Genomic DNA, 115,343 nt, shown 5'->3' on the forward strand with positions numbered 1-115,343 from the left:
ACGAAAAAACAACTTCAACTAATGTACTAAACCAAAAAAATGTAATTTAGTAAAAACTATAAAAACACGAGCGGGTTATTAGACAAACTGCCGTTCTCACTAATACTTTCTTCGGGGTTTTTATTCAGGGAAGCAATGTTTATTATTCAAACCCTGCACTTGGATTAATAAAGCTTTCAGATTCATTAAATTTAATATACTGTAAGAATATTGAACTTTGGAATGTCATTGCAGATTTATCTTCCATTGCAGCCTTGGGATTTGGAGCCTCTACTTCTACCAGAAAATTACGATATGCGACCAATTTAGAATTGGAATCCTGTAAAACGATAAATACAGGCCCACCTTCCTTTCAAGTTCAAACAGGACTAACTTTTATTAACAATTCTAATCCCTCACTTCTTTCTTTTTCTGAAATATCTGGTAATAGCCAAGTTGCTATTTCGGATATTAATTTATCTAAAGAAATTATTTGCGGCCCAACAAATCCCCTACCTAGTCTTAGTGAAAGCACCATTGAAGCAAATCCTACATCAATTCCCGCCAATGGTAGTTCGCAATCTTTAATTACAGTTACACTAAGGGATTCCAATGGTGATCCAATTATTCCTAGTACTGCATATACCGTGGTGATACATACAACTAAAGGAACTTTATTAGGGCCTGGTGTAGCCAATAATGGTTCTGGGGTTTATACAAGAAGTTTGCGTTCTTCAAATGTAGAGGAAACAGCAATTTTAACCTTTACTATTGTTGGGATAGTAGGACAAGGCACTGATTCTGCAACAGTTGAATTTGTTGATGACGGAGAAATAATTACTATTAATGAAGATACCGTTATACAATCGCCTAATATTTATCTGCAGGCAGCGGGTTCTGATGGAACGGAAAGTACAAAGGGGAGACATCTCCGCTGGGCTTTTAGAGGTGCTTTAGGGGAAAAACATTTACCAAAAGGAAATAATGCAGTTGGCACAGCAAACTTTAATAAACCACAAGATTTTGTAACAATTTATAGAGCGGGTTATAAGAAAAAAACAATCCGATTAAATTTTGCCCAAGCATTGCCAGCAGTGGTTGATCATTCAAATTATTTGTGGATATATCGGATTTCAGGAAAGGAGTTTTATATCCGTTTTGGAAATACCACCAAATATAACTTTGTAAAAAATAATTTCAATCCGCTAAGTCAGCCCTACCAGTTTTTAAATGCTTATGGAAATGAATTGGTTGAAATAGAGAATATCAAGGAATTATTTTTTACAGTAACCTGTAATTTTTCTGCTTCTTCAATAGGTGGAAGTACTGGAGGATCTTTTAAGGTTGAGACCCTTAGTGTTGAAAAGAATACTATTACCAGTAATAAAATTATTTCAAATAGAAGAATTGTTGAAGGCACTGCATTAAATGCAGCAATAAAACTAGTATGTGAAAATGGAAGGTCCGTAAGATGGAGAAGGGATAATATAAATCTTGCTTCCTTAGACTTCGAATTCTATTTAGATACCATAACTGAAATAAATGCAACTACTGGCTGGGAAACTATTGGTGATTTTGCACTGACGTTAAATGATCCAACGGCGCTGTCTCAATTGGAGCCCACTGCTGGTGATGTTCATGGGATTTGGCAACGTTTTAATGATGATGCTTTTGTAAACATTAATAATTATCATGATAAATGGAGCGGGACACCCGACACGGGAGATCGAAACATTAAACAAATCGTTACCAACTATATAAATCTAAGCAATAGTTCAACTAATCCTACAGCAATCGAAGAAGTCCCTCTTGCGAATGATCCAAATGATCCCAATGATTACGTTTCTATTTCAAACCTTGATTTATTAAATCTAGCGGCAAATGACTACCACGTAGCAAGGTTACTTGGCTTGGGTATCTTAGATATTGACAGTCCTTTGAAAGTGGAAATTAAAAATGGAGAAAAAGAAACCCAAATAATTTATATGGATCCCAAGCCAAATTATTTGTATGTGGCAGAATACTATACCACAGCTGATTTAGAAGATGGTCTTGGAGCAAGGAATGTCCATCATTTATTTATGAGTTTGCCTACAACAAATACTGATACTAGGTTGCCCATTCCTTTGAACCTATCCCATATCACTCCTGGTGTATTTTTAGGAGGGATGGGTGGTGAACTTTCACCATTGACAGATGTTGATGGTTATACCCACGATGGCCTTTCGAGGTATATAAGTATATATTCCCAAGATTTACCATCTGATGAAATAAACCCTCCTTTTTTAAATTCATTGGATGAATTGAGTTTAAGCACTGTTACTACTCCAGTCTATGGTGGTTTAGAACATAGGATAGGTATATCGGATTGGGACAAGCCTGAACTGTCAAATGATCCTGAATATTATAATGTGGTTTCTTCTGGCACTCCCCATTTTGAGACCCGTTTTATTCTCATACCGGATCCACCGCAACCTTTTTATGTTCATCGTCAAACTTCAAATGGGCTTCATACCTATAGTTCATATGGTATTAATTGGTTTTCCCGCGCCTCAGCCCGTCCGACTCAAATTTCAATAAATACCTTATTAACCCCTACAAATCCTTTAAAGGCGCCTGTAAATACACAAAGTTTATTAATCAGGTCCGAAAGCCCGCTGTTTTTGACTTCAAGAACGGAACAGGATAGATTGGAGGCTATTACGGATGAAGATAAAACTTTGATACGGCTTTTTTTCAATTACCACCACTTTAATGAGTTGAAAAGCTATAAGGTTCCATTAAATTCTTCCTTATCAAATACTGATCTAATTACAGATACAACCACAATATATGATGATAATGATGAAATTTTCGCTGATAAAGTGGAGATTTTATTTAGGGATCAAATACCTCAAAACATTCGCGGTAAGATTCTTTCTGTTGAGGATCACCCTACTTATGAAATACTATCCGTATTAACCACTGGCGAATATTATATTGCCAGCACTGGAGAAACAATTATTCCCATTATACCATCAGGAAGTGAGTCAAATTTTATTGGTGGTGTTATCGTCCTTGGAAATGAAAAATTTATAATTCATGAAATATCGACAGGGATAAGTGGACCAATTATTACAGTTTATAAGAAACAGATAAGTGATTCAATTACTGGAGGTAATGGGCCAACCAATGAGGAAGGTTACACTATTGACTTACCAATAACGAATGGAGATTTCCCAGAAATACAAACGGGAACGGAACTTATACCCCCTACTATTACAGGTGACGGTTATTTTATGGCGATAGAAAATATGCAAAATTTAGATAGTTGGGGAATTCCCAATCCATTAGATTATAATATTGAAATTGGTATTGGTTGGAATATTCATCGGGAGGTACTTGAAATCGCTGAGGATGATGGAAATATTGAGAGATATTTAGAAAAATCAAGAGGTATTTTCCATAATTCGAAAATAGACAATATTGATATCGATGGGAATATAGTACAATCACCAACAGGTCTCTATAAGATCGAGTTTACAGGCTTTACACTAAATGAACATATACAGTATGCTGAAGACGGGCCTTCCGTTGGGTTCTCTCAAGGCGTGGTTAGGGTCTTTACTGAAAATTCCATACAAGGAGGAGTAGCTGTAAAAAGAAGAAAGGTCTTTCCTGTGCTTAAAATCGAAAATATTGTTCGTCCGGGTGATCCCCTACCCTTCCAAAATCTAATCTTGATAATTGAGGATACCACATTTGACGCAACCGACCCAAATTATGATTTACTTCCCACCGGCAGCAATATTAATGTAAACTTTTATCCGGGCTACAAAGTGTATCTATATAAAAATAGGGAATATGGTCTAACCGAGGATGATTTATTGCCAGATTTAGGTGAGGGAATGCGTTATTCCATCTTTGGTTTCCGGAGTGTAGATATAGATGATAATTATATCTCCAAAATTAGCGCCCCAGCTGTAATGTTTGCACAGGAAATAATTTCAGCCGAACCTCCGTTACAGCCTCAAGGACCCTTATATGCTACACGACCTGATTTTTTTGGAAGATCCACCTATACCTTTGAAACTGAATACACCCACCAACCCCATGGTGTGCTCTTTTATCGTTCCAACGATGAGGCACTGCTCAATGCAATCTATGAAAAATCAACTATTTTACAAATACGTACAGCTCTTAAATCTTTAGGAGGAAACGATGAGGAATGGCTTACAGATCGTTGGGCAAATTTTATTGATTTCAATGCTTTACAATCATCAGGATTTCAAGAGTTTCCCCCTACAGATGGGTATAAATTTCCCAACCCTGATAAACAGGCATTCTTTGATTGGGCAAATAAAATATTAACTGACTTGGACCAAAGCCCAATTACCGATCCCCCCGGTTCTTTGGCTGTAAATAATCCAAAGATTTTTGAATTTTTCAGGGGTGCCATATACAGTGCATTTGTACCACTGACAGAACTTCCTATATTGTACCAATACCTCAACGGACCAAAATATCAACCGATTAATAAAAAGCAGGTTGTTAAGGATAGCAACGGGTATGTAATACCACCAGTAGATCCAAAAATTTCACCTCCTGTGGAAACGGAATTTGATATGGCTCCGATGATGAAAATCATTAATGACAATCCAAATCAAACTTTGTTTACGGATTTTAATCTGGATGGGACTTCGAACAATCTATATTTTTACGGTGCGAGGGAATTAGGCACCAAAATGAAAATGAGTGATTTTAGCCCATTTCTAGGCCCCATTAAATTGGTAAATACCAATGCGCCAGAAGCCCCAGCTATAAAAAGAATAATCCCGGTCTTAGAAAATGCAATTTTGGGTACTTCACCAGAAATCCGGTTAGAAATTAATGCCTACCCAGAAGTACAGAAGATTAGAAAGCTCACAATTTACCGAGGGTATAGTAAATTGGAGGCTCAGTCAATACGAAACATGGAATTAGTCAATATAATAGATTTAGTGACGGAAAATCAAATTGAAGAACCTGTTTATATAGTTAAGGATGACTTTAATGATCTATTGGAAGTACCTTATGGCGATCCATTATTTTATAGAGTTACAGTTTCAAGAGAAGTAGAATACGCTGATGTGGATGGCAACATTATAACAGAGTATGCTCCCTCCCAACCTTCAAAGATTGTCGCAAGTTTAATAGTGGAAGTTTCAGCACCGCCCTCTCCTATCTTGAAGTTTTTATCATCTGCACCGGATTCAAATGATGAGATTCACTCGGTAACCTTAAAATGGACCAAGACGGCATATAAAGTAAAATATCACATTTATAAGATGAACAATCAGGGTAATTGGTATAAAATATATCAATTTCAGACAAATGAAAATGATATACAGGTTTCATTAAACGATACCGAATTGCAAAATGATACACTTGTTTTGAGCGAAGCGGGTCAGAAAAAGTACCATCATTTTAAAGTAGTTGCAGAAAACACCGCAGGAATGCTAAGTAAGGAAGAGAATATATTGACGATTTTTAATGAAGATGACTGGATTCAAATTTGAAATTAACCAGTATTAGAATTGACTATTAGCTATTTGATTGACCAAAGAGTATTCTCTAAAGAATTTTTATTGAAAACAGAAGCAACATTTATTTTATTCGTTAGAATTTCAAATATTGATCTGGGTGAAAAATAAATATTGAATTTTTCTTTAGTCATTAGGATATACATGGCTCACTAATTAATTTCTAAAGTGGTGAAATGGTTATAAGATTCTAAATCCCGTTTTCTATTCTTTTTATAATTCGTTCATAATATTGGATTCTATTATTTCCATTTAATTTTTCAGAAATGGTTGATACACCGTTTATATTAAACATTTCTAGCTTATGCCTTGAATTATGTTCATATTTTTTCGGGTAGAAATAAAATATTTCATTTGATATTGGAAATCTGTTCTCAACCATCACTCTTGCTCTGTAGGTAATAAGCCACCATAGATGCATTTCTACAAAATCAAGATTTAGACCAAAAATATAAATATCGTGAGTGAAAAATAAATCTATCCAACTTTCGTAGTTTACATCATTGTTTTTAATTCTCTTGGCGAGGGGAAGAAAATCTTTTTTTGTATAATTACCTTTTGTGCCAGTTGCTACATAATTTCGCATTTGTTGCAAAAATCCGCTGTAATGCTCATAGCCTAATGTAATAGTTTTCGGGACGGTTTGACTTCCGTGAATGTGCCAAATTTTATGATTTTGAGTTTGATGAAAACGAAATATATTATATAAACTCTCTTTTATAAATCCTTTATTTCGACAGTTATGGGATTCAAGCCCTGCTACTTTTTCAAATGATAAATCATAATTAGTTGTAAGAATGTTTTCGATCCCTAAATCTAAAATTGCTTTGTGTAATTTATTAGGACTCATTTTCCGAGTTTGAGAAGCGATATATTTTTTAAGGCGGCTTTCGGGTGTGTGGTGGGCTCTTGCAGAATTCAAGTATATTTCTTCATAGAGCATTGGAAATGGTTTATTGACTTGATTTAATTTTCGATCGATTTTTGAGTATTCAAGCAATCCATTTATTAAATCTGACCATGAATAGGATTCGGTCGCATTATTAATGTCATTGCCAATTAAGAGCGCTTTTTCATTCATATTCTATATTTCTTCAAATATCAAATAACCTTTATAAAACTTGCTATTTTCTAAATTCTATTACTAATTAATATATTTGATTTTTTAAGCAGGAAACCAATGCACCCCACTATTAGGGAATACCATAAAGGATTCTTATTTAACTGGGGAAAATACCAAATATAATTGCTTTGGTAGCTCAAATAAATGTAAGAAAGAAAACATATTTAACCTAGTGCCAATAATTTTCCAACTCTTTTTTTGGTATTTTTTCATACTGGGTCTTATCAGTGTTAAAATAATATCTTGATTGAAAAGTATTCCCCCTGGGATTCTTATATTGAAATACTATCATCAAATCCGTTAATATATCCGGAACCTTTCTAAAATTTTCTTCTCGATCTTTGCCTTGGCATTCAACATATCTATGAACTCGAAATGGAAGCTTAATTTCTTCGTGCGATTTTAGAGCCTTTTGCATGTTAATGTCATTGTCGAATTCAATTTGAGGCTTGGATTGATGCTGCAATAATTTGACTTCATATGCATTAACTTCAGAATTATTACGCACAATTAGTACAAATCGCCATTCAAATTTATATAAATACCACATTTCATCAGGCCCATCAGATATGGGTTTATTTTTTGTCGAGTAACCAATAAAATCTTGTGTTTTCGTTATCCCTGTGTCAGGCTCAATTTCAACCACTAATTTTGGGCGTATTTTAAAATACATTTCATATCTAGGATATATAAAATAAATCAAACCTGCCAAGAAAATTATTCCCGAAATAAAATATCCTATCATTGCTTTAAGATATAACGTTATTTTAAAATAGTCATTTTTATTATGCACATTAAAGATAAATTATTTAGAATTTCCTACAAATGTTAAACAAATGCAATCCCATCCATTATGAGAATTATGTTGATTATATTTACTTAAATATTCAAATTATGAGCATTATTCCACCTTCGGAAATTAGAGAAGTAAAAGGTATTACACCACAACAAAAACAAAGAATTTATGATTTTTTACAGGGCGGGATTTATTGTTGGTGTAAAAACAGATCTGATGAGTGGTTCGCAATAAGAGATTTATTAGGCGGAGAAAATTTTGATTGGACCAACACACCACTCATAGTGTTGTTTAATAAACACAAAAATAAAGGAAAGTCAGATGACGATGCCATTACGGATGCAGGAAAGGATGCGGGTTGGATAGCTAAAAAAGTGCTCGACGATGATGCTAGAAATTTTGAAACTAGAGATGACTTTGCTAGAAGTTACAGATGGCTTAAATAATATTTCTGACGTTCTCTACCTTATTGGGATTTTGGGGCATTTCTCCTTACTTATTTATTACTTTCATCTTTATTGTGGTTTTCCGCTTTCAGAGGTTTGGCAATTCCAAGTTTATTAAAAATTTTCTTTGTATTTGTATAGGTTCTAAATATAAGGCAAAATCACCCCCAAAAAAAATTACGAAAAACCATAAAAGTGGATTTTTTAACTGCGGAGAATACCAAAAATAACGATTTTCGGTTTCAAATAGTCAGCGAAGGGCATTATCGCATCGATAATTAGGAACGGTTTCTAAAAGCGCGCCAGTGGGATTGTTAAATGACAAGCTATAAGATGAGAGGGGCACTGTCAAACCAGATTAAAGGATTTGGGGATTGAAATGAGCTTTTCCAAGCAAGGAATATTCAATATAATATATCGTGCGCTGGGCAAGCTTAAAACGCGTACGGCCAACAGAAAATATTGAGCTAATGCAACACATTTTGGGGAAGCTATTATTTTCCCTTGAACGCATTAATCAATCTAACCAAGTCGTCCGTTACGGCCTTTCTTTTTTTGTCCTTTATACATGAAAAGAAAACCACTATGAGAAAGAATACTATTGCTGGAACCCCAACCAACAGCAATCCATAATATGATATATTCTTAAACCACATCTTAAAATCATTTTATAATTAATCTCCAAACATAAAAACCAGTCTCGCAAATCCTGTGATACATTTTTTTAGTCCTACCATATAAACAAAATATCCTCATTTCTATTACAAATCTGCCCAACACCCGACGAAGGTAAAATCTATATTCCATTTCGACCCCGAAAGCAGGTAATGTTGGATTTCCAAACCTACGGATTGCCCAAATCCCAAAAAAGGACAATGACCTAAATTGGTATTCAAACCAATCCAAAGTTAGAACAACATTTCCAAAAAAACCAAAATTGCATTATAGCTAAAAGTCTGAATATCATACCTTTTTACAGCTAGTTCCATCCTACCCCCCTGCTCCCCTAACAATATATTCTGAAAGGAAAAAGGACACATATGAGATTTGTGTATTGCAATATGCAAAAAGGGTATTTCTAAAAAAATTACAGTTTTATAAATGCATTATATAACATAAATCAAGATAGACTTTAGATTATTTGTGATGTGGAGATTGGGATGTAGCTTTGCATAAAAATTAGAACTATGGATACCGAAAAAGAACTTCACCAAGCCAATCAAACAATTGCAGAATTGAGAGAAGAAATGTTAAGATTAGAGAATGATAACAACGCTATCAAAAGAATGCTGGCAATACACTATGAACAACTATTGGGAATATTGGAAGAGGAAGATATAGCCAACAACAATCTAATAAACGAATTGTTATTTGAATTGGATAAGCATGGATTTAACCATCCGTAATAAGTCCATATAAATATTATCTAGCTCCCTAGCAATCACAGAATAATTGTCAATACAAGTGGTAAGCACAACATATTAAAATATCCCTTAATATAGTTCGAAAAGTAGACAAACATAAACCCACTCATCACGGAAAACCATAACACCGTGCATTTTAACTGGGAGAATACCAAATATAATGATTTGAGTGTTTTTGAAATTAGGCAAATTGCATTTCAGATATAAAAAAGCTTAATAAATGCAAGTCAAAGAGTAGCAATAGTTGAGTAATGCTTTTATTATTTCTATTTTAAAACAGGAACTATCCTTTTTTGTATCATTTGGGAATCGTCATCCCAATCATTTTCTTTATTGTCTTTCCAATTGGTAATCATTAATACATTTCCCAGCTTATCCAATATTATATATTTTGACATGTCGTTAATATTTTCAAACGAAGATGGAGTTATCTCATTCAAAAATTGTTTATACTTTTTGTTGGGCTTGCCATTCGTATCCTTAAGATTAACCACCTTAATTTTAAAATTTGTATTTTCTTCAGCTTGATTCAAATATTGAATTGCAGCTAGTTCTTTATCGCTATTCTCTTTGTCAACCAATAATACATAAAAATCGAGATTGTAGTTTTTTGCCAGCTCAATAGCATTTGGCAAGTGCTTTAAACAAGGGGCACACCAGGTTCCGAAGGTGTAAACTAATGTTTTTTCTTTTTCTGAATTTTGGGACAAACAGATTATATCGTTTTTGTCAACCGTGAATATTTTATCTGATTTGCTCTTCTCAAGCTCGCAATAATTGATTTGTGCAAGTGCTGTTGGGCATATAAAAACAAGTGCCATAAAATTAAAAATATACTTCATTAATTTTTTTTTAAGTAAAGGGAGGTTTTTAGGTCTCCCCAAATATATTAGATATTTTGATTTTTAAGGAACAATCTAACCTCCGAACAGCACCCCTCACAGATTCACTTATTCATTTACTCACAACAACCTGCATTTTAAGGTCTATAGCCATCCAAGCGCCGGAAACAAAGAAATTTTCAGGAATCTTTTCGTAAGCCTTGATTTTTTTGTTTAGCTCGCTGCTATTAAATTTGATAAAGCGGAGCTCGTGAATCTCCTAAAGTCGATTTCTTTTTTCATCAAGGAAAAAAGAAAGAATGCTTCCCTCCCAGTACGGAAAACCATAAGAGTGAGGTTTTAACCAGGGAGAATACCAAATATACTATGTTTTTGTTTGTTTAAAAAAAAGGTCGTGAAGGGCATTGCAATTGCAGCAGTAAATAGAAGTGTAAGATATTAAAGGGGGGATTTTATTGTATTAATTATCTACATCCAACAAATTTTGTACCTGCTCTTCGATATCAATTTTTATAAGTTCCCAAACTTTGTTTCTATAACAATTGGGTGTGAAATCGTCTTCAGCCATTGAAAAGTCTAAACAGGCTTCTAGAAGTTCTTGTCTTGTTGAACCATACGGATTTCTTTGCTCATAGAACCCTAACATTTCCTCTAAAGTGAACACATCAAGAAGTTCGTGGATGTCCCAAAAATCTTTTTTACGACCACCATTTGAAATAACTTCAAACTTCATTGCAGCAATTTCCTCATTTGATGCCAAACGTATATTGTCTTGCTCTAATAAAGGAAAAACAAAAGGCTCCGTATAATATATATCCAATTTAACTGCATTATGCTCATCTTCTCCCACAAAATAAGATCTACCAAAACCAACTTCACCAACAGAAGATGTATCTACATATGGAAAAGTTTCATTTAAAATTTCTTCTAAACGATTGAAATCTATACCACCATATGCCGCATCGGTGAATAAATCAATATCTACCGATTCCCGGTGACCTTGCTGTAAACTTAGTGATGTACCGCCTACCAATCTAAAACTATTAAATTCCTCAATAGCCATTAATGTTATTAAGGAATCCCAAAGAAGATCGGAAACGGTATTTAAATGTAAAGGCATTTAATATTAAATAAGATTATAGGCTTCTGCATTCTTTTGAAATGCAGCTAAACGGGAGTGCTTAATAGACTTAGCTATATTAGATACAGTAGCTTTACTATAGAAATCTATAATTTCATTGATTTCTATGTCATTCCCTCTTTCCAGTATTCTTTTTATAATGGCACGTTTGTTTTTATGCCAATCTATTTTATCAAAAGTGGTATCCCAAAACAATACTTTTCTAATGTTGTTTAGGTTTGGTGTTCCTTTACTATTCTCCGCCAGTTTAGTTTTTACTTCATAGCTTGCCTGCAACATCATAAAGTAATCATCTTCCGTCCGGAAGTATTCTCCCAATTTAATGGACAGTTCGGGATTGATACCTCTTCTTTGATTTATAATGGCACTGATGGTTTGCTTGTGTTCAGTTAGAGCCAAAGCCAGCTGAGAGCTTTTAATATTCTTACGCTTTATCTCACGTTCTAATATAAGCCCTGGGTGTAAACCTTTAATTTTAGCTATTTTAGGTAACATTGTTTATTTTCAAATACAAAAGTAGCCATTAACTATTTAGTAAACAAGAATGTTTACTATATATTAAAAAGAACAGTTAGGAACTACTGATAATATATCTATAAATGTTTCCGGGTATGCTTTTGGAGTATATTTTGTGGCACTTAAAACAGTAAATGAAACAACCACCAAAAAAGTTGGTGTTGCAGTAGGAATGTGATTCTTTAAATTATAAAAAGGAGTCGTAACAAGCTCCTTTTTTATTTTTATGAATTTGGAGGTTTTCGCTTCTTGACGCTCTATAAAAAAGGGGCAGACATTAAAAAAGTCTAACCCCTGTTATTTTAAACTTACACATCTTGCAAGATAGTGACTAGTTAATCCATATAAGGAAGTTTTCTCGTGAATTTGCGAGCAAACCTATCTAATGATTTTTCAATATCATAAACGTTGGTATTTTCTTCTACTTCAACATAATTCCAAGTTAGGCCGCCAGTAGCTCCATCAAAAATGCTAAATGAAGTTGAACCAATATCGCCTTTACTGCCCGATAAGAAGTTTCCAATTCTTTCAGATGCATTTGTTTTACCTGCATTTGTTCCATTTGTAAGTGCAAAATCTGTCACTTTATTAAAGAATTTTTTCTTCTTTATAACCATTTTTTCATTTTTATTCTTGTTTGAAGAATTGCCTTCCTCTTCTACTTCAATACTAAAATTAGATGTTGTTAATTCCCCTGTTAATGCATAAAATTCAACCGCACCTGAAGCTAGAATCTCGGCGGCTTCTCCTCTAGATTTTAAAAAGATTCCCGCCATATTATTCATTACACTCGCGTCTAATCCTAAACTTTTTAATTCTTCACTTCTAAGAAGTTGGTCTACCATAATATTGCTATCTCCACTGAGCATGCCACCCATAAAATTTTGATCTGCACCATACGTTTGCGCTAAGTTTGTAATCATTTCAGGATTCATAAAATTCTTAACTTTTTCTACCTCAGCAACATTAACTTCAAATAGTTGGGTTAATTCATTTTTGTTACTTGTAAGGAATTCGGTGTATTCTGAAATACTACTAGCGTCCACCTCTGGGATTAACTGCTTAATTTTGGAAGTTAAATTTGCTGTGTTGCCAGCGCTAATAATTCCTAAAATCTCTGGGTTGGCTGTAAGTATTTGTCCTAATTCATTAGACTGTTCTAAAGATAATTTTCCTGATGAAATTTTACTTAAAGTTCCACCTACTATATCGCTAACATTGCCAGAAGTTAAATTGCTTACTAAGTCTTTGTTTTGTCCAACAAGATTTGAAAATTGCTGAATCTGAGCAATATCTAAGTTTACTCCTAAAAGATCTGGGGCCTGAGAAAGGGCATTATTTACAATGCCCGAGGTATCGCCATTAACGAAACTTTGCACCAATTCTTTATTACCAGTAAGGATAGAGGAAAACTCGCCAATTTCAGAATTACTTAATTGCGCCCCCAAAAGCTCGGTTCCTTGTTCTAAAAGTTTAGATTTTATCTGGGTCATATCACCTGCTATCATTCCTTTAACAAGGTCCTTGTTTGCAGATATCATTCCCACGTATTTTGAAACCTCTTCGGAACCAATTTGTTCTCCTAAGGTATTCATATTGTTAGTGAGTAGGTTTTGAAGTAATTCGGTTGTATTACCACTTGCAATATCCTTAATTAAGGTTTGGTTATTAATAATTAAGTTGGTGTACAACTGAGCATTATTGCCACCAATCTTTTCTCCAATTAGATTTGCATTATTGGCCAGAATTTGTTGAAATAAATTGGAAGTATCTCCATTAACCACATTTTTAATTAAGCTACTATTATTTGAAATAATATTTGAAATTAAAACACCATCAGCACCTCCAAATTCTCCCGCCATCGCACTTAGGTTGTTTGATACTAAATCTGTAAATAAGTTTTCAACTTCTCCATCAACAATATTTTGGATAGTAGTTGCATTCTTTTTAATTAGGTTGGCAACCATTTCCCCATCATTTCCGCCAAGTTGATCGCCAATTAAAGAAGCGTTATTTATTAAAACATCTTGTAGTAAATTATCTGTTTCTCCTTTTGCCAGTTTAATTACTGTACCACTATTAGCAACCAATACGGTTGCCAATTTTGGATCAAAACCAACTGCCCCAGCAGTCATAGAGATAAGTTCGTTTAAATCTCCGCTTTTCAGCTTATTTACAAAGCCTCCAGGATCAGTGGTCATATCCTTAATCATTTGTGAACTGAGGTTGGATACACCTGGAATATTACTTGTAGCGGCGGCGGCGGCTGCAAGTTCAGTTAAACCTGCACCAAGAAGCGTGCTTTCATCATTATTTAGCGATAAATCGTACGTACTAAAAACAATGGCGTCAACGTCCAAGATTTCGCATAAATCGATTGGGGAATATTTATTGAAATTTCTAAAATAATCGTGATCTAAAAGTATTTTATTCGTTTCCTGAATCTCCTGTATTTCTACGGATAGTTTTTTAGAACGTTTAGTGATTCTTTCATGCAAAGCAACTTGCCACATATATGAAAGGCGTTGTTGGTTATTTACTTGTTCTAATTGCGACTCAACTCTAATTTCTGGATGTTGATATGTAATAAGTGTTCTAAAAGGAAGCACGGCAATTTTTTTATGTTTTGCACTAACTTCTTCAATATTTTCAATTTCGAATATATCGTCCTTTGACTTGCTGAACGGAAGTTGCGCGTAAAAATCTGTGTTGATCGTAATGGCCAAAACGAATAATAGAAGTAATGTTTTTTTCATAAATTCTGCGAAAATTTTAAGTTAGTTTAGTTGAAAATTAATGCAACATATAAAATTTAATTGATAAAATATAGCTCCTTTTTTCCTTCCCTTCGGCCTCTTACTGATTATCAATCCATTATACTTTTCTTAAAACGGAGAAATAATTTATTTATTCCAGACGACATTGAAATCAAAAAAGGTGTGCAATTCGCTTTCTAATAATATGTTTAAGAGCATATCTCTGAAAAATTTAATAATGGAAAATTTATCTCTCCTCAAAAAAAAGACTGCCCTAACGGACAGTCTCTTAAAAGAAGTATTATAAATAAATGGCTTCATTCCATGTTGAGAAATATAACTTAGGGTTTATTTTTTAACTATTTTAAAGGTTTTATCGCCACCATTGATTGTTACCTTCATAAAATACACTCCTTGTTGAAGACTGCTTGTGTTCAATTGCATTTGCGGTGTGTTTTCTTTAACCTCAAAGATATTTTGACCCAGTAAATTATAGATTTGTATCTTTTCTATTGGATTGTTTGCTTTTAAGGTCAATTGATTTTTTACTGGATTCGGATAAAAAGTGAATTTACTGAAGTTTTCATCGGCTAAAGAAAGTTCAATCGTACTGAAGGATTCAGGACCCGCGAAATCGCTTTCGTTATCTGTACCGCATACAGCACGAACATATAGATCATAATTCGTATCCGGATCGAGGCTACTTAATGTTTCGCCGAGGATGCCATCATTATCAGCAACACTTACGCCAGTAATATTGGGGTCAAAACCTGATGGTCCGTATTTAATTTCCCATGCCGTCTCACTACCTCTAGCTGTCCAACTTACATCAGCAGTATTAGAAGTAATATTGGCTACTGTAATATCAGTGGGTTCTGGACAAGCTATGCCATCATCGCGAACTTCAATGCAGAAATTACCTTCATTGCCGGAGTTTCCATTTATTTGAACGTAATAAGTTTCCCCTACGGTAAGCCCCGTCAAGTTAACCGTAGACAACAATTCATTGTTAATAAAATCTACATCGTCATTACAGCCAATTTCCGCTCCCATTGTTAGTAAATCAGCACAATTTGAAGGTGCTTCATATACCGCCATTTGTGTATCTTCTAAGTCACTAAGAGAAATATTTGTAGTTACTGTTACGTTTCCGCTACCGGGGGCTTCAAAAGTAAACCAAACCGTATTGGTAGGTATTTGGAGGAAACAACTGCCTTCGGGCTCATCACGTTCTACTGTTGCAGCTATGTTTGTAAATGTATTTCCAGTACAAACTTCGTCTACTATTAGGCGAATGGCATTGCAAAGGTTATCATTAACAGGAGGTGAAACAAGTGTAGTGAAGGAAGCTGCATCGCTGAATTCGCTTACATCATTTACATCGCATAAGGCTCGAACATAGACATCGTAGGTTGTCCCGGGGCTTAAATCTGTAAGTGTTTCTCCTAAAATACCATCGTCATCGATAACGGAGGTTCCTCCAGTAGTGGGATCAAAACCCGATTCTCCATACACAATTTCCCATTCGTTTTCTCTGTCTCCTACAGTCCAAATTACATCGGCGGTTGATACTGTAATATTTTCAACGGTGACATTGGAGGGTGCGGGACAGCTTAGCCCATCGTCTTGAACTTCAATACAGAATGTACCTTCTAGGGTTCCATCGTTAAAACTTATGAAACCATTTACTTGAACAAAATACGTATTGCCTGCGGTTAGGTTTGTTAAGCTAACTACTGAAAGGAAGCCAGTTCCTGAACTTCCACCGTCTTCATCGCAACCTATTTCTAGACCTAACGTAGCGAGGTTACTACAATCTGTGGGAGCTTCATACACTGCTAACTCGGTATCTTCTAGCGTACCTCCAGCAAAATCTGTAGTAACGGTTACATTACCACTAAGGGGAGCATCAAAGCTAAACCATACTGTTTGGTCTCCTGGGGCGTCGAAACATGAACCTTGAGGTTCATTATTTTCTAAGGTGCCACCCACGTTCGTAAAGCTACTACCAATACAAGGTTCATCTACTATTAAGCGTGTAGCATCACAAAGATTGTCATTAACAGGGCGGGTTTTAAGAGTTATAGGCCCTGTAAAAAAGCTGTTTCCATCTGAGCCACCACATTGGGCTTGCACATATACACTATATATATGGGCAGGTGTGAGATTGGTTATTGAAGCGTTTGGATTATCTCGTACTTGAGCGGAATCTCCTTCGATTTCAGGATTAAAACCAGGCTCTCCGTATTTCACTAACCAATCCGTTTCGGTTCCAATTGGTGTCCAGCTAATATCTGCTGTGGTAGCTGTAGTGGCGTCAATCTGTAAATTTGTTGGTTTTACACAAGCTTGCGTTTCGGTAATTGAAAGGTCGTCCAAGGTCATAAAGAAAGGAAAAAAACCAGTATTTACATGGCCCTGAATACCGATATAAAACACTCCTGTTGTAGCAGGAGTAAATGTGCCGCTTACCTCTTGGTAATCTCCTTGCGTTATTTCGGTAGTTGGGATTATTTCATGAATCATATCGCTAGAACTGTTTGAAACTCCATAACTTGCAGCAACATTTGCTCCTTCCGAATTGCTTTGTCTAGCATAAAAGGTTAGTGTATAGTTTGTACCAGCTTGAACTTCTACTGGATAAAACATCCAAGCTTCGCTACCATAAGCTAAGAATATATCCCAATCGCCAGTGCGTGGGGCTCTGTCATGGTCTGTGAAGGTGTTGTTGGTGATCCAATACGAATTCATCACTAGTTCCTGAGTCCAACATCCATCGAGACTGTTGTTATGGGTATAGCCATTTTCAAAACCCTCGAAAAAGGGGATTGTAGCAGGCAAGCAAGGTGTAACAAATCTTAATGGGCCAGCAAATTCGCTTTCTCCATTGCCGTTTCCGCATAGTGCTTTCACATAAATATCCAGAACAGTTCCCGGTTGCAAATTGCTAATTGTAGTATTCGGGGTTCCTGTAACCTCCAATAATTCACCTTCAGTTTCTGGATTGAAACCTTTCAAGCCATATTTCACCGTCCATTCATTTTCCGATCCTCCTAGGTTCCAGTCGAGATCTAAGGAAGTAGGCGTTAGATTTTCATAGTTTAAATTTGAAGGCTTGGGGCATCTTGGTAAGGCATTGACAGAAAATTCATCTACATAAAGGTGAAAAGCAGCAGTAGCGGTTGCTACAATAGCAATGTAAACAGGCTGTCCATTATAAGCAGTTAAGTTGTATGTATAGTTTATATATTCACCTAAATCATCCACATCGGAAATTGTCGTTTCCGAGCCCAATAGTACCGTAAAATCTGAAGGGCGGGTACCGGTAGTAGATAATTTTACATCAAATGATTCTGGGAATGCTAGTCCTGTTCCGCCCGCATAAAATGAAACCTGATCTGAAACTCCTAGGTTTACTGTAAATTGGGGAGAGATTAAATAATCGTCGTGTGCATTTGTTTCGAAGTTAATACGAACTCCTCCAGGACCACGATAGGCATCACCAGCGTGATACTGCCAAGTTGCGCCTTGTCCATCATTATCAATAACCGTCCAGTTGTGTGGAATTTCTGTATCAAAACTTTCTAAAAATTGGGCAGAGGTTTGCCAGCTTGTTATGCCAAGTAGCATAACAAGTAATAAAACTGTTATTTTTTTCATTTAAATAATTTTACGAATTGCTGTTTTCTTCAATTAGTTTTTGATGATTTTCTGAACTACTTCTGAACCATTTTCAAGTGTAAGATTTACAAAATAAATTCCATTTGCGTAGTGTGCAATATTTACTCCAGTAGTGCTTTTGTTTACATTTTTCATTTCTTGTAAAAGTGCACCAGTTATTGAATAAACTTTTACATTATCAATAGCTATAGATTGGCTATTAATATTTAGCACATCACTTACTGGATTAGGGTAAACAGCAATGTTGTTTTCAATATTATCATGGGTAGGCATATCCAAAAGATTAGGGTCTTTAAATATATAGGCCGATCCTGCACGGTCAATTTCATTTCCTCCATTTTCATCGTGGTCTTCCCAAGGCGCACCTGCAATCAATTGGTTTTCATGTATTGCAATACTCCAACCGTAAAAATCTTCGCCTTCAGAATCGGCGCCTAGTACTACTTGCTCTTCGGTCCACGTTCCTGAGTTTTCTCTTTTATAGAAGTAAACCTCGCCGGTTTCAAATCCATAGGCATGTGGTGCGCTCACGACAATATTATTTCTTTGAATATCTGTGCTCCAACCAAATTGAGTACCTTCAGTTGAGGCATTACCTACTAGTTTTTGCACTTCTACCCAAGTTCCTTGATTGTCCTTTTCAAATATATAAGCCGCACCTTGCTCTAAATTTGAGCCATAGGCTCCGATTACCATTTGATCTCCAGACAGGCTCACCGAGGTGCCAAAAAAACTATCGTTGGTTGCATCAGACGCCATAAGCGTTTGATTATACTCCCAAGTTCCGTTACTATTTTTCAAATAAACATATGCGGCACCTTTGCGCCCATCAGCTTCATTTGCTCCGATTACCAAATAATCTCCAGATATCGAAACACCTATTCCAAAAGTATCGGATGCTGGTGCTGTGGGACTTAGAATTTTTTGAGCTTCTGACCAATTTCCAGCTTCTCTAGTAAAAACATATACCGAACCGACCCATCCGTTTTCACCTGGAGCCCCTACAACAATTGTATTACCATCAGCGTCTAGAGAGGTAGGGTTCATGCCTAGTTTTGCATCATTAGTCATATCGGAAGCCATCAGTTTTGTACTAAACTCATAGTTATTATTTTGGTAATTGTAAACATATAAGGCTCCGGCTCTCGTTGTACCACCTACATCTGCCCTACCTGCGGCTACTACTAAGTAATCTTCAGCAAATGTTACACCGCCACCAAACTCTGCTCCTTGGTTGGGATCATCAGCTGCCAATCTTTGCGAATAGCTCCATGTTCCTTGATTGTCTTTGCTATAAATATAGGCAGCCCCCGAAGCTACAGTTTCTCTTGAAGCTCCAACAACAGCAAAGTTTTCAGTAATATCGACGGAGGTACCATATTCTGCCCGACTTTCCCTGTTTGCACTAACAATTTTCGCAGTTTGGTCAAATTGTGCTTTTACGGTTGTAACCCCAAATAAACATGCTAGGATAACAACGCATTTTGTAATGTTAATTTTTGTCATTAGATAAATTTTAGAATTAGTTATGTTTTTTCTAGTTTTAAAGAAGAAAGCTTCAGGTTATGTAGCTTTCTATTTTAAAAGATTCGATAAAAATAGCGACAAGGAGGATTTAACGCTAAAAAAGTGCGTAGACATTTTGTGACATGTGGTATTACAATATGTGACAGAGTACTGTAAAGCAGCAATATATGATAAAACAGGAAGAAATTTGAGCTATATACATTCTTTGGAATTAGCTTCCTTCAATTTCCGGCAAAATAGAGGTAATATTTAGCAAGGAGGTTGTTTCACTATAGAATATAGGCAGTAATAAAATTACTTTCGATGTTGTTCTTTATCTAAAAAAACCTCTGTTCTTTTATACCTACAATCTGTCATCGCCAAGTAGGCGATTCTTCATATCCCTAATTTAGTTAAATTTGATAAGCTCTGGAAAATTCATGATTTGTTGAATTAACAAGCGGAAATTATCGGCAGTAGATACTATTTGAAAAATAAATTAAATGCTTTCGATCATCCGGTTTAGAGTTTTTAACCGTACCTTATCATTATTTATAATTTATCGCTTTCTGATTTATTTAATTTTCTTTTTGATAATCCAATAAACAAAAATTCAATGAAATAACCAGCTATAAGGATGAGACTAATTTCTTTAAATGATTCACCCAAAACTTGATAACAAATTATGAGTAGCATAGCCCAAATAGTGCCGCTAATTATTTGAATTCTTGTTAAAATCTGTTTTAATTTTTTAGAGCATTTCATTTTTCTAAATTTTAAGTTTTACTCTATTGCGTTAGCGCGTTACTTTCCAAAACTATTTACGTATTAACCTTTGTTTTTCTCGTTCTAAATTCTGCTGAAAAACGAAAATCTCGTTCTTTTTATAATAAAGCAATATATTTAGGTAATCTACTAAAGCATTATTTTATGTAGTGAGATTCTTCCATATCCTTAGAAGTGAATTTGCTGAATTCTGAGAGAATAATATTTGAATTGATATTTTTAAATAATTGGTTTGAAGATAACATAGATCTCTATAATAAAAGATTCGGCAAAAATAGTTAGATGCTTATTTCTTTAAGTAAAATGGAGGAAGACAAAACGTGACAAATACAGGGAAAATATGGGACACTGCGTTAAATTTCTGAGAGATATGCGTGCAGGGGAATATTTTTAGGGACATTCATCTTTTTTGAAATTCGTTCCTTTCTCTTTCGGCAAGATTGTTGGGTAATGTTGAGTAGTGATGCAATTTCCTTATAGCTTAAATTCATATAGAGGAATGCAAGAAACCGAATGTCGTTTGGCGTTAATTGGGGGTGTTTGGCTCTCAAACTATCTAGAAAACCTTGGTTTAACTCTTCAAAGTGCACAAAAAAGCTATCCCATTGCGTATCTTTTTTGAGGTGTTTTTTTAAATCGTTTACTCGACCTTTTAAAGTAGTGTTGGTTGCAATTTGGGTGTTTACAGATAAAGAATCTACAACCTCCTCTATCAGTTCATTTTTACTAGCTAAATACATGGCCCGAGCTGTCAATTCTCTATTTTTTATATCCAGTTCGTTTTTTAAGCGTTCTTTTTCTAACAATACTAAGGCTTCTTTTTCACGGTGCTGTTCTTCAATTAATAAGTGATCGCTTATTTCTTTTTCCAATTCTAATTCTACAATTCTTTTTCGTTGTTTGTGTTTGAGGGAATTATTTTTGTACACCCATATTAAAAACCCCATAATAAGTACAACTCCAAAAATAATAATATAAAAAAATTGTTTTTCGCGTTTTAATGTTTTTTTGCTTTCTAAAAGTTCGTGTTGGTAATTTTGAATTTGGAATTTTACTTTTTCACTTTTAAACAAGGCGGTATTCTTAATGGAGTACAGTGAATCTGTAGCAATGATTACCGAATCTTTATAGGCAATTGCTTTATAAAATTCGTTTGTTTCTGCAAAAAGATTTGCCAGGCTACCGTAAGACGCTATTCGCTCCTCAATGTTGGGTTGTGCCGCACGGGCCATTAAAGCGTATTTTTGGGCTTTTTTATACTGCTTTTGTTTTTCGTAGATTTTCGATATCAATAGCAGCAGCGTAATTTTATCATTAACCGTTACACCTTCATTAATTAGGGACAGATTATTTATTTGGGGTAAGATTTCTAAAGCTAGTTTTTCGGCTTGAACATATTGTTCTCGCAAATGTAGATTTTCCGCTTTTGCTATTTTTGCCAATAAAAGGACGTTGGATCTAATTTTTAACAAGGGTAATGCCTCTTCGATATATTTCTTGGCTTGATCTAATTCTCCCATTTTATTTAACACAAGTGCTAAGTTGATGCCATAGGTACCAATAATCTCTTTGTCATCAAGGTCTTTAGCAATTTCATAAGCCTTGATAAACGATTCTTTAGCTTTGGGAAGATCCTTTTCCTCAATATATAAAATTCCTATATTGTTTACAACAAACATTTCCTGGCGCTTACCAAGATGTTTAATAGCAATTTCATAGGCTTTTAAATAATACCGAAAAGCCTCTCCATAGTCTAACATTAAACAATAATTTGTACCAATATTTAAGGTTGCATTAAAAGCTTGTGTGTACCATTCATTTCGAAGCGATGCTTCTTTAGCAGCAATCAATTCTTCAATGGATTTAGCGTGCTCTTTTTCCGATAAATATTTTACCCCTAGGTTAATTTGATCCACAACACTTGATTGGGTTTCGTTTTGGGCGAATATTTGGAATGGAGCGAGGGTTAACAACAATAGGACCGCTAAGGTATAGAAACGCATTCTTCTTTTCTTAATAATTAAATGGGAAAACAAATTAGATGTTATATTTAAGACGTTTATAGCATACATATGTTACGCGATAATGTATAAATACAAAACTAATGAATATTTAAGATTGCAATTACGCAAGATGCCAAACTACATTAGTCCCCCAATCATGACTTTTAAATTGTTTTCAATTTACCGTTGGCTTTTATTTAGAATTAAATCTTCAATTATTTTAAAATTCTTATTATTTGGTACGTGTTTAGATCCTTCCAATAAAACAACTTCTTCTAACGAAGGAAATAGTTGTTTTGCCTTTTTAATCATTTTTTTACCTGGAAACATAATGTCTTTTTCAGCAGCGAAAATGGTGATTGGTGTTTTTATGTTTTCAGCTGAATCTTTAGTAATTACAGGAAGTGGTGAGAAATCCATGTTGCAGTGCCGAAATGTATTTGACATATAGTTTAATGCAAAATCGTCGTATTCAGTAAAAAGTACTCCCATTACTTTTTTTATGTGCTTTTGGTTATTTGTTTTGATAAACTTTTTTATTGGAATGAACATTTTGAATAAACCTAGAAGCGGATTACCATTAACGATATAAACAGGTGCGATTAAAAAAACCTGTTTTATAGGTGTTTCATTAAACTCTAATGCCTTTAAACTGATTAATCCACCAAAGGAAAACCCTACTAAAGTGACCTCTTTTAATCTTAACTTTATAATGATTTCAATAAGCCATTTTCCATACTCTAAAGATTTCATGTCTAATCTGTTTTCAGCACTTTTATTAGGTTGTGCCAATACATCTACTGCATAGACGCAATATTTTGATGACAAATTGGGGAATGAATCTAAAATTTGAGGTGCACAACCTCCTGTTCCGTGAATCAGAACTAAAGGAGGGTTTTCAGTATTACCAGTAATGATAACATTAGTGACACCAAACTTTGTTTCTACCAATTTTTCTGAATATTCAATATTCAGCTCTTTTAACTTTTGATTGTAAAGGCTTAAAATTTTTTCTTTTCCTTCTTTTGATTTGAAAAACATAGACTGTTCGTTTTTTGATGTTTTGACTTCGTTCAGCACGAGTTGATTATTTATGGATTGATGATTACGATGTTACCCACTTTGCGTCCCGTATCAAGATGCTGATGTGCGGTTACGATTTCTGAAAGTATATAGGTTTTATCGACATGCGTTTTTAGTTTCCCTTCTTCAAATAGATTAATTAATTCTTTTAATAAACGTTTTAAATCTTCAGTCTTCTTTATTCCTGTAGCTTCAAACTTTACATTTTTTGGATTCCATAACATCTGCCACATAACTTTTCTACTTAAAACGGGTGTCATAAAAATACCATCAGTGGTTAAGATGGTTTTAGTGTCTTTATAGTTTAGTGTCCCTACTGTATCATATATTACATCAAATTTATCAGGTAGGTTGTAGACTGATGTTTTTGTATAATCTATGGCTCGATTCGCGCCAAATGATTTTACAAAATCACTGTTTTTAGAACTACAAACTGCTGTTACTTTAGCTCCCAAAACTTTTGCCAATTGCACTGCAGCAACCCCTAAACTACCCGAAGCTCCATTAATTAAAATATGCTGGTCTTTCTTAAGTTTGGCGTGTTCTTTTATAAAATTATACGAGGTTAAAAAACCATCACAAATTGGAGCTGCTTCTTGGTGTGAAATATTAGTTGGTTTGAGGGCAATTACCATATCTTCTGTTATACATATATATTCAGCATTACAACCATTACTAAATAGTTTTTCGCCAAAAATTTCATCTCCTATTTTGAATTCAGTTACCTCTGAACCAACCGATTCCACCACTCCTGAGAACCCAGTGCCTAAACTTGTGTTCTTTGGTTTGAAAAGACCTAAAAAAATCCTTCCGAATTTCGGCCTTCCTGCTCTCATCATTGTATCGGCACGAGTAACGGACGATGCTTTAATTTTAATTAAAACCTCATTAGGTTTAGGTACTGGCTTCTCAGTGTCAATAATCTGAATAACTTCTGGAGAGCCATATCTTGTATAAATTGCTGCTTTCATAATTGTTATTATTTAGCGCAAAGTTGGTAACTACTTGAGCTTTAAACGTTCGTGTTTGGAAATTAGAACTTAATTGATTGGCTTATTGTTACTGCCTTTTTTGCTTTGCCAATTTAAATTCCTCGGTTCTTTTTATCTGCTCTTCTAAATTCCATTCAAAATCAAATCGATTTTTCAAGAATATGGCAATGGAATCAAGTCCAATTTCAGTTCTTTGTTGCCAAACGTTTTTTATAGAATCTTATCAATGCTCTAGATTAATATATTTTAATCCTTTATACAAAGCCTTTAATGGTACAGAACGATGATTTTCTTTTTCAAAATACTCTAATTCTACTTTTAAAGGTTCATCAGATTTCTCTGTTATTAAAGCATAAAACTCGTTGTGACTTTTCTTATTCCTCTCATAATTGGCCTTTCCTTGATTGGCGGTAGCGATGTATAATTTTTTATGTAATGAGGAAATAGAATCAACTTTGTTTTTTATCATTTCCTCATTCCACCAAATACTTGGGTCAATAGCTATGTAAGCGTTGAAGACACTATTTTTGTCATATATGCATTTAATGTTAGAAGCCCTCCCAAAGAATGACCTATGAGCGTTCTATGTGATTCTGTTCTATAATTTTTATCAATGTGAGGAATTAGTTCTTTTTCAATAAAGCTCAAAAATTTTCTTCCTCCTCCTCCAGTATTGGGACGTTTGGTCTTAATTTTTGTAACCGTAAAATCTCTTCTGCGGTCTACATTCTCAATAGTAACAATAATTGTTTCTGGCATCAAATAATTTCTATTTCTATCCGAACTCATAAAATGTACTATTCCAACTGCTATTTTAAAATGAGCATAACCATCCAATAAGATTATAATTGGATATTTTTTCTCTATATCAGTAGAATCATTTTATGAATTTGGAAGGCTTATCAAACAAGTTCTATTTTCATCTAATATGGAAGAATACATATTGAACTTACTGCCTACCAAAATGTCATTATTCTGTTGCGCAAATAGGGTTTGTATTCCAAAAATAAAAATGAAAGAAAAAGCTGTTGTTAATTGTTTCATAGCAATTGTTTTTATAGACTGTTAGCACTTGTTTTTCTGTTTAATACTTTAATTCCAAGTGCTATTAATACTATTGTCAATGCCATAAAAAATATACTTGTTGAAATGCTTTTTATAATCGAAAATATATTAGTTGCATAAACTGTAGTCTCTTTCAATTCGGGATAATTTTTAAGCATTGTAATAATTCCGAAATTCTCCAAATAATCTGCAATCCCGGCAATTATAGGTAATAGACTGAGAAAGATATAAGGGGAATTTAATTTGTTCAATTTTTTTAAGAAATATCCCAAAAGCAAACAGTAAGAAAGTCCGAATAGTAGTGGGTAAATCATATCCACAGGTATTTGGTTGTTTAGATAAGTCAAACGTCCATTTTCTCCAAGCAAACTGAATAATTCACTTACATAATCCAAATCATATCCTGTAGGCATCATATCCAGTAATTTCATTCCGTTAGAGAATTCCATTGTTTTGGGAATTGTAACAGTCAGCATAAAGGTGTAAACAAGATTGGTCAAGATAAAAAGGCCTAAAACTTTTTTTCCTGAAATGTTCTTTTCTATAAATTTGGTTAATCGTTTCATTTTTTTTAAAATAGGTGCTAACAATAGAATATATAAAGTAGATAAATTCTTATTGTTTTCATTTTATCAATAATTATATCAAACCCGAATTATGCATTACAAAATCCAATTCAGCATAGAAATATTGTAAATACTAAAGTTTATAGGTGACTTTCTATTGCATAATTCGAGTGAAAGCTTATAACCAGCTAAACCCTAATCCTACATTAAAGATTACAGCATCTCTATGGGCGTCTCCATCTAAAAAGGCACGACCAAGGACTAATTTAGACTGTACATTAAGTGCAAAGTTTTTCTTTTTGTAAAATTCGTAACCTGTACTTGCCATAACAGCACAGCCAAAGTTCCAATCGTCATTTACATTGTCTTCAATATCATATAGTGCTGGCGAATCTATTGCTAAACCAATTCCCCCGTGAATCCACCAACGATCTTTTATCCAATATTGTACCGATGGAATAAGTGCTCCAAAATTCCTGTCACTATCCTGAAATTCATATATGTTACCTGGTAAAGAGGCGGTAATAGCAAGTCTTTCGTTTAACATATAGCCCAACTTTAGATCTGGAAAAACAAAGGTTCCTTGAGATTCGTCGAAAGTTTGCATACCTGCGCTATCTTCTATACTGATTAAACCTCCACCGACTACAAATTCGAATATGAATCCTTTTCTTTGGGTTGTGGTTTCAGAATTTGTGTTTTGTGCATAGGTTATACTTGATACTAATGTAAAGGCTACAAAAGCCATTCTTAATAAAATTTGTTTTTTGATTGTTTTCATTTTAATTGATTTCATGATTGTTCGTTTTTTGATTAATGATTTTTTTAATTGATGTTCTAATTTCCTATAAAAGCTGGACGATTATGAAATGAAATAATCGAACTGTTACTTTAGAAAGATGACTTGTTGATTTTTTATTAAATTCTGAATTTACTTTGTGATTCTTAACTAAACTGAAAAGTATCTTTATAAGACCGTATCATTCTAAGGAGGTATGACGCGTAGCTAATAGCCTTTAGTTTATATATTCATTTCCATTTCATATTGATTAACAGTATTCACTAACCCTATTGAATTGATGCAATCTATTTTTTGGTTTAATCTGGTATCAACATTTATGATTTTTATTGAGTTTGAAACTTCTTTTATTCCTTTGAATAATCGTTGCCAGCACCCAGCACTTTCTTTTAGAATCTCAAATTGTGCTATATACGCATTACAGGGGTATATAATAAAATACGATTCAACCAAATTGTCATATATTAATTGATAGTATTTGTAATTTTCTTTTTTAATGACTTCTAAATTAAAGTCCCAAGAATATAATTGTTGATTTGGCATTTTTTTCCAATCAAAAGCATTATAATCCACCTCGTTCAACTCTATTTTTTCATCTAGGTGTAATTTAATTTCGCCACTGAAACACTTAAATGTTTTACAAATATTAAATCCAATACTCTGGTACGTTTTTATGGCTTTACTATTTTCAATGATAACTTCTAACGCACATTTTATAACTCCATTTATTTTTAAATCTGGTATAGCAAAATCATAGATTGACCTAACAATTTGTTTTCCTCTATATTCTGGAAGTACACCTGTACCCGTATTAAATGCTATTTTCTCTCCGTTTCGTTTATCGATTGCATTAATAATAAACCCAACTAACTTACCACCATCAAACATGCCATAAGAAAGCGCATAATCAACTTTTGCTATTTTCCACCTCTCTTTATAGTAATTTTTGTCACTTGGAATTTTGACGTAGTAATTCTCAAAAGATTTTAAAAAGCAATCAGCGATTATATCAAATGATACATTCTCTAATTTTCTTACTATCAAAACACTATATGTTATTTGTTCTTAAATTCTAACTAACTGTATTATTCGTCTTCTTTCAACAATTCTTGTAATGTTTCCTTTGAGCCTTCACTACCTAACTCAACGGCTTTTGAATAACTTTTTATCGCATCTTTTTTTTGATTGTATTTTAAGTAAGCCTCGCCCAATGAGTCCCATAAATTACCATCTTTAGGGAATAATTTTACATTCAATTTAAACAATGCTAATGCCCAGTCAGGTTGGTCTTCTTTTTTCAATCTACTATACCCTAGTCTATTTAGAATGGCAGGATCGTTAAATTCATTTTTAAGTTCTTTATTTAAATAATTTGGTAGTTTGTCTACATTTGCAGATGGATTGGTTTTCATAAAATCATGAATCAATTCATAAATATTTCTGGATATTGGTGTAGCATTATAATTGGTATCAAAAACCATTTTACCAATTTCTCTCGCCACGTTTTCTGATTCAGGTCCTAAAAACGCATTTGTGATGTATATAACAACTACATCATCATCCACAAATCTCACAAAATCTGCAAAATACAATCCATTACTACCATTATGAGCAACTATTTTGGCGTCGTTATGACTTTTGGATATGGCCCATCCATAACCATAATGAGATGTCATTTTATCATTCTCGGCTACATAAGGTGTTTCTTGGATTTCTCTAGTTTTTGTTGTTAAAACGACATTATTTTGTAAAGCAACATGCCATTTGTATAAATCTTCAATACTGGAATGAATGTCGCCTTTACCTATACTATACCAATGGTTATTATTGTAAGGCAGGTGCTGTTGGGTTGTTCCCCAATCTCTCCACTTCTCATCATCTCTATTATAATAGTAGCCATGTGACAGTAGCTCTGTATTAAAATTGATACTTTTATATCCGGTACTTTTCATTTGAGCAGGTTCAAATAAGTATTCCTTAAGAAAAGAATTATAGGTTTGACCTGAAACCAACTCTAATATAGCAGTGAGCATAATATAGTTGGCATTGGCATATTGGTACTTTGTACCAGGTTTAGATTGTAATTCTGATTCAAAAAACTCTTTTAAAAACTGTTCTTTACTAGCTTCATCGTATCTAAAACCGCCTGTTCTATTAGAAATTCCTGAGGTATGCGTTAGCAATTGATGAATCGTTATTTCCCTTTTATCAATAGGTGCCTGAGTAAAATATGAACTTATCTTATCCGATATTTTAATTTTTTCTTGTTCTACTAATTTTAAAATAGCGGATGCCGTAAATTGCTTAGTTACTGAACCAATATTAAAAACGGTTTCAGGTGAGTTGGGAATTTTATTTTTTCCATCTGCCCATCCGTATCCTTTAGATAAAATAACTTTTCCTTTTTTAGCAACTAAAACAACACCGGAAAAGCCATTTTTTGCACTCGCATCCAAATAAGAATCAATTTTGTTGAAAAGCTTCTTGTTAGTGTTTTGAGAAAAAACGCTAAAGGTGGAAAGTGTAATAACTGTAAAAAATAGTATTTTAAATAATGGTTTCATTCTATGATTGTTTGTTGTATGTACCATATTCTAATGCCGCACCTATAGCTATCCCCAGAACAAACCATAGTCCCATATTTGAGGTTAAATAACCTACTACAGTTCCTAGTATAATTCCTATACCCAGTTTTACTCCTTTTTTATTTTTTTTAATGTTCATTTTTAATGGATTTGTATTAATTACTTTCAAAAGTATAGCGAATGACAGCATTAAAAGTTCTACTTTAAAAAACAGAACGAATTCCTTTAATCGGCAAACTGCACTCGAATTAATGAACTGTTAACCAAACTTATCAATGCTTTTACATTCATATGAAAGCTCCTGGCAGCTGTTTCAGTAAAGTTTTTGAGTTCCGTAAGTTTTTCTTCATTATAGTAAATACCATTCAAGAACAAACCATATATATCCATTGTATTATTAATGTTATGTAATGGATTTTTGTTTAATACTATTAGATCCGCTTTTTTTCCTATATCGACAGTCCCGAAGTCTTTTTCTTTATTTGAAAATCTTGCAGGTACTATGGTTGCGCTTTTCAATGCTTCTAGATTTGTTAAACCACTTTTGGTTAACTCATGTAATTCGTCATGTAAACTAAATCCTGCAAATACATAAGAATCTGTAACATCGGTTCCTGCCATAATGGACACTCCTATTTTATTTGCCATTGCCACTTGCTTCTTTGAAGCTTCAAAAAATTGCTCACTTACACTATTACCTTCGCTTTCTAGGTTCTTCTCTTTGTTATAATCTGTATCGTACTTCCACCACAATTTCTTTCTAACTTGGGTTACGTATTTTAAATTATTAGTATTCGTAAAGCTATTTTTATGCGCATTGGCTTCGAACTTTAAGGTCTGTAAGGTTGGTGTCCAATAGGCATTTTCTTGTTGCATTAAACGCATTAATTCTTTTGCTTGGACACTGTCAAACTGTTGTACAATCTTTGCTTTTGATTTTGAAAAATACGTTTCCCAATGGTTAGGATTTTTTAGGCTATCTGCCTCAGGAAAACACTCGTACATGAATATACGCCCATGTTCAAAACTCTTTTGACCCAAGTTTATAGCTTCTTCTAAGCTTAAAAACATGGGTTTATGACCTGCCAAATGCAGCCCATATTTGGGTGCCTTCTCAGCCAATGCTTCGTAGGTGTCTTTTGGTAATTGCTGATAGACTTTTATAAAATCTACTTTTTCATTCTCATAAAATTGTAACAACGAATCTACCTGTGATGGATTTTCCAGTTTGAAAAAGTTGGGAGACTCTTCAGGAATGGCTTTTTCGCCATCCATTTGGTAACTGCTCTGCAATACATATTTTGGTGAAACTCTGCTATTATTTTCAACATCTTTGTTCCATTGTAAACGTTCTTTACTACCCACCCAATAACTGTCTTTTTTATTTAATTGACCAGACATATCTCTTACGCTAGTAATCCCATTCGCAATATAGAGTGGATGATGCAACCATTCTGAATGCTGATTAGAATGTGTATGCATATCCCACAAACCAGGTATTACATATTTTCCAGCACCATCGATTATTAAGGCATCATCGGAAACGTTGATTTTAGTGGAATCAATTTTTGAAATTCTAGATTTTTCAATTAAAACATATTGATTGTAAGCAATGTTACCTGTTTCAACATCAATAATATTTACATTATTAATGATTGTTTTTTTGAAAGATTCTGGTGGGTGCAATGTGGAAGTTGGCCACAAATATGCGCCAGTAATTGTGATAATTGCTAATAGAATTATAGCAATCACAACTTTTAAAAAATATATAAACTTATTTTTCATAATTAACAACTATGCATTCTAATTAGAAATACCTCTTAGCTATATCATAAGTTTATTTGAGTTTAACTGCCGTTTGTCCATATAACATAAATGATTTAAACTCACTTGATTTTAAAAATTGTACAGATACTCCAGTGTTAGGATTAACAAAACTTATTTCTTCACCTTTCACTGGAATGAGGTTGTAGGTGTCACCGTTCGGAAATTGCAATGAAAGTTGGTTTGTATTCTCATTAAAACTTACAGAAAGATCAACCTGGTTATTCCATTTGTATTTGCCTATCAATTGCTTTAATAATGCTGAATCTAATTGATTTCGTTTGACATATGTGCGTTTAAAGTGATTCCAATTGTACAATTGTGAAGCTGATAATAATAATTCATTACCCAATGCAGCACCATTGTCTGAATTGATCAAATAAACCAATCCTTTTCCTGTATTAAGGTCTATGGTCATACCTGTTCTGTACCCAGCATTACCTCCATAATGGGTAATTGCAAAACCATTTTCTGACCTATCTACAATTAAACCATAAATGTGTCCGTCACGTTCTTGATTGAGTATCGATTGAATTTCTGACTTTGAAAAAACAGTACTTTTGCCTTGATAACCTTTGTAAATTTCAATTAAAAATTTCGCCAAATCAGTAGCATTACTCCAAAGTCCTGCTGCTGCCTGTTCTGGGTGATTTCTCCAGCCACCATCTAAAACAACTCCGTTTGATGTATATCCTTTTGCTACTTTACTTGAATCTGATGGCTGCAATGGTTGTGTGAATTGAGAGTTTTTCATTCCAATGGGTTCAAGTATCCATTGGTTCATGCTTGTAGAAAACTCTTCATTAAAAATATCCTGAAGTGCTACCTCAGCTAAAGTATATCCGCCACCTGAATAGGCTAACATCTCTTTAGGCGTTGAGATTACTTCTATTTTTGGCGAATTAACACCTTCACTAGCTTTTAAAACATCTATATCAGATGGTATGGGTAGGTCTTTAGCGTAGCCTTGATAACCACCTGAAGTAATACCAGAAGTATGGGCAAAAATGTTTCTAAAGGTTACTGGATTTTGAGCTGTTTGTTTGCCTTGTGGTAATTGGTAACTTTCTAGGTAGTTTTCAATATTTTCATCTAAATCTATTTCTCCAGCGGTATGCATTCGTAAGGCAGCAAAAAAGGTTACTGGTTTCGATAAAGATGCAGCTTGAAAAATACTAGAGCTGTTCAAGTTTTGCTCTGGGAAACTTGGATTTTGATACGTGTCGCTCCATTCTATTTTACCATCATTAATAACTGCAAGTGAGAGCGCTGGTATTTTATATTCGACCATTTTATTTGCTATAGTGCTAAAGTTTTCAGGCTCCTCCAAAAACTTCACTTTTCCAATAATCTGTTTTTCTAATTGAACTTTGCTTTTTAATGACTTATCAGAATATTCGATTAGCTCTTCGTTATACACAAAATCGTCCTGCTTTTGAGTTAGCTTAATAAAATTTTTAATTTCAGGTGCGTATAGCCAAACCTCATCTACTACCGCATTATAGCCTCGAGAATTTGTGATTCTACCATTGTAATGAATGGTGTACGCCATAAAAGTACCAGCTTCTACTGTTTCTTCTTTATAGGATAACACTTCAGCGTTCATTTGCTGTTTTCCTGTGGTACCATCTTGACTTGTCCAGTTTTCTTCATAAACCCATTTTTTACCTACTTTAAGTGGCCAATCGTACTTTGGCGTTTCACTTGTTTCTGGTTTTACAATGTGTAATACAGGAATCGTGTCTTTACTGATAGTTATATGTAACTCACCGTTAACATCTAGTATTTTTCGTGTGTCAATTCCTTGAGACCTTACTTCACCTTGGGTGGTTACCCCTTTATACTTCCACACCCATTTTTCTCCAACTTTGTAATCGGATAAGGTTGGTTGACTCGTTGTATCAGAATTTATCTGACCTTTACATACGCTAAATAATAGTAACGCAATGCATAATTTGATATAAAGTTTCATCTTAAAACATTTAAATTCATAAGTATAAGACAAAACTAGCCCATTGGCAGGTACGTTCAGTTCTATTTTTTAAATCCGAACTAATTTTCTTTGTTTAATTTGAGGAAAGAATTTGGAGTTGTGCCTTCTATTTTCTTGAAGAAAGTATTGAATACCGTCTTTGAGTTAAAACCACTATCGTAAGCCACTGCCATAATTGTTAAGCCTTTGTTTTCTTCTAAAAGCACACGTTCTTTAAATTCGTTAACTCTAAAGGTATTCACATATTCAGAGAAATTTTTTTCAAAGCCCAAGTTCAACAATTGAGAAACATAATTTGCAGGAAGTTCCAGATAAGATGCCAGGTCTTTTAAGGATAGATCAGGATTTAAATACAGTTTATAATCCACCATAATCTGGTCTAATTCCTTCCTATATTTTTCAATTTCATCAGCTTCCAGTAAGGCCTGTTTGTACTTTTTTTTCTGCCTATAGTTTACATTATCTGGAATGGCTTTTAGCATAATGCTTTTAAAGCGTTTGTTATTTTTTATGGGTTTAATTATAGGTTCAGTATTAAGCAATAAAATTAAGGGCAAATGGTTTTCAAAAGCTTGTTCTACAAAATCTAATGCTTGGTCGTGATTGCCCAGTAATACGTTTACTAAAATCAAAAAGTTGAAAGCTTTATCTATATTTTCAGATTGTAAATAGGTTTCAAGCTCTGCTATCTTTTTATTACATTTTTCAATGTCATTTATTTTTGCGTAGCACATGGCCAAACCACCCAACTGGGTTAAATCGGTTACCGGTACACCTTCTAGATTATTGTAATAATCAATGGCTTCTTGATGTTTCCCGATAAGCAGCAAGCATTCCCCTATGTACAATGGCGGAAAAGGCAACCCCTTATTTAATTCTAATGCTTTTTGCAAATAAGGTATTGCTTCGTTGTACTTTTCCTGAAGATAGAGCAAAAAGCCCTTGTAATGATGATTCATTGCAGAAAAAGGATCTAACTGCAAGGCTTTGTCTATATAGTTTTGTGCGGAATCTAATTTTCCTTCAACGGTTAAATAGTTGGAAATGGTTAAGTATATATCATCTGCTGGTTGAATTTCCAATGCTTTGTTAGCGTGGTCATACGCTTTTTCCAAATTCCAGTTTTGCCAAGATTCAATCCAAGATAAATTGAGTTGTACTCGTGGTGAATTTGGATTAAGCTCCATAGCTTTTTCAAAAAAGGGTTGTGCTTTTTGAAAAGCCTCAGAAGCTGGTAATAATCCAAGAGTACCCATATAAATATAACTTAGGTTTATATCTAAATAGGGTTGAATAAAGTTTGGTGATTTACTTGTTACTTCTTTTAAGATTTTGATACCTTTTATAGAGTTATCAAAATCCAGTTTCATTATATAGTATTTTCCTTTAAGATATTCTCTATAAATAGCTACAGGCACATCAATAGGTTCTATTAACTTATCTTCAATTTCGAGGTGACCAATATGCTCCCGTAATTTTTCAGCGATAAACAGACTAATTTCATCTTGAATTTCAAAAATGTTTTCCGGGTTTCTATCAAAGGTTTCTGACCAGAAGTGAAAGTCATCTACAGTATCAATCATTTGCACTGTAATGCGCATATTGTTTTTTGAAGTTCTTACACTGCCTTCAATAAAGGTAGCTACCTTTAATTTTTCTCTTATTTCCGCTGCTGATACTGACTTGCTTTTAAAGTAAAATGAAGATGTTCGAGAAGTAACCGAAAGCTGTTTGATTTTTGCTAAAGCGTTAATAATTTCCTCCGTTAATCCATCGCAGAAATATTCGTTTTCAATATCACTGCTCATATTAATAAACGGTAAAACTGCTATGGATTTTTGGTTAATCAATTTATTATACTTTCTAACAAATGTATAAAAGTTAAAGATAATTCTCTGGAGATTGATTCTTCTCTCCGCTTTTAATTCTTAAATAATCTGCAGCTTTTTCTTGCTACACTAGGAGGGAGTATTAATCGAAGGAGGCCAAAAACACATTTTTGCGCAAATTAAATCCGTACTTTAAATTGCAATTACGGTTTCCTATAGTTTTCATTAGATCAAATTAAACAGGCTGTTTTGGGTTGTTTGCTATTACAGCATCACATAATCTGTTGTAGGCCCAATAGCCATTCAGTTCAATTATAATTATTCCGTCATGTTTTTAATTTTAGGTTTTTCCATTTCAAATTCCGCTGTCCATTTTATTTGTTCTTCAAGATTCCATTCAAAAATAAGTCTGGTTTTAAGGAATTCAGCTATTGGCTCAAGCCCTATTTTAGCTTTTCGTTTATCAATATTTTCAGGTTTTAAAACAGGCAAAAGATTAAAACCTTTAGTTTCTAGTATTATTTCACTTGTCCACCCTAAATTTTTAAGTTTCCCGCTTCAGTTGCAATTCTATCTTCTATTCGTACTTATGCATTTTTGAAGTGTATGAACTTTCTGAGATTGTATTCATGTCTTTTTTTTCAGGTTGTTCATACATCATCTCATCAGTATATAAAGAATAACCTTGGTAGTATCCATTCTTTTCTGAATAATCTTGTAAGGCAGAAGTTATTACTATTTTATTATTAAAATTGTTTGCCGTAAAATTTCAATTTTTTTAATAAGATTCCACTTCATTTTCAGCCCAACCTTCCATTTGCATAACGGCTTCAACGGTTACAAACTCATCATCAGTAAACTCAAACTCAAGATTAGTATACGTACTGTATATATCTATAAACGCCTTTAGAAACTGAAAATACATTTTGTTGTGTTTTAAACTTGAGATTAACTACTTGTTAGCGTCATCGCTACTAAGAAAAAAATTGTATTTATTTTGAATAATTTCATGATTTTTAATTTTTAATTCTTCCATTTCTATTGTTTACAACCTCTTCAAATTATCAGTCAAATTCTCATCTGATCTGGTTCCATATGGATCAATAGAAACATAAACAGGTTTCTCTTTTACTACAATTTTAATATTTGTAAGTTCTTGAGTAATCTGATGTGATTTGTAATTTAAAATTGAATCATCATCATTAGTAACCTCGGACGGATGTTTTGAAAACACCCCTATTTTTATAGGCTCATTAATTGAAATTTTCTTTATTTCTCCAGTATCTAAGGTTTCAAAACGTTTCGCCTTTACGCTTACAGTCAACTCGTAAGTTCCATTAGGGAGTGATTTATAAGAGCCGTTTTCAATTTTTAAATCATAAGTGATTACCTTTTTAAACCAATCATCAATTAAAGTATGCTGTTCTACTGGAGTTGCACTGTAAATTTCTTGCAATAACTCTATAGAATTTGCTTCCAACGTATTTTTATCGCGATGTCTGTCAGTAATTATTTTTAATATTTTATTAACCTCTTTTTCACCAATTAAATCTCTTAGAGCCAGTAAAACGGTTAATGATTTACCATATGAAATATAGCCTTGACCATCAACTTTATACACAGGAGGTTCCTTCTCTGCTGCAAAAGATCTTCCAGAAAAATAGCGTCTTCTAGCATTATCACTTAATTCATATACGGCTCTTTTTCCGTATATTTTTTCCATGATTACAGCTTCAGTATATTTTGCTAAACCTTCGACAAATAACGAGCCACCTGCAACAGGTTTAGCTGAAAGTGTATGTCCCCAATATTGATGTGCAACTTCATGAATGGTTCTTTTGGCTACTAGATTGAATGTTTCTTCTCTACGCACATCGGCTAAATACAATCGGTCTTCTACCATACTAATCACCCCCGGATGCGCAAAGCCTGCAAAAGGCCAATTTGAAGGAACTTCTGCAATTCTTATATAGTCAAAATTATAAGGACCAAAATTTTCCTGACAATAATCTAAGGTTTGTTTGACACTGTTTTCAATGTTTTCAATATTAAAGTCATTACTTGCATCGTAATATTGCTCTATTGAAATCCCTTTATAATCTATCTTCTTAGTGGTATATTTAGCGGAAAAATAGCCGACTTCGGGTGTTATCTTTTTATTGGATTTATAATGAAAGTAGTTTCTGTTATTTTCCGACCATTCTTTTACTAAACGACCGGAACTAATAGCTATTTGATTACTTGAAGTTGAAATAATAGTTTCAAATCTTATTTTTTCATAATTAAATTCTTCGTGTAGAATATGCGCATCAGATTTATCATCTTCAATGCGTTCTGGTAAATTTCGTTTTTCACGTTCAGATTTATTAGAAATCTCTAAGGATGTTGTGTAACCTAAAAAAGGTTCAAAATTGGAAAATCGATTCAAATATGTGCCATTGTTTACGATGGAATGGTCTTCTTCATACCCTTTTATTTCTTTCTTTAATGTGTAGGTATACCTTACAGAATCGTTAGCCTGTAAGGGTTTGTTATATCGAAATAAATATACTCCATAGAAAGTGTCATGCGTAACTAACTTTGCATTTTCTACAGTGATATTCTCTAAGGGAATTCTTTCGGTGATGAAAAGTTCTGATAAAGGTTGTCCACTTTTATTTTTCGCTATATAATCAGCAGTAATAGTATACATTCTCTCTTTTGGATAGATATCAACTTTTGTCGTTTTTGAAGTTGGGATTAATCTTTCAATACTTTCATATTTCTTAAATTTCCGTTCATAGCCTTCGCTAAAATCTAATTTATCGGTCACAGTTTCATAATCAGAAACGATATTTATATTGTAATATATCAAACTTCCAAAACCGATAAATAATATTATAAGTCCGGTTATTGTTACTTTTTGAAATTTTTCCCAACTATAAAAGAGTTGTTTTAGTTTTACTGAAAAGCTAGCAACCACACCTCTGTGCCAAATTTTAAAAGATAGGGCAGTTAGTATCAAACCTAAGGCCAACCAATACATTGCTAAATGATTAAATAAATTAGAACCACCATAAAAACCATTCATATTTGAATAAGATACTCTTGGCATAAACCCTATGCTAGTTAAAGGATGTTCCAATCCTAAAGCGCTGGATTTTAAACATATGGCCGCAACCAATCCAAAGATTCCCATGCCAATATATTTGGATTTTGCAAGGCTATTAATGAATAAGGCAATCATAGCATATATAACTAGTGGCAATCCATAATGATAATATAAGGATGTATAAAGGCTGAATTCAAAGTTTGAATATCCTAAAGCAATTTGCAAGCCAATACACATTAAAATTCCAATCGTTATTAAAATAACGGGCAATAATAATATGGCAAAAAATTTAGATAAAAAGAAGACACTATTTTTTGTTTGTGTAACATCAATAATTAAATTGAAGTTTAAACTACGCTCTTTCCAAACAATTTCTGAACTATAAAAAATGATTAGGATTAAACTAAATATGGTTAGCGGGTCTACTATTAAATCTATCAATTGATTTGTAAATGGATAAAGGTTTACACCGTATTCTTCACCACTTACTACCGTTGAGAATAATTCTGAAAACACAATAACCAACCACATAATTAGTACTGCCAAAAAGGGCAAACTTTTAAATACACTTTTAAGCTCTATTTTTAATAAAGAGAAAAATGCTACTAATTGTGCCTTTAGACTCTGTGTGGCTTGCAAAGGCATATAATCTGTTAATTTTGTATTTCCATTTTTCACTTTGGATTCTTTTTTCACTTTTTTTGTGATTTTTCTAAAAGAGAATGTTCTATACGTCACAAATAAAATTGCCATGGAAATCAATACCCAAATGAGTCTATTCCATAAAAACAAACCTGAAAGGGATAGTAGCTGTGTGTTTTTTTGAAATGGCGTCCAGAATTGAGTTTGTTCAAAGAATGCTGCAATTCCAAATGGATCGGCAATAGCGGCAATAGCCATACTTTCTGGAGATGCTGGAACCGCTTGCGCCATTAATGGGGAATTTAAAAAGAGTGAGCTTACAAAATATAGCATATAAACAAATACTGCGCTTACATAGGTTGAAGTGCTATTTTTTGTTAATGTACTAACCGAAAATACAATGGCAGAACAGAAAAATATATTAGGCAAAACAATATATAACCATGGTTGTAAATAGGTTAGAAAATGGAAGTTACCTATACGTTCTGGATCTAAATTAGAATAATAATTTCCAAATATATAGCCTAAAATAAAAGGTGTAAATGCCAATACGCTAAACACAAATGTTCCTAAAAAACGACTCCAGAAGTAATGCTGTTTTTTTATTGAAGAACTATATACTATACTCTCCATATTTTGTTGTTTGTCTCTAAGTATAGCACTAATAGCGAAAAACATAATAATAAAAATACTTCCTAAACTAAAAAGGCCTGTATGAAAATAAACTTGATATACAGAAGTAAAATCAACACCTGCCGGAGCAAATCCTTGCCTTCCTACAAACACACCTAGTGCCAAAAACAAAATCGAAAATATTGGAAATGCACGCTGTTTCAGTTGATAGAAAATTTCGAAATCTAATAATTGCTTAAACATAACTTAGGAGGTTTTCGATTGATTAATAAAAAGTGTAGTAAAATAAAAATCTTCCAAGTTGGGTGTAATTAACCTGAAACCCTCTTCCGGTTTTGCATCAGATAATACTCTAATTTGAGTTTCTCCAGCAACTAATTTTGTTGAAATAACATCAAATGCCTTTTTATAGGCTTCGATATCTTTTTTAGGGATAATTTTAGTCCAAATTTTGCCTTCAATACTGGTTACTAGTTCTGTTGGATTTCCTTCTGAAATAATTTCCCCATCGGAAAGTATGGCCATTTTCGGGCATAGGTTTCTTACATCTTCTACAATATGTGTAGATAAGATGACGATGACGTTCTGCCCTATCTCACTTAGTAAATTCAGAAAACGGTTGCTTTCTTCTGGGTCTAAACCAGCAGTGGGTTCATCTACAATAATTATTTGTGGATTTCCCAATAACGCTTGTGCAATACCAAAACGCTGTCGCATTCCGCCAGAAAAAGTATAAACAGATTTTTTTCTATGCTGGTAAAGGTTCACTTGTTGTAGTAATGCTGTTACCTGCGCTTTGCGTTTCTTTTTATTTAGTATTCCTTTTAAAACAGCTAAATGATCCAGTAATTTTTCCGCAGAAATTTTAGGGTAAACACCAAATTCTTGTGGCAAGTAACCTATGTGTTTTCTAATATCATCAGGTTTTTGAACGATATCTGAATCATTGAATAAAATACTGCCAGAAGTGGGTTCTTGCAAAGACGCAATGGTTCTCATTAAAGAAGATTTTCCTGCACCATTGGCACCTAACAAACCAAACATTCCGTTTGTTATTTCTAAATTGATTCCATTTAACGCCTTTACGCCATTAGAATACGTTTTTGTAAGATTATTGATTTGTAAGGTATTCATGAATTCGTTTTTTAGATTGATGAGTTTAACAGAACTAATTTTTGTTTGTAGCGTCTTTTAGCATTCCAGATAGTGCTAGTGGTTGTGGTGAATCTGTTTGTGATTCGAATGTTGTTTAAAGTGCTCATAATTTTGTTTTTAATATTAATTTGAAACAAACATAAAGCGAAGAAAAGGGGCTTTATAATCAATATGATATATGGTGCTTTTATTAACTTATATGTGTTGAAAAGAAGCATCAATCGTGTTCGTCCTGAAAATGGCTGGGTTCATGCTAATAATTACAGTGCCTGTCAACTTTCTTGTTTAGCCAGCATATCATACTTACTTTTGAGGTATGATTAAGCTATTAAAGAAATACAGAGCCTTTTTAATTGGATTCATTATTATGATACCACTATTCTATGTATTGGATTATTTTGGCTTTATTCTTCTTCCTAAAGAAAAATCATTTGAAATTTTTATTTATGCCATTATTTGGGGTTTCATAATGGCTTTGCCATTTTATTATTTTAAAAAGAACAAGCGAATTGTAATTAGAGTACTTGGTATATCCTTATTGCTTGTTACGGCATTGATTATCGATTCTTATATGAAGTTGCCAGATAACCCCATTACATTTATACTTATAATGGCATTTTGGATTGGAATCGTTTATGTATTATCTCCTACATTTATCAAAAAGTATTGGAAGTTAATAGTCATTATTTACGGACCACTGCTCTTGTATTTTATTTATTTAAGGTTGTTTTCTGGTGATTTACAAGCCTATTTAAAAATTAAAGAAGATTTTCCTTTCTATATATTCTTTTTGCCAATTCCAATCCTATTTCTTATTTGGGTCTTTGAACAATGGAAATGGTTGCAAAATTTGAAAGCTGAAAAATCAAATGCTGAATTATCATTATTGAGAGCACAAATAAATCCACATTTTTTCTTCAATACTTTGAATAACTTGTATGCCTTAACCGTTAAAAACTCCAAGCAGGCTCCAGAGGTAATTTTGAAATTATCCGATATGATGCGTTATACAATTTATGAAGGTGAAAAGGAAACAGTTCAACTTGCAGATGAAATAGCATATTTGAACAACTATATAGAATTACACAAAATTCGATATAAAAAGTCTGTCGAGATTAGCTTTGATTATGCCTCGATAGATACTCACTTAACAATTGTACCTTTAATGTACATTATCCTATTGGAAAATGCTTTCAAACACGGTGTTGAAACACTTGCCGAAAAAGCCTTTATTCATATCAAACTATATGATGACAATGACTTCATCTATTTTACAATTGAGAATAATTTTGATTCTAATGAAGTTAATGAAACATTAGGAATTGGATTGAAAAATTTAAAGAGAAGACTCTCTTTATTATATAAAAACCAACATGAATTACTTGTTAATACATCAAACAACTGTTACAAAACGACCTTAAAAATTTCGAAACATGCTTAATTATATCATTATTGATGACGAACCATTAGCACACGAAATTATAGAGGAATTCTGCAATTTGCTGCCGCACTTACAATTGAAGAAAAACTGTTATAATGCCATGGAAGCAATGCAGTTTTTAAATGAAAATAGTGTGGACTTTATGTTTTTAGATATCAACATGCCAAAATTAAAGGGATTAGATTTTTTAAGGACACTAACAAATCCGCCAAAAACTATTATTACAACAGCATATAAGGAATATGCTTTAGAAGGTTATGAATTAAATGTCATCGATTACTTATTAAAACCCTTTAGCTTTGATCGTTTGGTGAAAGCAGTGAATAAAGTTTCAGAAAGTTACGAAACAAAGGCAAATATCAAAGAAGTAAGTATTGAAGATTCCACCAGACGGTTTTTTATTAAGGGAGATAAGAAACATCACCAAATTGATTTGGATGATTTATTATATATAGAAGCATATGGAAATTATACGAAGTTATTTTTAAATGATGAAATGATTGTAAGTCACGAAAAAATCTCTAATTACGGATCAATTTTACCAGAAGAAAAATTTATAAGGGTTCATAAATCGTTTATTATAGCGGTAGATAAAATAAAATTCATAGAAGGGAATCGTATTCTTATAAATACGCATAAAATTCCTATAGGTCAAACCTATAAAAGCCAAGTAAATAAACTTTTGAATTCATAGTCAAAATATGTGCTGCTTTGTTGTCTTGAGTTGCCCACAATTTGAAAAAACACGAAGCTAAATGACAGACATCATTCATTTTGTTTGGGTCTGTAAATTAAAGTCTACCTTGGTGCAGTCTATAGTTTTGTCGGCCCCCAAGGCTTTCACCATTGCACTGTTTGCAGCGCTACAAACAGCAGTAACGATCGCCTCTTGGTTTTTGGCCAATTGTATAGCCATTGTACCTAGGGCGCCAGATGCTCCGTAGATAAGTACATTTTGACTGGGCTGGATGTTTGCTATTTTGATAAAATGCAAGGCCGCCGTGGCCCCAAAGGGAATAGCCGCGGCCTCTTGGTAACCCATGTTGTCGGGCTTTAAAGCGAGTACGGCATCCTCAGAAACCGAAACTTATTGGGCATGGGATCCAAAGTTCATTCCGGCGGAGCCGAAAACCTTATCGCCCACCTTAAACTTTGTGACCGATTTTCCCACGGCCTCGACTTCCCCGGAAACAACTACCCCCAAAACAGGTTTTCGCGGTTTCTTAAATCCAAAAATTAAACGAATTAAAAAGGGGTCGGCCCGCCTTATTAGGGCATCGCCGGAAGTGACGGAAGTGGCGTGATTTTTAATCAATATTTCATTTTCTTTTGGGGTAGGTTTTTCGGTTTCAACCAGTTTAAGAAATTCAACCCCACCGTATTTGGTACGTTCAACTGCTTTCATTTTTTTGATTATTTTGGTTAGTATTTCAATCTGTTTCGGAACTAAAGCCACTTTCGTTCGGCTCTAATTGCATGTGTTTCAGGTTTCGCCATTTCCAGCTTTTTCGCAATCCCTTTTTTGTCTGTTTTTTTAAAGATTAAAAATGCAATGATGAATAGGGGCAGGGTCAAGATTATGGGCGCCAGGGATACCGGGCCGCTTACCTCTTCCTGCACGGTTTTTAGGCCTGGCAAAAAAGCAATTGAAAATGAAAAATTGATAAGTCCGTGGGTGATTGCAAGTGGGTTTAACCTGTTGGTTTTTAACACCATAACCCCAAAAAAGAAACCGATGAAGGTGGCAAAGACCACTTGTATCAATACCTGTCCAACATTGTCGTTTCTGGTCAAGTTCAAAAGGTGAAAAAGTCCAAACAAAATCGATGAAAGAAGGATACTGATCAAGATCCCGTTTTTCCGCAACCCATATTTATTTAGGAAGAGCGATTGCAGCAATCCCCGAAACAGATACTCTTCGGCAAAGCCTACAATAAGGCACCCGATGAGCAATAGCATCAAATTGAAAGGAGCTATGGCCGATAAGTCTTTACCCAAAAGCCCGAGCAGTGCAATTGCGATTAAATACCCCGGAATTAAATTTAAGTATCCAAATCGCCAAGGGAATGGTCTTGATAGCCCCGCAAGGGACTGAAGCTTTAGTGATTTTATTAAGCTGTAAGCGATGGGAAAAATCAAACCCATTTTGAAGGTAAGGCTTAAGTACTCCAGCTTAAAATCATCATTAGGGATTTTGCCGAATAAAGCCTCTACGGGCATAACCATAATGAATGCCGTAACGGCAAGAACCGCTATGGTTATTACGAATGGGGATTGATTTTTAAGGTTGGATGTCATTTTTTAACTGTTAAGGTTGTGTTGTTAATTAAATTATCTTCGATGGCATATTCATTTTGCCACTTCGGTTTTGTTTTGGCTTACCACCCAAAGGCGACAATCTGATTGCTTTCATTGAATTGTAGATCAAAACAGGGGGTCAATTCAACAATTTTTCCATCTTTTGATTCAAGTATAATATCGTAGCTTAAATCTCCATACTCCAAAACGTGTTTTAATTTGTAGCCTGAAAATTCATGTTGCATATCCTTAACCCACATTTTGAACCTTCGTTCTCTTTCTTTGTTGGCGACATGTTCGTTGATGAAATCATCAATGTTCCCATCATCAGTCAAAATCAATTCGACAAATTGATGTATGATTTCAAGTTGCTTGTTTGTAACAGCGGTACTGCCGTGTTTTACACTTTTCATTTTGGGCACCACCGGGGTATAGTCTACTTTAAAAAGTAATTGCTCTATTTCCCAGGCCACAATTTGGGTATCGTACCTTAATTCATTGGTCATATAGATGATCACGGTGTTCTCTTCCGGAAGTTGAAGGAAATCGGCATAAAAAACACTATTTGAACCGTTGTGTGCTATAATTTTCGTGTTTCTGTCGCTGTCCATTATCGTCCACCCATAGGCATAATAAGAATCTCCTGATTCATGTTCTTTTAGGTGGGGAAAAGTGAGTTGCTCAAAGGATTTTTTGGAGATGATTTTATTTTCCTTCAATGCTTTATACCATTTATATAAATCGGAAGGATTGGAAAGTATTCCGCCATTTCCCTTTAAATGCCACGAGATTTGATTTGAATCTGCCTGCCATTTTAAGAGGTGGGTGCCCCAATCTTCCCCGCATTTATAACCGTGGGCAATTTGAGTTGTATCCCATTTGGGGAAAAGATATCCCGTATGTTGCATCCCTGCTTTTTGAAAAAGATTTTCCTGCAAATAGGTTTCGTAATCCGTTTGCGTAACCTTTTCAATGATCATCGCCAAAATACTGTAACCCACGTTGGAATAACTAAATTGTTCTCCCGGTTCAAAATCCAATGGGGAATTGTAAACTTGATTTAAAAACTCCGCCTTCGAAATGAAAACGAAATCCACTCCATACCCCAGATTTCCTACGATTCCTGAAGAATGTGTAAGTAATTGATGGATGGTAATGTTTTGTTTGTCCTTCGGAATGTTGTCGAAGAATTTGGAAATAGAATCGGTTACCGATAATCTGCCTTCTTCCTGTAATTTTAGAATAGCGGTTGCCGTAAACTGCTTTGTCAATGAACCTATTGTAAATATAGTTTCCTTTGTTACAGGAAGATTTTCGTTTTTGTTTCTCAATCCAACGCCACCATTATAGAGAATTTCCCCGTTTTGGGCGACCAAGATACTTGCGGACAGTCCGTTTTTATTACATTCGTCAAGGTAAGACTGGAGTCTGTTTTCTACAGTGTTCTCTGAATGTTTCAAGTGGGACGCATCTTTACCGGAAATCCCGAGCGTAATAATTATTGCAATAAATAAAATAATATTTTTCATTTTCAGGTTTGTGTTTGCTTTAAATGGCAATCGCCATTTTCAAATTCATATAGTTTCCTATCGTGAAACCAACTTTTTGGTAGTCTAACAGCAAGGCCAGCAAGTAGCCACGTTGTTATTTTTGGATTTTTTTAATCATTTCAATTGCATTGGTATTGTTTGGATTCAATTGCAGCGATTTTTTATAATTGACCAATGCCAGCTCATTGTTTCCATTGAGAAAATATGCTTCGCCCATACTGTCGTATGCATTGGCCGAGTTTGGAAACTCTATGATATTCAATTTGAACGTTTTAACAGCATCTTCGATTTTATTTTTCTCAATTAATTTATACCCCAATTTATTCAATTCGTTCTCGTTTGAAAAATTATAGGTGTTGGGATGGTTCTTTTTTAAACTTTTATAAAGCGCAATACCTTCATCTATATTGTTGAAGCATTTTTGACTTATGGTTAGATAAATAGATTTTTGGGGAATTGAAAACGTGTTCCCATTTAAGATATTTTCAATTGATTCAGCAATTTCACGCAGTTTGAAATTTTTATTATTGGTCATTAAAATGATGGATATACCCTCAGTTGCATTATAATGTATAAAAGATTCGTAATTAAAAGAAGAGCCTTGATGTTCGTGCAACAGTAATTTTTTATTTTCAAAGACACCTTTTCCTAAAGCGGCCTCGCTGTTTTTAGAATAAGAATCAAATAATTGTAGTAATGATTTTTCAGAAATTATCTTCCCTGAGTGCAGGCTGCTTAACCAATGGTACATATCATTTGCAGTAGGATATACCCAGCCCGAGAATTCAATATCCATAGGCTTATCATTGACCAAATCGTTGTTAAATGCAGCTACCAATTGCGGATTGTTTGGAGTTGCGTCCAAAACGGCGCCTGTCATATTACTGGGGGTAAGAATGTTTTTTTGAATAAAATCGTTAAAACCCATTCCAGAAACTTTTTCCACGATCCTTCTTTGAAGAAAAACATTGTTATTGCTATAGAGATAAGCCGTTCCGGGTTCGAAATTCAAATGGTCAATCTGCTTTAAATCTGCATATATATCTTGATCATTTTTAACGTGGTTCCAATTTATTTTTGGCAAACCGCTGGTATATCTTAATAAATCCTTGATAGAGACCTTTGCAGACCATTCGGGTAACGGCAACCCAAATTTTGAAATTTTATCATCTAGGTTTAGCAATCCCCGCTCCTTTAAGATCATTAAAGCCACGGCGTTGAATTCTTTTCCTATTGATCCAATATTGAATATCATATTTTGGTTTAGCGCTTTTGCTTTTGAAGCATCTGAATATCCAAATTCATTTTGATATATTATTTTGTGGTTTTTGGCAACCAGGATATTGCCATTGAAAATGCCGCGGTCATAGGATACCCTCATTAAAGAATCTATCAAAGTTTGCTTGATTACACGATCTTTATTGGTTGCTGTTAAATCACTTGATATAGTGTTAATATTGTTTTTGCAACCCATAAACACGGTTGCTACTATGACTAAAAGTTGGAGTATTGATTTCATTTTGTTTACTGTTTAATATTAGATAATTTGGTGTTAAAGATGATATGACTTTTTTGAATGTTGCAGCTGGCAAAATGGCCACAAAATTTCATAATTATTGCACCCACATCGTCCGTCATTGCGTTTCATTTTGTTTAGCTGTTTTATTCCATATTGTTTTTATACCAGTCGAGCGTTATCCTTAATGCGGTGTCCAAGGTTGTTTCCTTCATTTCCGGATAGCTGTTTTTTAGAGGATCGTCAACCAGCAGTATACTGTTTTCAAATTGATAAAAGTTTTCCTTCAATTCCCTTACTTCGGGGTCAAACAAGGCAATCATATTGAGCAGAAATTTGGGTGCTACTTTCACCTTCTTTGGGTTTCCTTGAATGGCACTGATCTTTTCGCCTAAACTTTTTATGCTACTGAAGGTAATTCCGCTGTAATTGATCAAAAAGAAATTGGGCAAATCGGTTTCAAGGGTCAACCGGTGGAAATATTTTGAAACATTGGGCGTAAAGGCGAATTGATGCGGAATGGCATCGTTTATCAGCCACTTTATGGGTCTGTTGTGGATTGCTTCCTTAAAAATTGGTTTTATTAAGGCATTGGTAACATTGGGTCCGAAAAAATCAGGGAGACGGATTATTATTACCTTACAATCGTTGCGCTCGGCTGCTTTTTTTAAATGATTTACCAAGCTCAACCTGAGTTTCCCTTTTTTTGTACTAGGTTGCGGAAGGGTACTTTCGGTTATAGGATTATCAACATTTCCAAAGGCATAATTATTTTCGGGAAATAATATTGTTGCTTTGTTCAGCTTTGCCGCGATGATTACATTCGAAATAATAGGCTCCATTTGCGTTTCCCATAGTTGATACGGGACATTGATGCCGAGAAATATAAATTCCTTGTTTGCCGAAATTTCTTTTAAGTGGCCAAGGTTATTTACATCTCCTACTATTACTTCCAATAGGGGGTTGTCATTAAACAGCTTTATTGCTTTTTCTTTATCCCTTACAAGAATTGTTGTTTGAATGTTATGGGACAGCAATTCCGCGGTATATGAAAAACCAATGCCTCCGGTTGCTCCCAATACCAAATGTTTTGTGTCCTTCATTTTTTATTTGAATTCATTATTGCTCTACTCAAGCATATCATTAGTATTGAATAATTAAAAAGTGTGTAACCGATTTAAAGTGATTGCCAATCTATTTAGAAGTAAGTCTTATGTCTTACGTCTTTTAGCGCAGCGGTCTTAAATCTTAGACAGACACGACTAATATTTTATAATTCGACCCATTATTACCTGTGGCTATTTCTTTTGATTATCTTAATAACACGACTATATTCTACATCTGCTAAATTCCAGTAATACAATTTAGGATCGGTGGTGCTGGTAAACTGAACGACCACGGCATCTATATCTTTGTGATACTCGGCAATGCTTTGATAGCCGGGAACCCACCCCTTATGTTCATATTTATATATTGATGAATAAATTTTCTTTTCCTCTCCATCAAATAGGCTTCCATCATTTAATGCCCGTAAAAATATCCCCACATCTTCTGCGGTGGCCACCATTCCGATATCGTCGGTTTTTAAATCAAAAGGATGGCCTTTGTGATATCCGCTCATCATCTTATCCATATTAACCTGACGGACTGATGGGAAGGTGTTTTTTAAATCCAGTCGATCGAGGATTTCCTTTTGGATGAATTCAAAATGGGGGTAGCCCAAAACCCTATCCATGATTTCGGAAAGCAATAAATAATTGGTGTTGCAATATTCATATTTTTTCCCGGGCTCAAAATCGGCGGGATGGTCCAGGACCAATGCGAGTTTTTCCTTGTTGTTCTCTTTGGGGTGTGCCCAATAATCCTTGGTGTCGGTATAATTCGGAATACCACTACGATGCTGCACCATCATTTTTAGGGTGATCTTATTTGCATTTTCAATTCTTCCCGATAACTCCGGAAGATAATCGGCTAAAGTTTTGTCTAAAGACAACTGGCCGGCATTGACCAGTTTCGCGATTGCAACCGCCGTATAGAGTTTGTTTATACTCCCAATCTTGAAGAATGCATGCGGATTGGCCGGTATTTTTTTCTTTTTGTTGTGCCAACCCGCGGCATAGAATTCAGCCGGTTCGTTCGCTTTATCCACGTAAATGAGTATTCCAGCAAATCCATTTTCAACAGCTTCATTCGCCTGCTCTTGAATTGTATCGGGCAAGGGCAGTACCCAAGCTTTTACAACAATCCATGGCACAAACCACAACGAAACAAGGCTTCCCACAATAAGCACTATTTTAAACATGTTTTTTGCTTGTTTTTTTTTCATAACCTTCTGATTTACAGTCTTGCAATTTACCTTTTTCATTTTAATTTATAACGATTAAATGACCTTTGAATTGAAATTAATGTCCTGACCATCTGACAATTACGACTACTTTATAACCAATTATACGGCCTGCTTTTTTTTAATTCCCCGTACTGAAAAACTATCGCGACAAAATTGAAAGGCTGCCAAACACTAGACATTACGAATTAAAAATCCGATTACAACTTGTACGGTTTATTAATTTGGTTGAACGGGTTTTGACAACTGTTCTACCCCATTTTCTTTCTTGTTGAACTTCCATTTTAGGCCAAATAGCGGTCTTAGTATATTTATCCTTCTCAGGATAAATTCGTAAATGAGAAAGCAGAAAATAAAAGTAAATGCTAAAACACCTATAAACTTTAGAAGCGGATGGATTTTCAAGGGCAGAATAATAAAGGCACCCGCAAACAATACAGCCATGTGGATAATGTAAATGGGATAGGCCGCCTTGCTTAAATAGCTTAACAGTTTGCTCGGTTTGTTTAAATATTTATACCCTAAACCAAAAACCCCAAATATCCAGCAATTGGACTCTACAGTAGTGAGGTACATATTTGAAATATCCCCAAACCCTGTAAACCGAATGGCAAATAAAACTGTCGCTATTCCGATGTACAACCATTTCCATTTCGATACCGTTTTCCAAAAAGTTTCACCACTGTAAACAAATAGGAAACCAAAAAAGAAAGCCAGAAAACCTATAAAAAAGCCATGCCAGGTTTGGGCGTACAATTCAAATAATTGAGGTTTTACGATAGCTATTTCGAACATAAAGAAGACAGCCATTGATAATGGCCCCACGGCATAGCTCATGAGTTTGGAAAGTGCTTTTTTAAAATTTCCATTGTCATGTTTTTTCAAATAGAAGAAAAGGGGCGACAACAAGAGCACGTAACAAAAAATATTGCCCAAAAACCATAAATGGCCACTGCTTGCATAGTAACTTAAAGGCATGTGATAGAACTGCTGGAATAGGTAAATATGCAAAGGTGCTATAGCTACAAACCCAAAGGCAAATGGCAAGAGAATTCGTGTGCTGCGTTCTTTGAGCAATTGCTTCCAGTTTCGTTTTTTCATTGCGAAAAACAAGCCCATTCCCGATACATAAAATAACAGTGGGATTCGCCATACATTAAGCATCGTCATGGGTGCCCAAAGTCCTTCTAAGGAGTCATCACTTCTAATAAACCCAATGAACATCGCCCAAGGTTGGAATATTATAGCAATATGATAAATGAGCAAGAGACCAATGGCAATGACCCGTAACCAATCTATATCGTATCTTCTTTGTGTCTTCATCTCGATTGCTATCTACTGCAACATTATTGCAATTACGGGACGCGCTTTTTGTAACTCTTCCAAGTTTAATTGGAAGCCCATTGGTTTTAGCTGTTGCATAATCATCTCGTAAAACGGCTTGATTTCGGCAAAGTCTCCCATTACAGTTTCCCTGGGCGTGGCTCCATAATTGTTGCGTATGGTTTTGTCGGCCTTGGCGTCGATAAGCATTTGCACCATTTCTATTCGACCAAAGAATGCGGCGTTATGTAGTGCAGTGGAGCCGTCATTGTTTTTTATGGAGAGGTCTGCACCTGCCGCAAGTAACAGTTTGGCTATTTCAGGTTTATTAAAGGTGATTGCGGTCATTAAGGGGGTTGCGCCGCTCATCGCTTCCTTTTGGTCAATATCGGTTCCTGCTTCAATATGCTGTCTAACCGCTTCAATATTTCCAGATATTATTGCCGTTTGAATATCTACACTGGGTTTTTCTATTGTTTTTACTGCTTCGTTTGTATTTCTTGCAGTTGCTTTTTTATTGGATTGCGCACACGCGCTTGTTAAAAAAATAGCTAGTAATAGCATTGGAATTGTCATTTTAAACGAGGTAAATTTTAGTGTTTTCATAATATAAATTTGTAATGATTAATAATTAGATTTTTGTTGCCACAAATATCCGGCAATAGGCCAGTTGCCCGCAAACCCTTATGCAGCCTTATGTATCAAGTTTGTTGTAGGAATGAAAATTATGGCGCAGGAGTATAAATTATGACGCAAGTCTTGGTTTTCGCAATCAGAATTACAGATGGAAAGCCATAAAGCATTAAAATAAAATTTACTACTTTCGATAAGTGGAAAACGAGCTGTCCAACATCCCATACCAAGGAAAATTTATCGAGCAAGTTGAAGCTGCTGTCTTAGGGAATATCTCTAATGAACAATTTGGCGTTTCAGAATTGGCCGACCTTATGAATATGAGTCGTTCCAGTTTGTTGCGGAAGATCAAGAAACAAACAGGGCTTAGTGCAAGCCGGTTTATTCGTCAAGTGCGTCTTAAAAAAGGGATGGAGCTGCTGGAAGAAACGGAGCTTACGGTTTCTGAAATTTCATATCAAGTTGGGTTTGGAAACAATTCGTATTTCATCAAATGTTTTCGGGAGTATTATGGACATTCGCCCGGGGAAGTGAGAAAAAATGGTTTTGAAGAAGCCCCTATTTCAGAAAGTAACGAAGCAGAAAGTAAAGGAGATGCCCAAAACAGTTTTTTGGAACAGTACCGCTTGCACCTCCTTGTAACAATGGTTTTGATGCTATGCTTGGCGGCATTCCTGATTTTTCAAAATAGCACTCCCAATTCTGAAATAACGAATAGCCACATTACAAAGTCAATAGCCGTACTACCTTTTAAAAATATGAGCAGTGATTCTACTAATCTCTATTTTGTAAATGGACTTATGGAGGCGTCATTGAACAAGTTGCAAAAAATAAAGGATTTGCGGGTAATTAGCAGGACCTCGGTAGAAAAATATAGAAATACAGACAAGACCGTTAAAGAGATAGCAGAAGAACTGCATGTTAATTATCTGGTTGAAGGAAGCGGGCAACGCGTAGGCGACCAGGTTTTATTGAATATTCAATTGATTGACGCATCACGGGATACACCCGTGTGGGCCGAACAGTATAACCAGAAAGTGATAGACATATTTTCTTTGCAGAATGCCATCGCCAAAAAAATCGCAGATGCCATACAGGCCAAGGTTACTCCCGCGGAATTGGAACGTATCGAGAAAAAACCCACTGAAAACCTTGTCGCGTATGAATATTACTTAAAAGCCTTGGAACTTCTTCAAACAGAAACTAAAGAGGGGTTAAAAGCAGCCATTCCTTTATTTGAAAAAGCGATAGAAGCGGATCCACACTTTGCCCTCGCGTATTCCAAAATCGCTATAGCGTATTATTACCTAGATATTTACCAAGTTGAAAAACATTATGCGGATGTCATTAATTACAATGCAGATAAAGCCTTGCTTTACGACCCCAAGTCTGCGGAGAGCCTTATCGCCAAAGCTCTCTATTATATGGATATTAATGAGTTTCGATATGCAATACCCCATTTGGAAAAAGCCTTGGAGTACAACCCCAATTCATCGGCAGTGGTCAATATGCTTTCAAGTTTATATGCCAACACGATTCCAAATACCGCAAAGTCTTTGGAATACGCCTTGAAAGGGGTTCAACTCGATATTGCTGCCAATGATTCAATTGGTAAAAGCTATATCTATTTAAACCTAAGCAATGCCTTTATCCAAAATGGCTTTACGGAGGAAGCACTTAAATACATCAATTTAGCATTGGATTACAACCCCAATAATTATTACGCACCTTATCTAAAAATATACATTCAATATGCCAAGCACGAAAACCTCGATAAAACCAGGAAGTTGTTGTTAAAGGAATGGAAAAAGGATACTACGCGTTTGGATATCATGCAAGAAGTGGCAAAGCTTTATTATTTTCAGGAGAAGTATGACAGTGCCTTCTACTATTATAAAAAATTTGTAAAAGTAAAGGAAGAAAATGGATTGAATATATACCCGCAGGAAGACCTAAAGATAGGAATGGTTTTTGAAAAAATGGGTATGAAAAAAAGAGCTGAAGACTTTTATAAAACGTATGCCGCCTACTGCGAAAGTGACCAATCTATTTACCAACCGGCTAGTTTGGCTATGAAATACTTGCATGAAAACAAACCCGATCTTGCTATTGAACAACTAAAGCTATTTGCGTCAAAAAACAATTATCAATATTGGATCTTGTTGTTTCTTGAAAAAGACCCACTAATGAAGACCTTAAAAAACCATCCTGAATACGAAGTGGTTGTCCAAAAAATCAAAGATAGATTTTGGGAAAACAATAGGCAATTAAAGAAATCTTTAAAAGAAAAGGGGTTAATTAATTAGCGATTCAAATTCACGTAAAATCTCTCGCTTTACAAAATTTAACTTATGTAACAAGTAGCGTAATAAGTCATTAAAGTGTGATACGTATTTTTGTAAAATGAATACAACTTCAAAATCCATAGCAGTACAAGACATGGATCAGTTTGAATTGCCTTCATCAAAATTGGTCATAACCTATTCAAAAAGAAAATGCAATTTATCAGAAAATATAGTTCAAGGTGTACAGCCAGATCTCTTAATCAATTTCAATTGGAGCGATTATAAAAATGGCACAGACACGATGCTTAAAAGGCTTATTAAAGTCTTAAAACAATAGATGTATAACGGTTATGGTATGTAATGATAGACTTAACCCATTGAACGTGAAACGTAATTGTAATGTAAAAATTAGAGTGTTTAAAACTGAAGCAGATAACATGTACTACGGATTCTGATAAAAGTAAAAAAAGCAATGAACTCAATGGTTTTATATAAAAATGCCCCGCTATCTTTACAATAACGGGGCTTTCTTCTTTTTTATAAAAATTGGTATTGATTAATTTACCAACCGAAAAGCTTGTTTTGCAATCTCCAATTCTTCATTAGTAGGAATGACTAGAATTTTTACTTTGGAAATAGCGCTGTTAATTTCACGAAGTTCTTTAGATTTTGATTCGTTTTTAGTTTCATCCAAATCTATTCCGAAGAAATTCATATCCGTACACACAAGTTTTCGAATTACACTGGAATTTTCGCCAATTCCTGCAGTAAAAATAATGGCGTCTAAACCATTCAACGTGGCAACATAAGCGCCAATATATTTCTGAATACGGTAGGCGTTCATCGTTAAAGCGAGAATACAATTTCTATTTCCTTTTTCAGCTTCAGCTTCAATATCTCTTAAATCGTTGTGTCCGGTTAGGCCTAACATGCCACTTTCATTTGTGAGCAGATTTTTTACTTCATCCATATTATAGCCTAATTTGTTGACCAAATGGTAAATAACACCGTGGTCTAAATCGCCACTTCGGGTTCCCATTATTAAACCATTGGACGGGGTGAAACCCAAACTGTGATCTATACTTTTACCATCCCGAATTGCAGTCATACTACAGCCATTACCCAAATGAATGGAAATGATTTTAGATGATTTAAGCCCTAAATATGCAATCGCTTTTTCCGAAACATATTGATGGCTCGTACCGTGAAAACCATATAGCTGAATACCTTTTTCTTTGTAAAACTTGTTGGGAATTGCGTACTTATTTGCTTTTTCAGGAATGGTTTGATGAAAAGCAGTGTCAAAAACTGCGACTTGTTTCGCCATTGGGAAAAATTCTTCAGCAACAAGAATACCTTCTAGATTCCCCGGATTATGAAGCGGAGCCAAAGTAGCGTATTCTTGAATCTTTTGCTTCACTTGGGCAGTGATTTCAGTGGTATTAGAAAATGAATTTCCGCCGTGAACAACGCGATGGCCAACCACTTCAATATCACTGGTGCTTTTAATAACCCCTTTTTCAACATGAAGTAATAATTCCACAATTTTATGTAGCCCTTGTTTGTGCGTCTTTATACTGCTTGTTTCTTGAAAAGCTACGGTATTTGTTTTATATTTTAGAACAGCATCGGTATGGCCAATGCGCTCTACTAATCCACTACATATCAAAGCTTCGGAAGGCATTTCTATTAACTGAAATTTTATAGATGAACTTCCAGAGTTAATTACTAATATGTTCATAGGTGTTTGTATTTTAAATATCTTGAGCCTGAATTGCAGTAACAATAACGGTATTAAAAATATCGTCTGTAGTACAGCCACGACTCAAGTCGTTTACAGGTTTGTTTAATCCTTGAATTATGGGGCCAATGGCCAAAGCCTTAGTTTCTCGCTGTACGGCTTTGTAGGTGTTGTTTCCGGTATTTAAATCTGGGAAAACAAAAACATTTGCTTGTCCGGCCACTTCAGAGTTTGGCATTTTTGTTTGTCCAACGGCAATATCAACTGCAGCGTCGTATTGAATGGGCCCTTCCACTTTTAAATCGGGTCGTTTTTCTCTGACGATTCTTGTTGCATTTCGCACACTTTCTACATCTGCACCAACGCCAGACGTCCCTGAAGAATAAGACAACATTGCAATTTTAGGTTCAATGCCGAATGCCCGACTGGTTGCAGCGGAAGAAATAGCAATTTCAGCCAATTGTTCTGCTGTGGGATTCGGGTTTATTGCACAGTCTCCGTACACCGATACACGATCTTCCAAAAGCATAAAAAACACCGATGAAACAATTGAAGCTTCCGGTTTGGTTTTTATAAATTGAAGCGCCGGTAGAATGGTGTGTTGTGTAGTGTGTTGCGCGCCAGAAACCATACCATCTGCATCGCCTTTGTAAACCATCATCGTTCCAAAATAAGACACGTCTATCATTAAATCTTTCGCCATTGCAAGATTGACATTTTTGTGTTTCCGAAGTTCAAATAGGGTTTTTGCATAGGTTTCAAAGTGACGAGATTCACTAGGGTTTACAATATTAATTTTATTCAAATCCAGCGTAATATCTAGTGCCGCTATTCGTTCTTCTATTTCCTTTTTATCGCCAAGTAAGGTGATATTTACTGCATCTAAATCAATCAATCGTTTGGTTGCTCTTAAAATACGTTCATCTAAACCTTCGGGTAAAACAATGTGTTTTTTGTTGGATTTTGCCTTTTTCAATAAGTTATACTGAAACATTCTAGGCGTAATTCCATTTGTTTTAAACGTAATTAGACGTTCTACCAAAGCATCTACTTTTACATATTTTTCAAAATCTTTTATAGACGTAATTATCTTTTCGGTATTTTCGGCATAAATCTGCGATTTTATTCTTCCCAAACTATTGGTAACGGAAAACGTTCCTCCTTCAACTGAAATAATAGGAACCACTTCTGAAAGCCCTTCAATTAGCTTAATAATGGAAGCTTCGGGCACGAGACCTGCAGTAAGCACGATACCAGAAATGGCGGGATAGTTGTCTGAAATATTGGCCTGCAAAGCGCCTAAAATAATATCGGCTCTATCGCCGGGTGTAATTACCAGCGCATTTTCCTTTAAGTGAAGCAGGTAGTTATGCAGTTGCATTGCGCCCACACTGTAATTTCCTGCTTGATTGTTGATAAACGGTTCACCAAAAAGAACCTTTGCACTTAAGGTATCTACAATTTCTTTGATTGAAGGGTTTGCCAAAACAGGGTTTAGCGGAATGGCATTTACAAGTACTTCCGAAGGCAGGTATTTTTCAAGTTCAGTTATTACGAGTTCCTGATTTTTTGGTTCTACTTTATTGGCAATAACCGCCAAAACTTCAACAGCTTTATCTTTAAAGGAATCGAAAGCCATTTGTAATCTTCCTACAAACTCATCTAAGGTTTTACCTATTCCGCTAGCCAAAATAATTGCGGGAACACCAAGATTTTTTGCAATTAGTACATTAATGTCGAATTCCTTAATCGTTCCTTCCCCCGTAAATCCAGTACCTTCAATAAGTACAAAATCAAAACGCTCTTCTAAGGCTTTATACTTTTCAATAATTCTACTAATGATTTCGCCGTCTTTGTTTTCATTTGTTTTCTTAATTACTTCGCTTCGTTTAAAAGCATAAGCATCTTCAAAGTTTATATCTAAATTGAAATAAGTTGATACGGTATTGATATGGTTGTCTATTTCTCCTGGCTTGAAATCATCAATGATAGGTCTAAAATAGCCCACTTTAGCCGCTTTTCCCAATAGCGATTGCATTAACCCAAGCGAAATTATAGACTTACCACTGTCCGGTTCGGTGGTGGCAATGTAGATGGCTTTGTTCATTTTTTTAATATTTATTCAAAAATAAGCACAAATATATCTTCGTGACAAAATCTTGTGCGAAATGAAAAATTTTATTCAAAAAGTAAAGGTAGTGTTGATTGAGAATAAATTAAATGATTTGCGTCATACCCTGTTGGGAAATATCAAATTTTATGCGTTGGTTTTAAGGGAAATTTTAAGAAGTGAAGCTGGCACTTGATCATTGAGAAAAAAACATACAGTTGAAAACAGAGGTATTAAGGAATAGAATCTATTATTTAAAATATGAAATTCAAGAGAAGCAATTATAGGAGGAATCGATTAATTGTAATTCAGAAAGTATTAAATTCAATGGAACACGGCCAAAAAAAAATAAATCTATTGATGTCAAAGTCGTTTATGTCAAAGGACAAAGAACTCAATGAATGAAAGATAAATTAATAAGGCTGTCTAAATTGATTGTAGACAGCCTCTCAGCTATTTAGGATGGGAAAAGGAAATTTTTATTTTTTTACGATGCGTTTTATAAAATTATCTCCTTTGGCATTTTTAATAGCAACAAAATAAATACCACTTTCTAAATTCCGGATGTCAATTTGCTTTTCTGCAGCGTGTTTCATCACTATTTGTCCAATTGCATTATAAATATGGATTGAAACAATTTCGTCGCCATTATTCTTTATGTTAATAAAATCTTGCGCAGGATTGGGATAAACAATAAATGAATTTGAGTTTTGAGAAATATCAGGGGTTTCCAGTGTGCCGAGGTCTATTGTATATTTGATAAGTCCTAAGTCAAAAGTACTTAAATAAACGTCTACGCTATCTTCTTGAAAAAGGTAGCTCATACTCAAAGAACCCACGTGAGCAATGGCCTCAAAAGGTACCTCAATCCATGTCTCCCCTCCATCGGTAGTATAGATTATTTGCGCATCAATGGGATCTCCAAATAACGGTTGTCTGGTCATTCTAGATGCTACCGCGTGCAAATCGTTGAATTGCGAATATGTCATCTTTCTTAAATTGTGCCCTTGATAGGTTTGAATCCAATTTTCACCTTGATCGGTTGTTTTAAATATTCCAGAATTTGTAGCAATGCTATATTCATTATTATGAAATGGGCTTTGTTCAATATCGTAAATAACATTATCTCCAGTTGGTAACCCATTACTCTTTTCCACCCAAGACAAACCACCATCGACAGACTTGTAAATTTTAGCGCCAGCAGCCATATAAACTAAGTCTGAATCATTTTCGTCAATAAATACATCTAACATGGATTCGGTTCCGGGAAGAGCGACTGGAGTTACAGCAACGTTATTTAAATCAGTAAAATCAATTATAACAGGTCCTCCCACTTCAAAGGATGCCCAAACAATATTCGAATTATTGGGGTCTTGGTTCACGCTTCTAATTTCATCAAAAAAGTTTACAAATAATGGATCGTAATTTCTTCCAAAATCTGAGCTTACTCCCAAAACCGATCCTAATGAAGAAGGAGTATATTTATATAAACGACCAATCGTATTTTTCTCCACGTGGTAAAATGGTGGAGGATTACTACTAAATACTCCTAAAGGCACAATGTCAAAAGACTCAACTTCATTGGTCTGTAAATTTTTATGAATTATTCCTTGTTGCGCTTCAAAATACAAATGAGTTTCTGAATCGCTTTGAATTCCCGTAAAAGTTGATGAAAGAAAAGGGTTGGGCAGTTGGGAGAAAGTGGCACCATAATCTGTAGATAAAAGTGGGTAAAAGTTACTATTGATAAACACCTCTCCTTGTTGAAACGGACTAAACGAGGCATTGAGCCCATAAAAATATCCATCAGAAGGGCCAATTGGATGTACATATTTTTCAAAGCTTTGCCAATCATCTTGGGTAACTACTATTTCGTTCTCTTCTAAAACCATAACTGTATTGGGGTTTTGAGCGTCAAAAACAATAACATTTATTACATCTGAAATACCCGCTTCCCAAGGAATAGGGATAATGTTCCAAGTATCTCCACCATCAACTGATCTGTATAGATTCTCTGATTGACCTCCGTAACCAACATCATCAGTTCCTAATAAAATTATGTCGCTGTCTAGAGGATGAAAAGCTATAGCTTTAAATGTTGTTCCAGGCATTTTTTCCTCCCACGTTTGACCGGCATCATTGGAAATAAACAAACCCCCAAAGGTTCCTGTAGGACTATTTCCTCGGGCGATGAATAATTTCTGGGGATTAGTTGGGCTAATTGCTACATTATTAGGAAATACAGAATCATAATTTTCGGGTAGATAAACCTCTGTCCAGTTCTGCCCGCCATCATTGGTGTAGTACACAACTTCGCTGTCAAAACGGCCTACTCTATAACCAAAATGCAACATAGCTACGAATGGATCTTGCGCGTAGACTGAATATGAAACCATGGAAATATTTTCGGCACCTATAGGAATTGGAGCTGTATATTTTATAATGTCTCCACTTCCTGTATCTAAAAAATACAAGCCATTGTCTTCCAAGGTAGTTGGAGACTGCACCATAAAACTCAAAATTCCGGCAAAAACAAATTTTAATTTTTTAAATCGACCTGAATTTCCAGGCATGCTATAAATAATCTCCCAAGTTTCTCCTTTGTCATTTGATTGAAGAATATGATTATTCAGACTAAGCGCATAAAGTCTATTCTCCACATTTGAATCGAATGTAATGTCGAATATCCTACCATAATTACCGTTGCTATCGAAAGTAATTTGTGATTGAACTGTTGAATTACAAAAAAGCACTATAAGCACCATTATAATTTTTGTGATAATTTTCATATAAAGTTTATTTTAAGTTTGGCTCAAAACAAACTATAAGCATTAGGGGTGGCAAAAATTAAAACATAAAAACTGTGACATATTTAGTTAAATGTGTGACTTCAAATTAAAATCCTGATATATAGTTAAATAGATCAGACCCGTCTCTTAAATTCATTTTTTTAGAGATACGTTCTCTTCGTTTTCTGCAAGCTTCATAAGTAATGTTAAAAACAGTTGCTATCTCCTTATTTGTTAATTTCATGTACACATAGCAGATAAATCGCAGATCATTTACATTCAAGTTAGGGTGCTTTTTTTTAATGGCACTTATAAATCCCTGATTTACCTCTTCAAAATGATCGATGAAATTTTTCCATTCTTCTTCGGAACGTACCAATTCCTTTAGTTTTTTAATATACGCCTTCATATTTCCATTCTGCTGTTCCGTCTGTGTTTGTTGTTCTAAATCATCAATAATTGATTGAAGCAACTCATTTCGCTGAATTAAATGGAGAGCTTTTGCAGAAAGTTTACGGTTGCGGAAACCAATTTCATTTTTAAGACGCTCTTCTTCCAAGAGTGCCCTTGTTTCTTCTTCATTTAATTTCTTTTCCAACAGGAGTTTTTCACTCTTTTCCTTTTCCAGTTCCAAGGCCATAACTTCTTGGTTTCGTGCATGAATAATTCTTCGCTGTTTAGCTTGTATATAAATAGTACGTAAAGCCAAAGCAATTAACAGAATTATAAGTATAGCTGCTCCCAGAAGCACACGGAAGGTTTTTTGATTCGCTTCCATTTCTTCTTGATTATTCATTAATTCATTTTGGTAATTTTGAACTTCGAATTTAACTTGGTTTGTTTCAAAAAGACGGCCATTCTTGATTTCATTCCATTGGTGGGAAACGGATAAAATAGAATCTTTTGCAACAAGTGCAAGTTGAAGCTTACCTGTTTTAGTATATATTTTTGATAATTGGTGAAAAGCATCTAATCGTGCTTCTATATTATTTGAATACTGCAACATTGCATTTGCCCTCTCCACGGCCAAGGGCATATCGTTTTCATTGTATGCTATTTTTGAAAGCAGTAACAACACATCTGTCACCAAATCTTTTTTATTTTTAGTTCGCAAATCTGGTAGAAGTAAGAGCAACCTATCCTTTGCCTCTTTATAAAACCCTGAAAGAACTAACGTTTCCGCCAGTCCAATAAACGCCTGTTGTTTCATCCTAGGAGACTCTTCTAATAAAGGAATTGCCTCTTCAAAATAGGCTTTGGCTTGATTAAATTTGCCAGATCTGTTTGTGACAAGACCTAGATTTACCGCATATAAGCCCCTTTTTTTTTCCTCATTATTTTGGATCGCTATCACATAGGCTTTCTTGAAATATTCATAGGATTTATCATATTTTTCCTCTTTGGAATACAAAATTGCAATATTGTTGAGGACAATCATTTCGTATTTGCTATCCAGCTCCTTAATAGCAATAGTGTAAGCTTCTAAGTAACTATCCAAAGATTCACCATAATCATATAAAGAATAATAATTTGCCCCAATATTGTTAATGGCTAAAAATCGCTGTTTACTCCAATTGTTTTCCTTTGCCAATACTTCGGCCTCTACTAACAATTCAAGAGATTGGGTATATTTACCTTCATACAATAGTCTCACTCCTTCGTTTATTAGATTATCACAATAAGCCAGTCCCTTATCTTGAGCATTCGTTAATCCTGAGAATAACATCAAACCTAAAAACATCACTATTTTATTAAACATACTCGCATTTTTTGAGGAATAAAAAAGTTTCATAATTCCAAACCTAAGGTTTTTAAAACCATTAGAATCCTTTGTCGTCTCACTTTATAGGAAATCCTTACACCTCTAATATTTGTTAAAATATATAAAAGACCCAAATTTTTGGTATTGATATAAGTTTTGCGGAGTAGCGATTAAAAATTATTTGAAATAATACTGTTAAAAAGTTTCAGGAAAATTAAGTCTTCCCTATAAAAATAGTGGCCATTCAACCTTTTTTCGAAATGTAAGTCACTTGAGTTTAATCAAGGAAATTTATTTGAACGTATATAATACTTCAATTTTAGTTTGAAATATGTTGTACCAATCCCTAAAGACTTTCTGTAATTGAATACATGCTAAACATTCTTGTAACCAAATTTCATTTTTTTAATCCAATAAACAATACCAATGTATTTTTAACTTAATTAAAGAACTATGAAAACAAAATTATTATTACTAATCTTTTTAGGATTTTTAACGGCAAACGCACAAAACACCTATAATTTAGACTGGGTGATGGGAATAGGAAGCAACGTAGATTTAACAATTGATCAAGGCGATACTGTAATTTGGACGTGGGGAGATAATGCACCTCATACCGTTGAAAACGAAGTGGGAAACTCAGTAGAAACTTTTAATAGTGGCGTGCTTTCTGGAATGGGAGAAACCTATGCCTACACTTTTACCGAGGTAGGCGACAACAGATATTTTTGTGGAATTCACGGTGCAAATAACATGTCGGGTACTATTACCGTACGAGAAGTCTTGGGTGTTGAAGAAAATAATTTAAGTGCAATAAGTATCTACCCAAATCCATCGTCCTCAGTAATAAATCTGGAGATTCCACATAACATTCTATCTGGTCAAATAACCGTGTTTAATGTGTTGGGAAAACAAATCTATTCCGATGATTTTGAACCAAATTCTAAGATTTCAATAAACATTACAAATTGGAGCACAGGAAGTTATTTTCTAAAAGTAGTTTCTGGCGAAAACGCAATAACCAAAAGATTTGTTAAAAACTGATTTCATTTAAAACCAATTTTACTGCAAATTTTCTGAATGTAAATTAAAATGCCTGCTTTTGTGAAAATTTCGGTTTCCGGCTGCCAGGAATTTTTGCGCTACTGAAAAGAGTTGTTTTTACCCCTTGTTTAGAAATTGTCACAGTATTTTGGAAATACGTCACAGTATTTCGAAATTATAACAATGGAGCCTGAAGCAGCAGTATTAAATTTGCCGTAATTAAAATCAAAATATTATGAACAAAATTCTATTACTTCTTTTTATTTTTACTGGTTTAAACCTTTCATTTTCACAAGAACCCATTATTGAAGGAGACATAATGTTATGTCCCAACACCAACGGGACAGCTACGGTTATCAATCAGAGTTATGACAGCTATCAGTGGTATTCTAAATATTGGTTTACTACAGAAGAGTTTGAGCCCATTCCTGGTGCCACGGATGCTTCGTTTACTTACGATTGGTTTACCTATGATCAATCGTTATTAAAAGTTGTGGTAACATTAGGGACTGACACTTTAGAGTCTAATACAATTCAAATTGACAGCTACGCTTGGACTCCTTTGATAATAATTCACGATATGAATGAGTTTGTAAGAATTGACCCAGACTCCAACCATATTATTTTATGCGAAGGGGAAAGCTTTAACAATACGATTGGCAGTCCCTACAACACCAACATACAATGGTATAAAGACTACGTTCCAATTCCCGGGGCAAATGACACGTCTTATTTAATCACTGAGCCTGGAACCTATTACGTAGAAGGAGCTCCAGATTTCTGCCCCAATGTTATAAATAGTACTATAAATACGCCCTTTGTTGTTGAAATTGATACAAATTGCGCGCTAAATATTAATGAACCCAATATGCTACAAGACGTCGTTAAAATATATCCCAACCCAGTGTCTCATTCACTTCAATTAGAAATTGGTGCCGCTGTAGCAATAAATAAATACAGCATTATAGACCTCACGGGAAAAACGTTAGTGACCAATAAAACGAACTTTACAGATTCAGCGACTATCGATGTTAGTAGGTTATCGAATGGCTTGTATATTTTATTGTTAGAAAGTGAAATTGGAAATTCCATTCACAAATTCGTTAAAGAATAACTGTGTAATTAAAGAATGTAAAACCTAATAAAGTAACGGGAGCTTGAGGGCTCCCGTTTTTTAAATAACACTTGTAAGTTTAGATACCTCTTTCATTTAATTCGTTGAAATATTTTATAATCACCATTTAAGCTAGCTTCTTTTATTTTAGCAGAACGTTTTAATTTATAATATTGCTTCGGTCCTATTTAGTTTATTTCATCAGTAACTTCCCCACAATTTAGCATGGAAGCGCCAAAGTACGGGATGCGAATTTCTTCGTCCGTACTCAACCAAAATGCGCCTACATCGTTATTGGCCATAGGGCAGTAATCCACATAAACTTTTTGATTAATGCCGAAGGTTTTTACCGCATGTATTAAATGAGCCGAAAGATGTACAAAATGCTCGCGTTGTATTTTAATGTCTGAAGTTTTTGAAATTGCATCGGCAGCATTTTTTAATTCTTTTTTCAGGCGCATCCATTGGCTGTGGGCTGGTTCATCTTTTAGCAACTTCATATCAACGTTATTGATGCTTTTAAGTAAAGCGCTGGCGGCAATTTTGGGCGTTTCAGCGTTGTCATTTACCAAAGCTTTTTCTATGGTCATATAATCATCAAAAACTGTTTTTAGTTGGGTTTGGAATTTTTCGGGAACAGTTATCCGTTCAACTTGTGCTAAATGATTTGTTGCATCTATTTCTTCACTATTTTCAGTATTCATCATACTCTTTTTACCCTGTAATTGGGCTGCTGCATCTACTGTAAAAGTACCATTGGCAACAACTTCTTCGCCATTTGAAAGTCCATCAACAATGGTGTAATTATCGCCATTTTTTGAACCTAAAGTTACTTCGCGCATTTCAAAAACGGGTTCGTTCGGATTGGTTTTTACGTAAACCAACGATCGGCTACCCGTCCAAAGCACCGCAGATGCTGGAACTGTTATCTGCGACGTACTATCATTAACTTTTGAAATATTAACTTTGGAAGTTACAAACATCCCTGGTTTTAAAATTCCATCATTATTGTTTAAGGTAGCTCTTACTGAAACGGTTCTGGACTGGGTATTTAAACGTGGATCTATAAATGAAATCGTTGCTTCAAATTCCTTATTGGGATACGCATTTGTGGTAACCGTTATTTTTTGTCCTTCTTTTAGTTGCGAAATTTGGTTTTCATAAGCATCAAACACAGCCCAAACTGTTCCCAAATTACTGACTTTTACAATGGGTTGTCCTTGCTTAACATAGTCGCCTTCCTCCGCCATTTTTTCAGAAACCGTTCCCGAAACCGTCGCATAAATGGGGAAGTTTTCGCGTACTTTTCCGGAGGTTTCAATTTGAGAAATTTGGCTTTCTGAAAGCTTCCACAATTTTAATTTATTGCGAACTGCTTTATATAATCCGGGCTGCGATTCCTTCATAGAAGCAGCGGTTAAAAGTTCCTGTTGTGCTGCAACGAGTGCCGGCGCGTATATGGTGGCCAATAATTGACCTCTACGAACCTCTTCCCCCGTGAAATTGACATTCAATTTTTCTATTCGTCCTTCAAAATAACTGGCTTGTACGGCATTTGCTTCTTCGTTGGGTATAATTTTACCGGAAAGCGACATTGTATTTCCGTCCGTTGCCGAAGCATTTCCAACAATAATTGTTTGAATATTTGCCAAGGCCATTGCATTTTCAGACATTTTAATTTCGTTTAACGCTAGACCGTCTGCGCCTGCCGTTGCGGGAATTAAGTCCATCCCGCAAATAGGGCAATCACCCGGTTCGGGTTGCATAATTTGAGGGTGCATGGAGCAGGTCCACATTTGCGGTTTTGCATCGGCATGTTCTGTGTGATTACTACTCGTACTTTCTGAAGAGGTCCCAAAAAGAACGTAGCCAAAAACCAGCCCTACGGCTAAAACGGCTATGTAAATGATGTATTTTTTCATAATAATTTATTTTAAATCCCAACAGATTTTGAAAACCTGTTAAGTTTGGATTTCAATATTATTTTTCAGCTTCCAAGCGCTTTATATATTTTTTCATTTCGGCAATTTCCTTTTCTTGAGCTTTTATAATATCGTCTGCCAGTTTTCGTACTTCGGGATCTTTTATATCGGCTCGTTTACTGGTTAAAATAGCAATGGAGTGATGCGGAATCATAGCTCTCATATAAAGCACGTCGCCAATAATGGGCTGCTGAGCCCTTACCAAGGCTAGAGCGCTGACGAATAGCATTAGGCTTCCCAATAAAATTGCAATATTTTTTTTCTTGTTTTGATACATTTTACGCATAAAAAACCACATAATTACCGCCATTGCTGCAATTCCTAAACAAGTCATATAAAATCTAGTTAGGCTAAAATACACGTGGTCTATTTCATAGGTATTCAAATACATTGTGATGTACATTGCTATAAACGAAGCCGTAAGCATCAGAATAAATTTTGTGTAATTGTTGTTTTTTGAGTTTTGGTTTGAATTTTTCATAATTTTAAATTTTAAAATTGATTAATTTAATTCTCTACTGTTAGATATTGAATAATACTATTTTGTAGGTAGTAGGCTGCTATTGCTTCAATTCTATTTATCTGAATTTTTAACTGCAATTCCTGCACATCTAAAACTTCATTAAAATTGATGGTGCCCGTTTCATAATTCCTCAACAAGATTTCGTTTGCATGCTGTGCCTGTTTTAGATTTTTGTTTTGAGTCTCCAAACTTATTCGCGCCGCGTTTCTACTTTTAATGGCCGATTGCAACTGCGTCATTAACAAGTTTTGAGAAGCTTGCTTTTGAATTTCAAGCTCTTCAAATTTCAATTTGTTTTGCCGCGTGACAGATTTATATTTTTTATTGAATATAGGAATAGAAAGCGTTGCCATTGGCATTAGCATATTTGGCGCCTCATTTAAAAACATATACTGCATTCCTATTCCAAAGTCTGGAGCGCTTTCTTTTTTGTTGAGAATATCCGCTTGTGAAACCACCTCATTCAACTCATTAAATTTTGTTATTTCGGGATGGAGTTGCAATTTGCTGAAATCTATTTCAGCCTCTTCATCTGGAATTGTCAAGCTATCGGTGATTGAAATATCAACAATTTCCTCTCGGTTCATTATCTTATTAATAGCGGTGAGTTCCGCCGAATAATCCTGCTCGAGCACTAATTTTCGTTCCTTTAAATCGTTCTGGCGCATTTGCAATCTCAGTACCGAAACTGCAGAAGTCTGCCCAACCTCAACCGAAGTCAACGCCAACTTTTCATAAACTTGTAACAGTTGAATATTGGAATCCAACACTTGTTGCTTTTTAGCTATTTCGTATAAACGATAATAGGATTGCGACACAGCCATTGCGACTTTTCTTTTGGCTATTTCTATTTCCACAAAATCTACATCGGCCATTGCTGAGGCATATTTACTGCGTGCGGAAATAGTTCCAAACCAGGGAAGCATTTGCATCACCGAAAATTCACCCTGCTGCATCATCGGCATTTCGGTTTTACTAAGCGTGTATCCCCCTGAAAATTGGGTGTCTGGTAACGCGCTGGTTTCCCACACCTTTTCTGAAGTAATAGCGTGTTGTTTTTCAACTGCTTGAATATTGGGATTGTTTCTTACAGCCTCATCAATGAATGTTTCCAGTTGTTGACCTTGTGCAGACCAGCTCAAAAATATTAGCGAAAAAAGAAATATACTTGCCATGCCAAATTTCGGTTTTCTCGAAACAAATGATATTTTTAAATTTGAATTCATTTCTAGCTTGCTTTAAGGGTTTTTAATTTATTTTTCAATTTTGCTTCTTTTCTCCAACTGAATAAAACTGGAACTACGAAAAGTGTAATCAAAGCAATCAACATCCCACCAAAACTGGGGATAGCCATTGGTATCATTATATCGCTTCCGCGTCCGGTGGATGTTAAAATTGGAAGCAAGGCCAAAATTGTGGTGGCGGTAGTCATTAAAGCGGGACGTATTCTTTTTGTACCTGCTTCAACTACCGAAGTACGAATTTCATTCACGTTTTCTGGGTCGTTCTTATCAAAAGTTTGGGTGAGATAGGTGGCCATTACCACGCCGTCGTCGGTAGCAATTCCGAAGAGCGCAATAAACCCTACCCAAACGGCAACACTTAAATTGATGGTGTGCATCTGAAACATTTCGCGCAAATTTTCTCCAAAAAAGGTAAAGTTTAAAAACCAATCCTGTCCGTAAAACCAAATCATTAAAAACCCACCCGCAAAAGCTACCGTAATTCCTGAAAATACAATCAAGGAAGTAGCTACCGAACGGAATTGGAAATAAAGAATCAAAAAGATTATCCCCAGCGCCAAAGGCACGATCACCGAAAGTGTTTTTTCTGCTCGTATTTGGTTTTCGTAAGTTCCCGTAAAATGATAACTTATCCCTTTTGGCACTGTGAGCTCTCCATTGGCAATCTTTTCTTTGATCAAGGCTTGGGCATTTTCTACCACATTTACTTCTGCATACCCGTCCAGTTTATCGAATAAAACGTGTCCCAATAAAAAGGTATCCTCGCTATTTATCATCAGCGGTCCCTGCTCATAGCGCACATCTACAAGTTCGCCCAATGGTACAGGATTACCATTTTCCACGGGTACGTAAATATGTTTTAAATCGTCAGGATTTGCGCGTAGTTCGCGTGGGTATCGCACCCGCACTTGGTAGCGTTCCCTACCTTCCACGGTTTGAGTGAGTGGCATGCCTCCTACCGCAACCTGCAAGATTTGCTGCACATCTTCAATAGAAACGCCGTATCGCGCAAGACGATCTCTATTTATATCAATTAAAAGGTAAGGCTTGCCAACAATGCGGTCTGCAAAAACAGCTTCTACTTTTACACCTTCGGCCTGCTTTATAATCTCTTCCAATTCTATCCCAAAGGCTTCAATCTTCCGAAGATCTTGCCCTTTCACTTTTATTCCCATTGGCGCGCGCATTCCTGTTTGTAGCATCACCAACCTTGTTTCAATGGGTTGCAATTTTGGAGCAGAGGTTACGCCAGGGATTTTGGTTACGCGCACGATTTCATTCCAGATATCATCGGGAGATTTTATTTCGGGTCTCCAGTTTCTGTAAAATTCGCCGTCGTCATCTTTTATCAAATCCTTTTCTGTCACATCGAGCGCAGTGGAGATGGTCTTTCCGGCTTTTCGAGCGTTCTCGACTGCACTTCGACTACGCTCAGCAGAACCGCTCGAACTGACATCGCTATTCGGATTTTCAACCAAACTTCCGTCTTTAAGTACGAATAACCCATCCTCATTCACCTTAAATCTTTGGCGATTCCCGTCTTTATTCAGCGCGTATTCTGGCTTATATTGAATGATATTTTCATACATAGATAGTGGTGCGGGGTCGAGAGCTGATTCTGTCCGACCTGCTTTCCCAACAACGGTTTCAATCTCAGGAATTCCCGCCACGGCCATATCCATTTGTTGTAGCACGCGTTTATTTTCCTCTACGCCCGAATGGGGCATAGAAGTTGGCATTAGTAGAAAGGAACCTTCATTTAAAGAAGGCATAAATTCCTTGCCTGTGTTTTGCCAAATTAAAATACCGAAGACCACAATTAGCGTGGGAATAGAAAGGAATAATAGCTTGTTATGAAGTGCCCACCCAAGAATCCGAGTGTAATAACGTTGGAACAACCAGAATATGGCTAATAATCCAAAACAGATTAATCCCACAAATAATAAATTCCAGAATATACTTTTATCAACTCCAAGTGGGCGCCAGAATTCTGCCAATAAAAATACAACGGCCAAAGCTGAAATAAATATGTTTACAATATTGGCACGTTTGTCTGAAAGTATAAGTTTAGCTGAAATTTTGGAGGCAATCTTTTCATCTTTTAGCAGCCCAGTAATACCGAAACCAATTAGAATAATCCCCAACCAATATCCAAAGACGATTGCTGTAATTCCTAAAAGGACTAATAACCCATTGATAAGATTAGCAGTTACTTTTCGTAAACTTCTTCTTCGGAAGAAATAAGCGGCAAACGGCGGAATAAGAAAGAGTGCTACCATTAAAGAAGCGACAATTGCCATTGTTTTAGTAAATGCCAAAGGCCGGAATAATTTTCCCTCCGCGCCAATCATTGTAAATACGGGAATAAAACTAATTATTGTGGTTAGCACTGCGGTGAGAATGGCGCCCGAAACCTCAGCACTTGCATTATAGACCACTGTGTTAATGGGCTGTTTTAAACCAGTTTCGTTATAACGTACCTCCTCTTCATCGAGATGCCTTATTATATTTTCGGTGAGGATAATCCCAATATCTACCATGGTTCCAATTGCAATTGCTATTCCGGATAACGCCACAATGTTGGCGTCTACGTTAAAGAACTTCATTGCAATAAAAACCATTAAGACCGCCACCGGCAAAAGGCCCGAAATAAGTATGGAGGCTCTTAAGTTAAAAACCATCACGATTATCACAAAAATCGTGATGAGTATTTCTAAGCTCAATGCTTCATCAAGCGTGTTTAAAGTTTCTTGAATAAGTATAGAACGGTCATAGAATGGAACCACAGTAAGTTGCGAAATTGTACCATCTGAAAGTTCTTTTGAAGGTAAACCAGTACTGAGTTCAGCAAGTTTTTCTTTTACGTTGTTTATAACTTCCATTGGGTTTGCGCCGTAGCGAGCTGTAACAACTCCACCTACAACCTCTGCGCCTTCCTTGTCCAAAATTCCTCTTCGGGGCGCAGGTCCCAAACTTACATTTGCAATATCTTTAATTCGTATTGAAGTATAATTTTCTGAGGTAACAACGGCGTCTTCAATATCGGCAACAGATTCTATATATCCCAGACCCCGCACCAAGTATTCCACTTGATTAATCTCCATTGTTTGGGCGCCAATGTCTTTATTGCTTTCTTTAACTGCTTTTACAATTTCTGCCAAGCTAACATTGTATTGGCGCATCAACTCAGGTTTCACATCAATCTGATACTCCTGCACATACCCTCCAATTGACGCTACTTCAGAAACCCCACTTGCCGAAGAAAGTGCATATTTTACATAGTAATCCTGAATGCTCCGCAATTCGTGCAGATCCCAGCCTCCGGTAACATTGCCATCTTTATCGCGGCCTTCCAGCGTGTACCAGTAAACTTGCCCCAGTCCGGTGGCATCGGGACCCAGAGACGGATTTACTCCTTCGGGAAGCAAGCCGGAAGGTAATGAGTTTAGCTTTTCTAAAATCCGGCTGCGGCTCCAATAGAATTCTACGTCTTCTTCAAAAATGATGTAGATGCTCGAAAAGCCAAACATTGAAGAACTGCGAATGGTTTTCACACCGGGAATTCCCAGTAGTGAAGTGGTAAGTGGGTAGCTTATTTGATCTTCAATATCTTGTGGGGAACGACCTTCCCATTGGGTATAGACAATTTGTTGGTTTTCACCAATATCGGGAATGGCATCAACCGCCACTGGATTGGTAGGTAGAAAACCAGTATCCCAGTTAAAAGGCGCATTTACAACGCCCATACCTACAAATAGCGCGAGCAACAAGACTGCCACCAGCTTGTTCTCAATAAGAAATTTTATGCCTTTATTTAGCATGTGTATTGATTGTTAAACAGTTAAACATTGAATAAATATCTGAATGGATCAGAAAATTAAATACAACAAAGTAGGCCCAGAATGACGATGATCATTGAGCTAATCTTTCCGATAGTTATCGGGAACTGTTTAAAATCAAATTAAATAAGTCTCGTGTAGCTTTTGTATATCCCGTATGAGAAAGGGAGGATTGTAATTTTTAAAAGGAATGATATTAGAATCAAAACCCTCAAAAAGATTTAGGTATGAATAGAAGAAAGTAGCAACAAAAGTTTGTTGCTCAAAAGATAATGTGTCAAATGATAGTTTTAGTTCGTCCTGTCCTTCAATAACAACTTGTTTGTCTGAACAACAAGAATCATCTGGAATTGTATTTTCACAATTATTCTCGGATTCCGATTTTTCCATTCCACAAGTTTTCACATTCTGAACAACAGAAAAATCAACTAAAGCGTCTCCACAATAATGCATATCTACAGTAAACGACATAGTGGTAAATAGCACCAATGTCGCCAAAGCAATAGAAATTGATTTATGGAAAAATGACTTCATATTATTGCAAATTTAGTAAAAATGTTTCTTTCTTTAAATTATACATTTAATAATTAATTGTTAATACGAAGGAAGTGAATTAAAAAAAAACAATATAAAAAGCTCATTTCAATATTATTACATCTCAAATTATTTTCGCAATTTCAAGAACTTGTGCGATTTTCGAATAATTTCATCTTAAAATTTATATTTTCGTTATAAGAGAAGTCATATTTAAATATATTTCTGAATCCGTTTAACATATTTCAGTTTTACCTTACAAAAAACCGCTTATTATGAGCAATTACCACATCAAAAATTTAGAAGAATATTTTCAAGTTTATCGAAAATCAGTTCGCGATCCAGAAAATTTCTGGGAAGAAGTTGCAGAAGAAAACTTTTTGTGGCGCAAGCGGTGGGATAAGGTGTTAGAATACGACCTGTCTAAACCGGAAGTTTCGTGGTACAAAGGCGCAAAACTGAACATTACGGAAAACTGTATTGATAGACATATTTACAGCCGTGGCGACAAAACGGCCATTATTTTTGAGCCTAATGATCCATCAGAAAAAGCTGAACACATTACATACAAACAGCTTCACGAACGCGTTTGTAAATTTGCGAACGTTTTGCAGGATCACGGAGTAAAAAAGGGCGATCGGGTTTGTATCTATTTGCCCATGATTCCTGAATTAGCCATATCGTTACTAGCCTGCGCGCGCATTGGTGCCATCCATTCTGTGGTTTTTGCAGGGTTTTCTTCAACGGCACTTCACACTCGTATTAACGATTCAGACTGTAAAATTGTAATTACTAGCGACGGGGCGTATCGAGGCAATAAAACAATAGATTTAAAAGGAATTGTAGATGAAGCCTTAGAATCTTGTCCAAACGTAAATACCGTTTTGGTAGTAAAACGTATTAATAGCGATATACATATGAAACCCAAGCGCGATAAATGGTTACAACCTTTATTAGACGAGGCTTATCACGATTGCGTTCCTGTGTTAATGGATGCCGAAGACCCATTGTTTATTCTATACACTTCTGGTTCAACTGGAAAGCCTAAAGGGATGGTGCATACTACCGCAGGCTACATGGTCTATACCGCTTATACGTTTAAAAATGTTTTTCAATATCGCGAAAACGACGTTTTTTGGTGTACTGCAGATATTGGCTGGGTTACTGGCCACAGTTATATTGTGTACGGACCATTAGCCAATGGAGCCACAACCGTTTTGTTTGAAGGCGTTCCATCGTATCCAGATTTTGGACGATTTTGGGAAGTGGTTCAAAAGCATAAAGTAAATCAGTTTTACACGGCTCCCACTGCGATTCGTGCCTTAGCGAAAGAGCAATTAGGTTTTTCGGAAAAACATGATCTTTCCTCTCTCAAAATATTGGGTAGCGTTGGCGAACCCATTAACGAAGAGGCTTGGCACTGGTACAATGACAATATTGGAAAAAAGAATTGCCCCATCGTAGATACGTGGTGGCAGACCGAAACAGGCGGCATTATGATTTCGCCAATTCCCTATTCCACGCCAACTATACCCACCTATGCCACGCTTCCGCTACCGGGAGTGCAACCCGCATTAATGGACGAAAACGGCAATGAATTAAAAGGAAACCTAGTTAGTGGTCGTTTATGCATAAAGTTCCCTTGGCCGGGAATGGCACGAACAATTTGGGGAAACCACGATCGGTACCGCGACACCTATTTTTCAGCATATAAAGACAAATATTTTACAGGCGATGGCGCATTGCGAGACAGCACCGGCTATTACCGAATCACTGGCCGTGTGGACGATGTAATAATTGTTTCTGGCCACAATTTGGGCACGGCGCCAATTGAAGATGCCATAAACGAACATCCGGCGGTGGCAGAAAGCGCAATTGTTGGTTTTCCGCACGAAGTAAAAGGAAATGCGCTATACGGATTTGTAATTTTAAAGGAATTTGGCGAAACCCGTGTACACGATAATCTACGCAACGAAATAAACCAGATAATCACCGAACACATTGGTCCAATTGCCAAATTAGACAAAATTCAATTCACTACAGGTTTGCCCAAAACCCGAAGCGGTAAAATAATGCGCCGCATCCTTAGAAAAATTGCCGAAAAGGAAACTGGCAATCTGGGTGATATTTCAACGCTTCTAAACCCAGAGGTGGTACAGGAAATTATGGATGGGGCCATTTCATAAAATCGGTATTTTATTCGGTGTGAAAAATTCGAAAAATAATAACTGAGAAGAGAAAAAAGCACACACAGAAAGGGTTCCGTGGATTTCGTCAAATTTCAATATTTATAAAAAAGAGGTGTAAAAGTTTTAATTAGCCACTCTCTAATTCTCCTATTTTAAAGAATCTACTAATTTTTAACAGTCATTAAATATTTAGCAACATTTTTGATGGTAAGAGCTGTATTTTATAATATTATGAAATGAGTTAAAATATTATCGAAATAAATTAGTTAATTTTTTAACAATAACATATCTTTATAAACTGACCCTTAAATATTTACAACCATTAAACTCCTCAAAATGTTTTGGACCATCCTCTTACTTTTTCTCGCAGTAGTGGCAGCAATTCTAGGTTTTTTAGGCTTAGGATTTGGCCCAATTGAACCCGCCAAAATAGCTTTTTATATTTTGGTTGTTTTTTTAGTAATTTCATTTATAATGGAACGACGAAAAAAACGCAAAAGATATTATGAATAATTTTCAGCACATTTTAAAAAACCGCCAAATATAATTTGAACGGTTTTTTAAAATCAATTATTACCCGAAACATTTAATGAGAAATTAATTTTTTACGCATAATAGTTAATTAATAAATCATTTTTTTTTACCAATTTCAATTCTTAGTAGTAATTTGTTCCCCAAAAATATACTTCAAATGAATTCCATTAAAGTAAACTCACTTCCACTAAAAGATGTTATTAGAGACATCGCAGCCAATTTTAATATTTCATATACCGAAAACTGTGGTGAGTATTTATTAAACTTACCACCCGCTGTGGGCGAAGGGAGCATCCGCGGTATTAACTTTGAAGGCGGGCTTGGCCTTATTCAATACGACTGTTTGTTTAAGGAAGCAATGGAAATTCATTTTATTGTAAACCACATTCATCCACTTAAATTTCTATATACTGTAGATGGAACCTTGGAGCACCGCTTTGAAAATGAAGAAGACTTACACGAAATAAATCAATATCAAAATGCAATTGTGGCGAGCAGTAAGCACAATGGGCACGTGTTGTTGTTTAAGGCAAACCAAAAAATTAAAGTGAACAGCTTAGAAATTGAAAGAGAAAAATTTCAAGCAAAAATGGAGTGCGACATCAATAGTCTTGACGAAGAATTGCTTCAGCTTTTTAAAGACATAAAAGCCAGCGGTGCCTTTTATCACAACGGAAATTACAGTCTCAACATTTCGGGTATCTTAAACGATATGAACGAATTTACAGCAGAAAATTTTATGCGAAAACTATTTTTGGAAGGCATGGCCTATCAAATTTTAACCCATCAAATACTGCAATATCAAGACGACAGAATGGACGAAGGTCTTCGTACTTTGTTGCGTTCTTCAGAAGTAAAGCAAATTCATCACATCTCAGAATTAATTGAGAACAATATTTCGCAAATTCCAACCGTAGAAAATCTGGCCAGAGAAGCAGGTCTCAATATCAATAAATTACAGGAAGGTTTTAAAAAATTGTATGGTGACACTGTAAATAATTACGTCCAAAAAAAGCGTCTCGAAGCCGCGTATAACCTTTTAATTAGAACAGATTTAACTATCTCTGAAATAGTGAATGCCATTGGTTTAAGCAGTAAGAGTTATTTTTCAAAAATTTTTAAGGAAAAGCATCAAATATCTCCTTCAGAATTCCGTAAAAATTACCGAAACAAATAAAAAAAAACCCCGCTGAAAATTTTTCAGTCGGGGCTTTCTTCTTCATAGCAATTCTTCACTTAGCCAAAGTAGGTAATACAAAGAAAATGGCTTAACGCATATACATTTTTTATTAACCCAAATGCGTGGGCATTCAGTTTAAGGGTTAAATAATTGCAGGCCAAATATTAAAAATATTAGCTATTCTCCCAATTTCTAATTTCATCTTCAAGTTTTGCACGCGATTTACCAGTTTTAGTCTCTAGCTTTTTTAAGGTATCTGAAAATGATTCGCTTTGATAGTCAGATTCGCTAACTTCAAGATTATATGTCTTCTCAAAATCTTTTGAAATTTGTTTCCATTTGTTTTCTAAATAGTCACCATTCTCAGATTCATTCTTTTTTGTCTCCTTCGGATTTTCTACATAGCTTTCTTCCTTTTTAGTATTATGTTGCTCTGCTTGAGCCCCTTTTCCAGTGCTGTGTTTTGGATTTACTTCTTTATCACTCATTGTAAAAAATTTTAAATTATTTATATTAAATTAGTAATTTTTCTAGAAAATTCATTAAATTTAAACGATTAAAGCATTATTTTTTAATACTCTAATCCATCTTTTTATACTTTCCATGATGTAAGAAACCCCTTTATCGTTGTTGATTAAGGGGTTTTTTAGTACCTATAATCTGGATACGAATTTCTGCACCACGCCTACTCTTCTTCCTCTTCAGGATTGCGTTGGTTTTGTGGTCTGTTTTGTGAACCTCTCTGTTGGTTTTGTTGTTGATTTTGAGGGTTCCTTTGCTGATTTTGATCTTGTGTACTCATAGCAAATTTTGTTTAAATTAATAATTCATTTTTCTTTTCGATATTAAAATTAGGTTTCTATTTAAACCATTTTGCACAACAAAATCATAAAATAAAAAATAGCACTTATTATTTAACTATCCATTATCTTAAAACAACAATTTATTGGCATTTTATTAATAGAAGCTAAAAAACCACAAGTATAATTTATTAATGAGTCCCATTCTACATAACTCGGTAGCGTTTTGTATCTTTGCGCTTTTAAAATTTGAACCATGTACACCAACGCTTTACAAGCCATTTCGCCAATAGACGGCAGATATGCATCAAAAACTGCTAGCCTTATTCCATATTTTTCTGAAGAAGCGCTTATACGCTACAGGGTGCAGGTAGAAATTGAATATTTTATCGCTTTAGTAGAATTAGATTTGCCACAATTAGCAGACTTTGATCAAAATTTATTTTCGAAACTGCGCGATCTTTATCTCAAGTTTTCGGTGAAAGACGCCATAACAATCAAAGAAACCGAAAAGGTTACCAATCACGATGTAAAGGCAGTAGAATATTTTATAAAAGAAAAATTTGATGCTTTAAACCTTCAGAAATACAAAGAATTCATCCACTTTGGCTTAACGTCTCAAGATATAAATAATACCGCAATTCCGCTTTCATTAAAAGATGCAATAAACAATGTGTACGTTCCACTTTTAATGGATGTGAAAAATAAATTGAAATCGCTATCCGAAGATTGGGCAGATGTTTCCATGTTAGCGCGTACGCACGGTCAGCCAGCTTCACCAACCCGTTTGGGAAAAGAAATTGAAGTTTTTGTTATTCGAATTGAAGAGCAGTTCAATTTAATGAACGACATTAAAAGTGCTGCAAAATTTGGTGGTGCCACTGGTAATTTTAACGCTCATAAAGTTGCTTACCCCGAAGTAGATTGGAGAGCTTTCGGGAAACATTTTGTTCAAAATACCTTGGGATTACACCACTCCTTCCCTACCACGCAAATTGAGCATTACGACCACATGGCAGCATTGTTTGATTGCTTAAAAAGAATTAATACAATTGTTATTGATCTTGATAGAGACATTTGGACCTATGTTTCTATGGATTATTTTAAACAAAAAATTAAAGCCGGAGAAGTAGGTTCCAGTGCCATGCCGCATAAAGTAAACCCGATTGATTTTGAAAACAGCGAAGGAAATTTAGGTATTGCAAATGCAGTTTTTGAACATCTTTCGGCAAAACTTCCCATTAGCAGATTGCAGCGAGACCTTACCGATAGTACTGTTTTGCGAAACATTGGCGTGCCGATTGGCCATACACTAATCGCATTCCATTCCACTTTAAAAGGACTGAATAAATTATTGCTAAACGAACCAAAGTTTAAAGAAGACCTTGAAAATAATTGGGCGGTTGTGGCAGAAGCTATTCAAACAATTCTTCGCAGAGAGGGTTATCCAAACCCATACGAAGCATTAAAAGGTTTAACCCGCACCAACGAGCGTATTAACCAAACGTCCATTGCAAACTTTATTGAAACCTTAGAAATTCCCGAAAGCGTAAAACAGGAAATGCGAAGCATAACTCCCGCAAACTACACTGGAATTTAAAACGGCTCCAAAGAGAAATATACATTAAGTAAAAAATGCCACGAATTAACAAATAGTTTAAAGTAAATTATTCGTGATTTTGTGGTTTATTGCTTCATACTTAAAAATAAAAAAAGGCTTCAACCCAAAATGGGAGAAGCCTCTTTCAACTATTAATCAACTAAATTAATCCTTAAATATTTTTCCGAAACCCTCTAGTTTCGAAATGTCTAAATCGCCACGTTCGGCAGATTCCATAAGTTTAAGCATTTGGTCTGGGCGCATATTTTCGCCAAGCAATCTAAAAACTGCAAAACCACGGCTGTCATCACTAGCAAAAACAATTACCTCATCAATAGCGTCTTCTTCACCTGTGTATTTTAAGGAAGCGTTCCATTCATTGCTTTTAAATCGGGTTAATTCTTTGTACTTTTCTTGGGCTAAAATGGCTTTCAATTCTTCACGCTCTTTTTCGTAATCGGCGGTATCGCCATCAGCAATTGGATATGCAACCACATTCACTTTTTTAATGGTGTTTAAAACATCCTTTTCCTCTTGGGTAAAGCTGCTATTTTTACCTTGTAACAAACTAGCGGCAATGTCCATCTTTACAAACTTATCATCGTCTTGTTTTTCCACCAAATACTTCTGCAGTGACTTATCGCTACAGGAAGTTAACGCAGCTAATCCGAGGGCTAATGCCATGAAATATCGTGCAAGTACCATAATTATTGTTTTTTGCGTTTGTCAATGTTTTTTAATTCTTCGCTGCCCGGAACTTTCAAATCTGCCGTAAGTTTTGAAATTTGTTTTAAATCTATATTTCCGGTAATGCTCATAATTACAGTTGTGGGTTTTCCATCCACAACACCGTCCATATGCATTAAAAGTTCGCTTACAAAGTTTTCATTTTTACCATCTTTGCTGTAAAAACGTATGTTTCGGCCATCTTCTTTAATGCGCATCAATTCGCCTAAGTTTTTTGAAGTAGCAATATATTTTGCCACTGCATCGTCCATCTTTTGTGAAACTGAAGGATTATCGGTTGTAAAAATCTTGATATTGTCTAAATCGTTAACCATTTTTAAGTAAGCCTGCGCTTCGGGATCTGCAGAGTTTAAGTCCATCTTACTCAAAAGCTTGAACATGTTTTTGGTCACCACCACAGCGGTTACATCTTTTTCGTTTTCAAAAGAATCGAAAGCGTTTTGTGCCCACGAAACCATCGGCGCTATTGCCAGTGCTATAAGTATTGCTAATTTTTTCATCGTGTATTTATTTATTGATTATTGTTATTTAGGTTAAATTTCTATTATTCAAAAACCTTGTCTTTTGAAGTTTCAAATTGCTCCACAAAAGTGAGTCGTTCTGCGCCTTTATTTAAATTTTCTGAGAGTAGTAGCATGGCTTCTTTACTTTTTTCAAAAGCTGCCAAAGCTTCTTTTTCTTCTTGGGTGTATTGGGGTTGGGTGAAATATAATGTACCAATACCAAAAGCAACTACAAGCGCTGCAGCTACAGAATACCACCAACCTTTTATTGTTTTTGTCTCTGGTTCACCCAAGCTAAATACTCGCGTAGATTGCTCTGCCTTTGCGGCTTTCAAGCCCATGAAAATAGGTTGATATTGAAGTAACTCTTCAGCAACCGTTTCGTTGTTAAAATAATCTTTCAATATTTTTTCATCAGCTAAGCTGGTGTTACCTTCAAAATAGGCATCTAACAATTGTTTTATTTTACCCAATTCCATAATTGTAATTTTTTATCATTGCATCCCTAACTGTTTTTCGGGCTCGGGAAAGAGCCACTCGTACGGCGGTTTCGTTACTCTCCAATATTTTCGCTATTTCAGAAAATTCAAATTGTTCCACATCGCGTAACTGGAGTACGATTCGCTGTTGTTCGGGCAGGGTTTCCATTATTCTAAAAACCATCGCCACCCCGTCATTGGCTTCAATATTTTTTTCTACATTTTCTGAAGTTTGATAATTGCTATGTACTATTTTCAAATTTGATGCCTGTTTCGATTTTAATCTATCCAAGCAATAATTCTTCGTCATTGTAATGGCAAACGCTTCCGGGTTTTTATAGTTTGCTATATTTTGTTTTCCCTTCCACAACTTCAAAAACACTTCCTGCACAGCATCTTCTGCTTCATCTTTTGAAACCAAAATCCTTTTTGCCAAGCGGTAAAGCTTATCTTTAAAAGGCATTACTAAGGTTATAAATTCGGTCTTTTCCATTTTGGTTGGTTGTGGTTATTGTGCCGTCTATTTAAATGACGACCTGCATGGTTTTTTGTTACATTCTTTTTTATGGTGAAGTAAATAGTACTTAAGTTGAAAAAAATTAAACGAGAATCTATTTCCACTAAAAAAGTATATTTTTACCATTACAATATAATCCCTAATTTCCCTGTTTTAAAAGAATACCTTAATTAAACTTTTTTATGAAAAGAAATATTTTCATTACCCTATTAGCCGTTTCTACACTTTTTGTTTCGTGTTTTGAAGATGCAGACGATAATTTTAATCCGGCTTCAACTTTAGAAATTCAAAACTTTATTTACCGTGGCTTAAATTATTTCTACCTGTATAAAGCAGATACGCCCGAATTGGCCAATGACGCCTTTGCAAATGATAATGAATTAAACAACTTTTTAGGCAATTATGAAACGCCAGAAGCTTTGTTTGATTATTTGTTGTCGCCCCAAGATAGATTCAGCAGTTTATTTAGCGATTACACTTTAATTGAAAACGCACTAAGCGGAATTACCCTGAGCAACGGAATGGAATTTGGTTTGGTATATTACCCCGATAACAGCGGTAACGTTTTTGGGTATGTGCGATACGTGCTTCCAAATACCGACGCCCAAACCCAAGGTTTAAAACGCGGCGATCTTTTTACTACGATAGACGGCCAGCAGTTAAACGAAAATAATTACAACGATTTATTGGCACCAGATAGCTATACAATTGGGCTCGCCAGTTATGATGGCACCAATTTTACTTTAACCGGCGAAACAGCTCTTTTAAACAAAGTACAGTACAACGAAAATCCAGTTTACAAAGCGCAAACCCTTACGATTAACGGAAACAAAATTGGGTACTTAATGTACAACGGATTTATAAAAGATTACGACACCGAACTGAACAACGCCTTTGCACAGTTTAAAGCCGAAGGAGTGAGCAGTCTCGTTCTCGATTTACGATATAATGGCGGCGGTTCTGTTGAAACTGCCACCGACCTTGCGAGTATGATTACCGGACAATTTAACGGACAAATTTTTTACAAAGAATTTTGGAATGAAGACCGTCAAGAAGAAAATGCAAAAAACGGACTTTTTGATAATTCAATTAGCAATGGCAGCACCATTAATAGTTTAAACCTTTCACAAGTTTATATATTAACCACTCGTAGATCTGCATCGGCGAGCGAGCTTGTTTTAAACGGTTTAAAGCCATATATAGATGCTGTACAAGTTGGCGACACAACCACCGGTAAATTTCAAGCTTCTTTTTTACTTTACGATGCCCCTGCGCCACAATTTAGTAGAAGCGAAGCAAACACCGGCCATACGTACGCTATGCTTCCGTTAGTTTTTAAAACAGCAAATGCAGCAGGAAACACAGATTTTGTCGATGGGCTTTTCCCGCAAATACCGTTACAAGAAAATTATTTTAATTTAGGAGAATTGGGCGATGAAAACGAGCCACTTTTAGCCGCCGCTCTTTTTGAAATTGCAGGAAGACCAATGCCTTCAAATAATGATAGCCCTCGTTTAAAAGAAATTTCAGACAGCAAAGCAAGTTCGCCGATTGATGGAAAAATGATTGGCACAAAGCGCTCGACTTTAAGTGAATAGTGAAGTATACAGTAATAAAAAAATCCATTAGATTTAAACCTAATGGATTTTTTATTGGCTAATTCGAAATATTTAGTCGTTGAAATAAATTCCTCCAGGAATTATCCCTGTCTGAAAATCTTGAATTTCTACGTTGGTTGAAAGGTCAAATATTTTTAAAGAACCTTTGCTTGCAAAATCTTTAGCATCGGTTGCATAAAGCAGTCCGTCTTTTGCTCTAAGTGCGTAAAATGAACCATCGATAATATCGCTTCCAGGCAATGTAACCGATGTGCTGTTCAGCTTAAAAACTTTCCCATCCAAGGCATAAAAAAGATTGGTTCCGTCCATAGTTAAATTTGTTGGGTGTTCGGTTGTTCCAAAATTATACGTATCTGAAATTTGCCCTGTGGAAAGATCAATTTTCACCAAAGAACCAGCTGTTTCATTTCCGGTGTAGTTTGGATTTCCACCGCATAACACAAATAGTGAATTGCCGGATACTACCATAGAATTTGGCACATCGCCAACGGTAATTGTGCCTTCCAATCCGCTTCCAGAAATTACTGAAATTAAATTATTCTGTCCGTATGCACCTTGATGCGCAACGTAAACTTTATTGTTATACGGCACCATTTTTTCAGGACCAAAAGCCACTGGAATTGTGGTAGAAACCGTATTGTTTCTTAAATCCAATACCGCGACAAAATCGTCTGTGTTATCATTTGGATCGCCCCAGTTTGTCACGTAGCCTTTGTTACCGTCAGATTCTACAAAATAACGCGGATTATTAACACCAGAAGTTATAGAATCTACACTTTCAAAAGTATAGCGGTTGGCAATCATTATTTTGTTTGAATTATTTACAACTATATAGGCGTTGTCCCCTTGAAAACCCATGGATTGAACAATATTTCCCAAACTCTTACCATTAACCGTTTTGTAAATGTTTTGTGCCACTGTGGTATAATCATTTGAAACGTAGGTTACACTTCCTGAACCTCCGCTAAAAGGACCTTCGTTGGTAATAAGTATTCCGTTCTCAAATGCTGCAGGCACATATTCTGGCTGGCCGTCGTCGTCACTGCTACAAGAAATAAAGAACAATGTTGATAAAGATAAAAGCAGTAATTTTTTCATGATTTTTATTTGTTTATATGTTAAAGTTTAAAAATATTTGAAAGTTGCGTGAAGGCATAGGTCGAAAAGCTACGTTTTCATAATACGTGTTAAAAACATTTTTAACCCTTCCTCCTATTATAATGTTTTGGCTTTTTGGCAGTACGTACGAAACGCCCAAATTGTAAATATTAAAACCATCGAGAGACTCACTATTGTCTGTAGTTGTGTAAGTTTCACCATTAAACAGTCCTTGAAAGTAAGCCGAAAAATTTTTAAAATTATACTGTGCCGCACCCGATGCTTTATGAAACGGCACATAAATAAGTTGCTTTTCCTTCTCCAAATCTTCCGCTTTGGTGTAGGAGTAATTTGCATTAAAATCTAAGGAGTGAAGTTTTCCCAATTTCACAAAATAACTTGTGGTTATTTCAATACCGTAATTTTGTGTTTCGCTAATATTTATTGGTTTCCAAACGCTTCCCGTGGTTGGAATCCATTTTATTAAATCTTCCGAAGAAATATAAAAAACCGCAACATCTGCTTTTAATTTCCCAATGGAAAATTCCTGCCCCATTTCAACCTGATATGAAGTTTCGGGTTGCAAATAGGTATTGCCACCAGCATACCAAAACAAATCGTTGAACGTAGGAATGCGGTAATTTTTTGAACCATTTATTCGAAGTGAATATTTTTCTGAAACCTTCCATTTCGCATCTGCCGAAAAAAGCAACGGATTGTCAAAATCATTCAAAAATTCTTTTCTGAAATTTAATCCATAGCTAAAATCTTTCCCTATTTTATGATTTAGCAGAACTACAGCTGCTAACGTTTCACGCGTATTTTCTCCAACATTATCACCTTCTGCATCAATTAAAGTGTATTCAATCTTTGCGTTTAATCGAAGTTTTTTGCGAAGAAAAACTTCCGATTGCAAAGCACCTATTACAGTATTGGCTCGACCTTCATCAAACAGTGGTTTTTCCGAATTGGGATAATAACGGTACTGTTCAAATAGGTGCGCAAAACTAGCTTTTGTTGAAAATGCCCCAAATTCTTGCTTCAATTGCAAAAGATTTCGTGCAGCAACATCTTTGTACCCGTCTTTCCCCATGGTATTTAAGCTACCCGAAAAATTGCGGTCGTTATAGGTGTATTCCGAATTCCAAGTAAGTGCGCCGTCTTTCAATTTTCTTGCCTGATTTAGTTTCGCATTAAAGCGCAAAAACTCGCCGTGGGTGTTTTTTTTGTTTTTTCCCACGAAATCGTAATCATTTTCTGAACTTATAAAATCTACTCCCACATTCAAATAATTGTTTTTCGAAGCTTGCGTAGTGCTTGCATTTGCGGCAATTGTAGTAAAACTGCCGTAACGCAAACCCATTTCGGTAGTATCAGTTTTATGGAAAGAGTATGTATTGTTTAAATGAATACTTCCGCCCACGGCACCACTACCGTATTGCACGCCGCCGCCGCCGCTTCTAATTGCAATTTCGTTATAACTTAAAGGTGAAATTGTATTGAAATCCGTTTGTCCTGTAAACACCGAATTGATGTTTATACCGTTCCAAATAACCGCTGTTTGTTGCGCATTTGTTCCGCGGAAAGAGGGTGACGAAACCATTCCGAAGCCATTTTCTTTAAAATAAATTGACGAATTATAACGAAGGGTTTCCGTCAATGAAGTAGCATTTCTTTCAACAATAGAATCGTTGAGTTTTTCTAGTTTGAAGCCTTTGGAATAATGGATTAGTTTTGCGTCGGTTAGCATAACTTCCGGCAACTGCTGAATGCTGTCCAGTTGTGCGTTTGCAGAAACCGAGCACAGCAAAAATCCAAAAACAATATGAATATTTAGTCGTTTCATAATTCAACCTTTATCCCGAAAGTTTGATATTTTAAATTATGAATCTGGCAGGTCTCCTGGCTTGTCTTTTGTGCCACCTTCCCGTTTGCTATTTGCAAACAGTGGTTTTTGAAGTTATGCACGCCCAAAAATTATTTGGGACGACTTACAGTTGCGGGAACAGCTTCGGGTTTTAACCGAATTCCCTTTTAAAAGCATTTTCCTGTTTGGAAAAAGTGCTTACCAAAATTCAATGCAAAAATAGACTTTAAATATTAGTACACCCAAACAAAACTACTATTTTTGAGGATGCAAAAATTTGTTTTTCTTTTTGGATTAATTCTACTCCTCGGCGCTTGCAACAATAAAAATAGCAATGAGAAATGGCAAAATGATGTAGCAGAATCTTTCAGCAAAAAATCGGAAATTAAATACGCCACGGGTTTTAATATCAATTCATTTGAAGGCTATAAAGTAATAACCCTTAAAAATCCTTGGCCGGGAACGGACAGAACTTTTAAATATGCTTTAGTTGAAAAAGACGGTTCTCTGCCCAATTCCAGTAATTTTGACGCGGTTGTTAACGTTCCGATAAACCGAATTGTTGTTACTTCAACTACGCACATCCCTTCTTTAGAAATGTTGGGCGAACTTGAAAACTTGGTCGGTTTTCCAAACCTGAGTTATATTTCTTCGGAAAAAACACGGGAGCAGATTGCCGCTGGTAAAATAAAGGAACTCGGGAAAAACGAAGACATAAATACTGAAATTTTAATTGAATTAAATCCGGATGTTGTGATTGGTTTTGGCGTTGACGGAAATAATTCAACTTTTAAAACCATCGAAAACAGTGGAATTCCTGTACTTTACAATGCAGATTGGACGGAAACTTCCCCCTTGGGAAAAGCGGAATGGATTAAGTTTTTCGGGGCGCTTTTCAATAAAGAAAAACAAGCAGATAGCATTTTTAAAAACATTGAAACCGAATATCTTTCAGCTAAAAAAATCGCTTCCGAAGCCGCAAAAACGCCAACGGTAATCAGCGGTGCAATGTACAAAGACGTTTGGTATATGCCTCAGGGCGATAGTTGGGGCGCACAATTTATAGCCGATGCCAATGGCGATTATCTCTGGAAAGATTCCGAAGGCACGGGTAGCCTTTCGCTAAATTTAGAATCTGTATTGGATAAAGGTCACGATGCCGAAATTTGGATTGGCCCGGGACAATTTACATCTTTGGATGAAATGAAAAACGCAAGTAAAGCGTACACTCAATTTAAGGCGTACAAATCTGGAAAAGTGTATTCGTATAGTATGAAAAAGGGCGAAACCGGCGGTGTAATTTACTTCGAGTTGGCGCCAAACAGACCAGATTTAGTTTTAAAGGACCTCATTAAAATTTTGCACCCAGAGTTGTTGCTCGATTACAATTTTTACTTTTTCGACAAACTTAATTAATGCAAATTTCCCAAACATACCGACTGCAATTTTTCGTGCTTTTTATAGCGCTTATCGCAGCTTTTTTGGTGAATTTGAGCATTGGCTCGGTTTCAATCCCTATTGATGAAATAGTTTCAATTTTTAGTGGCAACGGCGCTTCAAAGGAAACGTGGCGTTATATAATTATGGATTATCGACTACCAAAAGCAATTACTGCGATGCTCGCCGGCGGGGGGTTGGCGGTTTCGGGATTACTGATGCAGACGTTGTTTCGCAATCCATTAGCGGGGCCATTTGTTTTAGGCCTCAGCAGCGGTGCGAGTTTGGGCGTGGCGATCTTAATTTTGGGTGCCAGTGCTTTCGGCGGATTTTTTGGAACTTTATTATTAAGTCAGTGGAGTTTGGTCGTCGCTTCGGCATTGGGCAGTTTTTTGGTGCTTTTGGCAGTTTTAGCCGTGACTTTCAGAATAAAAGACACCATGGCCATTTTAATTATTGGGTTAATGTTTGGCAGCGTAACCACTGCGGTGGTTTCGGTATTGTCGTATTTTAGCAATGCAGAGCAGCTTCAACAATACATTTTTTGGTCATTTGGAAGTTTGGGAAATCAATCGTGGCAGGGTGTTTTAATTTTAAGCCTTTGCTTTATAGCGGGAATATTATTGAGCGTTTTCAGTAGCAAATCTTTAAACGGATTGCTTTTAGGCGAAAACTACGCAAAAAGTATGGGGCTGCATATTAAACGAACAACCTTTATTATAATATTAGCAACCAGTATTTTGGCGGGAAGTATAACGGCTTTTGTAGGCCCAATAGCTTTTGTGGGACTGGCGGTGCCACATTTAGTGCGTCAGTTTTATAAAACCTCTAATCATTTGGTTTTACTACCTGCTGTGCTTTTGTGCGGTAGTTTATTAATGCTAATTTGCGATACGGTGGCACAATTGCCGTTTAGTGAATTTACGTTGCCCATAAACGCAATTACTTCGTTAATTGGTGCGCCTGTTGTAATTTGGTTGTTGGTTCGGAAACGAAAACTTTTCTTTTAGCTTCGGCTCCGCTCAGCTACCGTAAATTTAGAGAAGTAGAAATAGGGTCATTGAGCGAAGCCGAAATGCGGTCATTGAGCGAAGCCGAAATGCGGTCATTGAGCGAAGCCGAAATGCGGTCATTGAGCGAAGCCGAAATGGGGTCATTGAGCGAAGCCGAAATGCCAATTTTAAAAAGTTAATTAAACCTGAATGAATTCAGAAGAAAAAAATATCATTTTAGAAGCGCGTAATCTTTCTGTTGGGTATTCAACAAAAGATGCCGATTCTGTAATTGCTGAGGCTGTCAATTTTTCAATTTTAAAAGGTGAATTAGTTGGTTTGGTGGGTGCCAACGGAATTGGAAAATCTACTTTACTTCGCACTTTAACAGGAATGCAAAACGCTTTAGATGGCACTATTTTTCTGAATGGACGAAACTTAAACGAATATTCTTCCTTTCAGCTGGCAACACATTTAAGTGTGGTTTTAACTGAGGCACCAGCTTCAAAAAACCTCTCAGTTTTAGAAATGATTTCGTTGGGAAGACAACCCTACACCAACTGGATTGGCACCCTCTCCGAAGAAGACAAGAAAGCAATTAATTTTGCCCTCGAGGCCACTGAAACCACTACCCTCGCCCACCGAAAATGTTATGAGTTAAGCGATGGCCAAATGCAGCGCGTTGCAATTGCACGTGCTTTGGCGCAAGATACACCCATTATTATTTTGGATGAACCAACCACGCATTTAGATATTTACCATCGCGCTTATGTGTTGAAATTGCTAAAAAAACTAGCTTCGGAAACGCAAAAAACCATTCTATTTTCAACCCACGAAATAGATTTGGCAATTCAACTTACTGACAAGTTATTGGTTATGGCAACAAACGCAACTTATTTTGACGATCCGTGCAAATTGATTGAAGCAGGAAGATTCGATTCGCTTTTTCCGAAGGAAACCATCGATTTTGACGGAAAAACTGGACGATTTAAAATTAAAAATTAAGCAGTTATTTTGTTGCGCTGTTAATGGATTCCGTTTAACTTATTATCTTTATCAAAAACCTTGAAATACACCTTCCAAATAATTCAATAACTAAATAATTTTAAAATTGAACGAAACTTTTTTATTCCTATTATTAGCTGCTATTTGCCTGTTAATCGGTGCTTTTTTAGGCAATTTCTTTGCGCGTTTAAAAAGTAAATCTGAAACCAGCAAACTAGAAGAACGCCTTGAAAACGCAAGCCTTCAAGAGGAAAAACTGAACGAGCGCTTTGAAACTGCCTTGCGCGAACGCGAAGAAGTGCGAACAGAAAAAGAATTGCTGAACATGGAGCTAACGCGGCGAAATTCGGAGTTTGAAAATTTAGAAATTCGCAACCGCGAACAGAAAGCCGAAGTAGAAAAACTTCAAGAAAGATTTTCGAAAGAATTTGAAAATCTTGCCAATAAAATTTTAGATGAAAAATCCACTAAATTCTCCAAACAGAACAAAGAAAGCTTGGAGTTAATTTTGAATCCACTTCAAGAAAAAATTAAAAGTTTTGAAAAACGGGTGGACGATACCCACAAAGAAAGTATAGACCGCCATGCGATGCTTCGCCAGCAAATCATTGGTTTAAAAGAATTAAATGAACAGATGAGCAAAGAAGCCACAAACCTGACTAAAGCGTTAAAAGGCGATAGTAAAATACAAGGAAATTGGGGCGAACTTGTATTGGAGCGCGTACTGGAAAAAAGTGGTTTAGAAAAAGACCGCGAGTACTTTGTGCAAAACAGTTTTACTACAGAAGAAGGCCGCAGATTACTTCCCGACGTTGTGCTGCATTTGCCCGACAATAAAAAAATGATAATTGACTCGAAGGTTTCGCTCGTTGCATACGAACGCTTTGTAAACGAAGACGACGAAGATTTAAAAAACCGTTATTTAAAAGATCACGTTGCTTCACTTAAAAAACATATCGAGCAATTGAGTGCCAAAAATTATCACGCACTTTACGAAATTGAAAGCCCCGATTTTGTGTTACTTTTTGTACCCATTGAACCCGCATTTGCCGTAGCAATTAACCAAGAAAGCAATATTTATAATTGGGCTTTCGAAAAAAATATTGTTATCGTCACCCCTTCAACACTACTTGCAACTTTACGCACTGTGGACAGCATGTGGACCAATGAAAAGCAACAACGAAACGCCATTGAAATTGCAACCCAAGCGGGCCGTCTTTACGATTCTTTTGTGAATTTAACGAACGATCTTTTAAAAGTTGGCTCGCAACTAAACACCGTAAAAGGTAGTTACGACGGTGCAATGAAAAAACTAACCGGACAAGGCAATTTAATTACACGAGTTGAAAAACTAAAAAAACTTGGCGCCAAAGCCAATAAAAATATTGACGATAAATTACTCAACAGAGCAATAGAAAATAACACCGAAGAGTAATTAAATTGTAATACATTTACCGCTTCAAAACAAAAACAAACCCCAAATTATATGAAATTTAATATATTCTTCGCAGCTATTCTATTTTCAACGATTAGCGCCTTTTCACAAACCCATTTTGAACCTGGGTATATAATTGAAACCAACGGTACAAAAGTAGCTTGTTTAATAAAAAATGAAGATTGGAAAGGCAGTCCTACCACATTTGTTTACAAGCTTTCAGAAAATGGTGAAACAAAAATTGGCAGTTTAGACAATGTAATTGAATTTGGTTCCGAGCAATCGTTTAAATATATTAAAGCTACGGTTGAAATAGATCAATCTACAGATGTTGTAAACAACCTTAAATTTGATCGCAATCCAGATTTAAAGGAAGAAACAATCTTTCTTAAAACATTAGTAGAGGGGAAAGCATCGCTTTATTTCACTTTAAATTCCGATACGCCACGCTATTTTTACAGTAAAGACAATGGCACTATTGAACAACTTATCTATAAAAGATATCTTGTAACCCGATTAAAAATGGGGACAAACGACCGGTATAAACAACAACTTGCCACCAACCTAAATTGCAGCGATTTAACCGAAAAAAGCTTTGAAAATCTTGAATACAAAACCAATTCGTTAATAAATATAATTACTAAATATAATAGTTGTCATAATTCTGAATCTGTTGTGTTTAAAAAAAATAAACGCGAAGCAAAATTTAATTTAAGCATTCGTCCTGGCGTAACATTTTCTTCATTTTCTATGCAGAGAAGAGGGGACGCCCAAGTTAACTTTGACAGCAATACCGGAATTAGAATTGGGGTTGAAGCCGAGTATATTTTTCCTTTTAACAACGGTAAATGGTCTGTTTTTGTAGAACCCACCTACCGCAGTTATAAAACTGAAAAAGAAATTCTTTACGTAGACATGATAACTTTTCAGAAATATACCACGGTTTCGGTAAATTACACCTCCATTGAGTTACCATTGGGCGGGCGACACTATATGTATTTAAAAAATGACGCTGCATTTTTTATTGATGCTGCGGTTATAATGGATTTAACAACCCTGGGTTCTGAAATAAATTCCAGCAATGAAGATAGCTACGATCTTAATGTAATGGCTGATGCGGCCCTAGCTTTAGGCGTAGGGTTTAGATACCAAAATAAGTACAGTGTTTCGGCAAGATACCACACCTCTCGTCAACTGTTGAATTACGAAAATATAAACTCCGGATATAAATCATTTGCTGTAATTGTTGGTTATAACTTTCTTTAAAACCTGCGTAAAATTTGATTAATTTTAGAGGATGAAAAAAATTCTCTTTATCATTCTCGGAAGTATATTGGCGCTGTATTTACTGTATTTCGCCTTTGTGTATTTTGTACCCTATAGTGAAGGAACCCGTGCCGGCGAGTTGATTAAATTCAGTCATCGCGGTGTGGTTATTAAAACGTGGGAAGGCGAGATAAGTCAAGGAATAAGTGGCGCACAGATATTTTCGTTTTCCGTACTCGATAAAAATGAAGAAGTAATTGAAAAATTAAAAGAATACCAAGGTAATTACGTAAAGGTCACCTATATTGAACGATTTGCAAGCTTCGCAATTTGGGGAGAAACCAATTATTTTATAACCGATGTTGAACTGGAAAGCTCACCGCATTTTAGAAAATAAATCTATAACTTAAGAAGTTATTTTTTCGCAATTTTAAGTGTAGTCTGCATATTTTTGGAAATAACTTTCACAAAATACAAACCACTATTTAACCTACTCATATCTACTTGAGTTGTATTGCCAGAGCCTTTTCCCTCGGAAACAAGCGTGCCTAAAACATTGTAAACTTGATAACTGTCTATTTTAAAAATTGAAGAAATAGTCAGGTTGTTTTTTACGGGATTGGGATAAAAGTTTAAATTTTTCACAAACTTATCTTCGGCAGAGAGTTTATTTACCACCGTTACTTTTCCGCGCATTAGTGGGTTTTGATCATTTTTATAATCAGTAATGCCGGTTTTTAGAAAAGTATATGCAAATTCGTTATTTAAATCTTTTAAATTTCCGCTGTCAAATTCTTCACTTCCACCTGGAAGGCTGGTAACACTTTTAGAAGAAGCATCTGCCCAAGTCCATAAAACGGTATCGCCCACTTCAATCGTTGGACTTGCTACAGATTCGTTTATACCTTGTTCCCAAGCAATTTCAACAACATTCTGCGCACTGAGAATGCTTATTGTAAAAAAACAAAAGAACAGCGTAATTTTTTTCATAAATGAAGGGTCTAGTAGGTCAGTAATCTAATTTACGAAAAATTTTTAACAATAAATCTGATGATAGCGAAATATGTTGTTATTTACTCAGGTACATTTTTCTTCTTGCATATAGGTCGTAAAATGCATCGTCTTTTAAACTATCAATAAAAAGTATGCTTTCGCCAGTGCTTTTCATTTCAGGCCCTAATTGTTTGTTAACATTTGGGAATTTGTTAAAACTAAACACTGGTTGCTTAATTGCAAATCCTTCCAATTTTGGGTTAAAGTTGAAATCTGTAACCTTATTATGGCCCAACATTACTTTGGTGGCGTAATTTACATAAGGTTCGCCGTAAGCTTTCGCAATAAACGGAACCGTTCGCGACGCACGTGGGTTGGCTTCAATTATATAAACGATATCATCTTTTATAGCGAATTGCACATTAATTAAACCAACTGTTTTTAACGATTTCGCAATTTTTATAGTGTGATCTTTTATTTGTTGCATTACAAATTCACCAATATTGAACGGTGGCAAGGTAGCATTTGAATCGCCCGAATGAATTCCGCACGGCTCAATATGTTCCATTATTCCAATAATGTACACATTTTCGCCATCGCAAATTGCATCGGCTTCGGCTTCAATGGCGCCATCTAAATAATGGTCGAGCAGCAATTTGTTATTTGGAATTTTTCGAAGAAGGTCAACTACGTGTTCTTCCAATTCTTTTTTATTGATAACAATTTTCATTCCTTGACCTCCCAATACATAGGACGGACGAATTAAAAGTGGAAAGTCCAACTGATCGGCAAGTGCTAAAGCTTGATCGGTGGTTTCTGCCACCCCAAACTTTGGATATGGAATGTTGTTTTCCTGTAAAAGCGTAGAGAAGCTTCCGCGATCTTCAGCTAAATCTAAAGATTCATAAGTGGTTCCGATAATGTTGATACCGTATCTATCAAGCTTTTCCGCAAGTTTAAGAGCAGTTTGCCCGCCCAATTGCACAATAACTCCTTCAGGTTTTTCGTGGCGAATTATGTCGTAAATATGTTCCCAAAAAACGGGTTCGAAGTAAAGTTTATCTGCAACGTCAAAATCTGTAGAAACGGTTTCGGGATTACAGTTTATCATAATGGTTTCGTAGCCACATTCGGCTGCAGCCAAAACTCCGTGAACACAGCAGTAGTCGAACTCGATGCCCTGCCCTATTCTATTTGGCCCCGAACCTAAAACGATAATCTTTTTCTTATCTGTTACCGCACTATCGTTTTCGGCGTAGGCTTTTTCGCCATCAAGTTGCATTTCATTTTCAAAAGTTGAATAGTAATACGGTGTTTCTGCCTTAAATTCGGCGGCGCAGGTATCTACTAATTTATAGACGCGTTGAATGTTCATTTCTTCGCGTTTTTTATACACTTGACTTTCCAAGCATTTCAACATATGTGCAATCTGCCGATCGCCGTAACCTTTTTGTTTAGCTTCCAATAATAATTCTCTTGGAAGTGTTTCCAAAGTATATTTTGAAATTTCCTTTTCTAAAAGATACAGTTCTTCATACTGACGAAGGAACCACATATCAATTTTTGTAATTTCATGAATTCTACTCAATGGAATTCCAATCTGAATAGCGTCATAAATTACAAAAACACGATCCCAACTAGCGTTTTTCAGTTTGTCGAGAATTTGTTCATAATTGGAGTAACTTTTTCCATCTGCGCCAATTCCGTTTCTTTTTATTTCTAAAGACTGGGTGGCTTTGTGAAGTGCTTCCTGAAAAGAACGGCCAATACCCATTACTTCTCCAACAGATTTCATTTGAAGTCCTAAAGTTCGGTCTGAGCCTTCAAATTTATCAAAATTCCAACGTGGAATTTTTACAATTACATAATCTAAAGTTGGTTCAAACAAAGCCGAAGTAGATTTTGTAATTTGGTTATTGAGTTCAGCTAATGTATAACCAATTGCGAGTTTGGTCGCAATTTTAGCAATTGGATAACCGGTTGCTTTTGAAGCTAAAGCCGAAGAGCGCGAAACACGTGGGTTAATTTCAATGGCAATAATTTCTTCCTCTTCATCTGGACTTACTGCAAATTGAACGTTGCATCCCCCTGCAAAATCGCCAATGCTACGCATCATTAAAATTGCCATATCGCGCATTTTTTGGAATGTGCGGTCATTTAGTGTCATTGCAGGAGCTACAGTAATGGAATCGCCGGTATGGATTCCCATTGGGTCCATATTTTCGATGGTACAAATAATAACAACATTGTCGTTATTATCGCGAAGTAGTTCAAGTTCGTACTCCTTCCACCCCATCATTGCTTTATCAATCATCACCTCGTGAATGGGGGAAATCTCCAGACCGTATGACAAAAGCTCATCAAAATCTTCTTCTTTATAAACAATGGATGCGCCTGCTCCTCCTAAAGTATAAGACGCTCTAATAACCAATGGAAAGCCAAATTCCTGTGCAATTTCTTTTCCTTGCAAGTATGAATTAGCGGTAGCTTGTGGCGCCATTTTCACGCCAATTTCTTCCATTAAGCTTCTAAACTGCTCGCGGTCTTCGGTGATATTTATTGCATCGATATCTACGCCAATCAGCTTAACGCCAAAATCTTCCCAAATTCCCTTTTCATCTGCTTCAATACACAAGTTAAGCGCAGTTTGCCCACCCATTGTTGGCAATACTGCGTCTATTTGCGGATGTTCTTTTAAAATTTGTACAAGCGATTTTGTGGTTAATGGCAAAAGATAGATATGATCGGCCATAGATGGATCGGTCATAATAGTAGCAGGATTGCTATTTATTAAAACGGTTTCAATACCATCTTCGCGCAAAGATCTAAGTGATTGTGAGCCGGAATAATCAAACTCACACGCTTGACCGATTACAATTGGGCCCGAGCCAATTATTAAAACTGATTTTATGGAAGGATTTTTAGGCATGTTTTTTACTTTTTCGGTGCCGCAAAATTACGACGCTTTAGGGTATAAAAAAAAGGTGTTGCTTAGTTAAACAACACCTTTTATATATAATTTATCAACATTATTTTTTGTGACGGGCATCATGAGACACAGAAAGCTTTTTTCTGCCTTTCGCTCTGCGGGCAGCCAATACTTTTCTACCGTTTACAGAAGCCATACGCTCTCTAAAACCGTGTTTGTTTCTTCTTTTTCTCTTTGATGGCTGAAATGTTCTTTTGCTCATTATAGTATTCTTTAACTTCCGTGATATCTTTGTTCAAAACCCATTCTTTAAACTTGGGTTCGTAAGCCAAAGCATTTATTTGCGTAGGCGGGTGCAAAAATACAACAAGTTTTCACTTAGACAAACCTTTTTTTGAAAAATTCTGTATTTTTTTTCATATCACAATACTGCATTGCGACAGGCAATTTTTAATTGAAATAATTTCGCGCCAAAACTACAAAATATTCCCAAATAGCCCATAGTTTTTATACCTTTGCAGGCTCTTAAAAAGAAAACCCATGTTTAATAAAAATATAAAACTAGTTTTGGCTGCCATGGTAATTGGTGCAGCAGTTTGGCAATTTACCGAAACAAATATTGGCAACGGAATTATGCTAATATTACTTTCGTTGATGTTCGTCTTTCTTTATTTTAAAAACGAGATCATACTCCTCGCCTTTCTCCGTCTTCGGAAACAAGATTTTCCAGGAGCCAAAAAATGGTTAGATCGCATTAAGGATCCAAGTGCCGCTTTAGTACCAAAACAAGAAGGTTATTACAACTATCTAAATGGTTTGATGATTTCGCAAACAAATATGGTTGAAGCTGAAAAATATTTTAAAAAAGCTGAAAAATTAGGTTTAAATATGACTGCAGATATGGCCATGACAAAGCTAAATCTAGCCGGAATAGCGATGACTAAAAACCGCAAACGCGAGGCCGAGCTACTTATGGCCGAAGCTAAGAAGTTAGACAAACACAATATGCTCGATGATCAAATTAAAATGATGAAACAGCAAATGAAAAAAATGGGACAACCGCGACAGCAGTTTGGAAAAGCAGGCCGCGGCGGAAGAAGATTTTAATTTATAAACAGCTATTTTACAATATTGAATATTTCTTAGGTATATCCGAAAATTCTTACTAATTTTTTAACTATAACTCAAGCAATTAACTTATCTTCACTGAAAGTTATTGTTTATGGGGAAAACACTACTTTACCTCTTCTTATTACTTTCTTTTGCAGCACAATCTCAAATTGAGCAGGGTACTTATTTTTCTGAAGCTATTGGAAAAAATATAAAAAAATACACTAAAAATTCGCAAAAAGCGTATGCTGAACACAATTTTGAATACGCCGAATTTCTGTTCGACTCTCTTATAAATAACGTAGTAAACGGCAGCTATCTCGACAATTTTAAAGTGCGAAAACTATCGGGAAGAAAAATAAACCTTTACAAGTTTAAAAAACCACTTTATTTGATGACCTACGCTTCGTGGTGTACACCCGGTGCCGGTGAAATTCCTGCACTAAATGCAATTGCAGAAAAGCACTACAACGATATAGATTTTGTAATTCTATTTTGGGATTCTAAAGAAAACGTTCGAAAATCTACTCGGGCGTATTCCAGCAAAATACATATTATATATGTAGATGAAAAAGAAAACACACACGACCATATGGTTGAAGTGATGAAGCACAGCCTTGGATTTCCTACCTCTTTTTTTATAGATGAAAACAAACAAATTGTAGATGTTAGGCGTGGTGCCCTACACCCTTATAACGAAAAATATGAAATTTCATTTGAGCTAAACTACAACTCCTTCTTAAACGGAATATCGCTTCTAAAAAAATTGAACGATGATGACAATACCCGTCTTGCTTCAAAAAAAAACCCGTAAAAAGCATTGAGTTTATACGGGTTTTACAATCACGAACGTACCTTTATTTGTAGTATCCTTTTTCAGGAATTTCAATAATATACTCTTTTCCCGACGCATTCTTCAAATACGTATCGCGAAGCCACGGATTGTGAATTTTTAATATTTTGTAATTTATTCCGTATGGTTTTACCCACTCAGACCAATCTTCAACGGGGGTGTCAACCTTTACTTTAATTGTGGGGATGTTTGTGTACAAATCTTTTTCCCTAAAATTGAAACCATATTTTTGGGGATGTTCCATAATTTCTTTTAATGCCAAAATTCTAAAAACATACCTGCTGGTTTCAGAATTTAGCAACAAATCGTAATAATCCGTTTGATTCTGTCTATTTATCTGTTTGTTCATTCCACCTACGCCTGCATTGTACGAAGCCGCCGCCATAGTCCAGTTGCCAAACCTCTCTTTCGACTTTTTTAAATATTCTGCCGCAACCATTGTGGCTTTCTCAAGATTATAGCGCTCATCTACGTAATCGTTTATTTCAAGGCCATATTCAAGGCCAGTGCCCTTCATAAAATGCCAAATTCCCGATGCTCCCACTGGCGAACTAGTATATTCTAATCCACTTTCTGCCACAGCCAAATATTTAAAATCGTCTGGCAAGCCATATTTTTCCAATAAAGGTTCAATCAGCGGAAAATATTTATTTGCACGCTTAAAAAGAAGCAAGCCGTTAGACTGCCAATAAGTATTAACCAACAATTCTCTATCCAATCGTTCTCTAATATCAGGTTCATCAAGTGGAACAGGTTCGCCTGCAAAATCCATTTTTTCGGGTAGTGGCAGCGCGTAAACATTATAGTCGTTTACAACTTTCTTTTCAAGATTCGCATCTGTAGGGGCGTCCTGCACCGCATGAATGCTCACAGCACTCACCACGAGAATGACAACTCCTACTCCTATTTTGCCTAACATTTTCATAAATTAAATTTTTTATTAAAGATACTTAATATACCAATTGTAAAAGAAAAAGCCGCTATTATTCTTCAAATATTTCCAACAGCATTTTAGAAATTTTTCTGCCTTTGTTTAAAATCATAATGTGTGTTCCGTCCTTTATAACTCTGCAATCGTCTATGTATTTTATAGGAAAAATTATATCTTTTTCACCGTGAATATGAATTGTATTTTTAACCTTTTCGCGTCGGTCCCAAGTGATCATTTTTTCAATTGCCCAATCTAAATATTGCTTATCGCGAACGTGGAGATATTGTTGATAAAGCGACAATCGTTTTTGGGTTTTGGGCCCTATTGAAAACTTAGTTAAATCATCTACTTGTAAAACCAAACTAGTGGGAATTAATTTATAGGCTTTTGTAAAACTTGCAAATTTCATTCTGCGCGGAAGCTCATCTTTTGATTTTACACTAGAAATAATCACGAGTTTTTTCAAACTTAAAAAGCTATTCATTTCCTGTACCACAACTCCACCAAAAGACACGCCAATTAAAATTGCATTATTTTCACTTACCCGAAGCGCCATTCGCTTGGCATAGTCTTTCAAACTTTCTCCCTCCTCAGGAATTAGCCACTCCAAAATATGAATTTTATAATTTTCAGGAAATTTAATATTCTTAAATATCTCGCTTCCGGCCGCCAAACCGGGAACAAAATAAACATGTGTTTTATTAGAGTTCATAAGTCTTTTGTGAAGAAAATGGTAAAGCCCAAAGATTATTCGTAAATTTACGGGTACAAAGATAGAATTATATAACCGTTTCTTATCAACTGAATATTTTTCAGTCGTAATTTACTTTGAGAACAAACCGAACATCTAAGAATAGATTTTATAAAAATATTTTTTTATTAGGCCAGATTACGCACTTTAATGGCCGCGCTTCAAGAATACCCTATTCTGAAAACACTTTTCCAATTTAAAAAAACTCACCATGATTGAAGATGTAGAAATTACCGACAACGAATTTTTAAGACAATTTGAACTTGAAATTGGCGACAACATGGCACGGATAGAATATGCACTGCAGGACCGCAAAATTTTTCTTACAAAATACGAAATGCCCGATGACTTAGAAGAACAAGGATTTAGAGAGATATTTATAAAAGCCGTTTTTGATGAAGTAAAAGATCGCGGTATTAGCTTGGTACCCACAAGTCCCGAAATTGCAGGTTTTATGCGTAAAAACAGAAGGAAATACAAAGATTTATTACCTGTTGGCATTAATATTTAACCCAAAACCGGTTCAGTAGTCTTAAACCGCACCAAGCCATCTGTATCTATTTCAGTAAGTGTAATTTCCTGTAAGGTGTTTACCAACTCAGGATTCCACGGTGTTTTCACTTTTACGTAATTTTCTGTAAACCCGTGAATGTAACCCGCTTTATTTTCTCCTTCAAAAAGCACGGTGCGAGTAGATCCTAACTGACTTTCATAAAAAGCTCGGCGTTTTTTAACAGAAAGCCCACGTAACATTTTACTGCGTTTGTTTCGCACTTTCATCGGGACAACTCCCTCCATTTCGGCAGCTGGCGTGTTATCTCTTTCCGAATATGTAAAAACGTGTAAATACGAAATATCTAGCTCGTTTAAAAAGTGATAGGTTTCTAAAAAGTGCTCATCTGTTTCGCCCGGAAAACCAACTATAACATCAACGCCAATACAAGCATGCGGCATTACTTCACGAATTTTAGCTACTCGTTCGGTATATAATTCACTCATATAGCGGCGGCGCATTAACTTTAATATAGCATTGCTCCCACTCTGCAGCGGAACGTGAAAATGGGGTACAAATGAATTCGATTTTGAAACAAATTCAATGGTTTCATTCTTTAAAAGGTTGGGTTCAATTGAAGAAATTCGAAGGCGCTCAATCCCTTCTACTTCATCCAAGGCTTTTACAAGTTCTAAAAATGTGTGTTCGTGTTTTTTGTTACCAAACTCACCTTTTCCGTAATCGCCAATATTTACACCAGTTAAAACAATTTCTTTAATTCCTTGTGCCGAAATATCTGCGGCATTCTTTAAAACGTTTTCTAAAGTATCACTTCGCGAAATACCGCGTGCCAAAGGAATTGTGCAATACGTACATTTATAATCGCAACCGTCCTGCACTTTTAAAAAAGCACGGGTTCTATCGCCAATGGAGTAAGAGCCCACGTAAAAATCTGCATCTTCAATTTCGCACGAATGCACTTCGCCGAAATCATTTTTCGACAGGTCGTTTAAATAATCTGTTATCTTAAATTTTTCCGTTGCTCCCAAAACCAAATCAACACCATCCACATCCGCCAGTTCGTGCGGTTTCAACTGCGCGTAGCAACCTACAGCCGCTACAAAAGCATTTGGATTTGCTTTCTGGGCTTGTTTTACAATAGTTTTAAAACGTTTATCGGCATTTTCGGTTACGCTGCAAGTGTTAATTACATAGATATCAGCTACTTCAGAAAAATCAACACGCTGAAATCCTTCCCCCTCAAAACTTCTTGCTATTGTTGAAGTTTCGCTGAAATTGAGTTTACAGCCTAAAGTGTAAAAAGCGACTTTTTTTGGTGCGTTCATTGTTGTATTTTTGGCAAACGAGGGCACAAAAATACAAACTCTTAACCACGAAACCACATATTATTTATAAACGAATATTTTTATGGTGAAAATTTAATTTTTCGGACAAAAAAGAGCCAATAAACCCATATATTCGTGCATTCGTGGTAATTTTTTTAAATGCTTAGGTTCCTAACAATCATTACAATTTTTTTAACGATTCTTTCTTGCAATAACAAGGAAGAAACCGACCGCGACCACCTAGTTTTCCGCTACAACGAACACGGAAACATACCTACGCTAGATCCTGCTTTTGCGCGTAATCCGCAAGCTATTTGGCCAGACAATCAACTTTACAACGGTTTGGTGCAATTAGATGATTCGTTGAACATTAAACCAGACATTGCCAAAAGTTGGGAGATAAACGACACTGCTTTTACCTATACATTTTACTTAAGAGACGATGTTTTTTTTCACCAAAACAAAGCTTTTGCGCAGGAGGGATTGCACAGCCCAACAAGATATACACGTAAAGTAGTAGCGCAGGATTTTGTTTATAGTTTCGACCGTTTGATAGATGAAAAAGTAGCCTCCTCTGGCAGTTGGGTGATGAATTACGTGAAGAGTTACAAAGCCGAAAACGACCACACTTTTGTAATTGAACTAAAACAACCGTTTCCCGCGTTTTTGGGATTGCTCTCTATGCGTTACTGTTCAGTAGTTCCGAAGGAAGCTGTGGAATATTACGGCAATGAATTTAGAAGAAACCCTGTGGGAACGGGTCCTTTTCAGTTTAAAATGTGGGAAGAAAACGTAAAGCTTGTATTTCGAAGAAACCCACTTTATTTTGAAAGAGATGAAAACGGCGAAAAGCTTCCGTATTTAGAAGCGGTTGCGATTACTTTTTTACCCGATAAGCAAAGTGAGTTTTTACAATTTGCACAGGGAAAGCTCGATTTTATTTCAGGTTTGGACGGAAGTTATAAAGACGAACTCTTAACCACTCGCGGAAAACTTCAGCCAAAGTACAACGATTTGGCTTATATGATTACGGGACCGTATTTGAATACAGAATACCTCGGTTTTTTCCTTGGTACAAATACCCCCGAAATACAAAGTAAAACTTTGCGACAAGCAATAAATTATGGTTTCGACCGCCAAAAGATGGTAACTTATCTTCGCAACGGAATGGGTATTCCGGCCATTCACGGTTTTATTCCGAAAGGCTTGCCTGGCTATGCTGAAATTGACGGTTACACCTATCAGCCCGAAAAAGCAAAACAATTAATTGCACAATACAAAGCCGAAACTGGCGATACAAAACCCGAAATAATAATCGGCACCAACAGCCAATATTTAGATTTGTGCGAATATGTGCAGCGCGAACTTGAAAAACTTGGGATTGCTGTGACGATAGACGTAATGCCGCCTTCCACGCTTCGGCAGATGAAAAGCAGTGGCGAGTTAGATATCTTTCGCGCCAGTTGGATTGCAGATTACCCAGATGCCCAGAACTATCTTTCGCTGTTTTACAGTCCTAACTTTGCGCCAAACGGCCCTAATTATATGCACTTTAAAAATCAATCGTTTGATAGCCTGTATGTTAAATCGCTTACTATTTCGAATATTGAAAAACGAAAAATGTTGTATAAAAAAATGGATTCAATTATAATTGAAGAAGCTCCAATTGTACCCTTATTTTACGACATGGCCGTGCGGTTTGTAAATAAAAAAGTATCAGGTTTAGGTATTAATCCGCAAAACTTTTTAGTTTTGAAGAAAGTAAAAAAGGAGCGGTAAATTTAAACGTAAAAACATGGGGTTCGGAGGATCGGCTGCGGCAATGATACAATCAATAAGAAGTAACGCGAAGCAGCTCGCCAAACGCAATAATTACTTCGAAAAAAATCCTGCTTCAAAATACGGAACTTCAACAAAAGTAGTTGATTACAAAAAAATGTCGCCAGCCCAATTTGCAGCTTTCAAACAAAAACTGAAAGAAAGCGAATTACGCCGCCAAAAAAACGTAGCGATTGTTTTTAGCAGCGTAATGTTAGTAATTGTTGGTGCGCTAATTTACTTCTTGTTTTTTTATTAATCCGTGCAAAACAGACGCACATTTATACGCTCATCACAGCCTAAAAAATACTTAGTGAAACATTTTAACTTCCTTATTTTCCTATTTGCCCCAATGCTTTTTTCGCAGGAATTAACGCCAATAGATACTGCAGATTTTGCTACAAGAAAAATGTTAGTGGCAGAATACAAAACAGCATTCGAAATTTTTAACGATAAAATAAACAAGAAGCATAAAGGGAGAATTAAGCGCGAACTTAGGGATATTTACGAGTTCTCGCAGGAAGAGTTTATTCGCACTATCGAAAAAAGAGAATTCATTCTCGATGCGCGGTTTACGGAATATATTTCAACGCTTAGCGATAAACTAAACACCAAGCTAAATACCAATGATGTTTCAGATTTTAAGATTCTCGTCTCCCGTTCCAATAATCCCAATGCTTATTGCATGCCGGGCGACATTTTGGTTATTAATATTGGATTATTTCGATTTTTTAACAATGAAGAGCAGCTACTTTCCGTAATATGCCACGAACTGGGTCACAAGCAATTGAGGCATCCCGAAAACACGCTGCTGTCTAAGGTAACGTTAAACAATTCCGAGGCTTTAAAAGCGCGCTTACGCAACATTGAACGGAAGAAGGTTGGGCAAAATGACGAAGCATTTGCGTTGATGAAAAACATCCTTTATTCCGAAGGTGGAAAACGAAGAATAGAAGAACAGCAGGCAGATTCGTTAGGGTATTTACTCTTCAGAAAAATGGGCTTGCCGAATTCCAGTTTTTTGGAGGCGCTTTATCTTTTAAAGGAATTTGATAGCATTCCCTCCATTGAAATTGTCCAAAAAGATTACGAAACACTTTTTGATTTATCCGAACAGCCTTTTAAAGATCAATGGTTGGAAGTTGAAGATTTTTCAAAATACAATTACAGTTTTTACAAAGAAAAAATAAGTGCAGATTCCCTTAAAACACATCCCGAATTAGAGGAACGCATTTTGAAGCTGAAAAAAGATTTTAGCGAACTAAATAATCCTTTAATTCCCGAACCAAAAATTGATACTTCATCTACTTTCTACAAGTTAAAATTGGTGGCAAATCAAGAAGTAATTACAAATTATATTGAAAAAGAAGATTACGGAAAAGGTATTTATTTCAACATAGCGCGACTGATTGACGAACCAAAAAACGACTATTTAAAAAAACTATTGGGGCAAAATTTCCTGCTGTTATACGAAGCTAAAAAACAATACACTTTCAACAAATATGTAGCATATGTCACCCCCGAAATGGAGGACGAAAGCTATATTAGGTATTTATCATTTCTTTGGAATTTAAACCTGGATGAAATGAAAAATATTTCAGATTATTATCTTCAAAATTAAAAATTTACCCGCTCCAAACGGATTTTATTATGTGCCGAATCTTTATTGTATTCGCGCAGCAAAATAAAGCCTTCCTTCGCAATATAAGGTTGAATATAAAAATCGTCTGACGACATTGGAATCTGCTCGTAACTAAATTCCTTATCCACCAATTTTACAATTCCCAAAACCCAATCTTTGTCTTTGGTAACTTCATCCTTTTGATAATCTCTGTAAAAGAATACAACGTCGTTTCCGTTATTAATTGGCTGCGAAAAAAGGTAGTCTGAAATTGAAAATTTCGATTTGTCCTTTACAATGGTTTCCACATTTTGAAGTGTGAATTCATCATTAAATTGAAACAATACGAAGTCGGTTGCCTTTGGCACATTTACTCCCAACAGGATATTGTAAGCTTCCTTATATTTTTCGGCCAAAAAGGTAATGCGTCCATCCTCGAAAATAAAGTAATCCTGCGCCAACAGGCGATATCCTTTTTCAAGTTTTCCGCGTTTGTTTATTTCTAAAAATTCTGCAGCCTCTTCCCAAAGAAAATATTTTTTGAAATTTTCGGTGCCATCTGCGGCTAATTTTATCTTAAATAAACCTTTTGCATTTTCGTATTTATAGCCAAAACTACTGTAAGAACTTATCTTGCCAGTTATAATTAATTCATCTCCAATCTTCCTTATTCTGAAATTATAATTGTAGTCAGAGTCACCATTTTCCAACAAATAAGAAAATAGTTTTGCACCGGTTAGCGGATCAAAGGCGTGTAGCGTAATTTCTTTTCTGTTCTTTTCTTCAATTATCAACGTATTGTTTTCGGCATAGCTAATGGAAAATTTTCGGTATTTATCTGAACGTTCTCCCGTAAGAAATGTCGTGTCCCATTTTTCCTGTTTATCTGCGCCAAATATGGCAACGGCATTAACGTCTCCCATACTTCTTCTCTCTTTGGAAACCTGAAAAGTGAGGTAGTTTTCGTCTAAACCGTATAGCAAATCCAATCCCCCGTATTTGCGTTGATCTTTAAAAAGGGTCTCAGCATTTCTGAAGCCGTCTACAAATTTTCCTTCTTCAACATAAAAAGTTGTCGATGGTGTATTTGTTTTTAAGTCAATTTCGGTGTGCGAGGTAAATATTACGTACGTACGGTTGTACGAATTGTACAATCTACTTAAAAGTAGCTTGTCTTTAATTTTTTCGAGTGAGTAAAAATTACTGGTAACTTTTTCGTATTCTGGGGTCAAAAATTCCCCATTCGCCACTTTTGCCAAGCGCGTGTCTAAGATTACATATTCAAATCTGTTTTCGTATTCATTGACTTTGCCCAAATCAAACACCGCAAAGTAACCATAGATAGATTTATCTTCTTCAAAAATTGGATTGAAAAATGTAAGAGTGCCATTGGCGAGCGATAAAAGATCGGTCATTTGCGCGCGACTTGCAGTAAAGGAAAGAAAGGCGAATAGACCGAGTAAGAAATTTTTCATAAATTGATGATTTGGGGATTCCTTAAAAAGAACAAATAAAGCTAAATCAATAATATTATGAACTATTTTGAATAAATAAGTTGGGAATATTTTTTTGGATTCGTTGGATTATCCTTTTCGCCATTGGGCCGTTTCGTCAAAAACGTGTTCCAAAATTTTAGCATCCATTTCTGAAAACTCAATATTTCTACGGCTCATAACCACTTTTGCCACTTCAAATGCTTTGTCGGTTTTATACGTAGTGAAACCGCCACTTCCGCCCCAACTAAAACTTGGAACAAAATTACGAGGGAAACCACTGCCAAATATATTAGCACTTACGCCCACAACGGTCCCCGTATTAAACATGGTGTTGATACCGCATTTGCTGTGATCGCCCATCATTAACCCACAAAATTGTAGTCCCGTTCTTGCAAAACCTTCGGTTTGGTAATCCCAAAGTCGCACTTCGGCATAGTTATTTTTTAAGTTGGAATTATTAGTGTCTGCACCTAAATTACACCATTCACCCAAAACGGAATTCCCCAAAAATCCATCGTGTCCCTTATTTGAATAACCGAAAATTACCGAATTATTCACTTCTCCCCCAACTTTACTATGAGGGCCAACAGTGGTGTTACTGTATATTTTGGCGCCCATTTTTAATGTGGAATGTTCGCAAAGTGCAAATGGACCGCGTACCAATGCTCCTTCCATAATTTCGGCGTCTTTACCTATATATATAGGTCCTTCGGAAGCGTTTAGTGTGCAAAATTCAATTTTCGCGTTTTCTTCTATAAAAATATTTTCTGGGTTTTTTGTCCAAACGCCTTTGGGAATGGGTTGCGATTTTCTGTTTTTGGTTAGCATTTCAAAATCGCGCTTTATTGCTTCGCCATTTTTTGAAAAAATATCCCAAGTGTGTTCTATTCTTAAAACATCCTCGTGGGAATATTGGATTACATCAAAGGTTTCAAAATCTACTTCCTGCCCTTCAGTCGTGAAAAAGGCAATTGGTTCATCATCGAAAAAGACCGCTTGGTTTTCTCCCAATCCTTTAATAATATTCACCAAATTTTCCGATGGAAGGAAGGACGCATTGATTAATATATTCTGCTCCAGTTCCAAAAACGGATATTTTTCAGAAAGGTAATCTTCGGTAACTGTCGTGGTTGTAAAGCCTAAAAAATGCTCCCACTTTTCGCGAATTGTTAAAATACCAACACGAACATCTGCCACAGGTCGTGTAAATGTAAATGGCAAAAGCTGGTTGCGGACGCTGCTGTCGAAGAGAATATAATTCATTTTATTTATTGTTTCGATTGAATTTTTAGAGCTTCACAACGAATAGGATAAATAATAAAACTATCGCTATTAAAGCTGTGATAAAACCTATAATTGCTAGCTTATAATTGTTTTCGGCATTTTTAATTAGAATTAGGTTTTGCTGTGCCATTTCTTTGATAAGTTCTGCCTGTTTCAGTTCGTTACTTTCAAGAACCTCAATACGTTTAGCCAAAGTTTCCATATCAAAATCATTAATCTTTGCTAATCTAGCCTTTTCTTTTTGGTTAGAAGAAAGTACGCTGCCAGCCACTTCTACTAAAGAGATGGCGGTTGGTATTAACTTTGTCCACGGAAGTATCATTTTTTTAAATTAAATTAAGAATTAAAGATAATAAAGCTACCCGTAACTATAATAAAAAAAGCCCTCGATTTCTCGAAGGCTTTTGTATTTTTTAGACACTGAGCGAACCCGAAGTGCCACAAAGAGGATTACTCTTCAGTTTTAGCTTCTGTTTTCTTTGCAGGTTTTTTAAACTTATTGTACTTGTTTTTGAATTTATCAATACGTCCTGCAGTATCAATAAGTTTTGCTTTTCCAGTATAAAAAGGATGTGAAGTACGTGAAATCTCCATCTTTACCAAAGGATACTCAACACCATCTACCTCGATAGTTTCTTTTGTATCTGCAGTTGATTTTGTAAGGAATACTTCTTCATTGCTCATATCCTTAAAAGCAACTAATCTGTAATTTTCTGGGTGGATACCTTTTTTCATCTATCTAATATTATAATTTAAAAATGCACGCTTCCGACCTTTCGGAAATGAGTTTGCAAATTTAACTATTAATTGGAAATTAACAACAAAATAATACACTTTTTTAATTCAGTACTATTTCGCACGCAAATGTAACGTTTTGCTATCTTTGTTTACTAACAAACCGAACCAAATAAATATTTTAAAAATGGAAAACCAACCTATTTCAATTAAAAAATCCGCAGTTAATTACGGTGTTATTTTAGGTGCAGTCTTAGCGCTTATGACCACTTTAATGTATGTATTAAACCCAGATCTTTTTACAAAATGGTATGTAGGAATTATTAGTTTTATCATCATTATTGCAATGGGAATTGTCTCTACAGCCAAAGCTAAAGGCATTTTGGGCGGCATGATGAACTTTAAGCAAGGCTTTACCGTTTATTTTATTACCGTTGCACTTGGGCTTTTAATCAGCACCTTGGTAGGGATATTAATTTTTAATATTATAGACCCAGATATGGCAGCTAACCTTCAAGAAAAAACGTTAGCCATGACTGCAGAAATGTTAGAAAAATTTGGAACCCCACAAGCTGCAATTGACGAACAAATGGCAAAAATGTCTGAGCAAAACAATTTTGCAATTGGTTCCCAGCTTAAAAGTTACGTTTTCAGCTTAGCATTTATGAGCGTAATTGGCTTGCTAGTTGCCCTAATTTTCAAGACGAAGAATCCAAATCCGTTAAACTAATTAATGAATATTTCCATCGTTATACCTCTTCTCAACGAAGAAGAATCGCTAAATGAATTGTACCGTTGGATTGCATCTGTTATGCAATCCAATGGTTTTTTATACGAACTTATCTTTATTGACGATGGCAGTACTGACGATTCGTGGAAAATAATTGAAAAGTTATCTCACGAAAATTCTGAGGTAAAAGGAATTCGTTTTCAAAAGAATTATGGAAAATCGCAAGCGCTACACGCAGGTTTTGCAATGGCGCAGGGAAATGTAATAATTACGATGGATGCCGATTTGCAGGACAACCCCGAAGAAATTCCCGAACTGTACAAAATGATAACCGAAGAAGATTTCGACCTAGTTTCCGGTTGGAAAAAGAAACGGTACGACTCTATACTCAGTAAAAATCTACCTTCAAAATTGTTTAATTATGCCGCTCGAAAAACCTCGGGCGTAAAACTGCACGACTTTAATTGTGGCCTAAAGGCATATAAAAAAGACGTAATAAAAACAATTGAAGTAACAGGCGAAATGCACCGTTACATTCCAGTTTTGACCAAAAATGCAGGATTTGGCAATATTTCTGAAAAACCCGTTTTGCACCAAGCTCGAAAATACGGAACGACAAAATTTGGTGCAGAACGTTTTATCCGCGGGTTTTTAGACTTAATAACCATTTGGTTTTTGTCGCGTTTCGGGAAACGGCCTATGCACCTTTTTGGCGCTTGGGGTGCATTTATGCTTTTTGTAGGTTTTTGTTTTGCGCTGTTTTTGGGCATCGACAAATTGTTTATCAATCCTTCGGCAAGACTTATTACAGACAGACCCGAATTTTTTATAGCTCTAATTGCAATGGTTTTGGGATCACAATTTTTCCTTGCCGGTTTTTTAGGCGAATTGATTCTCAGAAGCAAAAAAGATTCGCGAAACTATATTATAAAGGAAACAGTTAAGTAGGGATTCATTAATTTGAAAGAACCAATATTGCCGGAGATTTGTGCGCCCTTAAAAAGGTAGAATCTTTTTGAATTTCATTTGACCTATAAATATCTGAACCCTTCGAGTTCATCGTTTTTTATTGCTACTTTTGCACTTTTAAATAAAGAAAATGATTTACGTAGATCCGAAAATTCTGGACAAAGTTAACCAATGGCTCACCCCGTTTTTCGACCAGAAAACCCAGCACGACATTAAAGAAATGATTGCCAACGACCCCGAAGGGCTGGAAGACAGTTTTTATAAAAGTCTTGAATTCGGAACAGGAGGAATGCGAGGAATAATGGGCCTTGGCGATAACCGAATTAACAAATACACCTTGGGAAAAAATACCCAAGGCCTTTCAAATTATTTAAAAACTCAATTTCCAAAGCAGGAAATTAAAGTCGCTATTGCTTACGATTGCCGCCACAATAGCAAAGAATTTGCAAAAGTAGTGGCCAACGTTTTTTCGGCAAACGGAATAAAAGTTTTTCTTTTTTCTGAATTGCGCCCCACTCCGGAGCTTTCATTTGCCGTTAAACATTTAAATTGTCAAGCCGGTATTGTTTTAACAGCTTCGCACAATCCGCCCGAATACAACGGCTACAAAGTATATTGGGAAGATGGCGGACAGCTAGTTCCACCGCAGGATGGCGAAATAATTGCCGAAATAAATTCACTTAAATACGAAGACATAAAATTTGATGCAAACGAAAATTTAATTCAATTTATAGATTCTGAAGTTGACGAAGCTTTCGCAAAAGCTTCGGTTGAAAACGGGACCTTTAATACGCCAAAAGAAGCAAAAGACAAGTTTAAAATTGTGTTCACTTCACTTCACGGAACTTCAATTACAATGATTCCGAAGGTTTTGGAATTAGCTGGTTATAACAATGTTTCAATTGTCGAAGAACAAGCAGAGCCAAACGGGGATTTCCCAACGGTAAAATCGCCAAACCCAGAAGAACCAGCCGCTTTAAAAATGGCTTTGGAACTCGCCGAAAAAGAAAATGCAGATATTGTAATTGGCACCGATCCAGATTGCGACCGTTTGGGAGTGGCTGTGAGAAATGCTAACAACGAAATGGTTTTGCTCAACGGAAACCAAACCATGGTTTTAATGACACACTTTTTACTGGAAAAGTGGGAAAAAGCTGGAAAACTGAACGGAAAACAATTCGTGGCTTCCACAATAGTTTCAACGCCAATGGTTAAAAAAGTTGCGGCACATTATAACGTAAAATACATTGAAGGACTTACAGGTTTTAAGTGGATTGCCAAAATGATTAACGACTTCCCAGAACTTGAATTTATTGGTGGTGGCGAAGAAAGTTTTGGATATTTGGTGGGCGATTTTGTGCGCGATAAAGACGCGGTAACCGCTACCCTACTCGCCTGTGAAATAGCAGCGCAAAAAAAGCATGCCGGCAGTAGTATGTTTGAATATTTAGATGCTATTTACAATGAATTTGGAAATTACCGCGAGCATTTAATTTCAATTACAAAAAAAGGAAAACAGGGAGCCGAAGAAATTTCAGCAATGATGAAAACACTTCGCGAAAATCCTTTTAAAGAAATTGCAGGAAGCAAGGTGGTGCGAATGGACGATGTGTCTAAAAATGAAACCACCAATTTTTTAAAACAGGAAACTTCAACCTTAAATCTTCCAAAATCCAACGTTTTAATTTATTACACCGAGGACGGAAGCAAAATTGCGGCACGCCCCAGCGGCACCGAACCGAAAATAAAATTTTACATTAGCGTAAATACTACTGAAAAGACAAATTTTGAAGAAATACTTCAGAAAAAAATAAATGCAATCGCTGCACAACTAAACGTGAGTTAATGAGTTATTTCAGAAAAATACTGCGCTATGTTTTTCCTTATAAGAGGTATGCGTATTTAAATATATTTTTCAATATTCTGTATGCTTTATTTAGCACACTGTCATTTTTAGCTTTAATTCCGGTACTCCAAGTTATTTTTAGCGACCAACGCGAAGTTGGTGCCAAACCGGTTTATGATAGCATCACGAAATTAACAACCTATATTCAAGATTCACTCAACTATTATTTAGTTAAATACATCAATGAATACGGCGATTTTAAGGTGCTACTATTTATGATAGGACTGATTGTTACTATCTTTTTACTGAAAAACTTGAGCAATTATTTGGCAATGTACTATTCCACTTTTTTACGCAATGGCGTTTTAAGAGATCTGCGGAATGATCTGTACAGCAAAGTAATTCAATTTCCATTAGCTTTTTATTCTGAAAAAAGAAAGGGAGACACCATTTCGCGTTTGAGTGGCGATGTGGACGAGGTGAAAAACTCAGTACTTTCCGTTTTAGAAATGATTATTCGCGAGCCTTTAACCATTATTTTTTCGCTCGCAACAATGCTTTTTATAAGTCCGAAATTAACGCTTTTTGTGTTTCTGTTTTTACCAATTTCTGGTTTTCTAATCTCCAAAGTAGGGAAATCATTAAAAAGAGGTTCGTTAAAAGTACAACAAGAGCAGGGCGTTTTTCTTTCCATTTTAGAAGAAACTATGGGCGGACTACGCATTATAAAAGCTTTTCACGCTGAAAATTTATTTCAGAAAAAATTTGAAGATAGCAACCAACGGTTTTATAAACATTCCAACAAAGTGATGAACAGACAGAACCTCGCTTCGCCATTAAGCGAGTTACTGGGAATTATAACTATCGGGATCCTCTTAATTTACGGTGGGTATTTGGTGTTTGTTGATCGCACTTTAGACGCCAGTTTTTTCCTTGGCTACATTATGTTGGCGTATAATATTTTAACACCGGCAAAAGCCATTGCAAAAGCAAGTTATTCGGTTAAACGTGCCGACGGTTCTGCCCAGCGTATTTTAGAATTACTGGAAGCCGAAAACACAATTACCGATATTGAAAACCCAATACAAAAGGAAGGTTTTGACGGCCTTATTTCAATTAAAAATATTTCATTTAAATACGAAGATCAGTACGTTTTAAAGGATTTTTCACTTGAAATTCCGAAAGGGAAAACCGTCGCGCTCGTTGGGCAATCCGGTAGCGGAAAAAGTACGATTGCAAACCTATTGACGCGTTTTTACGACGTAAACCAAGGCAGTATTGAAATTGATGGCGTAGATATTAAAAATATTTCAAAAAAATCACTCCGTGGATTAATGGGAATTGTTTCGCAAGACTCCATACTTTTTAATGATACAGTAGCAAACAATTTAAAGCTCGGAAAACCAATAGCAACCGATGAAGAATTGAAGGAGGCCGCAGATATAAGCAACTCTTTTGAATTTATAAAAGATCTTCCCGAAGGTTTTGAAACCAATATTGGCGACAGCGGAAATAAATTGAGCGGCGGCCAAAAACAACGTTTGAGCATTGCCCGTGCCGTTTTAAAAAATCCGCCGATAATGATTTTAGACGAAGCAACTTCAGCTTTAGACACTGAAAGCGAACGTTTGGTGCAGGATGCTTTGGAAAAAATGATGAAAAACCGCACTTCAATTGTAATTGCGCACCGTCTTTCTACAATTCAAAATGCCGATAAAATTGTCGTTCTCTCAAAAGGAAAAATTGTAGAGCAAGGCAAACACCAGGAGTTGTTAGCGCTAAAAGGCGTTTATTACAGCCTTGTAGAAATGCAGTCTTTAGCATAATTAAACTCCGCAAACCTCTGCATTTTAGTTATTTCACAGAGCTGCATAGAAAAGAATCACAACCTCATTTAAACTTTTCGGATTATCTTTAGTCATAATAACAATTGTGCACAAGTGGTTGAAGAAAAAGAATTGGTAACGGCATTACAGACCGAAGCGGAAAAAGAAGCCGCCTTTCGCGAACTTGTGTCGCAGTATAAAGAACGACTTTATTGGCAAATACGAAACATCGTTTTAGACCATGACGACGCTGACGATGTGCTTCAGAACACGTTTATTAAAATTTTTAGGAACATCAATTCTTTTAAAGGTGAAAGTAAATTACACACGTGGATGTACAGAATTGCAGCTAACGAATCTATTACTTTTATCAACAAAAAAGCGAAACGCAACAATGTTTCAATTGAAAATGTAAAAGACAATGCGATGCGCAAATTGGAAAGTGATGTATATTTTGAAGGCGACGCCATTCAGCTACAATTTCAAAAAGCAATTGCAACGCTTCCGGAAAGACAACGATTGATTTTTACGATGAAATATTTTGAAGATCACACTTTTGAGGAGCTTTCAGAAATACTGGAAACCACAACAGGAGGCTTAAAAAGCAGTTATCACATTGCGGTAAAAAAGATTACGGAATATATAAAAATGAATGAAACATCCTTAAATTAAAATACAGTAAGTATCAAATAGAATGTGCTATCTGTCCAATTAAAAAATAAACAAGTTAGCTAAAACATTATAACTTATTAGAAGTCGAAATTAAAAGTGAAAAAACAAAAGAACACACCCAATTTTAAAGTGCCCGAAGGCTATTTTGAAACTTTCGAGGAGCGACTTTTCAGTAAAATTTCGGAAGAAAACTTTCCGAAGTCCACTGGTTTTAATGTTCCCGATACGTATTTCGAAAATCTGGACGAACGCGTTTTGGCAGCGGTAACTAGTTCTGAAAAGCCTAAAAAGGTTATTCAGCTATTTCCAAAGAAATACTTTGGATATGCAGCGGCAGTAGCGGCTTGTTTACTTATTGGCTTTACCATTTTTACGAACAACGATAGCGAATCAAGTCTGGATGCACTCCAATTGGCAGCCATTGACACCTATATTGAGGAGGGAAATTTAAATTTTGACCTTTACGATTTAACAAGTTATATTGAAGATAAAGACATTATTAGTATAGATTTTGAAGCGCAGCAATTTTCAGACGACGATTTGGAAGACTATCTGCTAAATAATTTAGATGCAGCAACTATAATTAACGAACAATGAAGAAATTAGTTATTTTATTTCTCTTTATGGCTGCCACCGTGCAGGCCCAAGATGGAAAACACGAAAAAATTAAAGCGTTAAAAACAGCGTACATTACCGAAGCTTTAGCCTTAACGCCCGCAGAAGCAGAAAAATTTTGGCCTATTTACAACAGTTATCACGATAAATTTCATGCGCTACGTGTAA

General features: G+C 35.6%; 96 protein-coding genes and 1 riboswitch (1 of these 97 running past the window's edge). Of the genes, 34 read left to right on the forward strand and 62 right to left on the reverse strand.

What is annotated here, in order from left to right; translation table 11 throughout:
* Positions 1-311: 311 nt before the first annotated feature.
* Positions 312-5,516, forward strand: coding sequence for an Ig-like domain-containing protein (locus K8089_RS01980; protein WP_237601594.1), 5,205 nt, complete (start codon positions 312-314; stop codon positions 5,514-5,516).
* Positions 5,517-5,730: 214 nt separating this feature from the next.
* Here K8089_RS01980 and K8089_RS01985 read toward each other — a convergent pair whose 3' ends face one another.
* Together K8089_RS01985 and K8089_RS01990 are read right to left on the reverse strand one after the other, a co-directional pair.
* Positions 5,731-6,621 carry an SIR2 family protein gene (locus tag K8089_RS01985; RefSeq protein WP_237601595.1) on the reverse strand — a complete coding sequence of 297 codons (891 nt, stop codon included), beginning with the start codon at positions 6,619-6,621 and terminating at the stop codon, positions 5,731-5,733.
* A 211-nt stretch (positions 6,622-6,832) separates the two neighbouring features.
* The gene (locus tag K8089_RS01990) at positions 6,833-7,408 is read right to left on the reverse strand and encodes a hypothetical protein (RefSeq protein WP_237601596.1); all 576 of its coding nucleotides are present in this window, start codon (positions 7,406-7,408) and stop codon (positions 6,833-6,835) included.
* A 149-nt stretch (positions 7,409-7,557) separates the two neighbouring features.
* Here K8089_RS01990 and K8089_RS01995 point away from each other — a divergent pair, with 149 nt between their 5' ends.
* The gene (locus K8089_RS01995; protein ID WP_237601597.1) at positions 7,558-7,905 is read left to right on the forward strand and encodes a hypothetical protein; all 348 of its coding nucleotides are present in this window, start codon (positions 7,558-7,560) and stop codon (positions 7,903-7,905) included.
* 1,187 nt (positions 7,906-9,092) lie between these two features.
* On the forward strand, positions 9,093-9,311 hold the full coding sequence (locus tag K8089_RS02000) for a hypothetical protein (protein ID WP_237601598.1): 219 nt from the start codon (positions 9,093-9,095) through the stop codon (positions 9,309-9,311).
* A gap of 284 nt (positions 9,312-9,595) precedes the next feature.
* On the opposite strand, the gene K8089_RS02005 is transcribed toward K8089_RS02000, so the two are convergent.
* The 25 genes from K8089_RS02005 to K8089_RS02125 form a co-directional block, all read right to left on the reverse strand.
* The gene (locus tag K8089_RS02005) at positions 9,596-10,171 is read right to left on the reverse strand and encodes a TlpA family protein disulfide reductase (RefSeq protein ID WP_237601599.1); all 576 of its coding nucleotides are present in this window, start codon (positions 10,169-10,171) and stop codon (positions 9,596-9,598) included.
* Between the two features lie 460 nt (positions 10,172-10,631).
* A complete protein-coding gene (locus tag K8089_RS02010) occupies positions 10,632-11,291 on the reverse strand; it encodes a nucleotidyl transferase AbiEii/AbiGii toxin family protein (RefSeq protein WP_237601600.1) in 660 nt (219 codons plus the stop codon).
* 6 nt (positions 11,292-11,297) lie between these two features.
* The gene (locus K8089_RS02015; RefSeq protein ID WP_237601601.1) at positions 11,298-11,807 is read right to left on the reverse strand and encodes a HigA family addiction module antitoxin; all 510 of its coding nucleotides are present in this window, start codon (positions 11,805-11,807) and stop codon (positions 11,298-11,300) included.
* A 356-nt stretch (positions 11,808-12,163) separates the two neighbouring features.
* A complete protein-coding gene (locus tag K8089_RS02020) occupies positions 12,164-14,584 on the reverse strand; it encodes a hypothetical protein (protein WP_237601602.1) in 2,421 nt (806 codons plus the stop codon).
* 348 nt (positions 14,585-14,932) lie between these two features.
* A complete protein-coding gene (locus K8089_RS02025) occupies positions 14,933-18,244 on the reverse strand; it encodes a fibronectin type III domain-containing protein (protein WP_237601603.1) in 3,312 nt (1,103 codons plus the stop codon).
* A gap of 33 nt (positions 18,245-18,277) precedes the next feature.
* Positions 18,278-19,771, reverse strand: a complete 1,494-nt coding sequence (locus tag K8089_RS02030; RefSeq protein ID WP_237601604.1) for a T9SS type A sorting domain-containing protein — start codon at positions 19,769-19,771, stop codon at positions 18,278-18,280.
* A 552-nt stretch (positions 19,772-20,323) separates the two neighbouring features.
* On the reverse strand, positions 20,324-20,536 hold the full coding sequence (locus tag K8089_RS02035) for a hypothetical protein (protein WP_237601605.1): 213 nt from the start codon (positions 20,534-20,536) through the stop codon (positions 20,324-20,326).
* 374 nt (positions 20,537-20,910) lie between these two features.
* A complete protein-coding gene (locus K8089_RS02040; protein ID WP_237601606.1) occupies positions 20,911-22,560 on the reverse strand; it encodes a tetratricopeptide repeat protein in 1,650 nt (549 codons plus the stop codon).
* A 180-nt stretch (positions 22,561-22,740) separates the two neighbouring features.
* The gene (locus tag K8089_RS02045) at positions 22,741-23,601 is read right to left on the reverse strand and encodes an alpha/beta fold hydrolase (RefSeq protein WP_237601607.1); all 861 of its coding nucleotides are present in this window, start codon (positions 23,599-23,601) and stop codon (positions 22,741-22,743) included.
* Positions 23,602-23,651: 50 nt separating this feature from the next.
* The gene (locus K8089_RS02050) at positions 23,652-24,614 is read right to left on the reverse strand and encodes an NAD(P)-dependent alcohol dehydrogenase (protein WP_237601608.1); all 963 of its coding nucleotides are present in this window, start codon (positions 24,612-24,614) and stop codon (positions 23,652-23,654) included.
* A gap of 244 nt (positions 24,615-24,858) precedes the next feature.
* The gene (locus K8089_RS02055) at positions 24,859-25,104 is read right to left on the reverse strand and encodes a hypothetical protein (RefSeq protein WP_237601609.1); all 246 of its coding nucleotides are present in this window, start codon (positions 25,102-25,104) and stop codon (positions 24,859-24,861) included.
* Between the two features lie 32 nt (positions 25,105-25,136).
* Positions 25,137-25,472, reverse strand: a complete 336-nt coding sequence (locus K8089_RS02060) for an alpha/beta hydrolase (protein WP_237601610.1) — start codon at positions 25,470-25,472, stop codon at positions 25,137-25,139.
* Positions 25,473-25,517: 45 nt separating this feature from the next.
* Entirely contained in the window at positions 25,518-25,679 is a 162-nt protein-coding gene (locus K8089_RS02065) for a hypothetical protein (RefSeq protein ID WP_237601611.1), read from the reverse strand.
* A gap of 11 nt (positions 25,680-25,690) precedes the next feature.
* Complete coding sequence (locus K8089_RS02070; RefSeq protein ID WP_237601612.1) at positions 25,691-26,266, reverse strand: hypothetical protein; 576 nt, start codon at positions 26,264-26,266, stop codon at positions 25,691-25,693.
* 178 nt (positions 26,267-26,444) lie between these two features.
* On the reverse strand, positions 26,445-27,047 hold the full coding sequence (locus K8089_RS02075; RefSeq protein ID WP_237601613.1) for a hypothetical protein: 603 nt from the start codon (positions 27,045-27,047) through the stop codon (positions 26,445-26,447).
* A 240-nt stretch (positions 27,048-27,287) separates the two neighbouring features.
* Positions 27,288-28,109: a GNAT family N-acetyltransferase gene (locus tag K8089_RS02080; protein WP_237601614.1), complete on the reverse strand. Its 822-nt coding sequence runs from the start codon at positions 28,107-28,109 to the stop codon at positions 27,288-27,290.
* 41 nt (positions 28,110-28,150) lie between these two features.
* Positions 28,151-29,629 (reverse strand): serine hydrolase domain-containing protein, encoded by a 1,479-nt coding sequence (locus K8089_RS02085; protein WP_237601615.1) that lies wholly within the window; start codon positions 29,627-29,629, stop codon positions 28,151-28,153.
* A gap of 1 nt (position 29,630) precedes the next feature.
* On the reverse strand, positions 29,631-29,789 hold the full coding sequence (locus K8089_RS02090; RefSeq protein WP_237601616.1) for a hypothetical protein: 159 nt from the start codon (positions 29,787-29,789) through the stop codon (positions 29,631-29,633).
* Between the two features lie 86 nt (positions 29,790-29,875).
* A complete protein-coding gene (locus K8089_RS02095; protein ID WP_237601617.1) occupies positions 29,876-31,435 on the reverse strand; it encodes an amidohydrolase family protein in 1,560 nt (519 codons plus the stop codon).
* Positions 31,436-31,487: 52 nt separating this feature from the next.
* On the reverse strand, positions 31,488-33,446 hold the full coding sequence (locus K8089_RS02100) for a serine hydrolase domain-containing protein (RefSeq protein ID WP_237601618.1): 1,959 nt from the start codon (positions 33,444-33,446) through the stop codon (positions 31,488-31,490).
* A gap of 80 nt (positions 33,447-33,526) precedes the next feature.
* Positions 33,527-35,317 carry a tetratricopeptide repeat protein gene (locus K8089_RS02105; protein ID WP_237601619.1) on the reverse strand — a complete coding sequence of 597 codons (1,791 nt, stop codon included), beginning with the start codon at positions 35,315-35,317 and terminating at the stop codon, positions 33,527-33,529.
* 297 nt (positions 35,318-35,614) lie between these two features.
* Positions 35,615-35,788 (reverse strand): hypothetical protein, encoded by a 174-nt coding sequence (locus K8089_RS02110; protein ID WP_237601620.1) that lies wholly within the window; start codon positions 35,786-35,788, stop codon positions 35,615-35,617.
* Between the two features lie 286 nt (positions 35,789-36,074).
* Complete coding sequence (locus K8089_RS02115; RefSeq protein WP_237601621.1) at positions 36,075-36,221, reverse strand: hypothetical protein; 147 nt, start codon at positions 36,219-36,221, stop codon at positions 36,075-36,077.
* 120 nt (positions 36,222-36,341) lie between these two features.
* Complete coding sequence (locus K8089_RS02120; protein WP_237601622.1) at positions 36,342-39,905, reverse strand: ABC transporter permease/M1 family aminopeptidase; 3,564 nt, start codon at positions 39,903-39,905, stop codon at positions 36,342-36,344.
* 3 nt (positions 39,906-39,908) lie between these two features.
* Positions 39,909-40,796 (reverse strand): ABC transporter ATP-binding protein, encoded by an 888-nt coding sequence (locus K8089_RS02125; protein ID WP_237601623.1) that lies wholly within the window; start codon positions 40,794-40,796, stop codon positions 39,909-39,911.
* 337 nt (positions 40,797-41,133) lie between these two features.
* Between K8089_RS02125 and K8089_RS02130 the strand changes: the two genes are divergently transcribed.
* Together K8089_RS02130 and K8089_RS02135 are read left to right on the forward strand one after the other, a co-directional pair.
* Complete coding sequence (locus K8089_RS02130; protein ID WP_237601624.1) at positions 41,134-42,258, forward strand: sensor histidine kinase; 1,125 nt, start codon at positions 41,134-41,136, stop codon at positions 42,256-42,258.
* On the forward strand, positions 42,251-42,952 hold the full coding sequence (locus K8089_RS02135) for a LytR/AlgR family response regulator transcription factor (protein ID WP_237601625.1): 702 nt from the start codon (positions 42,251-42,253) through the stop codon (positions 42,950-42,952). Before K8089_RS02130 ends, K8089_RS02135 begins: the two co-directional genes overlap by 8 nt.
* 75 nt (positions 42,953-43,027) lie before the next feature.
* Here K8089_RS02135 and K8089_RS02140 read toward each other — a convergent pair whose 3' ends face one another.
* From K8089_RS02140 to K8089_RS02180, 9 genes are all read right to left on the reverse strand, one after another.
* Positions 43,028-43,300: an MDR/zinc-dependent alcohol dehydrogenase-like family protein gene (locus K8089_RS02140; RefSeq protein WP_237601626.1), complete on the reverse strand. Its 273-nt coding sequence runs from the start codon at positions 43,298-43,300 to the stop codon at positions 43,028-43,030.
* A 45-nt stretch (positions 43,301-43,345) separates the two neighbouring features.
* Positions 43,346-43,663, reverse strand: coding sequence for an alcohol dehydrogenase catalytic domain-containing protein (locus K8089_RS02145; protein ID WP_237601627.1), 318 nt, complete (start codon positions 43,661-43,663; stop codon positions 43,346-43,348).
* 41 nt (positions 43,664-43,704) lie between these two features.
* Entirely contained in the window at positions 43,705-44,556 is an 852-nt protein-coding gene (locus tag K8089_RS02150) for a CPBP family intramembrane glutamic endopeptidase (RefSeq protein ID WP_237601628.1), read from the reverse strand.
* 80 nt (positions 44,557-44,636) lie between these two features.
* Positions 44,637-46,085, reverse strand: coding sequence for a serine hydrolase domain-containing protein (locus tag K8089_RS02155; protein ID WP_237601629.1), 1,449 nt, complete (start codon positions 46,083-46,085; stop codon positions 44,637-44,639).
* Positions 46,086-46,200: 115 nt separating this feature from the next.
* Positions 46,201-47,625, reverse strand: a complete 1,425-nt coding sequence (locus K8089_RS02160; RefSeq protein ID WP_237601630.1) for a serine hydrolase — start codon at positions 47,623-47,625, stop codon at positions 46,201-46,203.
* 143 nt (positions 47,626-47,768) lie between these two features.
* Positions 47,769-48,725, reverse strand: coding sequence for an NAD(P)H-binding protein (locus K8089_RS02165; RefSeq protein WP_237601631.1), 957 nt, complete (start codon positions 48,723-48,725; stop codon positions 47,769-47,771).
* A 185-nt stretch (positions 48,726-48,910) separates the two neighbouring features.
* On the reverse strand, positions 48,911-49,948 hold the full coding sequence (locus K8089_RS02170) for a serine hydrolase domain-containing protein (RefSeq protein WP_237601632.1): 1,038 nt from the start codon (positions 49,946-49,948) through the stop codon (positions 48,911-48,913).
* 237 nt (positions 49,949-50,185) lie between these two features.
* Positions 50,186-51,289 carry an acyltransferase family protein gene (locus K8089_RS02175; protein ID WP_237601633.1) on the reverse strand — a complete coding sequence of 368 codons (1,104 nt, stop codon included), beginning with the start codon at positions 51,287-51,289 and terminating at the stop codon, positions 50,186-50,188.
* Between the two features lie 12 nt (positions 51,290-51,301).
* Complete coding sequence (locus K8089_RS02180) at positions 51,302-51,895, reverse strand: ankyrin repeat domain-containing protein (RefSeq protein WP_237601634.1); 594 nt, start codon at positions 51,893-51,895, stop codon at positions 51,302-51,304.
* A gap of 224 nt (positions 51,896-52,119) precedes the next feature.
* Here K8089_RS02180 and K8089_RS02185 point away from each other — a divergent pair, with 224 nt between their 5' ends.
* Both K8089_RS02185 and K8089_RS02190 read left to right on the forward strand, forming a co-directional pair.
* A complete protein-coding gene (locus K8089_RS02185; protein ID WP_237601635.1) occupies positions 52,120-54,228 on the forward strand; it encodes a helix-turn-helix domain-containing protein in 2,109 nt (702 codons plus the stop codon).
* A 97-nt stretch (positions 54,229-54,325) separates the two neighbouring features.
* Entirely contained in the window at positions 54,326-54,544 is a 219-nt protein-coding gene (locus tag K8089_RS02190) for a hypothetical protein (RefSeq protein WP_237601636.1), read from the forward strand.
* Positions 54,545-54,763: 219 nt separating this feature from the next.
* Here the strand turns inward: K8089_RS02190 and K8089_RS02195 are convergent, their stop codons facing one another.
* Both K8089_RS02195 and pta read right to left on the reverse strand, forming a co-directional pair.
* The gene (locus tag K8089_RS02195) at positions 54,764-55,948 is read right to left on the reverse strand and encodes an acetate/propionate family kinase (protein WP_237601637.1); all 1,185 of its coding nucleotides are present in this window, start codon (positions 55,946-55,948) and stop codon (positions 54,764-54,766) included.
* Positions 55,949-55,961: 13 nt separating this feature from the next.
* Positions 55,962-58,055 (reverse strand): phosphate acetyltransferase, encoded by a 2,094-nt coding sequence (gene pta, locus K8089_RS02200; protein WP_237601638.1) that lies wholly within the window; start codon positions 58,053-58,055, stop codon positions 55,962-55,964.
* 61 nt (positions 58,056-58,116) lie between these two features.
* Here pta and K8089_RS02205 point away from each other — a divergent pair, with 61 nt between their 5' ends.
* Positions 58,117-58,254 carry a hypothetical protein gene (locus K8089_RS02205; RefSeq protein WP_237601639.1) on the forward strand — a complete coding sequence of 46 codons (138 nt, stop codon included), beginning with the start codon at positions 58,117-58,119 and terminating at the stop codon, positions 58,252-58,254.
* A 283-nt stretch (positions 58,255-58,537) separates the two neighbouring features.
* Here the strand turns inward: K8089_RS02205 and K8089_RS02210 are convergent, their stop codons facing one another.
* Together K8089_RS02210 and K8089_RS02215 are read right to left on the reverse strand one after the other, a co-directional pair.
* The gene (locus K8089_RS02210; RefSeq protein ID WP_237601640.1) at positions 58,538-60,847 is read right to left on the reverse strand and encodes a T9SS type A sorting domain-containing protein; all 2,310 of its coding nucleotides are present in this window, start codon (positions 60,845-60,847) and stop codon (positions 58,538-58,540) included.
* Between the two features lie 106 nt (positions 60,848-60,953).
* Positions 60,954-62,606, reverse strand: coding sequence for a tetratricopeptide repeat protein (locus K8089_RS02215; protein WP_237601641.1), 1,653 nt, complete (start codon positions 62,604-62,606; stop codon positions 60,954-60,956).
* Between the two features lie 456 nt (positions 62,607-63,062).
* Here K8089_RS02215 and K8089_RS02220 point away from each other — a divergent pair, with 456 nt between their 5' ends.
* Both K8089_RS02220 and K8089_RS02225 read left to right on the forward strand, forming a co-directional pair.
* Entirely contained in the window at positions 63,063-63,653 is a 591-nt protein-coding gene (locus K8089_RS02220) for a T9SS type A sorting domain-containing protein (RefSeq protein WP_237601642.1), read from the forward strand.
* A 235-nt stretch (positions 63,654-63,888) separates the two neighbouring features.
* Positions 63,889-64,767 (forward strand): T9SS type A sorting domain-containing protein, encoded by an 879-nt coding sequence (locus tag K8089_RS02225; RefSeq protein ID WP_237601643.1) that lies wholly within the window; start codon positions 63,889-63,891, stop codon positions 64,765-64,767.
* A 188-nt stretch (positions 64,768-64,955) separates the two neighbouring features.
* Here K8089_RS02225 and K8089_RS02230 read toward each other — a convergent pair whose 3' ends face one another.
* From K8089_RS02230 to K8089_RS02250, 5 genes are all read right to left on the reverse strand, one after another.
* On the reverse strand, positions 64,956-66,689 hold the full coding sequence (locus K8089_RS02230) for an efflux RND transporter periplasmic adaptor subunit (RefSeq protein ID WP_237601644.1): 1,734 nt from the start codon (positions 66,687-66,689) through the stop codon (positions 64,956-64,958).
* A gap of 58 nt (positions 66,690-66,747) precedes the next feature.
* A complete protein-coding gene (locus K8089_RS02235) occupies positions 66,748-67,230 on the reverse strand; it encodes a DUF305 domain-containing protein (protein WP_237601645.1) in 483 nt (160 codons plus the stop codon).
* Between the two features lie 26 nt (positions 67,231-67,256).
* On the reverse strand, positions 67,257-68,498 hold the full coding sequence (locus tag K8089_RS02240; RefSeq protein ID WP_237601646.1) for a TolC family protein: 1,242 nt from the start codon (positions 68,496-68,498) through the stop codon (positions 67,257-67,259).
* Positions 68,499-68,500: 2 nt separating this feature from the next.
* The gene (locus K8089_RS02245) at positions 68,501-72,337 is read right to left on the reverse strand and encodes an efflux RND transporter permease subunit (RefSeq protein WP_237601647.1); all 3,837 of its coding nucleotides are present in this window, start codon (positions 72,335-72,337) and stop codon (positions 68,501-68,503) included.
* A 135-nt stretch (positions 72,338-72,472) separates the two neighbouring features.
* Positions 72,473-72,889 (reverse strand): HYC_CC_PP family protein, encoded by a 417-nt coding sequence (locus tag K8089_RS02250; protein WP_237601648.1) that lies wholly within the window; start codon positions 72,887-72,889, stop codon positions 72,473-72,475.
* A 275-nt stretch (positions 72,890-73,164) separates the two neighbouring features.
* On the opposite strand from K8089_RS02250, the gene acs reads away from it, so the two are divergent.
* Both acs and K8089_RS02260 read left to right on the forward strand, forming a co-directional pair.
* Complete coding sequence (gene acs, locus K8089_RS02255) at positions 73,165-75,075, forward strand: acetate--CoA ligase (protein ID WP_237601649.1); 1,911 nt, start codon at positions 73,165-73,167, stop codon at positions 75,073-75,075.
* Between the two features lie 694 nt (positions 75,076-75,769).
* Positions 75,770-76,789 (forward strand): helix-turn-helix domain-containing protein, encoded by a 1,020-nt coding sequence (locus K8089_RS02260; RefSeq protein ID WP_237601650.1) that lies wholly within the window; start codon positions 75,770-75,772, stop codon positions 76,787-76,789.
* Positions 76,790-76,965: 176 nt separating this feature from the next.
* Here the strand turns inward: K8089_RS02260 and K8089_RS02265 are convergent, their stop codons facing one another.
* A complete protein-coding gene (locus tag K8089_RS02265; RefSeq protein WP_237601651.1) occupies positions 76,966-77,280 on the reverse strand; it encodes a hypothetical protein in 315 nt (104 codons plus the stop codon).
* 568 nt (positions 77,281-77,848) lie between these two features.
* On the opposite strand from K8089_RS02265, the gene purB reads away from it, so the two are divergent.
* Entirely contained in the window at positions 77,849-79,192 is a 1,344-nt protein-coding gene (gene purB / locus K8089_RS02270; RefSeq protein WP_237601652.1) for an adenylosuccinate lyase, read from the forward strand.
* 165 nt (positions 79,193-79,357) lie between these two features.
* Here the strand turns inward: purB and K8089_RS02275 are convergent, their stop codons facing one another.
* The 4 genes from K8089_RS02275 to K8089_RS02290 are packed head-to-tail and all read right to left on the reverse strand — an operon-like array spanning position 79,358 to position 81,414.
* Positions 79,358-79,876 (reverse strand): DUF4252 domain-containing protein, encoded by a 519-nt coding sequence (locus K8089_RS02275; RefSeq protein ID WP_237601653.1) that lies wholly within the window; start codon positions 79,874-79,876, stop codon positions 79,358-79,360.
* Positions 79,877-79,899: 23 nt separating this feature from the next.
* Positions 79,900-80,439: a DUF4252 domain-containing protein gene (locus K8089_RS02280; RefSeq protein ID WP_237601654.1), complete on the reverse strand. Its 540-nt coding sequence runs from the start codon at positions 80,437-80,439 to the stop codon at positions 79,900-79,902.
* Positions 80,440-80,483: 44 nt separating this feature from the next.
* Complete coding sequence (locus tag K8089_RS02285) at positions 80,484-80,921, reverse strand: hypothetical protein (protein WP_237601655.1); 438 nt, start codon at positions 80,919-80,921, stop codon at positions 80,484-80,486.
* Positions 80,908-81,414: an RNA polymerase sigma factor gene (locus K8089_RS02290; protein ID WP_237601656.1), complete on the reverse strand. Its 507-nt coding sequence runs from the start codon at positions 81,412-81,414 to the stop codon at positions 80,908-80,910. Before K8089_RS02290 ends, K8089_RS02285 begins: the two co-directional genes overlap by 14 nt.
* A gap of 206 nt (positions 81,415-81,620) precedes the next feature.
* On the opposite strand from K8089_RS02290, the gene K8089_RS02295 reads away from it, so the two are divergent.
* Entirely contained in the window at positions 81,621-83,036 is a 1,416-nt protein-coding gene (locus K8089_RS02295; RefSeq protein WP_237601657.1) for a S41 family peptidase, read from the forward strand.
* Positions 83,037-83,108: 72 nt separating this feature from the next.
* On the opposite strand, the gene K8089_RS02300 is transcribed toward K8089_RS02295, so the two are convergent.
* The gene (locus tag K8089_RS02300) at positions 83,109-84,155 is read right to left on the reverse strand and encodes a YncE family protein (RefSeq protein ID WP_237601658.1); all 1,047 of its coding nucleotides are present in this window, start codon (positions 84,153-84,155) and stop codon (positions 83,109-83,111) included.
* Between the two features lie 13 nt (positions 84,156-84,168).
* Entirely contained in the window at positions 84,169-86,001 is a 1,833-nt protein-coding gene (locus tag K8089_RS02305; RefSeq protein WP_237601659.1) for a TonB-dependent receptor plug domain-containing protein, read from the reverse strand.
* 29 nt (positions 86,002-86,030) lie between these two features.
* Positions 86,031-86,243: riboswitch (cobalamin riboswitch) on the reverse strand.
* A gap of 46 nt (positions 86,244-86,289) precedes the next feature.
* Here K8089_RS02305 and K8089_RS02310 point away from each other — a divergent pair.
* The 7 genes from K8089_RS02310 to K8089_RS02335 all read left to right on the forward strand — a co-directional run bounded on the left by K8089_RS02310 (position 86,290) and on the right by K8089_RS02335 (position 92,554).
* Positions 86,290-87,438 carry an ABC transporter substrate-binding protein gene (locus K8089_RS02310; RefSeq protein ID WP_237601660.1) on the forward strand — a complete coding sequence of 383 codons (1,149 nt, stop codon included), beginning with the start codon at positions 86,290-86,292 and terminating at the stop codon, positions 87,436-87,438.
* Positions 87,438-88,469: a FecCD family ABC transporter permease gene (locus K8089_RS02315; RefSeq protein WP_237601661.1), complete on the forward strand. Its 1,032-nt coding sequence runs from the start codon at positions 87,438-87,440 to the stop codon at positions 88,467-88,469. The genes K8089_RS02310 and K8089_RS02315 overlap by 1 nt, the downstream gene beginning before the upstream one ends.
* 50 nt (positions 88,470-88,519) lie before the next feature.
* On the forward strand, positions 88,520-88,651 hold the full coding sequence (locus K8089_RS16505) for a hypothetical protein (RefSeq protein WP_262913887.1): 132 nt from the start codon (positions 88,520-88,522) through the stop codon (positions 88,649-88,651).
* A gap of 10 nt (positions 88,652-88,661) precedes the next feature.
* A complete protein-coding gene (locus tag K8089_RS02320) occupies positions 88,662-89,456 on the forward strand; it encodes an ABC transporter ATP-binding protein (RefSeq protein ID WP_237601662.1) in 795 nt (264 codons plus the stop codon).
* 106 nt (positions 89,457-89,562) lie between these two features.
* Entirely contained in the window at positions 89,563-90,891 is a 1,329-nt protein-coding gene (gene rmuC / locus K8089_RS02325) for a DNA recombination protein RmuC (RefSeq protein WP_237601663.1), read from the forward strand.
* Between the two features lie 51 nt (positions 90,892-90,942).
* Positions 90,943-92,157 (forward strand): PorT family protein, encoded by a 1,215-nt coding sequence (locus K8089_RS02330; RefSeq protein ID WP_237601664.1) that lies wholly within the window; start codon positions 90,943-90,945, stop codon positions 92,155-92,157.
* Positions 92,158-92,188: 31 nt separating this feature from the next.
* Positions 92,189-92,554, forward strand: a complete 366-nt coding sequence (locus tag K8089_RS02335) for a 6-phosphogluconate dehydrogenase (protein ID WP_237601665.1) — start codon at positions 92,189-92,191, stop codon at positions 92,552-92,554.
* Between the two features lie 17 nt (positions 92,555-92,571).
* On the opposite strand, the gene K8089_RS02340 is transcribed toward K8089_RS02335, so the two are convergent.
* The 3 genes from K8089_RS02340 to rpmH all read right to left on the reverse strand — a co-directional run bounded on the left by K8089_RS02340 (position 92,572) and on the right by rpmH (position 96,341).
* Complete coding sequence (locus K8089_RS02340) at positions 92,572-93,147, reverse strand: T9SS type A sorting domain-containing protein (RefSeq protein ID WP_237601666.1); 576 nt, start codon at positions 93,145-93,147, stop codon at positions 92,572-92,574.
* 79 nt (positions 93,148-93,226) lie between these two features.
* Positions 93,227-96,079, reverse strand: a complete 2,853-nt coding sequence (gene carB, locus K8089_RS02345) for a carbamoyl-phosphate synthase large subunit (protein WP_237601667.1) — start codon at positions 96,077-96,079, stop codon at positions 93,227-93,229.
* Positions 96,080-96,179: 100 nt separating this feature from the next.
* Positions 96,180-96,341, reverse strand: a complete 162-nt coding sequence (gene rpmH, locus K8089_RS02350) for a 50S ribosomal protein L34 (protein ID WP_237601668.1) — start codon at positions 96,339-96,341, stop codon at positions 96,180-96,182.
* A gap of 278 nt (positions 96,342-96,619) precedes the next feature.
* Here rpmH and K8089_RS02355 point away from each other — a divergent pair, with 278 nt between their 5' ends.
* Both K8089_RS02355 and K8089_RS02360 read left to right on the forward strand, forming a co-directional pair.
* A complete protein-coding gene (locus tag K8089_RS02355) occupies positions 96,620-97,186 on the forward strand; it encodes a DUF2892 domain-containing protein (RefSeq protein WP_237601669.1) in 567 nt (188 codons plus the stop codon).
* Positions 97,187-97,301: 115 nt separating this feature from the next.
* Positions 97,302-98,003, forward strand: coding sequence for a TlpA family protein disulfide reductase (locus K8089_RS02360; RefSeq protein ID WP_237601670.1), 702 nt, complete (start codon positions 97,302-97,304; stop codon positions 98,001-98,003).
* A gap of 43 nt (positions 98,004-98,046) precedes the next feature.
* Here K8089_RS02360 and K8089_RS02365 read toward each other — a convergent pair whose 3' ends face one another.
* Positions 98,047-98,967 (reverse strand): lytic transglycosylase domain-containing protein, encoded by a 921-nt coding sequence (locus K8089_RS02365; RefSeq protein ID WP_237601671.1) that lies wholly within the window; start codon positions 98,965-98,967, stop codon positions 98,047-98,049.
* Positions 98,968-99,025: 58 nt separating this feature from the next.
* Positions 99,026-99,685, reverse strand: a complete 660-nt coding sequence (locus K8089_RS02370) for an alpha/beta hydrolase family protein (protein WP_237601672.1) — start codon at positions 99,683-99,685, stop codon at positions 99,026-99,028.
* Positions 99,686-99,935: 250 nt separating this feature from the next.
* On the opposite strand from K8089_RS02370, the gene K8089_RS02375 reads away from it, so the two are divergent.
* The gene (locus K8089_RS02375; protein WP_237601673.1) at positions 99,936-100,235 is read left to right on the forward strand and encodes a GNAT family N-acetyltransferase; all 300 of its coding nucleotides are present in this window, start codon (positions 99,936-99,938) and stop codon (positions 100,233-100,235) included.
* On the opposite strand, the gene mtaB is transcribed toward K8089_RS02375, so the two are convergent.
* Positions 100,232-101,563, reverse strand: coding sequence for a tRNA (N(6)-L-threonylcarbamoyladenosine(37)-C(2))-methylthiotransferase MtaB (gene mtaB, locus K8089_RS02380; RefSeq protein ID WP_237601674.1), 1,332 nt, complete (start codon positions 101,561-101,563; stop codon positions 100,232-100,234). The two genes, K8089_RS02375 and mtaB, sit on opposite strands and share 4 nt — an antisense overlap.
* Before the next feature lie 159 nt (positions 101,564-101,722).
* On the opposite strand from mtaB, the gene K8089_RS02385 reads away from it, so the two are divergent.
* The 3 genes from K8089_RS02385 to K8089_RS02395 are packed head-to-tail and all read left to right on the forward strand — an operon-like array spanning position 101,723 to position 105,002.
* A complete protein-coding gene (locus K8089_RS02385) occupies positions 101,723-103,342 on the forward strand; it encodes an ABC transporter substrate-binding protein (RefSeq protein ID WP_237601675.1) in 1,620 nt (539 codons plus the stop codon).
* A gap of 16 nt (positions 103,343-103,358) precedes the next feature.
* Complete coding sequence (locus K8089_RS02390) at positions 103,359-103,640, forward strand: hypothetical protein (RefSeq protein ID WP_237601676.1); 282 nt, start codon at positions 103,359-103,361, stop codon at positions 103,638-103,640.
* A gap of 54 nt (positions 103,641-103,694) precedes the next feature.
* Positions 103,695-105,002, forward strand: coding sequence for a M48 family metalloprotease (locus tag K8089_RS02395; protein ID WP_237601677.1), 1,308 nt, complete (start codon positions 103,695-103,697; stop codon positions 105,000-105,002).
* Here the strand turns inward: K8089_RS02395 and K8089_RS02400 are convergent.
* The 4 genes from K8089_RS02400 to K8089_RS02415 form a co-directional block, all read right to left on the reverse strand.
* The gene (locus tag K8089_RS02400; RefSeq protein WP_237601678.1) at positions 104,999-106,477 is read right to left on the reverse strand and encodes an RNA-binding protein; all 1,479 of its coding nucleotides are present in this window, start codon (positions 106,475-106,477) and stop codon (positions 104,999-105,001) included. The two genes, K8089_RS02395 and K8089_RS02400, sit on opposite strands and share 4 nt — an antisense overlap.
* A 108-nt stretch (positions 106,478-106,585) precedes the next feature.
* Entirely contained in the window at positions 106,586-107,761 is a 1,176-nt protein-coding gene (locus K8089_RS02405) for a GlmU family protein (protein ID WP_237601679.1), read from the reverse strand.
* Positions 107,762-107,786: 25 nt separating this feature from the next.
* The gene (locus tag K8089_RS02410) at positions 107,787-108,104 is read right to left on the reverse strand and encodes a hypothetical protein (RefSeq protein WP_237601680.1); all 318 of its coding nucleotides are present in this window, start codon (positions 108,102-108,104) and stop codon (positions 107,787-107,789) included.
* Between the two features lie 128 nt (positions 108,105-108,232).
* The gene (locus K8089_RS02415) at positions 108,233-108,517 is read right to left on the reverse strand and encodes a type B 50S ribosomal protein L31 (protein ID WP_237601681.1); all 285 of its coding nucleotides are present in this window, start codon (positions 108,515-108,517) and stop codon (positions 108,233-108,235) included.
* Between the two features lie 187 nt (positions 108,518-108,704).
* Here K8089_RS02415 and K8089_RS02420 point away from each other — a divergent pair, with 187 nt between their 5' ends.
* The 7 genes from K8089_RS02420 to K8089_RS02450 form a co-directional block, all read left to right on the forward strand.
* Positions 108,705-109,247 carry a DUF4199 domain-containing protein gene (locus tag K8089_RS02420; RefSeq protein ID WP_237601682.1) on the forward strand — a complete coding sequence of 181 codons (543 nt, stop codon included), beginning with the start codon at positions 108,705-108,707 and terminating at the stop codon, positions 109,245-109,247.
* A 3-nt stretch (positions 109,248-109,250) separates the two neighbouring features.
* Positions 109,251-110,195 (forward strand): glycosyltransferase family 2 protein, encoded by a 945-nt coding sequence (locus tag K8089_RS02425; protein ID WP_237601683.1) that lies wholly within the window; start codon positions 109,251-109,253, stop codon positions 110,193-110,195.
* Between the two features lie 151 nt (positions 110,196-110,346).
* Entirely contained in the window at positions 110,347-112,062 is a 1,716-nt protein-coding gene (locus K8089_RS02430; protein WP_237601684.1) for a phospho-sugar mutase, read from the forward strand.
* Positions 112,062-113,888, forward strand: a complete 1,827-nt coding sequence (locus K8089_RS02435; RefSeq protein ID WP_237601685.1) for an ABC transporter ATP-binding protein — start codon at positions 112,062-112,064, stop codon at positions 113,886-113,888. The genes K8089_RS02430 and K8089_RS02435 overlap by 1 nt, the downstream gene beginning before the upstream one ends.
* Before the next feature lie 114 nt (positions 113,889-114,002).
* Positions 114,003-114,560, forward strand: coding sequence for an RNA polymerase sigma factor (locus K8089_RS02440; RefSeq protein WP_237601686.1), 558 nt, complete (start codon positions 114,003-114,005; stop codon positions 114,558-114,560).
* Between the two features lie 96 nt (positions 114,561-114,656).
* Positions 114,657-115,157: a hypothetical protein gene (locus K8089_RS02445; protein ID WP_237601687.1), complete on the forward strand. Its 501-nt coding sequence runs from the start codon at positions 114,657-114,659 to the stop codon at positions 115,155-115,157.
* On the forward strand, positions 115,154-115,343 hold the 5' portion of the coding sequence (locus K8089_RS02450; protein ID WP_237601688.1) for a sensor of ECF-type sigma factor. 251 nt of this gene lie beyond the right edge of the window; the window shows 190 of its 441 coding nt (coding positions 1-190); the start codon lies at positions 115,154-115,156; the stop codon falls past the right edge of the window. The genes K8089_RS02445 and K8089_RS02450 overlap by 4 nt, the downstream gene beginning before the upstream one ends.

The sequence above is a fragment of the Aequorivita vitellina genome (assembly GCF_022008365.1).
GTDB classification, from domain to species: Bacteria; Bacteroidota; Bacteroidia; order Flavobacteriales; family Flavobacteriaceae; genus Aequorivita; species Aequorivita vitellina.

Bases quoted from the DNA above. Each gene is read 5' to 3' on its own strand.
- K8089_RS01985 (WP_237601595.1), bottom strand. From the start codon at position 6,621: ATGAATGAAAAAGCGCTCTTAATTGGCAATGACATTAATAATGCGACC.
- K8089_RS01990 (WP_237601596.1), bottom strand. From the start codon at position 7,408: ATGATAGGATATTTTATTTCGGGAATAATTTTCTTGGCAGGTTTGATT.
- K8089_RS01995 (WP_237601597.1), top strand. From the start codon at position 7,558: ATGAGCATTATTCCACCTTCGGAAATTAGAGAAGTAAAAGGTATTACA.
- K8089_RS02000 (WP_237601598.1), top strand. From the start codon at position 9,093: ATGGATACCGAAAAAGAACTTCACCAAGCCAATCAAACAATTGCAGAA.
- K8089_RS02005 (WP_237601599.1), bottom strand. From the start codon at position 10,171: ATGAAGTATATTTTTAATTTTATGGCACTTGTTTTTATATGCCCAACA.
- K8089_RS02010 (WP_237601600.1), bottom strand. From the start codon at position 11,291: ATGCCTTTACATTTAAATACCGTTTCCGATCTTCTTTGGGATTCCTTA.
- K8089_RS02015 (WP_237601601.1), bottom strand. From the start codon at position 11,807: ATGTTACCTAAAATAGCTAAAATTAAAGGTTTACACCCAGGGCTTATA.
- K8089_RS02020 (WP_237601602.1), bottom strand. From the start codon at position 14,584: ATGAAAAAAACATTACTTCTATTATTCGTTTTGGCCATTACGATCAAC.
- K8089_RS02025 (WP_237601603.1), bottom strand. From the start codon at position 18,244: ATGAAAAAAATAACAGTTTTATTACTTGTTATGCTACTTGGCATAACA.
- K8089_RS02030 (WP_237601604.1), bottom strand. From the start codon at position 19,771: ATGACAAAAATTAACATTACAAAATGCGTTGTTATCCTAGCATGTTTA.
- K8089_RS02035 (WP_237601605.1), bottom strand. From the start codon at position 20,536: ATGAAATGCTCTAAAAAATTAAAACAGATTTTAACAAGAATTCAAATA.
- K8089_RS02040 (WP_237601606.1), bottom strand. From the start codon at position 22,560: ATGCGTTTCTATACCTTAGCGGTCCTATTGTTGTTAACCCTCGCTCCA.
- K8089_RS02045 (WP_237601607.1), bottom strand. From the start codon at position 23,601: ATGTTTTTCAAATCAAAAGAAGGAAAAGAAAAAATTTTAAGCCTTTAC.
- K8089_RS02050 (WP_237601608.1), bottom strand. From the start codon at position 24,614: ATGAAAGCAGCAATTTATACAAGATATGGCTCTCCAGAAGTTATTCAG.
- K8089_RS02055 (WP_237601609.1), bottom strand. From the start codon at position 25,104: ATGATAAAAAACAAAGTTGATTCTATTTCCTCATTACATAAAAAATTA.
- K8089_RS02065 (WP_237601611.1), bottom strand. From the start codon at position 25,679: ATGAAACAATTAACAACAGCTTTTTCTTTCATTTTTATTTTTGGAATA.
- K8089_RS02070 (WP_237601612.1), bottom strand. From the start codon at position 26,266: ATGAAACGATTAACCAAATTTATAGAAAAGAACATTTCAGGAAAAAAA.
- K8089_RS02075 (WP_237601613.1), bottom strand. From the start codon at position 27,047: ATGAAAACAATCAAAAAACAAATTTTATTAAGAATGGCTTTTGTAGCC.
- K8089_RS02085 (WP_237601615.1), bottom strand. From the start codon at position 29,629: ATGAAACCATTATTTAAAATACTATTTTTTACAGTTATTACACTTTCC.
- K8089_RS02090 (WP_237601616.1), bottom strand. From the start codon at position 29,789: ATGAACATTAAAAAAAATAAAAAAGGAGTAAAACTGGGTATAGGAATT.
- K8089_RS02095 (WP_237601617.1), bottom strand. From the start codon at position 31,435: ATGAAAAATAAGTTTATATATTTTTTAAAAGTTGTGATTGCTATAATT.
- K8089_RS02100 (WP_237601618.1), bottom strand. From the start codon at position 33,446: ATGAAACTTTATATCAAATTATGCATTGCGTTACTATTATTTAGCGTA.
- K8089_RS02115 (WP_237601621.1), bottom strand. From the start codon at position 36,221: ATGTATTTTCAGTTTCTAAAGGCGTTTATAGATATATACAGTACGTAT.
- K8089_RS02120 (WP_237601622.1), bottom strand. From the start codon at position 39,905: ATGTTTAAGCAATTATTAGATTTCGAAATTTTCTATCAACTGAAACAG.
- K8089_RS02125 (WP_237601623.1), bottom strand. From the start codon at position 40,796: ATGAATACCTTACAAATCAATAATCTTACAAAAACGTATTCTAATGGC.
- K8089_RS02130 (WP_237601624.1), top strand. From the start codon at position 41,134: ATGATTAAGCTATTAAAGAAATACAGAGCCTTTTTAATTGGATTCATT.
- K8089_RS02135 (WP_237601625.1), top strand. From the start codon at position 42,251: ATGCTTAATTATATCATTATTGATGACGAACCATTAGCACACGAAATT.
- K8089_RS02140 (WP_237601626.1), bottom strand. From the start codon at position 43,300: ATGGGTTACCAAGAGGCCGCGGCTATTCCCTTTGGGGCCACGGCGGCC.
- K8089_RS02145 (WP_237601627.1), bottom strand. From the start codon at position 43,663: ATGAAAGCAGTTGAACGTACCAAATACGGTGGGGTTGAATTTCTTAAA.
- K8089_RS02150 (WP_237601628.1), bottom strand. From the start codon at position 44,556: ATGACATCCAACCTTAAAAATCAATCCCCATTCGTAATAACCATAGCG.
- K8089_RS02155 (WP_237601629.1), bottom strand. From the start codon at position 46,085: ATGAAAAATATTATTTTATTTATTGCAATAATTATTACGCTCGGGATT.
- K8089_RS02160 (WP_237601630.1), bottom strand. From the start codon at position 47,625: ATGAAATCAATACTCCAACTTTTAGTCATAGTAGCAACCGTGTTTATG.
- K8089_RS02165 (WP_237601631.1), bottom strand. From the start codon at position 48,725: ATGAAGGACACAAAACATTTGGTATTGGGAGCAACCGGAGGCATTGGT.
- K8089_RS02170 (WP_237601632.1), bottom strand. From the start codon at position 49,948: ATGAAAAAAAAACAAGCAAAAAACATGTTTAAAATAGTGCTTATTGTG.
- K8089_RS02175 (WP_237601633.1), bottom strand. From the start codon at position 51,289: ATGAAGACACAAAGAAGATACGATATAGATTGGTTACGGGTCATTGCC.
- K8089_RS02180 (WP_237601634.1), bottom strand. From the start codon at position 51,895: ATGAAAACACTAAAATTTACCTCGTTTAAAATGACAATTCCAATGCTA.
- K8089_RS02190 (WP_237601636.1), top strand. From the start codon at position 54,326: ATGAATACAACTTCAAAATCCATAGCAGTACAAGACATGGATCAGTTT.
- K8089_RS02195 (WP_237601637.1), bottom strand. From the start codon at position 55,948: ATGAACATATTAGTAATTAACTCTGGAAGTTCATCTATAAAATTTCAG.
- pta (WP_237601638.1), bottom strand. From the start codon at position 58,055: ATGAACAAAGCCATCTACATTGCCACCACCGAACCGGACAGTGGTAAG.
- K8089_RS02205 (WP_237601639.1), top strand. From the start codon at position 58,117: ATGAAAAATTTTATTCAAAAAGTAAAGGTAGTGTTGATTGAGAATAAA.
- K8089_RS02210 (WP_237601640.1), bottom strand. From the start codon at position 60,847: ATGAAAATTATCACAAAAATTATAATGGTGCTTATAGTGCTTTTTTGT.
- K8089_RS02215 (WP_237601641.1), bottom strand. From the start codon at position 62,606: ATGTTTAATAAAATAGTGATGTTTTTAGGTTTGATGTTATTCTCAGGA.
- K8089_RS02220 (WP_237601642.1), top strand. From the start codon at position 63,063: ATGAAAACAAAATTATTATTACTAATCTTTTTAGGATTTTTAACGGCA.
- K8089_RS02225 (WP_237601643.1), top strand. From the start codon at position 63,889: ATGAACAAAATTCTATTACTTCTTTTTATTTTTACTGGTTTAAACCTT.
- K8089_RS02230 (WP_237601644.1), bottom strand. From the start codon at position 66,689: ATGAAAAAATACATCATTTACATAGCCGTTTTAGCCGTAGGGCTGGTT.
- K8089_RS02235 (WP_237601645.1), bottom strand. From the start codon at position 67,230: ATGAAAAATTCAAACCAAAACTCAAAAAACAACAATTACACAAAATTT.
- K8089_RS02240 (WP_237601646.1), bottom strand. From the start codon at position 68,498: ATGAATTCAAATTTAAAAATATCATTTGTTTCGAGAAAACCGAAATTT.
- K8089_RS02245 (WP_237601647.1), bottom strand. From the start codon at position 72,337: ATGCTAAATAAAGGCATAAAATTTCTTATTGAGAACAAGCTGGTGGCA.
- K8089_RS02250 (WP_237601648.1), bottom strand. From the start codon at position 72,889: ATGAAGTCATTTTTCCATAAATCAATTTCTATTGCTTTGGCGACATTG.
- acs (WP_237601649.1), top strand. From the start codon at position 73,165: ATGAGCAATTACCACATCAAAAATTTAGAAGAATATTTTCAAGTTTAT.
- K8089_RS02260 (WP_237601650.1), top strand. From the start codon at position 75,770: ATGAATTCCATTAAAGTAAACTCACTTCCACTAAAAGATGTTATTAGA.
- K8089_RS02265 (WP_237601651.1), bottom strand. From the start codon at position 77,280: ATGAGTGATAAAGAAGTAAATCCAAAACACAGCACTGGAAAAGGGGCT.
- purB (WP_237601652.1), top strand. From the start codon at position 77,849: ATGTACACCAACGCTTTACAAGCCATTTCGCCAATAGACGGCAGATAT.
- K8089_RS02275 (WP_237601653.1), bottom strand. From the start codon at position 79,876: ATGGCATTAGCCCTCGGATTAGCTGCGTTAACTTCCTGTAGCGATAAG.
- K8089_RS02280 (WP_237601654.1), bottom strand. From the start codon at position 80,439: ATGAAAAAATTAGCAATACTTATAGCACTGGCAATAGCGCCGATGGTT.
- K8089_RS02285 (WP_237601655.1), bottom strand. From the start codon at position 80,921: ATGGAATTGGGTAAAATAAAACAATTGTTAGATGCCTATTTTGAAGGT.
- K8089_RS02290 (WP_237601656.1), bottom strand. From the start codon at position 81,414: ATGGAAAAGACCGAATTTATAACCTTAGTAATGCCTTTTAAAGATAAG.
- K8089_RS02295 (WP_237601657.1), top strand. From the start codon at position 81,621: ATGAAAAGAAATATTTTCATTACCCTATTAGCCGTTTCTACACTTTTT.
- K8089_RS02300 (WP_237601658.1), bottom strand. From the start codon at position 84,155: ATGAAAAAATTACTGCTTTTATCTTTATCAACATTGTTCTTTATTTCT.
- K8089_RS02305 (WP_237601659.1), bottom strand. From the start codon at position 86,001: ATGAAACGACTAAATATTCATATTGTTTTTGGATTTTTGCTGTGCTCG.
- K8089_RS02310 (WP_237601660.1), top strand. From the start codon at position 86,290: ATGCAAAAATTTGTTTTTCTTTTTGGATTAATTCTACTCCTCGGCGCT.
- K8089_RS02315 (WP_237601661.1), top strand. From the start codon at position 87,438: ATGCAAATTTCCCAAACATACCGACTGCAATTTTTCGTGCTTTTTATA.
- K8089_RS02320 (WP_237601662.1), top strand. From the start codon at position 88,662: ATGAATTCAGAAGAAAAAAATATCATTTTAGAAGCGCGTAATCTTTCT.
- K8089_RS02330 (WP_237601664.1), top strand. From the start codon at position 90,943: ATGAAATTTAATATATTCTTCGCAGCTATTCTATTTTCAACGATTAGC.
- K8089_RS02335 (WP_237601665.1), top strand. From the start codon at position 92,189: ATGAAAAAAATTCTCTTTATCATTCTCGGAAGTATATTGGCGCTGTAT.
- K8089_RS02340 (WP_237601666.1), bottom strand. From the start codon at position 93,147: ATGAAAAAAATTACGCTGTTCTTTTGTTTTTTTACAATAAGCATTCTC.
- carB (WP_237601667.1), bottom strand. From the start codon at position 96,079: ATGCCTAAAAATCCTTCCATAAAATCAGTTTTAATAATTGGCTCGGGC.
- rpmH (WP_237601668.1), bottom strand. From the start codon at position 96,341: ATGAGCAAAAGAACATTTCAGCCATCAAAGAGAAAAAGAAGAAACAAA.
- K8089_RS02355 (WP_237601669.1), top strand. From the start codon at position 96,620: ATGTTTAATAAAAATATAAAACTAGTTTTGGCTGCCATGGTAATTGGT.
- K8089_RS02360 (WP_237601670.1), top strand. From the start codon at position 97,302: ATGGGGAAAACACTACTTTACCTCTTCTTATTACTTTCTTTTGCAGCA.
- K8089_RS02365 (WP_237601671.1), bottom strand. From the start codon at position 98,967: ATGAAAATGTTAGGCAAAATAGGAGTAGGAGTTGTCATTCTCGTGGTG.
- K8089_RS02370 (WP_237601672.1), bottom strand. From the start codon at position 99,685: ATGAACTCTAATAAAACACATGTTTATTTTGTTCCCGGTTTGGCGGCC.
- K8089_RS02375 (WP_237601673.1), top strand. From the start codon at position 99,936: ATGATTGAAGATGTAGAAATTACCGACAACGAATTTTTAAGACAATTT.
- mtaB (WP_237601674.1), bottom strand. From the start codon at position 101,563: ATGAACGCACCAAAAAAAGTCGCTTTTTACACTTTAGGCTGTAAACTC.
- K8089_RS02385 (WP_237601675.1), top strand. From the start codon at position 101,723: ATGCTTAGGTTCCTAACAATCATTACAATTTTTTTAACGATTCTTTCT.
- K8089_RS02390 (WP_237601676.1), top strand. From the start codon at position 103,359: ATGGGGTTCGGAGGATCGGCTGCGGCAATGATACAATCAATAAGAAGT.
- K8089_RS02400 (WP_237601678.1), bottom strand. From the start codon at position 106,477: ATGAAAAATTTCTTACTCGGTCTATTCGCCTTTCTTTCCTTTACTGCA.
- K8089_RS02405 (WP_237601679.1), bottom strand. From the start codon at position 107,761: ATGAATTATATTCTCTTCGACAGCAGCGTCCGCAACCAGCTTTTGCCA.
- K8089_RS02410 (WP_237601680.1), bottom strand. From the start codon at position 108,104: ATGATACTTCCGTGGACAAAGTTAATACCAACCGCCATCTCTTTAGTA.
- K8089_RS02415 (WP_237601681.1), bottom strand. From the start codon at position 108,517: ATGAAAAAAGGTATCCACCCAGAAAATTACAGATTAGTTGCTTTTAAG.
- K8089_RS02420 (WP_237601682.1), top strand. From the start codon at position 108,705: ATGGAAAACCAACCTATTTCAATTAAAAAATCCGCAGTTAATTACGGT.
- K8089_RS02425 (WP_237601683.1), top strand. From the start codon at position 109,251: ATGAATATTTCCATCGTTATACCTCTTCTCAACGAAGAAGAATCGCTA.
- K8089_RS02430 (WP_237601684.1), top strand. From the start codon at position 110,347: ATGATTTACGTAGATCCGAAAATTCTGGACAAAGTTAACCAATGGCTC.
- K8089_RS02435 (WP_237601685.1), top strand. From the start codon at position 112,062: ATGAGTTATTTCAGAAAAATACTGCGCTATGTTTTTCCTTATAAGAGG.